This window comes from Dyella sp. M7H15-1 (assembly GCF_004114615.1).
Taxonomy (GTDB): Bacteria; Pseudomonadota; Gammaproteobacteria; order Xanthomonadales; family Rhodanobacteraceae; genus Dyella_B.
Genome location: NZ_CP035300.1, coordinates 2,706,489 through 2,821,831 on the forward strand (window position 1 = coordinate 2,706,489; position 115,343 = coordinate 2,821,831).

The 115,343-nt window shown below is 58.9% G+C and carries 100 protein-coding genes, 1 pseudogene and 1 riboswitch (2 of these 102 cut by a window edge); of the genes and pseudogenes, 38 read left to right on the forward strand and 63 right to left on the reverse strand.

Annotation, left to right across the window (positions count from 1 at the left end; translation table 11 throughout):
- On the forward strand, window positions 1-1,637 hold the 3' portion of the coding sequence (gene rpoD, locus EO087_RS12550) for an RNA polymerase sigma factor RpoD (RefSeq protein WP_128899158.1). It extends 220 nt beyond the left edge of the window; only the last 1,637 of its 1,857 coding nucleotides appear in the window; the start codon falls outside the window, past its left edge; it ends in the stop codon at window positions 1,635-1,637.
- 173 nt (window positions 1,638-1,810) lie between these two features.
- Here rpoD and EO087_RS12555 read toward each other — a convergent pair whose 3' ends face one another.
- From EO087_RS12555 to EO087_RS12565, 3 genes are read right to left on the reverse strand one after another with little or no spacing between them, the layout of a single operon-like run.
- Entirely contained in the window at window positions 1,811-2,530 is a 720-nt protein-coding gene (locus EO087_RS12555) for a pseudouridine synthase (protein WP_128899159.1), read from the reverse strand.
- Window positions 2,531-2,538: 8 nt separating this feature from the next.
- On the reverse strand, window positions 2,539-3,318 hold the full coding sequence (locus EO087_RS12560; protein WP_128899160.1) for an ABC transporter permease: 780 nt from the start codon (window positions 3,316-3,318) through the stop codon (window positions 2,539-2,541).
- Complete coding sequence (locus EO087_RS12565) at window positions 3,315-4,310, reverse strand: ABC transporter ATP-binding protein (protein WP_240669048.1); 996 nt, start codon at window positions 4,308-4,310, stop codon at window positions 3,315-3,317. Before EO087_RS12565 ends, EO087_RS12560 begins: the two co-directional genes overlap by 4 nt.
- Before the next feature lie 134 nt (window positions 4,311-4,444).
- Here EO087_RS12565 and EO087_RS12570 point away from each other — a divergent pair, with 134 nt between their 5' ends.
- The 5 genes from EO087_RS12570 (at window position 4,445) to EO087_RS16295 (ending at window position 7,728) form a co-directional block, all read left to right on the forward strand.
- Window positions 4,445-5,191, forward strand: coding sequence for an FAD-binding oxidoreductase (locus tag EO087_RS12570; RefSeq protein WP_128899162.1), 747 nt, complete (start codon window positions 4,445-4,447; stop codon window positions 5,189-5,191).
- A 118-nt stretch (window positions 5,192-5,309) separates the two neighbouring features.
- A complete protein-coding gene (locus tag EO087_RS12575; RefSeq protein ID WP_128899163.1) occupies window positions 5,310-5,747 on the forward strand; it encodes a type III secretion system chaperone in 438 nt (145 codons plus the stop codon).
- A gap of 451 nt (window positions 5,748-6,198) precedes the next feature.
- Entirely contained in the window at window positions 6,199-6,774 is a 576-nt protein-coding gene (locus EO087_RS12580) for a hypothetical protein (RefSeq protein ID WP_164931834.1), read from the forward strand.
- Between the two features lie 33 nt (window positions 6,775-6,807).
- The gene (locus EO087_RS12585; RefSeq protein WP_128899165.1) at window positions 6,808-7,461 is read left to right on the forward strand and encodes a hypothetical protein; all 654 of its coding nucleotides are present in this window, start codon (window positions 6,808-6,810) and stop codon (window positions 7,459-7,461) included.
- Window positions 7,462-7,518: 57 nt separating this feature from the next.
- Window positions 7,519-7,728: a hypothetical protein gene (locus EO087_RS16295; protein ID WP_164931835.1), complete on the forward strand. Its 210-nt coding sequence runs from the start codon at window positions 7,519-7,521 to the stop codon at window positions 7,726-7,728.
- Between the two features lie 66 nt (window positions 7,729-7,794).
- Here EO087_RS16295 and hemH read toward each other — a convergent pair whose 3' ends face one another.
- Window positions 7,795-8,835 carry a ferrochelatase gene (gene hemH, locus EO087_RS12590; RefSeq protein WP_128899937.1) on the reverse strand — a complete coding sequence of 347 codons (1,041 nt, stop codon included), beginning with the start codon at window positions 8,833-8,835 and terminating at the stop codon, window positions 7,795-7,797.
- 122 nt (window positions 8,836-8,957) lie between these two features.
- Between hemH and EO087_RS12595 the strand changes: the two genes are divergently transcribed.
- The 5 genes and pseudogenes from EO087_RS12595 (at window position 8,958) to EO087_RS12615 (ending at window position 12,297) form a co-directional block, all read left to right on the forward strand.
- Entirely contained in the window at window positions 8,958-9,650 is a 693-nt protein-coding gene (locus EO087_RS12595) for a lipid-binding SYLF domain-containing protein (protein WP_128899166.1), read from the forward strand.
- A 59-nt stretch (window positions 9,651-9,709) separates the two neighbouring features.
- Window positions 9,710-9,955, forward strand: coding sequence for a Sec-independent protein translocase subunit TatA (gene tatA / locus EO087_RS12600; RefSeq protein WP_128899167.1), 246 nt, complete (start codon window positions 9,710-9,712; stop codon window positions 9,953-9,955).
- An 18-nt stretch (window positions 9,956-9,973) separates the two neighbouring features.
- Window positions 9,974-10,168, forward strand: a pseudogene (gene tatB, locus EO087_RS16945) (Sec-independent protein translocase protein TatB); the annotation flags it as partial.
- Window positions 10,169-10,334: 166 nt separating this feature from the next.
- Window positions 10,335-11,087, forward strand: coding sequence for a twin-arginine translocase subunit TatC (tatC, locus tag EO087_RS12610; RefSeq protein ID WP_128899169.1), 753 nt, complete (start codon window positions 10,335-10,337; stop codon window positions 11,085-11,087).
- A 4-nt stretch (window positions 11,088-11,091) separates the two neighbouring features.
- Complete coding sequence (locus tag EO087_RS12615) at window positions 11,092-12,297, forward strand: SAM-dependent methyltransferase (RefSeq protein ID WP_128899170.1); 1,206 nt, start codon at window positions 11,092-11,094, stop codon at window positions 12,295-12,297.
- Between the two features lie 89 nt (window positions 12,298-12,386).
- Here the strand turns inward: EO087_RS12615 and EO087_RS12620 are convergent, their stop codons facing one another.
- The 5 genes from EO087_RS12620 to EO087_RS12640 form a co-directional block, all read right to left on the reverse strand.
- A complete protein-coding gene (locus EO087_RS12620) occupies window positions 12,387-12,827 on the reverse strand; it encodes a hypothetical protein (protein WP_128899171.1) in 441 nt (146 codons plus the stop codon).
- 145 nt (window positions 12,828-12,972) lie between these two features.
- The gene (locus EO087_RS12625; RefSeq protein WP_240669049.1) at window positions 12,973-15,162 is read right to left on the reverse strand and encodes an LTA synthase family protein; all 2,190 of its coding nucleotides are present in this window, start codon (window positions 15,160-15,162) and stop codon (window positions 12,973-12,975) included.
- A gap of 159 nt (window positions 15,163-15,321) precedes the next feature.
- On the reverse strand, window positions 15,322-16,560 hold the full coding sequence (locus EO087_RS12630; RefSeq protein ID WP_128899938.1) for a multifunctional CCA addition/repair protein: 1,239 nt from the start codon (window positions 16,558-16,560) through the stop codon (window positions 15,322-15,324).
- Window positions 16,561-16,606: 46 nt separating this feature from the next.
- A complete protein-coding gene (locus EO087_RS12635) occupies window positions 16,607-17,551 on the reverse strand; it encodes a complex I NDUFA9 subunit family protein (protein ID WP_128899173.1) in 945 nt (314 codons plus the stop codon).
- Between the two features lie 17 nt (window positions 17,552-17,568).
- Window positions 17,569-19,665: a transglycosylase SLT domain-containing protein gene (locus tag EO087_RS12640; RefSeq protein ID WP_128899174.1), complete on the reverse strand. Its 2,097-nt coding sequence runs from the start codon at window positions 19,663-19,665 to the stop codon at window positions 17,569-17,571.
- 162 nt (window positions 19,666-19,827) lie between these two features.
- On the opposite strand from EO087_RS12640, the gene EO087_RS12645 reads away from it, so the two are divergent.
- A complete protein-coding gene (locus EO087_RS12645; RefSeq protein WP_128899175.1) occupies window positions 19,828-21,426 on the forward strand; it encodes a glycoside hydrolase family 17 in 1,599 nt (532 codons plus the stop codon).
- Here EO087_RS12645 and EO087_RS12650 read toward each other — a convergent pair.
- The 5 genes from EO087_RS12650 to EO087_RS12670 form a co-directional block, all read right to left on the reverse strand.
- Window positions 21,337-21,759, reverse strand: a complete 423-nt coding sequence (locus EO087_RS12650) for a hypothetical protein (protein WP_128899176.1) — start codon at window positions 21,757-21,759, stop codon at window positions 21,337-21,339. The two genes, EO087_RS12645 and EO087_RS12650, sit on opposite strands and share 90 nt — an antisense overlap.
- A complete protein-coding gene (locus EO087_RS12655) occupies window positions 21,756-22,529 on the reverse strand; it encodes an endonuclease/exonuclease/phosphatase family protein (RefSeq protein ID WP_128899177.1) in 774 nt (257 codons plus the stop codon). Before EO087_RS12655 ends, EO087_RS12650 begins: the two co-directional genes overlap by 4 nt.
- A gap of 54 nt (window positions 22,530-22,583) precedes the next feature.
- Complete coding sequence (locus EO087_RS12660; RefSeq protein ID WP_128899178.1) at window positions 22,584-23,249, reverse strand: thiol:disulfide interchange protein DsbA/DsbL; 666 nt, start codon at window positions 23,247-23,249, stop codon at window positions 22,584-22,586.
- An 82-nt stretch (window positions 23,250-23,331) separates the two neighbouring features.
- A complete protein-coding gene (locus EO087_RS12665; protein WP_128899179.1) occupies window positions 23,332-24,207 on the reverse strand; it encodes a thiol:disulfide interchange protein DsbA/DsbL in 876 nt (291 codons plus the stop codon).
- Between the two features lie 57 nt (window positions 24,208-24,264).
- Entirely contained in the window at window positions 24,265-25,077 is an 813-nt protein-coding gene (locus tag EO087_RS12670) for a c-type cytochrome (protein ID WP_128899180.1), read from the reverse strand.
- 236 nt (window positions 25,078-25,313) lie between these two features.
- Between EO087_RS12670 and yihA the strand changes: the two genes are divergently transcribed.
- The gene (gene yihA, locus EO087_RS12675; protein ID WP_128899181.1) at window positions 25,314-25,970 is read left to right on the forward strand and encodes a ribosome biogenesis GTP-binding protein YihA/YsxC; all 657 of its coding nucleotides are present in this window, start codon (window positions 25,314-25,316) and stop codon (window positions 25,968-25,970) included.
- A 4-nt stretch (window positions 25,971-25,974) separates the two neighbouring features.
- Here yihA and EO087_RS12680 read toward each other — a convergent pair whose 3' ends face one another.
- Complete coding sequence (locus EO087_RS12680; protein WP_128899182.1) at window positions 25,975-26,472, reverse strand: GAF domain-containing protein; 498 nt, start codon at window positions 26,470-26,472, stop codon at window positions 25,975-25,977.
- Between the two features lie 98 nt (window positions 26,473-26,570).
- Here EO087_RS12680 and bioD point away from each other — a divergent pair, with 98 nt between their 5' ends.
- The 4 genes from bioD to EO087_RS12700 all read left to right on the forward strand — a co-directional run bounded on the left by bioD (window position 26,571) and on the right by EO087_RS12700 (window position 33,722).
- Complete coding sequence (gene bioD, locus EO087_RS12685) at window positions 26,571-27,293, forward strand: dethiobiotin synthase (RefSeq protein ID WP_128899183.1); 723 nt, start codon at window positions 26,571-26,573, stop codon at window positions 27,291-27,293.
- Window positions 27,294-27,359: 66 nt separating this feature from the next.
- Window positions 27,360-27,710 carry a hypothetical protein gene (locus EO087_RS12690; protein WP_128899184.1) on the forward strand — a complete coding sequence of 117 codons (351 nt, stop codon included), beginning with the start codon at window positions 27,360-27,362 and terminating at the stop codon, window positions 27,708-27,710.
- Window positions 27,711-27,865: 155 nt separating this feature from the next.
- Window positions 27,866-28,095: riboswitch (cobalamin riboswitch) on the forward strand.
- Between the two features lie 131 nt (window positions 28,096-28,226).
- On the forward strand, window positions 28,227-30,131 hold the full coding sequence (locus EO087_RS12695; protein ID WP_240669050.1) for a TonB-dependent receptor: 1,905 nt from the start codon (window positions 28,227-28,229) through the stop codon (window positions 30,129-30,131).
- 429 nt (window positions 30,132-30,560) lie between these two features.
- Entirely contained in the window at window positions 30,561-33,722 is a 3,162-nt protein-coding gene (locus tag EO087_RS12700; RefSeq protein WP_128899185.1) for an efflux RND transporter permease subunit, read from the forward strand.
- Between the two features lie 113 nt (window positions 33,723-33,835).
- Here the strand turns inward: EO087_RS12700 and EO087_RS12705 are convergent, their stop codons facing one another.
- Window positions 33,836-34,513 carry a type 1 glutamine amidotransferase domain-containing protein gene (locus EO087_RS12705; protein WP_128899186.1) on the reverse strand — a complete coding sequence of 226 codons (678 nt, stop codon included), beginning with the start codon at window positions 34,511-34,513 and terminating at the stop codon, window positions 33,836-33,838.
- Window positions 34,514-34,736: 223 nt separating this feature from the next.
- On the opposite strand from EO087_RS12705, the gene dinB reads away from it, so the two are divergent.
- Both dinB and EO087_RS12715 read left to right on the forward strand, forming a co-directional pair.
- Window positions 34,737-35,798, forward strand: coding sequence for a DNA polymerase IV (gene dinB, locus EO087_RS12710; protein WP_128899187.1), 1,062 nt, complete (start codon window positions 34,737-34,739; stop codon window positions 35,796-35,798).
- Window positions 35,799-35,818: 20 nt separating this feature from the next.
- Window positions 35,819-37,969, forward strand: coding sequence for an alpha-glucuronidase family glycosyl hydrolase (locus EO087_RS12715; protein ID WP_304988493.1), 2,151 nt, complete (start codon window positions 35,819-35,821; stop codon window positions 37,967-37,969).
- Window positions 37,970-38,043: 74 nt separating this feature from the next.
- On the opposite strand, the gene lpdA is transcribed toward EO087_RS12715, so the two are convergent.
- From lpdA to EO087_RS12755, 8 genes are all read right to left on the reverse strand, one after another.
- Window positions 38,044-39,861: a dihydrolipoyl dehydrogenase gene (gene lpdA, locus EO087_RS12720; protein WP_128899188.1), complete on the reverse strand. Its 1,818-nt coding sequence runs from the start codon at window positions 39,859-39,861 to the stop codon at window positions 38,044-38,046.
- 13 nt (window positions 39,862-39,874) lie between these two features.
- Entirely contained in the window at window positions 39,875-41,290 is a 1,416-nt protein-coding gene (aceF, locus tag EO087_RS12725) for a dihydrolipoyllysine-residue acetyltransferase (RefSeq protein WP_128899189.1), read from the reverse strand.
- Between the two features lie 140 nt (window positions 41,291-41,430).
- The gene (locus EO087_RS12730) at window positions 41,431-42,267 is read right to left on the reverse strand and encodes a mechanosensitive ion channel domain-containing protein (protein WP_128899190.1); all 837 of its coding nucleotides are present in this window, start codon (window positions 42,265-42,267) and stop codon (window positions 41,431-41,433) included.
- A gap of 219 nt (window positions 42,268-42,486) precedes the next feature.
- Complete coding sequence (locus EO087_RS12735; protein WP_128899191.1) at window positions 42,487-42,816, reverse strand: DUF2845 domain-containing protein; 330 nt, start codon at window positions 42,814-42,816, stop codon at window positions 42,487-42,489.
- Between the two features lie 66 nt (window positions 42,817-42,882).
- The gene (locus tag EO087_RS12740) at window positions 42,883-43,326 is read right to left on the reverse strand and encodes a DUF2383 domain-containing protein (RefSeq protein WP_240669051.1); all 444 of its coding nucleotides are present in this window, start codon (window positions 43,324-43,326) and stop codon (window positions 42,883-42,885) included.
- A 160-nt stretch (window positions 43,327-43,486) separates the two neighbouring features.
- The gene (locus EO087_RS12745; RefSeq protein WP_128899193.1) at window positions 43,487-44,038 is read right to left on the reverse strand and encodes a hypothetical protein; all 552 of its coding nucleotides are present in this window, start codon (window positions 44,036-44,038) and stop codon (window positions 43,487-43,489) included.
- Window positions 44,038-44,586, reverse strand: coding sequence for a peroxiredoxin (locus EO087_RS12750; RefSeq protein WP_128899194.1), 549 nt, complete (start codon window positions 44,584-44,586; stop codon window positions 44,038-44,040). Before EO087_RS12750 ends, EO087_RS12745 begins: the two co-directional genes overlap by 1 nt.
- A 167-nt stretch (window positions 44,587-44,753) precedes the next feature.
- Window positions 44,754-45,212 (reverse strand): hypothetical protein, encoded by a 459-nt coding sequence (locus tag EO087_RS12755; protein WP_128899195.1) that lies wholly within the window; start codon window positions 45,210-45,212, stop codon window positions 44,754-44,756.
- A 229-nt stretch (window positions 45,213-45,441) separates the two neighbouring features.
- Between EO087_RS12755 and EO087_RS12760 the strand changes: the two genes are divergently transcribed.
- Together EO087_RS12760 and EO087_RS12765 are read left to right on the forward strand one after the other, a co-directional pair.
- The gene (locus EO087_RS12760; protein WP_128899196.1) at window positions 45,442-45,861 is read left to right on the forward strand and encodes a universal stress protein; all 420 of its coding nucleotides are present in this window, start codon (window positions 45,442-45,444) and stop codon (window positions 45,859-45,861) included.
- 115 nt (window positions 45,862-45,976) lie between these two features.
- Window positions 45,977-46,798, forward strand: coding sequence for a ferritin-like domain-containing protein (locus EO087_RS12765; protein WP_128899197.1), 822 nt, complete (start codon window positions 45,977-45,979; stop codon window positions 46,796-46,798).
- Between the two features lie 60 nt (window positions 46,799-46,858).
- Here EO087_RS12765 and EO087_RS12770 read toward each other — a convergent pair whose 3' ends face one another.
- Window positions 46,859-47,542 carry a hypothetical protein gene (locus EO087_RS12770; RefSeq protein ID WP_343133217.1) on the reverse strand — a complete coding sequence of 228 codons (684 nt, stop codon included), beginning with the start codon at window positions 47,540-47,542 and terminating at the stop codon, window positions 46,859-46,861.
- A 398-nt stretch (window positions 47,543-47,940) separates the two neighbouring features.
- Here EO087_RS12770 and EO087_RS12775 point away from each other — a divergent pair, with 398 nt between their 5' ends.
- A complete protein-coding gene (locus EO087_RS12775; RefSeq protein ID WP_128899198.1) occupies window positions 47,941-48,258 on the forward strand; it encodes a hypothetical protein in 318 nt (105 codons plus the stop codon).
- A 37-nt stretch (window positions 48,259-48,295) separates the two neighbouring features.
- On the opposite strand, the gene EO087_RS12780 is transcribed toward EO087_RS12775, so the two are convergent.
- The 8 genes from EO087_RS12780 to rsgA form a co-directional block, all read right to left on the reverse strand.
- Entirely contained in the window at window positions 48,296-50,617 is a 2,322-nt protein-coding gene (locus EO087_RS12780; protein WP_128899199.1) for a fimbria/pilus outer membrane usher protein, read from the reverse strand.
- Window positions 50,618-50,880: 263 nt separating this feature from the next.
- Window positions 50,881-51,462 (reverse strand): DUF1120 domain-containing protein, encoded by a 582-nt coding sequence (locus tag EO087_RS12785; RefSeq protein ID WP_164931836.1) that lies wholly within the window; start codon window positions 51,460-51,462, stop codon window positions 50,881-50,883.
- A gap of 126 nt (window positions 51,463-51,588) precedes the next feature.
- A complete protein-coding gene (locus tag EO087_RS12790; RefSeq protein ID WP_128899201.1) occupies window positions 51,589-52,263 on the reverse strand; it encodes a DUF1120 domain-containing protein in 675 nt (224 codons plus the stop codon).
- 49 nt (window positions 52,264-52,312) lie between these two features.
- On the reverse strand, window positions 52,313-52,957 hold the full coding sequence (locus EO087_RS12795; protein WP_164931837.1) for a fimbria/pilus chaperone family protein: 645 nt from the start codon (window positions 52,955-52,957) through the stop codon (window positions 52,313-52,315).
- A gap of 654 nt (window positions 52,958-53,611) precedes the next feature.
- Window positions 53,612-56,305 carry a pyruvate dehydrogenase (acetyl-transferring), homodimeric type gene (aceE, locus tag EO087_RS12800; RefSeq protein WP_128899203.1) on the reverse strand — a complete coding sequence of 898 codons (2,694 nt, stop codon included), beginning with the start codon at window positions 56,303-56,305 and terminating at the stop codon, window positions 53,612-53,614.
- 243 nt (window positions 56,306-56,548) lie between these two features.
- The gene (locus tag EO087_RS12805) at window positions 56,549-58,834 is read right to left on the reverse strand and encodes an NADP-dependent malic enzyme (RefSeq protein ID WP_128899204.1); all 2,286 of its coding nucleotides are present in this window, start codon (window positions 58,832-58,834) and stop codon (window positions 56,549-56,551) included.
- 254 nt (window positions 58,835-59,088) lie between these two features.
- Window positions 59,089-60,363 carry a flavohemoglobin expression-modulating QEGLA motif protein gene (locus EO087_RS12810; protein ID WP_128899205.1) on the reverse strand — a complete coding sequence of 425 codons (1,275 nt, stop codon included), beginning with the start codon at window positions 60,361-60,363 and terminating at the stop codon, window positions 59,089-59,091.
- An 8-nt stretch (window positions 60,364-60,371) separates the two neighbouring features.
- Complete coding sequence (gene rsgA, locus EO087_RS12815; RefSeq protein WP_128899206.1) at window positions 60,372-61,427, reverse strand: ribosome small subunit-dependent GTPase A; 1,056 nt, start codon at window positions 61,425-61,427, stop codon at window positions 60,372-60,374.
- Between the two features lie 251 nt (window positions 61,428-61,678).
- Between rsgA and EO087_RS12820 the strand changes: the two genes are divergently transcribed.
- The 5 genes from EO087_RS12820 to EO087_RS16300 all read left to right on the forward strand — a co-directional run bounded on the left by EO087_RS12820 (window position 61,679) and on the right by EO087_RS16300 (window position 68,912).
- The gene (locus EO087_RS12820; RefSeq protein ID WP_128899207.1) at window positions 61,679-62,923 is read left to right on the forward strand and encodes an aminotransferase class I/II-fold pyridoxal phosphate-dependent enzyme; all 1,245 of its coding nucleotides are present in this window, start codon (window positions 61,679-61,681) and stop codon (window positions 62,921-62,923) included.
- Window positions 62,924-62,926: 3 nt separating this feature from the next.
- On the forward strand, window positions 62,927-63,532 hold the full coding sequence (locus EO087_RS12825) for an SGNH/GDSL hydrolase family protein (RefSeq protein WP_128899208.1): 606 nt from the start codon (window positions 62,927-62,929) through the stop codon (window positions 63,530-63,532).
- Window positions 63,533-63,847: 315 nt separating this feature from the next.
- Complete coding sequence (gene grxD, locus EO087_RS12835; protein WP_128899209.1) at window positions 63,848-64,771, forward strand: Grx4 family monothiol glutaredoxin; 924 nt, start codon at window positions 63,848-63,850, stop codon at window positions 64,769-64,771.
- 650 nt (window positions 64,772-65,421) lie between these two features.
- The gene (locus tag EO087_RS12840) at window positions 65,422-65,889 is read left to right on the forward strand and encodes a type III secretion system chaperone (protein WP_128899210.1); all 468 of its coding nucleotides are present in this window, start codon (window positions 65,422-65,424) and stop codon (window positions 65,887-65,889) included.
- Window positions 65,886-68,912, forward strand: a complete 3,027-nt coding sequence (locus EO087_RS16300) for a hypothetical protein (protein WP_164931838.1) — start codon at window positions 65,886-65,888, stop codon at window positions 68,910-68,912. The genes EO087_RS12840 and EO087_RS16300 overlap by 4 nt, the downstream gene beginning before the upstream one ends.
- Before the next feature lie 129 nt (window positions 68,913-69,041).
- Here the strand turns inward: EO087_RS16300 and EO087_RS12850 are convergent, their stop codons facing one another.
- The 6 genes from EO087_RS12850 to EO087_RS12875 all read right to left on the reverse strand — a co-directional run bounded on the left by EO087_RS12850 (window position 69,042) and on the right by EO087_RS12875 (window position 76,432).
- A complete protein-coding gene (locus EO087_RS12850; protein WP_128899211.1) occupies window positions 69,042-69,944 on the reverse strand; it encodes a polyprenyl synthetase family protein in 903 nt (300 codons plus the stop codon).
- A gap of 430 nt (window positions 69,945-70,374) precedes the next feature.
- Window positions 70,375-72,030: a CopD family protein gene (locus tag EO087_RS12855; protein WP_128899212.1), complete on the reverse strand. Its 1,656-nt coding sequence runs from the start codon at window positions 72,028-72,030 to the stop codon at window positions 70,375-70,377.
- 95 nt (window positions 72,031-72,125) lie between these two features.
- Complete coding sequence (locus EO087_RS12860) at window positions 72,126-72,491, reverse strand: copper resistance CopC family protein (protein WP_128899213.1); 366 nt, start codon at window positions 72,489-72,491, stop codon at window positions 72,126-72,128.
- Window positions 72,492-72,543: 52 nt separating this feature from the next.
- The gene (locus EO087_RS12865) at window positions 72,544-73,281 is read right to left on the reverse strand and encodes a purine and other phosphorylase-like protein, family 1 (RefSeq protein WP_240669053.1); all 738 of its coding nucleotides are present in this window, start codon (window positions 73,279-73,281) and stop codon (window positions 72,544-72,546) included.
- Entirely contained in the window at window positions 73,278-75,260 is a 1,983-nt protein-coding gene (gene shc, locus EO087_RS12870) for a squalene--hopene cyclase (RefSeq protein ID WP_128899214.1), read from the reverse strand. The genes EO087_RS12865 and shc overlap by 4 nt, the downstream gene beginning before the upstream one ends.
- Window positions 75,257-76,432 carry a phytoene/squalene synthase family protein gene (locus EO087_RS12875; protein ID WP_240669054.1) on the reverse strand — a complete coding sequence of 392 codons (1,176 nt, stop codon included), beginning with the start codon at window positions 76,430-76,432 and terminating at the stop codon, window positions 75,257-75,259. Before EO087_RS12875 ends, shc begins: the two co-directional genes overlap by 4 nt.
- Window positions 76,433-76,697: 265 nt before the next feature.
- Between EO087_RS12875 and hpnA the strand changes: the two genes are divergently transcribed.
- Window positions 76,698-77,678, forward strand: a complete 981-nt coding sequence (gene hpnA, locus EO087_RS12880) for a hopanoid-associated sugar epimerase (RefSeq protein WP_128899215.1) — start codon at window positions 76,698-76,700, stop codon at window positions 77,676-77,678.
- Between the two features lie 15 nt (window positions 77,679-77,693).
- On the opposite strand, the gene EO087_RS12885 is transcribed toward hpnA, so the two are convergent.
- The 7 genes from EO087_RS12885 to hpnI all read right to left on the reverse strand — a co-directional run bounded on the left by EO087_RS12885 (window position 77,694) and on the right by hpnI (window position 85,105).
- Window positions 77,694-78,206, reverse strand: a complete 513-nt coding sequence (locus tag EO087_RS12885; protein WP_128899216.1) for a hypothetical protein — start codon at window positions 78,204-78,206, stop codon at window positions 77,694-77,696.
- A 555-nt stretch (window positions 78,207-78,761) separates the two neighbouring features.
- Complete coding sequence (gene tssD, locus EO087_RS12895) at window positions 78,762-79,241, reverse strand: type VI secretion system tube protein TssD (protein ID WP_128899218.1); 480 nt, start codon at window positions 79,239-79,241, stop codon at window positions 78,762-78,764.
- A 236-nt stretch (window positions 79,242-79,477) separates the two neighbouring features.
- Entirely contained in the window at window positions 79,478-80,482 is a 1,005-nt protein-coding gene (locus EO087_RS12900) for a ferritin-like domain-containing protein (protein WP_205744364.1), read from the reverse strand.
- Window positions 80,479-81,510, reverse strand: coding sequence for a lysylphosphatidylglycerol synthase domain-containing protein (locus EO087_RS12905; protein ID WP_240669055.1), 1,032 nt, complete (start codon window positions 81,508-81,510; stop codon window positions 80,479-80,481). The genes EO087_RS12900 and EO087_RS12905 overlap by 4 nt, the downstream gene beginning before the upstream one ends.
- Window positions 81,507-82,373: a hopanoid biosynthesis-associated protein HpnK gene (gene hpnK / locus EO087_RS12910; protein ID WP_128899219.1), complete on the reverse strand. Its 867-nt coding sequence runs from the start codon at window positions 82,371-82,373 to the stop codon at window positions 81,507-81,509. The genes EO087_RS12905 and hpnK overlap by 4 nt, the downstream gene beginning before the upstream one ends.
- 92 nt (window positions 82,374-82,465) lie before the next feature.
- Window positions 82,466-83,893, reverse strand: coding sequence for a hopanoid biosynthesis associated radical SAM protein HpnJ (gene hpnJ, locus EO087_RS12915; RefSeq protein ID WP_128899220.1), 1,428 nt, complete (start codon window positions 83,891-83,893; stop codon window positions 82,466-82,468).
- Window positions 83,894-83,959: 66 nt separating this feature from the next.
- Window positions 83,960-85,105 carry a bacteriohopanetetrol glucosamine biosynthesis glycosyltransferase HpnI gene (hpnI, locus tag EO087_RS12920; protein ID WP_128899221.1) on the reverse strand — a complete coding sequence of 382 codons (1,146 nt, stop codon included), beginning with the start codon at window positions 85,103-85,105 and terminating at the stop codon, window positions 83,960-83,962.
- 76 nt (window positions 85,106-85,181) lie between these two features.
- On the opposite strand from hpnI, the gene EO087_RS12925 reads away from it, so the two are divergent.
- From EO087_RS12925 to EO087_RS12955, 7 genes are all read left to right on the forward strand, one after another.
- On the forward strand, window positions 85,182-85,763 hold the full coding sequence (locus EO087_RS12925) for a DUF2147 domain-containing protein (protein ID WP_128899222.1): 582 nt from the start codon (window positions 85,182-85,184) through the stop codon (window positions 85,761-85,763).
- 69 nt (window positions 85,764-85,832) lie between these two features.
- Complete coding sequence (gene mvaD / locus EO087_RS12930) at window positions 85,833-86,864, forward strand: diphosphomevalonate decarboxylase (RefSeq protein WP_128899223.1); 1,032 nt, start codon at window positions 85,833-85,835, stop codon at window positions 86,862-86,864.
- A complete protein-coding gene (locus EO087_RS12935; protein WP_128899224.1) occupies window positions 86,861-87,979 on the forward strand; it encodes a hypothetical protein in 1,119 nt (372 codons plus the stop codon). The genes mvaD and EO087_RS12935 overlap by 4 nt, the downstream gene beginning before the upstream one ends.
- A gap of 109 nt (window positions 87,980-88,088) precedes the next feature.
- Window positions 88,089-90,368 (forward strand): hydroxymethylglutaryl-CoA reductase, degradative, encoded by a 2,280-nt coding sequence (locus EO087_RS12940; RefSeq protein ID WP_128899225.1) that lies wholly within the window; start codon window positions 88,089-88,091, stop codon window positions 90,366-90,368.
- Window positions 90,361-90,963 (forward strand): isopentenyl-diphosphate Delta-isomerase, encoded by a 603-nt coding sequence (gene idi, locus EO087_RS12945; protein ID WP_240669056.1) that lies wholly within the window; start codon window positions 90,361-90,363, stop codon window positions 90,961-90,963. Before EO087_RS12940 ends, idi begins: the two co-directional genes overlap by 8 nt.
- A gap of 135 nt (window positions 90,964-91,098) precedes the next feature.
- Entirely contained in the window at window positions 91,099-92,241 is a 1,143-nt protein-coding gene (hpnH, locus tag EO087_RS12950) for an adenosyl-hopene transferase HpnH (RefSeq protein ID WP_128899227.1), read from the forward strand.
- A gap of 12 nt (window positions 92,242-92,253) precedes the next feature.
- Window positions 92,254-93,363 carry a glycosyltransferase gene (locus EO087_RS12955; protein WP_240669057.1) on the forward strand — a complete coding sequence of 370 codons (1,110 nt, stop codon included), beginning with the start codon at window positions 92,254-92,256 and terminating at the stop codon, window positions 93,361-93,363.
- Between the two features lie 8 nt (window positions 93,364-93,371).
- On the opposite strand, the gene EO087_RS12960 is transcribed toward EO087_RS12955, so the two are convergent.
- The 11 genes from EO087_RS12960 to EO087_RS13010 all read right to left on the reverse strand — a co-directional run bounded on the left by EO087_RS12960 (window position 93,372) and on the right by EO087_RS13010 (window position 103,486).
- Complete coding sequence (locus EO087_RS12960) at window positions 93,372-93,782, reverse strand: type II toxin-antitoxin system HicB family antitoxin (protein ID WP_128899228.1); 411 nt, start codon at window positions 93,780-93,782, stop codon at window positions 93,372-93,374.
- 8 nt (window positions 93,783-93,790) lie between these two features.
- Complete coding sequence (locus EO087_RS12965; RefSeq protein ID WP_343132982.1) at window positions 93,791-93,985, reverse strand: type II toxin-antitoxin system HicA family toxin; 195 nt, start codon at window positions 93,983-93,985, stop codon at window positions 93,791-93,793.
- A gap of 219 nt (window positions 93,986-94,204) precedes the next feature.
- The gene (locus EO087_RS12970; RefSeq protein ID WP_205744365.1) at window positions 94,205-94,861 is read right to left on the reverse strand and encodes a fimbria/pilus periplasmic chaperone; all 657 of its coding nucleotides are present in this window, start codon (window positions 94,859-94,861) and stop codon (window positions 94,205-94,207) included.
- A gap of 171 nt (window positions 94,862-95,032) precedes the next feature.
- Window positions 95,033-95,689 (reverse strand): fimbria/pilus periplasmic chaperone, encoded by a 657-nt coding sequence (locus EO087_RS12975; RefSeq protein ID WP_205744366.1) that lies wholly within the window; start codon window positions 95,687-95,689, stop codon window positions 95,033-95,035.
- Window positions 95,690-96,373: 684 nt separating this feature from the next.
- Window positions 96,374-96,754 carry a fimbrial protein gene (locus EO087_RS12980; RefSeq protein ID WP_240669058.1) on the reverse strand — a complete coding sequence of 127 codons (381 nt, stop codon included), beginning with the start codon at window positions 96,752-96,754 and terminating at the stop codon, window positions 96,374-96,376.
- Window positions 96,755-96,938: 184 nt separating this feature from the next.
- Window positions 96,939-97,469 carry a fimbrial protein gene (locus EO087_RS12985; RefSeq protein WP_128899232.1) on the reverse strand — a complete coding sequence of 177 codons (531 nt, stop codon included), beginning with the start codon at window positions 97,467-97,469 and terminating at the stop codon, window positions 96,939-96,941.
- A gap of 112 nt (window positions 97,470-97,581) precedes the next feature.
- Complete coding sequence (locus EO087_RS12990; protein ID WP_128899233.1) at window positions 97,582-98,112, reverse strand: fimbrial protein; 531 nt, start codon at window positions 98,110-98,112, stop codon at window positions 97,582-97,584.
- A gap of 12 nt (window positions 98,113-98,124) precedes the next feature.
- Complete coding sequence (locus tag EO087_RS12995) at window positions 98,125-99,099, reverse strand: fimbrial protein (RefSeq protein WP_128899234.1); 975 nt, start codon at window positions 99,097-99,099, stop codon at window positions 98,125-98,127.
- Between the two features lie 75 nt (window positions 99,100-99,174).
- A complete protein-coding gene (locus tag EO087_RS13000) occupies window positions 99,175-101,985 on the reverse strand; it encodes a fimbria/pilus outer membrane usher protein (RefSeq protein ID WP_128899235.1) in 2,811 nt (936 codons plus the stop codon).
- Between the two features lie 93 nt (window positions 101,986-102,078).
- A complete protein-coding gene (locus tag EO087_RS13005; protein WP_164931840.1) occupies window positions 102,079-102,807 on the reverse strand; it encodes a fimbria/pilus periplasmic chaperone in 729 nt (242 codons plus the stop codon).
- Window positions 102,808-102,913: 106 nt separating this feature from the next.
- Window positions 102,914-103,486: a fimbrial protein gene (locus EO087_RS13010; protein WP_128899237.1), complete on the reverse strand. Its 573-nt coding sequence runs from the start codon at window positions 103,484-103,486 to the stop codon at window positions 102,914-102,916.
- A gap of 539 nt (window positions 103,487-104,025) precedes the next feature.
- On the opposite strand from EO087_RS13010, the gene dcp reads away from it, so the two are divergent.
- Window positions 104,026-106,239, forward strand: coding sequence for a peptidyl-dipeptidase Dcp (gene dcp, locus EO087_RS13015; protein WP_128899238.1), 2,214 nt, complete (start codon window positions 104,026-104,028; stop codon window positions 106,237-106,239).
- Between the two features lie 66 nt (window positions 106,240-106,305).
- On the opposite strand, the gene EO087_RS13020 is transcribed toward dcp, so the two are convergent.
- Window positions 106,306-107,436 (reverse strand): OmpA family protein, encoded by a 1,131-nt coding sequence (locus EO087_RS13020; RefSeq protein WP_128899239.1) that lies wholly within the window; start codon window positions 107,434-107,436, stop codon window positions 106,306-106,308.
- A gap of 439 nt (window positions 107,437-107,875) precedes the next feature.
- Between EO087_RS13020 and EO087_RS13025 the strand changes: the two genes are divergently transcribed.
- Complete coding sequence (locus EO087_RS13025; RefSeq protein WP_128899240.1) at window positions 107,876-108,760, forward strand: alpha/beta hydrolase; 885 nt, start codon at window positions 107,876-107,878, stop codon at window positions 108,758-108,760.
- 115 nt (window positions 108,761-108,875) lie between these two features.
- On the opposite strand, the gene EO087_RS13030 is transcribed toward EO087_RS13025, so the two are convergent.
- From EO087_RS13030 to queF, 5 genes are all read right to left on the reverse strand, one after another.
- On the reverse strand, window positions 108,876-109,103 hold the full coding sequence (locus EO087_RS13030; RefSeq protein WP_128899241.1) for a CsbD family protein: 228 nt from the start codon (window positions 109,101-109,103) through the stop codon (window positions 108,876-108,878).
- 222 nt (window positions 109,104-109,325) lie between these two features.
- Window positions 109,326-110,141 (reverse strand): AcvB/VirJ family lysyl-phosphatidylglycerol hydrolase, encoded by an 816-nt coding sequence (locus EO087_RS13035; protein ID WP_128899242.1) that lies wholly within the window; start codon window positions 110,139-110,141, stop codon window positions 109,326-109,328.
- Window positions 110,138-112,741 carry a bifunctional lysylphosphatidylglycerol flippase/synthetase MprF gene (gene mprF / locus EO087_RS13040; RefSeq protein WP_128899243.1) on the reverse strand — a complete coding sequence of 868 codons (2,604 nt, stop codon included), beginning with the start codon at window positions 112,739-112,741 and terminating at the stop codon, window positions 110,138-110,140. Before mprF ends, EO087_RS13035 begins: the two co-directional genes overlap by 4 nt.
- 233 nt (window positions 112,742-112,974) lie before the next feature.
- Complete coding sequence (locus EO087_RS13045; RefSeq protein ID WP_128899244.1) at window positions 112,975-113,583, reverse strand: hypothetical protein; 609 nt, start codon at window positions 113,581-113,583, stop codon at window positions 112,975-112,977.
- Between the two features lie 125 nt (window positions 113,584-113,708).
- On the reverse strand, window positions 113,709-114,533 hold the full coding sequence (gene queF, locus EO087_RS13050) for an NADPH-dependent 7-cyano-7-deazaguanine reductase QueF (protein WP_128899245.1): 825 nt from the start codon (window positions 114,531-114,533) through the stop codon (window positions 113,709-113,711).
- Between the two features lie 268 nt (window positions 114,534-114,801).
- Here queF and EO087_RS13055 point away from each other — a divergent pair, with 268 nt between their 5' ends.
- Window positions 114,802-115,343, forward strand: partial view of a S9 family peptidase gene (locus EO087_RS13055; RefSeq protein WP_240669207.1) — the start only. It continues 1,696 nt past the right edge of the window; 542 of the gene's 2,238 nt are visible here — the first part of the coding sequence; its start codon is at window positions 114,802-114,804; the stop codon falls past the right edge of the window.

The window sequence follows — 115,343 nt, forward strand, 5'->3', positions numbered from 1 at the left end:
GCTCCGCCACCGATGACGAAGCCGCCGCCGAAGAAGCCGTTGCCCTGCTGTCCGCCGTGGACGCCGAAGTGGGCCGCACCACCGATCCCGTGCGCATGTACATGCGCGAGATGGGCACGGTCGAGCTGCTGACCCGCGAAGGTGAAATCGCCATCGCCAAGCGCATCGAGGAAGGCCTCACCCAGGTGCAGACCGCCCTGGCGAGCTTCCCGCTGACCATCGAATTGCTACTGGAGGAATACGATCAGCACCTGGATGGCAAGCGCCGTCTCAGCGAAATCCTGGCCGGCTTCGCCGATCTGGAGCAGGCCGCCGACGCCGCCCAGGCCGAAGCCGAAGAGCAGGCCGCCGACAGCGAAAGCGACGAAGACGACGAAGACGTTGAAGGCGCCGGCGACGACGAGGATGCCGGTCCGAGCGGCCCCGATCCGGAAGAAGTGAAGCGCCGCATGGAACTGTTGCGCGACTACTACGGCAAGTTCCAGAAGGCCGCCCCCAAGGCAACCGACATCAATGACAAGAAAGTCACCAAGCTGCGCGACCAGATGGCTGAGGAATTCCTCAAGCTCAAGCTACCGTCCGCGCTGATCGATGGCTTCGTGCGCAAATTGCGCGAAGTCGTGGGCAACATCCGCCATCACGAGCGCATGCTGATGGACATCTTCGTCAAGCACGTGAAGATGCCCAAGGCCGAATTCCTCAAAACCTTCCCCAGCAACGAGGGCAACCTCGCCTGGGCGGAAGAGCTGGGCCGCAAGCGTCAGAAGTGGTCGCCCAACATCAAGCATTACCGTGAGCAGATCGATGTCGAGCAGGAAAAACTGCAAAACATCGAAAAGAAACTGTTCCTGCCACTGACCGACATCAAGGAAATCAACCGCAGCATGTCGGTAGGCGAAGCCAAGGCTCGCCGCGCCAAGAAGGAAATGGTGGAGGCCAACCTGCGTTTGGTGATCTCCATCGCCAAGAAGTACACCAACCGCGGCCTGCAATTCCTCGACTTGATCCAGGAAGGCAACATCGGCCTGATGAAGGCGGTGGACAAGTTCGAATACCGTCGTGGCTACAAGTTCTCCACCTATGCTACGTGGTGGATCCGCCAGGCCATCACCCGCTCGATCGCCGACCAGGCCCGCACCATCCGTATTCCGGTGCACATGATCGAAACGATCAACAAACTCAACCGCATCTCCCGCCAGATGCTGCAGCAGTTCGGCCGCGAGCCGACACCGGAAGAGCTGTCCAAGGAAATGGACATGCCCGAGGACAAAATCCGCAAGGTGCTGAAGATCGCCAAAGAGCCCATCTCCATGGAAACCCCGATCGGCGACGACGAAGATTCGCATCTGGGTGACTTCATCGAAGACATCAACGTCAGCTCGCCGATCGACTCGGCCACCGAGACCGGGCTGATCGAAACCGTGCGCGATGTCCTCGCCGGCCTCACCCCACGGGAAGCCAAAGTGCTGCGCATGCGCTTCGGCATCGATATGAACACCGACCACACCCTGGAAGAAGTCGGCAAGCAGTTCGACGTCACACGCGAGCGCATCCGCCAGATAGAGGCCAAGGCGCTGCGCAAGCTGCGTCACCCGAGTCGTTCCGAACAACTCCGCTCGTTTCTCGATATCGACTGAGCGCAACACATCAAACACCAACAAAAGCCCCGCAAATGCAGGGCTTTTTCTTTGCCTCCCCAGAAAACGAGGCATGATCAAGAGACGGAGTCTTCGCTGGGGTGACGAATCCGAGGTTTTTCACAACCTTGCAAGGTGAGTTGCTTGAGCATTCATTGCAGCGTGACGCCACATCACCACTGCGTACGACTGGGTAGCAGCTTCTTCAATTCCGCATCCGTAAGATTGCGCCATTGGCCCGGTTTCAAATGGCCCAGCTTCACATTGATGATGCGCACCCTGCGCAGTTGGGTCACGCGATAACCGAGCGCTGCCGCCATCAAACGTATTTGCCGGTTCAGGCCTTGCGTCAGCACGATGCCGAAGCCGAACTTGGCGATCTTGCGCGTCTTGCAGGGTTTGGTCATCTGCCCGTGAATGCGCACGCCGCGTGCCATGCCGGTCAGGAATTCCTCGGTCACCGGTTTGTTCACTGCAACCAGGTATTCCTTTTCGTGATGGTTTTCCACGCGCAGGATCTCGTTGACGATATCGCCGTTGCTGGTCAGCAGGATCAATCCCTCGGAATCCTTGTCCAGGCGTCCAATCGGAAAGATACGTTCCTGATGGGCGACAAAATCGATGATATTGCCGCTGACAGTTTGATCGGTGGTGCAGGTAATGCCCACTGGCTTGTTCAGTGCGATATAGACCCCGCGCTTGGCCGCTGGCGTGCTGGCCAGGATGCGCGCCTTGACGATCTCGCCATCGACACGCACTTCGTCACCTTCCAGCGCCTTGGCGCCGGTGGTGACGACCTTGCCATTGATGGTGACGCGTCCGGCCAGCAGCCACTCGTCCGCCTCGCGGCGCGAACACAGACCAGCTTCGCTGATGTACTTGTTGACGCGCATGGTAGGTTTTACGAACGCAAGCCCACGCCGCGGCGAAGCAGACTCAACGCAAGCCACGACAAGCCGGTCACGAAGATCACCATCACGCCAAAGGCCACGCCAACATGCACGTCGCTGATGCCCAGCACGCCGAAGCGGAACGCGTTGACCATGTACAGGATCGGGTTGATGCGCGAAATGGCCTGCCAGGGTTCGCTGAGCATGTTCACCGAATAGAACACGCCACCCAAGTAGGTCAGCGGCGTGAGCACGAAGGTGGGCACCAGGGCGATATCATCGAATTTCTTGGCGTAGATGGCATTCACAAAGCCGGCCAGCGAGAAGATCGTGGCGCCGAACAGCACCGACAGGATGGTGATCAGCGGATGCGCCACGTGCAGGTTGGTAAAGAACAACGCGATCAACAGCACCAGCAAGCCGACGATAAGGCCCCGCACCACGGCGCCGGTCACGTAGCCGAGCAAAATCACCCAGTTCGACATGGGCGACACCAGCATCTCTTCCACCGAGCGCTGAAACTTGGCGCCAAAGAAGGAGCTGGAAATGTTGCCGTAGCTGTTGGTGATGATGCTCATCATCACTAGGCCCGGCACGATGTACTGCATATAGGTGAATTCACCCTGGATGCTACCGATGCGACTGCCGATCAGCTTGCCGAAGATCACGAAATACAGCGTCATCGTGATGGCCGGTGGAATCAGCGTCTGCGTCCAGATGCGCATGATGCGCACGATCTCGCGGCGCATGATGGTTTGCAGGGCAACCAGGTTGCTGGCGAAATGACTCATGCTAAGTTCTCCTTGCCGGATTCCTGCCTGACCTGCTCTTGTCCACCCTGTTCTTGTCGACCCTGCTGTTGTCGACCATTCTCGACCAGGCGCACGAAAAGTTCTTCCAGGCGGTTGGTCTTGTTACGCATGGAGGTCACGCTGATACCGTGCGTGCTGAAGGCTTCGAACAGCGTGTTCATGGCCTGCGTACGCGGCATTTCAGCTTCCAGCGTGCGCTCGTCGATGCGGCGGAAGGTGATGCCGGTCAGGATGGGTAGGTGTTCCGGAAGGTTGGCCGCGTCGAACACAAAGGTTTCCACGTCCAACTTGGCCAGCAACTGCTTCATCGTGGTGTTTTCCACGATGGTGCCGTGGTCGATGATGGCGATATTGCGGCACAGCTGCTCGGCTTCTTCCAGATAGTGCGTGGTAAGGATCACCGTGGTGCCGGCCGCATTGATGCCGCTGATGAACTGCCACATCGAGCGACGAATCTCGATATCCACGCCGGCGGTCGGTTCGTCCAGGATCAACAGGCGCGGCTCGTTCATCATCGCGCGGGCGATCATCAGGCGACGCTTCATGCCGCCGGACAACATGCGTGCCTGATCCTGCGCCTTCTCCCACAAACGTAGTTCCTTCAGGTATTTTTCGGCGCGTTCGGCGGCGATCTTGCGCGGAATACCGTAGAAGCCAGCTTCGTTCACGCAGATATCGAATGGCTTCTCGAACTGGTTGAAGTTGATCTCCTGTGGAACCAGGCCGATCAGCTTCATCGCCTCGTTGCGGCGCTTGTTGACGGAGACGCCGAAAATCTCCGCGTCGCCGTTGGTGGAGTTCACCAATGAGGAGAGAATGCCGATCAGTGTGGATTTACCGGCACCGTTGGGGCCCAGCAGGGCGAAAAAGTCGCCAGGCCGCACCGTGAGGCTGATGCCCTTGAGGGCCTGGACACCGTTGCCGTAGGTTTTACGCAGGTCTTTGACGACCAGTGCGGGGGTAGAGGACATGAGCTGCACCATAGAGTTGGGGGATGCTCTGGCGCAGAGTGCGCCAGAGCATCCCATGCCCTTTATTATAGCGGGCCTTGTCCCGACGGCTGGTCTGGTCGGGCGTACCGACTGTTTCCCATCCGGATATTTGCATGGCCGAACATTTCACCCTACGTCTTGCCGACAGCTACATGCTTGCTCCCAGCGTGCGCCACCTAGCCTTCGAGCGCGTCGATAGGCAACCTCTGGCGTTCATTCCCGGGCAGTTCCTGCAGATTCACTTCCATTACGACGACGGTACGGCCACCAAGCGCAGCTATTCGGTGGCGACCGTGGGCGACGGCAGCTCGCCGGTACAGCGCATCGAGATGGCGGTGAGCTACGTGGATGGCGGCGCGGCGACCAAGTTGCTGAGCGGGCTTGAACTGGGTGGAACCATCGAGGCAAGCGGCCCGTACGGGCGGTTCTGCCTGCAAGACGGCGACACGCATCCGCGCTACTTGCTGCTTGCGACGGGCACCGGTGTTACGCCGTACCGTGCCATGTTGCCGCAGTTCGAAAAGCTGCTTGCGAAAGGCGATCGTGAAGTGGTGCTGCTTTACGGTGCGCGCAATGAGGCTGAGTTGCTTTATGGCGAAGAATTCGAAGCCTTCGCGCAAGCCCATCCCGGTTTCACCTTCCACGGTTGCCTGAGCCGACAGTCTCGTGCGGTGCCGCGCTCCCACGATCGTTCCGGTCACGTGCAGAGCGTGCTGGTCGAAATCGCTCCTGCCGCGGAGCGGGACATCGCTTATCTGTGTGGCAATCCCAACATGGTCGATGCCGCTTTCAATGCACTGAAGGAATTCGGTTTGCCGATTCTGCAGATTCGTCGCGAGAAATACATTTCTTCGCGCTGATACCGATGAGGTGAGCGAAGCAGACGCTCGTCGCCAGCTAAGGTGTTTACCTGATATCGAATTTTCACCTTGTAGATAGTCTTAGCGGCGCTCTAACACTCATCTCTGGTACATACACATGACTCTCCCTGCTCCTTCGGTCCAGGCCGTGTTGACTGAGTTTGCCCACCACCATGGTATTGCCGGGTTTACCTTAAGCCATGAAGGCACCGCTGCCTTGCGCCTGCCAGATGGCATGGAAGTTTTCCTGGAAGTAGTGGAAACCGCCGCGAAGTTGTTTGTCTACGTCCCGTTGGACACCCTTCCCCAAGGACAAGCGCGCCAGGCTTATCTGGAACAACTGTTGCACCTCAATTGCCTGGAGCATGGCACGGTAGGCGCCACGCTCGCCGTGGATAGCCATACCGAGACCGTTTTACTGCAAATCGGTCTCCCGCTCGCGGAATTGACGGCGCCGCGTTTAGAAGCCTCCATGCAAATCCTAGTGCAGCGCCAGCCACTTCTTGTCGCGTTGTTGCGCAGACCAGTCTCCGCACACTCATTAATGACTAATTAGGAATAGCCTCATGCATGTTGGTCCTTATCAGCGCGTTAATCCTTATCAACGTGAGGTATCTGTGTCGGATACCTCGCAATCACCTGCCAGTGATGCACCAACGCCCGCTGGCAGAGGCGTTTTTCACGGTACCCAAGTCTTGGATGCGCCACCTGCTCGGGGTGGGCGAGGCACGGACCATGGGCCTCGCGGCAGGTTCAGCGGGCGAGGCCAGTCCAGGTCCACCGGTAACCATCACACGTCGGCACCGGTTCCTTCGTCAGGTCGCGGTGCGCCTCTCTCGCCCAATGCGGCCCCAGGTATCCACACAGAGTCAGCGCCGGTGGATGGGAGGCCGGCCGTTAAGGGCAAAGCACCGGCTGCACCGATCCAATCAGCCGGCGCACTGCGCGCGGCATTGCGAGCGCAACCGTGCCGGTTAAATGTGTTGACGTGTGCATGCTGGTTCAAAATGATGAAACACTTCGATCGGCCTACGCCGGATGATCTCAAGTTGCTCGTGGAGCAGCTCCCCACGCTTGTAAGCAACTCACTCGAGAAGACATTGAATGAGCAAACGTATGCCCAATGGAGCTCGCTATTTCTAAAAGTCGGGAACGACCCTCATGGCAGGCAGCAGTTGGAACCGTTATTGCACGCCATGGCCGACTGGTTGAACGGCCTGCCAGAAGGATTGGGGCCTCGGGCCGTGGGCACCCTCCTTTACAACTTGCAGGCGATGCCATCCACCCCGGGCACCGAGGCGGTGCTGCAGGCCATGGCCTGGCACATTTCCAAGACACCCTTTTTAGATGCCCAAGCCATCGGCAATGCCCTGTACGGGCTGCAGAACATGCCTTCGACGGACGGCACCGAGGAGGTGTTGCAGGCCATGGCTAAGCACATTTCCCCCGAGCTCTCTTTATCTGCCCAAGCCATCGGCAATGCCCTGTACGGGCTGCAAAACATGTCGTCGACTCCAGGCACCGAGGCGGTGCTGCTGGCCATAGCTGAGCACATTTCCCCCGAGCTCTCTTTATCTGCCTAAGCCATCGGCAATGCTCTGTACGGGCTGCAAAACATGCCGCCGACGGCGGGTACTCACGCGGTGCTGTATGCTTTGGTCGTGCATGCGAAACGCATCAGCGCTAATGATTTGGCCGGTATCCCGCCGGAAACCTATCTGTCCGAGTGTATCTTCAGCGTGAGAAACCATCTCACCCATCCCTCGGTACCCTCTTTAATCACCCAGATCAGTGGCTCATTGAACTTGCCACTCCGTCCGCAGGACCTCATGCCTGCGACCTATTCCAAGACGCTTTGGTGGTTACTAAACCCTCGACACATTTATCCTGATCCCCAACACGGTCACCTACTTGCAGTGGATCTTCACTACTTGTCACACAAGTTAGGTCACGCGTTTTGCACCATGGCGCTCCATCAGCTACTACCCTCCCGCGACGCCCTCCGGGTCGTCTATGGTTCATCGCGTCATCTGGCTGCGAACAAAGGGAAGATGCGTGCAAGCGCGGAACTAGCGCTGAGTCAATTTAAGGGTGAGGGGTACACCATGACCTATGCGTTCCAGGAAAACCAACCCTACGTGCAGGTCACGAAGAAGGCAGGGAACGCGCATCACCCACTTCCACCGGGGCAATGGAATGTAGCGGCCAAAGCGTTTGTTCCAAGATCCCGCGCTGCGGTGGCAGAGGAACATCACAACGAAGAAACCTAATCGGACGTCACGATGAGGTCCGATCGAAATGATCTTCGTACCCGGAGCAGCGTAGGGATGCCATCCAGAACCGTGTTACGCATCGTTGTTGTCACAGTGGTTATCAGTGCACTCGCCTATCCGTGCTGGCGAATGGATAAGTCGTCGCACGTGGTGCCGGAAAACACCACGTCGACACCCGCCTCGTTGACAGCCGCATCTGGCAAGTACAATACAACGGCGCTTTTTTATGCCTTGCAAGATGATTATGCCGAGACGTTTCAGTGACGATCCGCGGCACATCCATCGGCTGCTATGGCGGGTGTACCTGCATGGGTAAATCCATCCGCGCGATTACAAAAATTCCCGCCAGCCTTGCGTATGGCGCAGGATCAATGCAGTCAGACTGGCGATTTGTTCGGTGCTGTCATTGAGTGCGGGGATATAGCGCAGCGCTTCGCCTCCGGCAGCCGTAAAGAAATCGCGGTTCTGCATGGCGATTTCCTCTAGCGTTTCCAGGCAATCCACCGCGAAGCCGGGGCAGGCCACGTCTAGTTGTTTGATACCTTCCGCAGCGAGGCGACGCACGGTGGCGTCGGTGTAAGGTTGCAGCCACGGCTCGCGTCCCACGCGTGACTGAAAGCTCACCAGAAGCTGCGTTTCATCCTGTCCAAGTCGCTGCCGCAGTTGTTTTGCGGTGGCGTGGCACTGATGGAAATACGGATCACCCGCATCCACATAGCGCTGCGGAATGCCGTGGAACGACAGCAGCAGCTTTTCGCCGCGGCCATGTGCTGCCCACCAGCGTTCGACCGATAGCGCCAGAGCTTCGATATGCCCGTCATCATCGTGATAGTCGTTGACGATGCGCAGCTCCGGTGGCCAACGCAATTGCTTGAACGTATCGGCCACGGCATCGATCACCGAGCCGGTGGACGTGGCCGAGTACTGCGGATACAGCGGCAACACCAGCAGGCGCCGCACGCCTTCGCGCTGGAGCTGCTCGATTTGCGCACGCACGGAAGGGGTGCCGTAGCGCATAGCCAGCGCTACGCGGATCGGCCCCGGCCGGCCTTGCCGCAACGTGGCGTGCAAAGCGGTAGCGAGCTTTTCCGAGCCAACCCGTAGTGGAGAACCTTTGGCCGTCCACACCCGCGCATAAGCGCGCGCGGAACGTGCCGGGCGGATGCGCAGAATCACCCCGTGCAAGATCAGACGCCACAACCAGCGCGGGTATTCGATCACGCGTGGGTCGCCCAGAAACTCCGCTAGATAGGGGCGTAGTGCCCGCGCGGTAGGGGCATCTGGTGTGCCAAGATTCACGAGCAATACGCCAGCCTGTGCAGGCTGATCGTAGGATGGGCCGGCGAGACCGGTATAGTGGCTGCGTGGCATCATGGCGAGAGTAGCTGATCAGCAAGCAAAGTCTGCCATAGATAGAGCCAGCCTCCGCATCGCGCCGGTATCATGCCGGCTATCGAACACGATTCCACTCTTTGCATTCACCGGAGCTGTCCATGTTCAAAGCATCGCTGCGTCGTCTTCCGTTCATGATCCTGGCGCTTTTGCTGCCTGTCGCTGCTGTGCATGCCGATGACGATACCCCCATAGCCCATGCGCAAAGTGCGGTGCGCGTACTCAACGAGATCGAACAGGCACCCGACAAGTCGATTCCCGGCGATCTGCTCCGGGACGCCAAAGCGATTGCCGTGGTTCCCGACGTGCTGAAAGTCGGCTTCGTCTTCGGCGGACGCCGCGGCGAAGGTCTTATCTCGGTTAAGAATCCCGATGGCACCTGGTCCAATCCCAGCTTCGTGGTGCTGGGCGGCGGCAGCTTCGGCTTCCAGGCAGGGGTCTCCAAGACCGACGTGATCCTGGTGTTCCGCACGCAGCGTGGCGTGGATTCCATCGTCAATGGCAAATTCACCATCGGCGCCGATGCCTCGGCTGCCGCAGGCCCGGTGGGTCGCACCGCCTCGGCGGCCACTGACCAACAGCTAAAGGCCGAGATCTACTCCTACTCGCGCGCGCGCGGCCTGTTTGCCGGCGTTGCGCTCGATGGTTCGGTGATCAAGATCGATTATGACGCCAACAAGGCAGTCTACGGACAGGGCATCACCCCGCGACGTATTTTTGAAGGGGGCGTAAGCAACGTTCCTGCGCCTGTCGTGGCCTTCCGCGACGCCCTGGAGGAGTACACTTCCCACTGATCGGAAGGCTGGCGGCTGCACCCGCAGTCGCAGACGGCACACTCCGCAACGAGGTTCTCATGGGTTTGGATAGCATTTGGCATTGGGCGATCCTGTTGATCATCATTCTGCTGGTGTTCGGCACTGGCAAGTTGACCCGGGTGGGTTCCGATCTCGGCAACGCTGTGAAGGGCTTCAAGAAGGCCATGCAAGGCGATGAGGACGAGGAAAAGCGCAAGGCGCAGGAAAAACTCCAGGCGGATCCACCGCCGAGCGAGAACACCCAGGCCAACCAGAATCAACGCGATTCCAGCGAATCGAAGTAACCGAACAGGAATGGCACCGTGATAGAGATCAGCCTCGGCAAGCTGGTGTTGCTGGCGCTGGTCGCACTGATCGTGCTTGGCCCGGAAAAATTGCCGCACGCCGCACGTACGGCCGGTGCGCTGGTGCGTCGTTTGCGCTCCGGATGGGACAGTGTGCGTGCCGAAGTCGAGCGTGAGCTGGAAATCGAGGAGCTCAAGCGCACCGCACGCGAAGCTTCGGCAAAGGCCGAAGCCATACAGGCCGAGATGAACAAGGCGGCGCGCGAAACACGCGAACAGGTTGCCGCCACCGCCACCGAAGTGCGCAACGAAGTACAGAGCAACGTGGCGGAAGTGAAAAAAGAAATCACCCAGCTCGACCCGGCGAAGGAATCCAAACATGGCAGCGCCTGAGCCTGAAGGTCTGGAGCAGGGGCTGTTCGCGCATTTGATCGAATTGCGCTCGCGCCTGATCAAGGCCATTCTGGCGATCGTGGTGGTGCTGGCGGCGCTGGTGCCTTTTGCCAATCGTTTGTATGCCTTACTGGCTGAGCCCTTGGTATCGCGCCTACCGCAAGGTGCGCATCTGATTGCCACGGAAGTGACCAGCCCCTTCATCACACCCTTGAAGCTGGCGTTCTACACCGCGTTGTTCATTGCGATGCCGGTGGTGCTGTATCAACTGTGGTCTTTCGTAAGCCCTGGTTTATACAAGCACGAGCAGCGCCTGGCGCGGCCGTTATTGATCGCTGCATTGGTACTGTTCTATGTCGGTGGCGCGTTCGCCTATTTCCTGGTCCTGCCCGCCGCGTTCCGCTTTCTTACGGCGGTGACGCCGCAGGGCGTGGAGATGATGACCGACATCACGCATTATCTCGATTTCGTGATGCTGATGTTCTTTGCCTTCGGCCTGTGTTTCGAAGTGCCGGTGGCAGTGGTCATTCTTGCGGCTGTAGGCGTGGTGGATCTGGACAAGCTGCGCAAGGGCAGGCGCTACGCCTTGGTGGGCGCTTTCGCTATCGCCGCCGTGGTGACGCCGCCGGACATCACCTCGATGATCATGCTCGCCATTCCAATGTGCCTGCTCTACGAAATGGGTGTGCTCGCGGTACGCTGGCTGATCAAGCCAGCTACCGCGGAAGCGTCCTCCTGATCCAATGAATTCTTCAAGAACTTCCCGCCTGCCGGAACCAGCTGCCGACGAACTCGCACATTCCGAACGCCTGTTGCAGCATTTGCGCGAGCAGATCGCCGCGCGTGGCCCCATGCCGTTCTCGCACTACATGGAGCGCTGCCTCTATGCGCCGGGCTTGGGCTATTACAGCGCCGGCAAGACCAAGTTTGGCGAAGCTGGGGATTTCATCACGGCGCCGGAGCTGGGCGATCTTTTTGCGCACTGCGTCGTTCAGGCCGTGCATCCGGTCATGACCATGCTTGGCAGCGAGGCGGATTTTCTTGAGCTTGGTGGTGGCAGCGGTGCTTTTGCCGAAGCCGCCTTGTGCGCTTTGGCGGATGCCGGGGTACTGCCGCATCGTTATTTGATTCTGGAACCAAGCGCCGATCTGCGCGAGCGCCAGCGCGAACGGATCATCACGGCGTTGCCATCCGAGCTGGCCCATCGCGTCGCCTGGATCGATCGCCCGCCGGAAGAAAACTGGCGTGGTGTGTTGTTCGCCAACGAAGTGATTGACGCCTTGCCGACCACGCGCTTTGTCATCCGTCACGGCGAAGTGTATGAAGAGCATGTGGCGCTGGATGGCGAAGGGCATTTGCTGCGTGTCGACCGTCCAGCGGATGCGCTGGTATCCGGCGCAGTGCGGCATGTGGAGCGCGATCTGGGGCGAGCATTCGAGGATGCCTATCGCTCGGAAATCCTGCCGCAGTTGCCGTACTGGATCCAGGCCATCGCAGGCTCGCTCAAGGCGGGCCTGATGCTTTTCATCGACTACGGTTACGTGCGTCGCGAGTTCTATCTGCCGGAACGCCGGGACGGTACGCTGATGGCACACTATCGCCATCGCGCCCACCACGATCCCTTCTACTTGCCTGGCCTCAACGATCTCACGGCGTCGGTCGATTTCACCGCGCTGGCCGAAGCCGGCAACCATGCTGGTTTCGACGTGGCCGCTTATCTTCCGCAAGCACAGTTTCTGATTGCCGCCGGTTTGCAACAGATTTTCGAGCAAACCTACGAGCAAGCAGACGACGTTACACGCCTTCGCCTCGCCCAACAGGTAAGAAAACTTACGCTTCCGGACCAGATGGGTGAGCGCTTCCAGGCCATGTTGTTTGCAAAAGGGCTTCCCGCACTGCCACTACCGGCAGAGCTACTTGCGTTAGATCAAGGCTGTCGCCTTTATTGACCGGCTACGCCGTTGAGAAGCGCCCTTGCCTTCGCTGGGATGATGACTCACTCACGTGAATCACGCCCAAAAATCGAACGCCATCAACGCTAATTTCCGTAAAGAACCTGGTCGCAGGTTGCATTGATATTATTATTATTCTTTCCTAAATAATTCACATTTATATCGCTGAAATTGTCATCGGGACTGCTAGCAGTACGCACGAAAGGACTGTTCTTACCCCAATCGGCAGTGCACTCCCGGCTCAAATCGCCACAAAACTGTTTTGCTCTATCTAAAGAACCAAACTGGCCGGCCATGGTGAAATACCAATCTCCCGCCGTGGTCTGTTTCCAGAATCCATTGAGCCAAGTCGACCCCGAGTAAGGCCCAACTAGGTCTTCATTTATCCATTCATTTGGTATGTGAGAATTCGATGACCATTGCCAATCTCCAGAAGTGGCCTGGCAGACAAGATACGTTGTCGCTGCAGAGGCAGAAAGACTTGAGAAGAGGGAAAGAAGACTGAGCAAAAGAGTTAATTTTTTCATTTTGTTAATGCTAAAGCATAGTTCAGATTCGATGATTCAAGTGTTACATGAAAACCTGGCAAAGCCCATCCGTTACACACCTTATTTTCGATGTCAGGCCGGGTGAGTAGGGGGTGAACTGAGGTGAGTCCGCGTATTGATCGTCTCAATGAGGCGCGGCAACGCTGCTTGCGGGCGCGGGTGCCGAGCTGGCGGGGGCAGGGGCGGGCGTCGCGGCCACGGGTAGCGCATCCGACGCCTTGCGGGCCAGCAGACCATGCTTGAACAGATAGCTGGCCACTTGATAGTCGGCGGTGGCGTTGTTGAGGTCGTCCTCGTTGATCGTGGACACCGGTGTGGCATCACCGGTATCGAAATCCGGCGTGACCTGTTCGAACTTGCGTTGCGGTTCGAGGATGCTCAGCAGGTTGCCGTGCAGGTAGCCCAGTTTTTCGTAAGTGGCCGGGAAGGCGCGTTCCTGGCCTGGCGAGAGGTGGAATACATCGTGGCCGAAGAAGCGGCTGCGGTAGCTGAAGTTGAGCAGGCCGAGCAGGGTGGTAGGGATGTCGATCTGCGACATCGACGTCTCGATGCGCTTCGGCGCAAAGTGCTTCGGCGCATAGATCCACAGCGGGATGTGATAGCGGTCGATGGGAATGCTGCTGCGGCCCGCGCTCGACGCACAGTGATCGGCGGTGATCACGAACACGGTGTCATCGAAATAGGGTTTGCTGTGTGCGCGGCTGATGAAGTCGACGATGGACCAGTCGGTGTAGGCGATGGCGCCTTCACGCGTGCCATTGCGCTCCTTCACACGTCCGTCTGGGAAGGTGAAGGGGCGATGGTTGGAGGTGGTCATGATGTGTAGGAAGAAGGGTTTGTCCTGCGCATGGATCGCATCCATCTGGCTCAGCGCCAGCGTGTAGAGATCTTCGTCGGCAACGCCCCACACGTTCTGGCCATGGATTGGCATGTTTTTCGGAATCGAGCCGCGGTCCACGATCTGGTAACCGTTGTGGCTGAAGAAGTAGTTCATGTTGTCGAAATAGCCATAGCCGCCATACACGAACTGCGACACGTACCCGTGCTGGTCGAAAATCCGGCCCAGCGACAGCATGTCCTCGTTGTGCGCCTGCTTGAGGATCGAGTCGCCCGGGGTGGGCGGTATCGACATCGACAGCGCTTCCAAGCCACGTACGGTACGCGTGCCGTTGGCGTAGAGATGATCGAAGAACAGGCTCTGTCCGGCCAGCGCGTCGAGGTTGGGTGTGATGTCGCCGTGGCTGGCGCCGAAGGTTTTGAGGAAATCGGCGGACAGGCTTTCCACACTGATCAGTACCACGTTCAGATGCTGCTCCGGTCCTTGATGATGGATCTCGCGCGTGAGGTCGCGCGGGTCGTTGCTGACATAGCTGGCATCCGGGGTCTTCAATTGCGCCCGTACCCGCGCAAAGGCTTCGTCCAGTGGCAGCGTGCGATAGAAGCGGTCGTAGTCCAGGTGGCTGCTGCGAAAGGCTGCAAAGAACTGGTAGATGCCATTGCCGGCCAGTTCGTTGACGTAGGTATTGTTGGTGTGATCTTTGGTCGAGCTGTTGACCACGAACAGCGACAGTACCGTCAACACGAACCACGTGGCCACCACCTTGGTGCGCTGTCCGAAGCGTGTGCCGCTGTCGCGAGTGCGTAGGGCATTGCGCGACAGCAGCAGGATCACGATGGCCAGCAAGGCCAGCAACGCCAGCCAGCGGCCAATGGGGTACGACTCACGGATGTTGTCCACCACCTCGGTGGTGTAGACCAGATAGTCCACCGCGATAAAGTTGAAGCGCACACCGAATTCGTTCCAGAACACCAGTTCGGATGCGGCCACGAACAACAGACCGAACAGCAGCAGCAGGCAGAGCAGGTAGAGTCCGCGCTGACCACTGCGTGCACTGTAGGACAGCGCAGGCATCGGCAGGAAGAACAGGAACACCAGCAGCACCGGCCATACATCGGCGATGGCGGCATGGATGGCCAAATGCAGGGCGTACAACGTCAGCGCATAGAGCGCTGCGAGCGACAGAATGTAGATCAGCCATTGCTTCATCGTGGAAATCCATGGCCGCTTTGACGGCACAATCCACAAGAACAGCAGCAACGGCCAGCCTACGTAGAGCAGGGTGATCAGATCAGAGCAAAACCCGACGCCAAAGGCATATAGCCAGTCCAGCGGATGGTGCGGGATGCCCTTGCCGGTCATCACCAGCAGCGCGACTCGCGTCACGGCGCCCAGGGCGACATAAACGATGCCAAGCCACCACAAGGGGCGAAAACGGTCGCGAAGCGAAGAGCGGGGGGAAAAAGTCAATGACACGGCGTGCTCTGTTCTGGGGGGGGCGGTAAGACGCAATGCTCCGAAAAGGCGCTGGATCCCAACTTTCGCTGGGATGACGAGCATGGAATCCCGGCGTTCGGTGCATTGCGGTAAGACAATGGTGCTTTATACGCCGATTGGACTAAGTGTTACAAAGTTTCATTGACCAGCTTTGCGGTGGTGGAGCGCCTCGGCGATGGCATGGATGCGGGCCTTTTCGATGGCTGCACCTACCGCCGGACCTTGCAAGCCCTGCGCGACAAACGGTGCCGAAGTGATCGCAGCGGCGGCATCGCGTGCACTCTTCAGCCAGTCAGCCTGAGGGTAGTCATCCTGTTCGTGATCTAGGCGGCCACGCTTGTCCGCCAGGCACGCGGTGAGGAAGGTCTGCAACCGTTCCGGCCGACGCAGCGCATCAAGCGAGGTCAGCAGCTTCAGCATCGTGGCAGGCTTCAATTCGAGTGCGCGATGGGCGTTGATGTGTTCGCGGCACACCAGCTCGGCCAACTTGGCGTATTCGGTGGGCACTTTCAGGCGTGTGACCAGCGCGCGCAACGGTTCTATACCGCGTTGCTCGTGCCCGTGATGACGCGGCAGTTCGTTTTTGGGTGTCCGTGCCTTGCCGAGGTCGTGGGTGAGGGCACAGAAGCCGACCAGATCGTTACCGGGTGCCAGTCGTGCGGCCGTATCCAGGGTCATTTCCAGGTGCGCGCCGGTATCCACTTCGGGATGATATTCCGCCCGTTGCGGCACACCGTAGAGGACATCGACTTCGGGAAACAGTACGGCCAGTGCGCCCGATGCCCGCAACACCCGCAGGAACGCAGAGGGCTGCGCTTCGCCCAACGCCTTGCGTGTTTCCGCCCACACGCGCTCCGGCACCAGATGATCGATTTCGCCATCGCGCACCATCTGCTGCAATAGCGACATGGTTTCCTCAGCCACGGTAAAGCCGAGCGGGGCAAAACGCGCAGCAAAGCGCGCGACACGCAGCAGGCGAACCGGGTCTTCGACGAAGGCCGGTGAGACGTGCCGCAACAGGCGTTGTTCCAGGTCACGCACGCCGTGGTGGGGATCCACCAGGTTGCCATGCTCGTCTTCGGCAATCGCGTTGATGGTCAGGTCGCGCCGAGCCAGATCTTGCTCTAGCGTCACGTCCGGATCGGCCTGGAAGGCGAAGCCGTGATAGCCCCGTCCGGTCTTGCGTTCGGTGCGCGCCAGTGCGTATTCCTCACTGGATTGTGGGTGCAGGAATACCGGGAAATCCTTGCCGACAGGTTTATAACCAAGCGCCAGCATATCCGCCGGACGGACGCCGACAACCACATGGTCATGATCGACCACTGGCCGTTGCAGCAATTTGTCGCGGACTGCACCGCCAACTAGATAAGTGCGCATGGAGGCATTTTGCCACGTCGGGCTCATGGTGCCCGTGGCGACAACGTCACGGGTGGCGATACGCGTTTCGCGCTGCATCCAGGCGGTGCTGGCGCGGCAAGCCGTGAATAAGCCTGGGCAGCCAGGGTGTAAAGGGCTGCGGCGTGATGCCAAGTGCCGCATAGCCATCCACCTTGCCGATCGAATCGGTGCGCAGCGAGAGGAAATTGTCAGGCGAAAAAGGCTTGCCCGGCAGCCAACCGGCAATTTGGGCCTGCAGACGCCCGAGGCTGTCGGGCAAGGGTATGATCGGTGTGCGCAAACCGGCGGCATCGCGGATGGCGCGCACCATCTCGCCGAGCGCGAGCACTTCAGGGCCATAGAGTTCGAAACTGCGCCGCACGGCGAGTTTGTCGTCGGTGATGCAACGGGCCATCGCTTCGGCCACATCGCCTGCATAGGTGGGTGCAAGGCGTGAGGCGGCGCGTGCCAGCGGAAGCACTGGCATCTTGCGCAGCAAGCTTGCGAAACGAGTGACCAGACCATCGCTATCGCCGAAGATCACGCTGGGCTGATAGATGGTCCAGTTCAGCGATGATGCCTTGACCAACGTTTCCACTTCGCCGCGTGTTTTCAGGTATTGCGACAAACCTTGGCCGGCCTTGAGCGAACTCATCTGGTGCAGGCGCTTTACGCCCGTGGCCTTGCAAGCTTCGATCAAGCGTTTGGTCAGATCGATGTAGACATGCTGGAAGGTGTGGTGACCTTGCGGATTGAGAATGCCGATCAGGTTGATCACCGTATCGGCATCTTCAAGTTGATGGCGCAACACGGCGCCATCGTAGACGTCTGCGCTGCGAATCGTGACAGCAGGCAGCACGGCCATGCTGCGATGTAACTCGCGATTGCGTGAGAGCAGGGTAAGGCGATGTCCGTCTGCGGCCAGTCGGGGTACGAGGTAGCTGCCGACGAAACCGGTTCCGCCGAGTATCACGATGTGCTGGGTTGTCATGTCGAAAGTCCTTAGCTTCAGTGCGCCTTGTCCATGGCCGAGATGCTGCGGGGGACTGCGTTCGAACTGACCGCTGTGGATGTGGGTGTTGCCGGCGACGAGGATGCCGGTGCCGCCGCGGGCGTCGCACAGACGATGCTCTTGCGCGGATCCTGCGGATCCAGACGGCTATACGGCTGTCCGATCGGCGTCATGCGGGTAGAGATCGGCGCGGCCGTGCCGTGCAGGCGCCAATCATAGATCACGCTGTAGTACATCACACGTGCGACGTATTCGCGTGTTTCCTTGAACGGCATGGTGGCCACGAACACATCAGACGGCAGGGTGCCGCGTGCGTCCAGCCACTGGTTCAAGCGTCCGGCGCCGGCGTTGTAGGCCGCACTGGCCAGCCACGGCGCGCCATGGAAGCGTCCCGCCATTTGAGCCAGATAGCGCGTACCCAGTTCGATATTGACGAGGGGGTCGTAAAGACTGTCGCCGCCGGTCCACGGCAGACCGTTGCGGCGTGCCACTTCGGCGCCGGTGCTGGGCACCAACTGCATCAACCCGCGTGCGTCGGCACTCGACTGGGCATCGCTCATCCAGGCGCTTTCCTGGCGCAGGATGCCGTAGGCCCAGGAGGGGTCGATGCCGGCTTGTTCGGCTTGCGACACCAGGTTGTCCTGGCGGGCGAGCGGGAAACGCAGCGTGTAATAGTTCAGGCCCGGACCGTGATTGAAGGTGACGATGGCGCGGTCATACCAGCCACGCCGATCGGCCAGGTTCACGGCTTGGCGCAAGGTTTGCGCGTCGGCGTTGGCCATGGCCTGGCTCCACTCGCGCCGCGCCTGCTTGAACAGGTCCACGGCGAACAGTTCGAACGCGCGTTGCATGCCGGGGATCGCCAAGACGGCTTGTTCGCTCTGCGTATCCACCACCGGCTGCGCCACGCAGAGTGTGTATGGCGTGTTCTGATGATCCGCGGCCAGGTAGCCAAAATAGCTCGATTGCGCGGCAGCCGTGGCGTAAGCGCTCTGCGCTTCATTGGAACGCCCCAGTTCGCTCAGTGCTCTCGCCCGGAAATACAACCATTCGTCGTTCTGCTGCTGGTCGGGCGGCATGGCATTGATCGCGTCGAGTACGGCTTGCCAGTTCTGCTCGGCCAAGGCTGCGCGCACACGCCATTCGCGGCTGACATCGGTTTGTGCGGAAGGGGGTAGGTTGATCAGCCGAGCCAGCGCGTTAGCGTCGTAATCAGTGGCATGGAAGACGGCCAGCGCATGGAGGATGCTGTCACGCTGAGCAGGCGAGAAATGGAATTGTTTCTGCAATGTTTGCCATGCTGTATCGGCCGTGACGGACTGGCGCCGCGCCAGACGGACCAGGGCGAGCGCGGCCGCCTGTCGCGAACGCGCCGTATCTGGCCAGGTGGATGCCGCGGCCACGGCCGCGGAAGGGTCGTTGAGCGCCTGCGCAAGGTGTTGCGCCGTTTGGGCATCATTTCCTTCCAGCCACTTGGCTAGATTGGAAATCGTGCCGCCTTTGCCGGCTTCCGCAGCGATATCGATGCGCGCCCACAAGCGTGCAGGCGTCAACAGTCCTTGATCGTGCGCCGCTTGCAGCACCGGATCGCAGGCGGAAGGCAGACTCGGCGAATTCCACAGCGTGGCCAGGTCCTGGTTGAAATCCAGTGGCGTGCCGTCTTCCACTTTGGCTTGCAGGGCATCGCAAGTCAGGGTATCACCCAGGCCGGGCTGGTACATGGCCTGAAAATTGTCCCAATCCTGGCGGCGTGCCAGTTCCTGCAGGAAGTCGCGGCGTAGGTCGTCGGCCGGAATCAGGTCCGGGTACTGCCGCAGGTAGGCTTCAACGGTGGGGCGGTCGATCAATCGGATGTCGTGTTCCAGCGATGCCGCCTGCAAGTAGGGATAGAGCGGATAGTCCTTCAGGCTGGACGCCAGCGCGCGCCAACTATCTCCTCCCTGGCGGGCTGCCGCGTAAGCCTGCCTGAAAGCGACACGCTGCGATGAGAGGGTGGTGGTGTCTGTCTGGGCGGTCGCTGTGCTGACCAACATCCAGCTGGCGAACACGATCAACAGACGACGGCCAAGGCGCGGTAGGGCGTACGGGGCCATGAAAACTCCTGCGGATTATCCGGGCGAAGTGTAATGGATGGTTCAAGCGCGCCCTGAACAGGCTGTAAGTTTTCCAGCCGCAGCGTCGAAAATCGGTGAGAGTCTCCGCAGTGTTGCCTTAAGCTTGCGTGTTTTCACCACGACATGACCTACGGGGCCTGCATGTTGCCATCGCCAAAAAACGTTGCTCATTACGGGCTGGCCTGGTTGGTGTTGGTGCTGGCCACGTTGGCCGGGGTAGCGTGGTGGTGGAACATCGGCCGGCCTATCGCGTTGCCGGATGCGCCGTCGGATCGCATCGCTTGCGTGTCTTATGCGCCATTCCGCAAACCGGGCGAAACGCCGTACAACACGCACTTCGTGATGACGCCCGAACGCATCGACGAAGACTTGCGCACCTTGTCACAGCGTTTCGATTGCGTGCGCACCTATTCACAAGGCAACGGACTCAACGCGGTTCCCGCGATCGCTGCGCGGTATCACATGCAGGTGTTGATGGGGATCTGGCTTGGCGGCGTGGAAAAGCTCAACGAGAAAGAAGTGGCGATGGGCATTGCAACCGCCAACGCCAATGCCAAGTCGATCCGCGGCATCATTGTGGGCAATGAAGTGCTGTTGCGTGGCGAGTTGTCGCCCAAGCGCCTGGCCGAATACATTCAGACCGTACGCGCCGCTACGCCGAAGTCGATTCCCGTCACCTATGCGGATGTGTGGGAACGCTGGCTGAAATACCCGCAAATGGCGAAGATGGTGGACTTCATCACCATCCACATCCTGCCGTATTGGGAAGACAATCCGGTGCAGGCGGTGGACGCGGTGAAGCACGTCGAAGATGTCTATGCGCACATGAAGCAAGTTTTCCCCGACAAGCCGCTCATGATTGGTGAAACCGGCTGGCCCAGCGCGGGACGCCTGCGTCGCTCGGCCGAGCCGAGCATCGTGGATGAAGCGCTTTATTTGCGCGATTTTCTACGCTATGCCGCTACCGTGGACATGCCCTACAACGTGATCGAGGCTTTCGATCAACCATGGAAGCGTGCACAGGAAGGCACAGTAGGTGGTTACTGGGGCATCTTCGATTCGCAGGCGCGCCCGAAATTTCCCATGCGTGGCCCCGTTACGGAAGAACCGCGCTGGTGGCTGGGCTGGCTGGCGGGCGCGATGGGCGCCATGGCCTTTGCCGTCGTGGGAACGTGGCGCCGCCAATGGGACAGTCTAAAAGGATGGCTAGCGCTGCTCTTGGCGGGATTCGCTTCAGGCGCCTCGACGGCATGGCAAGTGCGGCAGATGATGTATGCCTGCGCCAAGGGGTGGGAATGGCTGCTGTCGATGGTCTGTCTTGTCGGAGCACTTTGTGTGGCGGTGGCTTTGGCGAGACGTATCGCGGCGCATCTGGCCGATCATCATGACCATTCCGAACCGGCGTCGTGGTGGCGCTTCGGCGCGCTGTTCGTATTGGTGCTGTACGACATCCTGATGGCGTTCAACGGTCGCTACATGGATTTCCCGATGGGCTTGTTCTTGCTGCCGTGCGTGGCTTATGGCGTGTTCGGCTTGCTCACGCATGAGCGATCGATGCCATCAGCCGAGCAACGTTTCATGGCCTGCGCCGGCCCCTTGCTTGCGATGGCACCGGTGATGGTCGAGGTGGGAATGAACAAGGTCGCCTGGTTATGGCTGGGCCTGAACCTGGCGATTGCTGTCCCTATTCTGGTCGCCTGGCGTTGGCATGCCAAACTTTTGAAGATTGACCCATCGTAGACAACCCACTAGCAGCGCCATGGCGCCGGCGTAGTAGCAGTACATGATGATGGCGAAAATGCCGAGGGCGGCGGCTAGCCAGGCTATCGCGATGTTCTTCCGGACGAACGCGAGCGCTGTGATGACCAGTGCAGCGATGCCAAAGCTGTAGGTATTGAAGCCGAGCACGATGAACGTGCGCATGCTACATGAGGCCGATGTGTTGCCGTCATCGCAACTATGCGCCAGCGCAGGCGGCTCGATGAACCCGTAGCGCAACCATGCCGTGAGCAGTCCGATCACCACGAGCAGGAGCCATGGCATGACGGTAAGGAACAGTCGCTTGGTAGTCATTGAGGTGATTTGACGGAAGGTGTGGGGAGCTGGATTTCGGCCGCCAGCGCCAGATGATCGGAGAAGGCTTGCGGCAGCGTCCAGACCTTTTCGATCTTGATGCCAGGGGAAACCAGGATGTGATCCAGCGCGCGCTTCGGTTTCCAGCTTGGAAAGGTCAGCACCGGATGCACGGGCGGCTGCAAATCACAGCGCTCGAACAGGTGCCGCATTTCCCGGCTGTGTGCGTCGGTATTGAGGTCACCCATCAGCACCGCATGCGGATAATCCTGCAGCACTTCGGCAATGAAGCCGAGCTGCTTCGCGCGCGCCTGTGCGCTGAGCGAAAGATGCGCGACCATCACCGCCAGCCCATGGGCATCGTCGCCGAAGTGGGCGAGCAGCGCGCCGCGACCGGGAATACGGCTGGGTAAGGGATAGTCGATCACCGTCCGCGGTTCGAACCGGCAGATAAGGCCATTGGCGGTGTGAGAAAGCTGCGCCACTGGGCGGTTCGGCTGATGGCTCCAAAACGGCATGCCAGAGGTTTCAGCGAGATAGCGCGTCTGGTTGAGGAAGCCCGAACGCAAGCTGCCGGCATCGGCCTCCTGTAAGCCGATCACGTCGAACTGCGGAAGCAGTTCGGCCAGTTGATCGAGGTTATCGAGCTTGCTGCGGCCGGGCAGTACCGCATTGATGCTGCGCGTGACATATTGCCGGTAACGCCGCACGCTGGCACCGGCCAAAATGTTGCAGCTAAGCAGGCGCAGCCGGTGTTTGGTGTGGGTCATGGGGCGAACGTTACAGGCTTGTGGCGTCGCCGGCGTGAACGACGTCACCCCATGTCATTTATCCTTTGCTTTTGCTTTAAGTTCCTGCTGCACCAGCCACTTCGTCAGGGCGACGAGCTGCGGAAAATCTTTGATGTTGGCGCTTTTATACTTGCCATCGACCACGATGCTTGGCGTGCTATCCACGCCCCATGCTTGGATCAAGGCGAGATCCTTCTTGATCTGCGCATCCGTTTCAGGCGAATGGGCAATCGTCATGAACTGGCCGCGGTTCACGCCTTGGCTGGCATAGAAGTTCGCGATTTCGTCCATCGAGTTGATCGGATACTGCTCCTTGAACTTTTTCTCGAACAGTAGATCGTGCGTGCGGTCGAGCACACCGAGTTTCTTCGCCGCATAGTAAGCACGTGCAAACGGGACCCAGGTGTCGTTGAACGGCGCTGGCACCGATTTGAATTCCACCCCGGCCGGCAGCGACTTGCGCAGCTCATCGGCGTACGGCGAGAACTCGGCACAGTGGATGCACGCATAAGAGAACACTTCCACCACTTCGATTTTGCCGCTGCTGCTGTCGCGCTGATACGGCGCAGGCAGGGTGACGTATTCGTTGCCATCGGTGAATGGTGCAGCGGTGGCGTTGGGCGCGGCAGCGCCGCAGGCGCTGGTGATGATCAGGCCGCAGAGCATGGCGATCAAACGGAATAGGACGGTCTTGAACATGGCTCTTCCTGTGCTTGGTACGGCGGTCATGCCGTCATCGATCGATCAAAGAAAAAAACGCCCGGCGGACCGGGCGCTGGGATTACTTGCCGGCCGCTTCTTTCGACACCAGCCACTTGGCCAGTTCGATCGATTGCGCATAGCCACCCGCATCACCCGGGGTGAAGCGATACTTGCCGTTGACGATGATGGTTGGCGTGCCTTCGACGCCGTAGACCTTCACCATGTCGTCGGCGCGCTTCATCTGCGTGTTGATGCTGAAGGAGTTGGCCACCGCCACGAACTCCTTAGGATCGACCCCGTACTTGGCGTAGAACTTGGCGACGTCATCGAGGGTCGTCCAGGCGGACTGCGGTTTCGGACGGCCGGTGGTCAGGTCGTCGGAAGCCAGCTCGCCGGTTTTCCACACCGCATCGAACATCGCGTTGTAAGTCTTGTCTGCCACGCCCAACGCCTTGGCGGCGAAGTAGGCACGTTGGAACAGCGGGAAATTTTCGTCCGGACGGAACGAGACCGGCAGATAGGTCATCACCGCATTCGAGGGCAGGCTCCGGGCAAGCTGGTCGGCGCTGGTGTGGAACGCGTTACAGGCCGGGCAGGCGTAGGAGAAGGCCTCGGTCACCACGATCTTGTCCGGGATGCCGGTCGGCTGGGCCGGTTCGATAGTGAAGTAGTTCTTGCCTTCCACCCATTTACCGTCATCCACGAACGGCGTCGCCGGAGCGGAAGGTTTTGGCGCAACCGTGGTCGTGCTGGCGGATGCCGGCACCACGGCCGTGCTGCTGGCTGCCGCGGTGGCGGCTGTCGCGGGTTTAGCCGCCGATGCCAGTGCGGTCGGCGCTGAGGTCCGCGCGGATGCGGGTTGCGACGGGGACGCGGTGCCGTTGTCGGGGCTGTTGTGGCTGCAGGCGGATACGGCGAGCAGTGCCGCACACAGGAAAGTCAGACGCTTCAGCATGGCTGGCCTCAGGATGGGGAAAACGAGAAAGCCTTTGACAACATCGCCGACTAGAAGTTACGGCGATGCGGACACAGGGGCGTTATTGTCGGTGACGTGCAGGCCTTCGATATAGCTGGCCAGCGCGGTGATGTCCTGTGGGTCGAGCTTCTTGGCGATCGTCGGCATGATCTGCGCGTGCGCATCATTGCTCCAGGTGACACCGTCGTGGAAATCCTTCAGCTTGGCTTCGACGTACTGCGCATGCTGGCTAGTGAGCTGCGGGTACATCGCGCCCGGGTTACCGCGTCCGTCGATACCATGGCAAGCCATGCAGGCGGGAATGCCGCGAGCCGGATCACCTTCGCGATAGAGCTTCTGGCCCTGGTCCACCACGGCCTGGTCGGCAACGCCCGGCAGCGAGCGTTTGCTGGCGAAATAGGCGCCAATGTCGTGCATCTCCTGACTGGATAGTGGAGCGGCCATGCCTTGCATGATCGCGTTCTGGCGCGAACCTGACTTGAAGTCGTGCAACTGGTGCGCGATGTACGTCTCGTGCTGACCGGCCAGCTTGGGATACTGCGCATCCGTGGAGTTGCCGTCCATGCCGTGGCAGGCACCGCAAGCCGCCGCCTTGGCCTGGCCGGCCGTGGCATCGCCGGGCTTGGTGGCAGCCGTGTGGTCGTCCGCTTCCGCGGGAGCGAGTGCCGCCGCCGGGGCGCTGCTCGCAGCGGCGGGTTTGGCGGCGGTGGAGGCGGTCGCCGTCGCTGCTGTTTTCGGGGGTGTTTGTTCTGGGGTGTTCTGCGCAAGTACCGCGCTAGTAGAGAAAGCAAGAACCAGGGCTACTGCATTCACAACAGCGGGCCGAGAACCGGCGAGCCGAAAACTCATACACTTGCCTCCAGGAAATACTGCTACGGATGTTCGGTGCGCGCCCTCAACACAATGTTCTGAACTTAAGCGTAATCCCAAGGTGTCGTCATCCCAGCTTTCGCTGGGATGACGAGCATGGAATTTCCACCGTTAAGTTCGGAGCATTGACCCTCAACGCCGGTGATGCCTGCGTAGAATGAATCAGAGCGCCGCAAATTATCTCCACGCCATATTAGCCGGTCAAACCACGACTCATGAGTTCCAACCCGTTGCAAGGTGCACAATTTGTGCTCGCCGCCCATCGCATCAACCAGTTACCTGCCGACGAAGGGGTGGAGGTGGCGTTTGCCGGTCGCTCCAATGCGGGAAAGTCCAGTGCATTGAATGCGTTGACCGGCCACAAAGGGCTTGCACGCACGTCGAAGACGCCGGGACGCACGCAGCAAATGGTGGCGTTCTCGTTGCCGCCCGTCGCGGTGGGCGAAGCCTTGCCCGCGATGGAGGCGCGCTTGATCGACCTGCCTGGATACGGCTACGCAAAGGTGCCTGACGCCCTGCGCGAACATTGGCGGCACGAGATCGATCGTTATTTGCACCAGCGACGCAGCCTGCGTGGTGTGGTGCTGATCGTGGACATTCGTCATCCCCTGAAGGAGTTCGACCGGATGATGCTCAATTTCTGCCTGGATACCGAGCTTGCCTGCCATATGTTGTTGACGAAAGCGGACAAATTGTCGCGGAATCAGTCGGTCCAATCACTTGCCGCATTGCGCAAGGAGCTGGCGGTGGGTATGCCTGTCACAGCGCAGGTGTTTTCGTCCGCGGATGGCACCGGCGTGGAAGAGGCGCGCCGTGCCGTCATGCAGTTGCTGGAAGGCAACGTCCGGACGAAAACCCAGGCTTCGCTATAAAGCTTCAGACCTGCGGGTCGACAACTTGCATGAAGACCTCACACAACGCCTCCATACCTGCGCGGTCTTCCTCGTCGAAGCGCGCGATAGACGGGCTATCGACATCCCACACGCCCAGCAAGCTGCCATCGGCCTTGACCAGGGGCACCACGATCTCCGATTGTGACGCCGCGTCGCAGGCGATATGGCCGTCGAAATCGTGCACGTCGCGCACTATCTGAGTCTGGCGGGTTTGCGCTGCGGTGCCGCATACGCCTCGGCCGAGTGCGATGCGGATGCAGGCAGGCTTGCCCTGGAAAGGGCCGACCACCAACTCCGTACCGTCGTAGAGATAGAAGCCCGCCCAGTTGAGCTCGGGCAGACTGTTGAAGACGAGCGCGGCGAAATTGGCTGCATTGGCAATCAGGCTAGGTTCCCCGGCCAGCATGCCGCGTGCCTGTTCGGCCAGTTCGGTGTAGCGTTCGCGCTTGCTGCTGACGTCGCTGGTCTTGATTTCGAACATGATGAGTCGATCCGAATGCTGAAAGGCAATGCCTTAAGATCCATGGCCCTAAGATTGGGACGTCCCACACCAGGGCACAAGGGGAGCCCCAACCATCCATGAGCGAGCAAGGCAACGCGGCACATCCGAACGCGCTTAGGCGCTCATCGGCTGCACTGTTTATTGCCGGCACTGATACCGGCATAGGCAAGACCCACGCAGCTTGCACGCTGATCCACGCCTTGCGTGCCACCGGCCGCAGCGTTTGCGGCATGAAGCCGGTGGCCAGCGGATGCATCGATACCGCGCACGGTTTGCGCAATGAAGATGCGTTCGCCTTGCTGGCCGCCTCCAGCGCACCTGTGCCCGCATACGCATCCATCAATCCTATGGCCCTGCGCGAACCGCTGTCGCCGCATCTGGCGGCTGTACGCGAAGGTGTAACGATTGCCCTGCCGCCGCTGCGCGCTGCCTTCGACATGCTGCGTCAGCACTATGACACTGTGGTGGTGGAAGGCGTGGGCGGGTGGTGCGTGCCATTGGCGCCGGGACTATTGGCCTCGGCCATCGCTATAGAGTGGGCATTGCCGGTTGTGCTGGTGGTGGGATTGCGCCTGGGTTGCCTCAATCACGCCGTGTTGACGGCACAAGCGATTGAAGCAGATGGTTGCCGGCTGGTTGGCTGGATGGGTAACCAGATCGATCCACACATGGCTGCGATAGAGGAAAATATCGATACGTTGTGTCAACTGCTGCCAGCCCCTTGCCTTGGTATCTTGTTGCATGGGGTAGCCCCCGAGCAGGCGTCATACGCGCTACATCAGGGGGCGATGGTGTTTTGAATGGGAGCGAAGACCGGCCTATCACCGGTTCTTGCTATGTACGGTAAGCCAAAAGAGGGAGCCTTCATGACCCACCGCAGTCACTACTATTTGCAGATCAAGGATCTGGCGCATGCGCGTGGTACGCACCCGGCATTGAGCTACGACGGCGCCGGTCCGAATGATTTTGCCGCGGCCTTGCAGGAAGCATTGCGCAGTCCGCTGCTGTTCCAACGTTGGCGCGCCTTGCAGCCTGATCCGGATGGCATCGACGAGCATCTCGGCATTACCGATCAGCTTGCGAAAGTGAGCGCAAAGGTGGCGGACCTGCATATCGACGTGGAAATGATCACCGATTTGCCGATGCGTATTTTGCGCCAGCGTCTGAACTGGTTGATTGGCGCGAACTGGCAACTGCACGACGTGCGACCGACGTGAGTCATCCGATGACATCCATCCGATTTAGATACTCACATGGGACAATTTTCTCCGGACAGCAATGGGTCTTCGCCGGGATGGCGATGAGGCCAGAGTGGCGCTCCGGGCCATGCACGGATTCACTGCCCGAATTGCCCCAACCCACCCTCACCCGCTAAAGTTCGCCCGTTTCGGGTGTCCCCGGGCCTTGGGCTTGAGGGGATGAAACGGGAAGCCGGTGCGCTACTAACGCAGCAATTCCGGCACTGCCCCCGCAACGGTAAGCGAGCGTTTTACGAACGATCACGCGCCACTGTGCATCGCATGGGAAGGCATCGTTCGACGGCGTGCATGAAGGGCATGCCACTCGCGAGTCCGGAGACCGGCCTGATTCGATGGTTCTGGCGACTCGCGGTGGGCGGGGCTCGGAGCGCGTGTCGCGGCACCTGTCGCATGCCCGCCATTCCGTTTCCTGCGCTGCAAGTTCGCCGGCTTATTTATTCACGCCGCGCGGGGCCGTGCGGCAGGGGAATCAACATGTTGAAAAAGACTGCGCTAGCAGCCGCACTTCTGTCTGGATTGGCCGTGTCGGCCGCTCATACCCAAATCACCACCGATCAGAACAACACGCTGTCGCCGGTGATTGTCACCGCAACGCGTACGGCGATCACCGCCGATGACGCGCTGTCTTCGGTCACCGTGATCCCACGCGAGGATATCGACCGCCTGCAGCCGACCTCGGTGAGGGATTTGCTGACCGGCCTGCCCGGCATCTCGATCTCGCAAACCGGCGGCATCGGCGAATCGACCTCGCTCTATCTGCGTGGCACCAATTCCACCCACGTGCTGGTGCTGATCGACGGCGTGCGCATCGGCTCGGTGAGCCTGGGTCTGGCAGCGCTTGAACAGATTCCGGTCGATGCGATCGAGCGCATTGAACTGGTGCGCGGCCCGCGCTCCAGCTTGTATGGTTCCGATGCGATCGGTGGCGTGCTGCAGATTTTCCTGCGTCACGGCCAACCCAATGGCGGCGTGACACCCTCGATCAGCATCACCGGCGGCAGCCATGGTTATGTGAACGGCCAGGCTGGCGTATCCGGCGGCGATTCACATCTGTGGTACAACGCCAGCCTCGGCGGCACCTACACCGACGGTATCCCCTCCTGTCGCATGGGCGCGGCGGAGCGAGGCGTGGCGTGCTTCGTGGACGATCCACGCAACGACGCCTACCGCAACTGGAACGGTTTCGCCAACTTCGGTTATCGCTGGGACAACGGCACCGAACTTGGTTTCGACTGGATGCGCAGCAAGAGCAACGTGGAATACGCCGGCAGCCCCTACAGCGGTAACGATGCCCTCGAGGAACAATACGTTGCTGGAGCACACCTGAGCTTCACGCCGATGGATATCTGGAAGGTCACACTGACCGCCGCCCAGAGCCGCGATGACGACGATACGTACTACCAGGGCACCTATTTCGGTGAGTATTACCCCCGCATGCCCACCGGTTATTTCGGTTCGCGCCGCAATCAGGCGTCATGGCAGAACGACATCACGCTGGCCAGTAACCAGTTGCTGACGGTGGGTGTCGACTATCAGCAGGAACACATTTACAGCGATACCGCGTTCGAGGAGACCATGCGCGGCGATACCGGCACCTTTGCACAGTACCAAGGCACCTTCGGCCAGAACGAAGTGCAGTTGTCGGCACGGCATGATCACAATGATCAGTTCGGCAACCACAACACTGGCGCGGCGGCCTGGGGTTATCACTTCGAGCAAGGTCCGGTGCTGTCGATGAGCTATGGCACGGCTTTCCACGCACCGACCTTCAATGACCTGTATTTCCCGGCCATGGGCGGCGTGCCCACCGCCAACCCAAACCTGAATCCGGAAACCTCGCGCAGTGCGGAAATCGGCCTGACCCAGCAGCTCAGCACCTGGAACTGGGGCGTAAATGCCTACCAGACGCGCATCAACGACCTGATCGCGCTCAACAGCCTGTACATCCCGATGAACATCAGCCGCGCCGTGATCCGCGGTATCGAAGGCCAGTTCGGCTTCAACCTGGATGACTGGCGCGTGCAAAGCTACCTGACGCTGATGCAGCCTAAGAACGACGAAAGCCCGTACAACGGTAACCTGCTGCCGCGCCGCGCCAAACAGACCGGACGAGTGGATATCGATCGCCGCTTCGGCCAGTTCAACCTAGGCGCAACCTTCTTCGCTTCCGGCAAGCGCTACGACGACATCGCCAACGTGCACCGCATGGGCGGCTACGCCACCACCGACCTGCGCGTCAGCTACAACCTCGCACCGCGCTGGCAGGTGGAAGCCAGACTGGCCAACGTGTTCGACAAAAACTACGAGACGGCCTACTACTACAACCAGCTCGGCCGTACGTGGTACTTGACGCTGCGTTACAGTCCGTCGATTCATTAATCGCTTTTGCCCACCCAACATAGGTGGGCATACGCCAACAAAGTAAAGCAACTCTACCTAACGCATCGACGCTCCCTTACGTCGCCTTTCATCCATTTCTGATGACGACGAGAGTCCATGGTGACAACCTGATGTTCAGTGTCTCTTTCCCTGGATATCCTGGATATGTCGATAAGGGATGGCGAGCCTTCACAGGATCGCAAAGCCCAGGCCGGATCATAAGGCCCCATGTCGACGTTCTGCTCCGAAGACTCCGAAAATATGCCATGCCTTCCAGCATGGCCAGACTTCAGGCACATTCGCCGGGATGGAATGCCGAGGCATAAGAATGTCCATGAATGTGCTCTTCTTTCTGGTTGCGCGATCGCCTGCGCAGAGTGCAGGCGATCGCGGCTTGCGTTTGCCTGACATCACGGTACGAATCAGGCCGTGAACGTCTTCGAGCCCATCATCCGCCGCCCGATCGGCACCTCGTTGCTGGCCATTGGGCTGACGATCGCTGGTTTCTGCGCCTACCTGTTGCTGGGTGTGGCGGCGTTGCCCTCGCTGGATTTTCCCGGCTTGGTCGTCATCGCCCAATATCCGGGCGCCGATGCACAAACCATGGCCGCCACGGTAGTGGCGCCGTTGGAGCGCCAGCTAGGCCGCATTCCCGGTATCCAGCAGATGACATCGGACAGCAATGCCGGCGGCACGCAGATCCAAATCCTGTTCGATTTCGGCCGCAATGCCGACAAGGCTGCGCGCGATGTGCAGGCCGCCATCAACGCCGCACAGGCGGATCTGCCGTCCGGCATGCAGCCGCCGCAATATTTCAAATTCGATACGTCGTCGATTCCGATCCTGCTGATTTCGCTCACCTCGACCGGCATGCCGCCGGACAAACTCTACGACCTCACTGATACCCTGTTGAAACCGGCTGTGTCGCAAATCCCGGGCGTGGCGCAGGTGCAAGTGTTTGGCGGCACGCCGCATGCGGTGCGCGTGAATTTCAATCCCGCCGCGCTGACCGCCAAGGGCATCACCGCCAACGATATGGCCAATGCGCTGCGAGCGGCGAATGTCACCTCGCCGCAAGGCATTCTCAGCGACGGCTTTCGGCAGATGACCGTCACGGCCAATGATGCACTGCAAACGGCGCAAGATTTCGGTCGGCTGGTGATCGCCAATCAGAAAGGCGTGCCGGTCTATCTCTCCGACGTGGCCACCATCACCAGTGGCCAGCAGGATAAATACCAGGCGGCATGGTTCAACGGCCAGCGCGCCGTGTCAATGCAGATCAGCAAGCGCCCCGAAGCCAACTCGGTGGCGCTGGTGCAGGAGATTCGCAACCGCTTGCCGGCCTTGCGCAATCTGGTGCCGGCGAATGTGCAGGTCACGCCGATTTTCGACCTGACCCAAGGCACCAAGTCCGCTCTGCATGAAGTGGAAGTGGCGCTGCTGCTCAGTATCGTGATGGTCGCCGTCGTGATGCTGGTGTTCCTGCGGCGCTTGCGTCCCACTCTGATTGCGATGCTGAGTGTGCCGCTCTCTTTGGCGGGTGCCTTTGTGGTGATGTATACCGCAGGCTTCACGCTGAATACGTTGTCGCTGATCGCCCTGGTGCTGTGCATCGGCTTCGTGGTGGATGATGCGATCGTGGTGATCGAAAACATCGTGCGCCATATGGAGCATGGTGCCACTGCGCTGGACGCGGCGCTGGTGGGTGTACGCGAAATCGGCTTTACGGTTATCTCGATCACGGTGTCGCTGGTTGCCGTGTTCGCGCCGATGGTGTTCGGCAACAACACCCTGGTGATGCTGATGCGCGAATTCTCGGTCACGCTGATTGCGACGATCGTGATTTCCGCGCTGGTGTCGCTCACGTTAACGCCCGCCTTGTGTGGACGTTATCTGCTGGCCGAAGAACCGGCCGGCCGCACGCCGGGCAAGCTGGAACGAATCGCGGAGCGCTTCGACCGCTGGATGCTGCGCATCTACCAGCGTGGCCTGGACTGGGCCATGCACCACCGCCGCATCATGCGCTGGCAGCCGTTGATCTTGCTGATCCTGACCGGCGTGCTTGCCGTGGTGGTCGCCAAGACCGCCGGTGGCGCCATCATGCCCAAGGAAGATACCGGCATGCTGATCGCGCAGTTGGAAGCCGAAGCCAATATCTCACCCAGCCTGATGGCCCAGCGCACCAAGGCCATTGCCGCGATCATGCAGGCCGATCCGGCGGTGAGCGATGTCACCACGATTCTTGGCGGCAACAACAACAATGGTGCCGTGGGCAACAATTCCACGCTGTTCGTCGACCTCAAGCCGCTCGGCAAGCAGCCCGGTCAGCGGCCCGATTCGCTGCAGAAGGTGATTGCCCGTCTCGACGAAAAGTACAAAAGCATTCCGGACATGAAGGTCACCATGCGCGGCCTACAGTTCCTTGGCGGCCCCAGCAACAAGGGTGGCGGCGAATTCGCGTTCGACCTGGGCAGCAACAATGGCACGCCGCTGCAGGAGCCCACGCTGAAGCTGGCGCAAGTGATGCGCAAGATGAATCAGTTCAAGAACGTCACCACCAGTTACGACAGTATCGGTAAGCAGCAGTTGCTGGAGGTAGACCGCGACGCCGCATCGCGCCTGGATGTGGGCATGGGCCTGGTCGACCAGGCGCTGACCGATGCCTTCGGCCAGACACCGGTATCGGTGATCTATTCGGATATCAATCAGTACCGCGTGGTGATGACAGCCAATAACGCCGACACCTTGAGTCCGGATACCTTGCTCAACACCTATGTGCGCAGCACCCAGGGCAAGATGGTGCCGCTCTCGGCCATTGCGCATATCAAGTCGTATATCGCGCCGGTGGAGATCCAGCATTACAACCAGGTGGAATCCTCCACCATCAGTTACAACCTCGCTGATGGCGTCACCCAGGCGGATGGCTTGAGATATATCGACCAGGCCATGTTTGCCGCGCAATTGCCGCCCGGTGTTACCAAGCGCTACACGGGCGACAACCAGAAACTGATGGAGGCGTTGCAAAACGCACTGATCGTATTTGCCGCGGTGATTCTGGTGATGTACATCGTGTTGGGCATCCTGTACGAAAGCCTGGTTCATCCGCTGACTATTCTTTCGACCTTGCCCGCCGCCGGTATGGGGGCATTCCTGGCCATGCTGATCACACACACCCAGCTCACCATCATGTCGGTGATTGCCATGTTGATGCTGATCGGTATCGTGAAGAAGAATGCGATCCTGATGGTGGACTTCGCGCTGGTGGCCGAACGCAAAGGCGGGCTCGCGCCGCCGGATGCCATCCGCGAAGCAGCCTTGGTGCGTTTCCGCCCGATCACCATGACCACCCTGGTGGCGATGGGTGCCGCACTGCCGCTGGCGATCGGCTTCGGTATTGGCTCGGAGATGCGCCAGCCGCTGGGCATCGCCATCCTGGGCGGATTGTTCGTATCGCAATTGCTGACCCTGCTCAGCACGCCTGCCATCTATCTGTGGCGATACGATCACCGTCAGCGCAAGGCCGCGCGCAAAGCGCGCCGTGAGGAAAAGCGCCGACTGCGGGCCGGCAAGCCCATGACTGCCATGGATTGATGTGTGCCTTCAGATATCAGGCACTTGGATCTGAGAGAAAGCTGGGATTTTCACCCCAGCTCACTCGCTTTTTCAGCCAGATGGAGTTGCATAAAAGCACTCTTGGCGAAGACTCAATGCAACAACGCCAGAACCGCTTGCGCCACCATTACCGATGAAGCCGGGTTCTGCCCAGTCACCAGATGACCCGCCGTCACGGCATGAGATTGCCAATCAGCCTTCTTCACGTACTGGCCACCGTTAGCCTTGAGCATGTCCTCGACCAGGAAGGGCACGACATCGGTAAGCCCGGCAGCCGCTTCTTCGCTATTGCTGAAGCCGGTTACCGACTTGCCCTTCACTAATGGCTGACCATCCTTGCCGCGCGTATGGCGAAATACCGCCGGTGCATGACAAACCGCGCCCACCGGCTTGCCTGAGGCATAGGTATGTTCGATCAGGGCGATCGAGTCCTTGTCTTCGGCCAGATCCCACAGCGGACCGTGGCCGCCCGGATAAAACACGGCGTCATACTCGCCCTTGGCGGCATCGGTGAGCTTGAGCGTGGCCGACAGGGCCTTGACGGCTGCCGCGTCAGCATGGAAACGGTGCGTTGCTTCTGTCTGCGCGTCGGGGGCCTCGCTTTTGGGATCAAGCGGTGGCTGTCCGCCCTTGGGCGATGCGAGCACGATATCGACACTGGCGTCCTTGAAGGTGTAGTAAGGCGCGGCGAATTCTTCCAGCCAGAAACCGGTCTTGTGGCCGGTGTTGCCAAGCTGGTCGTGCGAAGTCAGAACCATCAGGATTTTCATCAATGACTACTCGGTAGGAGGCACCACATGGGAAGAGGCGCCATGAATGCGTTATGTACGGCAAAACTAAATGATGTGATCGAGAGACAATACTTGCAAGGGGGCTTGGGGACGGAAGAGCTACATCGCAGCGTAGTGCGTACCTGACTAGAATGGTACTTGTCATAAGCAATCTTTCGCGCTCGTGCCCGCATCTTCGTCTCGCAAGATTCTTCACGTTGACATGGACGCGTTCTACGCGTCGGTGGAACAGCGTGACGATCCTGCACTGCGCGGCAAACCCGTGGTGGTGGCGTGGCGTGGTGCGCGTTCCGTTGTGTGTGCGGCCAGTTATGAAGCACGCAAATTTGGCGTGCGTTCGGCCATGCCGGCCGTGCGTGCCGAGCGGCTTTGCCCACAAGCTATTTTCGTGCCGCCGGATTTCACCCGCTACAAGGCGGTATCGCGGCAGGTGCGCGACATCTTTACACGGCACACCGATCTGATCGAACCGTTGTCGCTGGACGAGGCTTATCTCGACGTCACCCTCACCAAGACGGATTCGCCCTCTGCCACGGCAACCGCTGAGGCCATTCGCGCAGCCATTCGTGAAGAAACAGGGCTCACCGCATCAGCCGGGGTGGCCCCCAACAAATTCCTGGCCAAGATCGCCTCGGATTGGAACAAGCCCGATGGCTTGTTTGTGATTCGTCCACACCAAGTCATGGCCTTCCTTGCGCCGTTGCCGGTGGGCCGCCTGCCAGGCGTAGGCAAGGTGATGGAAGCAAAACTGGAAGCCCTCGACATCAAGACCGTGAGTGAACTGCGCGAGCTACCACTCACTGACCTCGAAATGCGCTTTGGTCGCTGGGGTCGACGCCTGCATGAATTGTCGCTAGGCATCGATGAGCATGCGGTGCAGCCCAATCAGCTCACCTTGCAGGTTTCGTCCGAAGACACTTTCGAGCATGATCTCACGCTTGATGAACTCGAATCGCATATCCGCCGACTTGCTGAGAAAACCTGGTCGGCACATCAGCGCGAAGCACAACGAGGACGTATCGCACGTACGATCGTGTTAAAGCTGAAGACGGCGGATTTTCACACGCTTACACGCAGCCTTACACCATCCTGGCGGCCACGTTCGGCCACTGAGTTGGCTGACTTGGCCTGCGCGTTGCGCGAACGCGTGGAACGCCCCGCTGACAGCCGCTATCGCCTGGTTGGCGTAGGTTTATCTGGCTTTGTAGATCAGGATAGTTTTATGGCGCAGGACGACCTCTTCGACAACATGCCACCACCCTGAATATGAAAACATTCCTGCGCATGCTTGCAGTGCTTATGCTGACCATGGGTTCGCTGTCATGTGCAACACGAGCACGTGCCGAAGACGGATACGATCTATGGCTACGCTATCGACTGCTCACCCCCGAACAGGTGAAGCGCTATCGCCGCCATGCTTCCGAGCTGGTTGTCGACTCCTTCACGCCCACTCAAATCGCCATTCGCAAGGAATTGCAGCGCGGGCTGAGTGGCTTGCTCGGGCAGAACCTGCGTACGTCTGACACGGTGACGGGCGACGGCGCCATCATTGTCGGTACGGTGTCATCCTCTTTCATCGCACACTTACGTTTGGATACCGCGAACCTTGGTCATGATGGCTATGTGATTCGAAGCGTTGTCGCAGATGGACATACAGCTATCGCCATCGTTGGCAATAACGATACGGGTGCGCTGTACGGTGCCTTTCATTTCCTTCGCCTGTTGCAAACGGGACAACCCATCGAGCATCTCGACCTGCGCGAATCACCGCAGATAAAACTGCGGGTTCTCGATCACTGGGACTACCTCAATGGGAAGGTCGAACGCGGCTACGCTGGCGCCTCGATGTGGGATTGGTGGAAGCTTCCAGACTGGCGGGACCCACGGTATACCGATTACGCACGCGCCAATGCTTCCATCGGCATCAACGGAACGGTGCTTAATGATGTCACCGATGGCGCCACGATCCTCACACCGTTTTATCTGGAAAAAGTCGCCGCCTTGGCTGACGTATTTCGTCCTTACGGTATTCGCGTTTATCTCAGCATACGCTTCAGTGCACCGATGGAAATCGGTGGACTGAAAACGGCCGACCCACTTGACTCACGGGTGCAGGCCTGGTGGCGTGCTAAAGCGGATGAAATCTACAAACGTGTTCCCGACTTCGGTGGCTTCCTGGTCAAAGCCAACTCGGAGGGACAGCCCGGCCCGAAAGATTACGGACGCACCCATGCCGATGGCGCGAACATGCTTGCTGATGTCCTGGCACCGCACGGAGGCGTGGTGATGTGGCGAGCCTTTGTCTACTCGCAAGCCAATCCGGACGATCGCGCCAAACAGGCTTATAACGAGTTCAAACCGCTCGACGGCCATTTTCGCAACAACGTGTTGTTGCAGGTCAAGAATGGCCCGATCGATTTCCAGCCGCGCGAACCCTTCCATCCGCTCTTTGGCGCCATGCCGAAGACAGCGTTGATGATGGAGTTTGAGATCACCAAGGAATACCTCGGCTTCGCCACGCATCTGGTTTATCTGGGGCCGCTGTACGAAGAAGTGCTGTCATCCGACACCATGTCGCGCGGCAAAGGCTCGACCGTGGCGAAGGTGGTCGACGGATCATTGGAAGGTCACTCACTGACAGGCATGGCTGGCGATGCGAATATCGGCACCGATCGCGACTGGTGCGGCTCTGATTTCAATCAGGCCAATTGGTATGTGTTCGGTCGGATGGCCTGGGATCCAACGCAGTCGTCACGCGCCCTCGCCGAAGATTGGGTGCGGATGACCTTTACCAACAACGAAGCTTTCGTCAAATCGGTCGTCGCCATGATGATGGGCTCGCGCGAAGCCGCCGTCGATTACATGACGCCGCTGGGCTTGCTGCATCTGATGGGTCCCGGCCATCATTACGGCCCCGCCCCCTGGGATGCCAGCGAATCGGAAGCCGACTGGCGGCCCGTTTACTACCATCGCGCCGACCACCAAGGTATCGGTTTCGATCGCACCCGCACCGGCAGCAATGCGGTTGCCGAATATGCGCCACCCATCGCGACGCAATTCAATGACCTGAAACAAACGCCAGACCAGTTCTTGCTTTATTTCCACCATGTGCCGTGGGAATACCGCATGCGCTCGGGCCAGACGTTGTGGTACGAACTAGTTGCGCACTATACGCAAGGCGTCGATGACGTGAAGAAGATGCGCGAAACCTGGCGTCATTTGGATGGCTATATCGATGATGAGCGCTATCAGCAAGTCGCCACGTTTCTTGCTATCCAGGAAAAAGAGGCGCAATGGTGGCGCGATGCCTGCATTGCCTATTTCCAGAGTGTTTCTGGCTTGCCGTTGCCGGTGGGCTACGCGCCGCCGCTGCACTCGCTCCGCTATTACGAGTCGCTTAGCTTTCTGTATGTGCCAGGGTTTTCGTCGTGGTGATCTGGGTAGGTTGGGATTTTCACCCCAGCCTACGAAAAGGCCCGGGGAAACCCAGGCCTTTTTGCTGCAGCGTTTTATTTCTTCTTCGGCATGTACAAATCGGTGATCGTGCCTTCGTAAACCTCGGCTGCCATGCCCACCGATTCGCTCAGCGTCGGATGTGGATGAATGGTCAGGCCGATGTCCGCCGCTTCCGCACCCATTTCGATCGCCAGCCCGATTTCCGAGATGAGGTCACCGGCATGCGGACCAACGATGCCACCGCCGACCACACGATGGGTTTCTTCATCGAACAGCAGCTTGGTGAAGCCTTCGGTGCGGTCGATGCCGATAGCGCGGCCGCTAGCCACCCACGGGAATTTGCCGACACCGATCTTCAAACCCTTTTCCTTGGCTTCACGCTCGGTCACACCCACCCAGGCGATTTCCGGATCGGTGTAGGCCACGGACGGAATGACGCGTGCATCGAAGTGGCTCTTCTGGCCAGCCACGACTTCTGCGGCGACCTTGGCTTCGTGCGTGGCCTTGTGCGCCAGCATCGGCTGGCCGACGAGGTCGCCGATGGCGAGGATGTGCGGCACATTGGTGCGCATCTGCGTATCGACGTTGATAAAGCCGCGCTCGGTGACGGCCACGCCGGCCTTGTCCGCACCGATCTTGTTGCCGTTGGGCGAGCGGCCCACCGAGACCAGCACGCGATCGAACACGCTGGTTTTAGGAATGCTCTCGCCTTCGTAGCTGACCTCGATGCCTTTCTTGGTGGCCTTGGCATCGACCACTTTGGTCTTGAGGTGTACACCTTTGAGCTTGCTGCCGAGGCGCTTGGCCAGCGGCTTGATCAGGTCGGCATCGGTACCGGGAATGATCTGGTCCATGAACTCGACCACGGTCACTTCGCTGCCGAGTCCCCCATACACCGTAGCCATTTCCAGGCCGATGATGCCTCCGCCGACAACTAGCAGCTTGGCTGGCACGTCCTTCAGTTCCAGCGCGCCGGTGGAATCCATGATGCGGTCGTCGTCCCATGGGAACGCAGGCAACTGCACCGACTGCGAGCCGGCCGCGATGATGGCGTATTCGAAGCGCAGCAGCTTCTTGCCTTCGGCGGTGTCGATTTCCATCTCGTTCGGCGACACGAAGGTACCGACGCCTTGCACGGTGCGCACTTTGCGCTGCTTGGCCATGCCAGCGAGGCCACTGGTGAGTTGGCTAACTACCTTGGTCTTGAAGCCGCGCAGCTTGTCGAGGTCGATCTTCGGCTTGCCAAAGCTCACGCCGTGCGCGGCCATGGCTTCGGCTTCATCGATCACCGCAGCGGCGTGCAGCAGCGCCTTGGACGGGATGCAGCCGACGTTGAGGCAGACGCCGCCGAGGGTGGTGTAGCGTTCCACCAGCACGGTGTCGACGCCAAGGTCGGCGGCGCGGAATGCCGCCGTATAGCCGCCTGGACCGGAGCCGAGCACGACGAGTTTGCATTCGATATCGGCGGCTTTTCCGGATGACGCTGCCGCTTGCGACGCTTTGGCTCCCTCTCCACTTTGGGGAGAGGGTTGGGGAGAGGGGGCGGGGCTTGTGGGAGTGCTTGGTGAGGTTGATCCCTCCTCCCTGACCTCTCCCGGGGAGGAAGGGGGAGGCGCAGAGTCGGCTTCGCTGACGGTTTCCAAGATGGCAATCACGGTGCCCTCGGAAACTTCATCACCCAGCTTGAGTTTGAATTCCTTGATTACACCGGCAGCGCTGGAGGGAATCTCCAGCGTCGCCTTGTCGGATTCCAGCGTGATGAGGCTTTGTTCCTTCGCCACGGTGTCGCCGATTTTTGCCATCAGCTCGATCACCGGTACGTTTTCGTGACCGCCGATGTCGGGAACTTTCACTTCGATCGTATTAGCCATGTTCGCCTCCCCGTCAGAGCAGCAGGCGACGGATGTCGCCGAGCTGGGTGGCAAGGAAGGAGGCGAAGCGTGCAGCCAGCGCACCGTCGATCACACGGTGATCGTAGCTGAGCGACAGGGGCAGGATCAGACGTGGCGCAAATTCCTTGCCGTTCCACACCGGCTTGGTCTGTGCTTTGGACACACCCAGGATGGCCACTTCCGGCGCGTTGACGATCGGTGTGAACGCTGTACCGCCAATGCCACCAAGCGAAGAGATGGAAAAGCAACCACCGGACATGTCGTTCGGGCCGAGCTTCTTGTCACGCGCCTTCTTGGAGATCTCGCCTAGTTCCGTGGCCAGGTCCAGCAGACCTTTCTTGTCGCCATCGCGGATCACCGGCACGACCAGACCATCAGGCGTATCCACTGCGATGCCGATGTGGAAATACTTCTTGAGGACCAGCTTTTCGCCTGTTTCATCGAGCGAAGCATTGAAGGTGGGGAATTTTTTCAGCGCCGCGACCACTGCCTTGATCTGGAATACCAGCGGGGTGATCTTCAGATCCTTGTTTTCTTCACCGAGCTTCTTGCGGAAGGCCTCCAGTTCGGTGATGTCGGCATCTTCGTGCTGGGTGACATGCGGGATCATCGCCCAGTTGCGCGCGAGGTTGGCACCCGAAATTTTCTGGATGCGCGACAGCGGCTTCTCTTCAATTTCGCCAAACTTGGCGAAGTCGACCTTCGGCCACGGCAACAGGTTGAGGCCACCGCCAGCCGCCACTGCGCCACCTGACACGGGACGCGCACCAGAAGCCAGTGCATGCTTGACGTAAGCCGTGATGTCCTCGCGCACGATACGACCGCCACGGCCACTGCCCTTCACCTGCTGGATATCCACACCCAGCTCACGCGCAAAGGCGCGGATGGCCGGCGTGGCATAGGGGGCATCGCCCGGCATGACCAGCTTGGCGTCGAACGGCGGACGGGCTTGTGGGGCTACATCACCCTCCGGCGCATTACCGGGAAGTACGCCGCGTCCGCCCAACGGTGCGGGTTCTTCCTTGACCTGGGGGGCTTTGGCTCCTTCTCCCTGTTGGGGAGAGGGGGACGCGCTTGCGCGCGAAGGGGCAGGAGCTGCAGGCGAGGTTGTCCCCTCACCCCTACCCTCTCCCTGGGGGGTAGAGGGGGACGCGGAGTCGGCTGCGCCGACGCTTTCTATAAGGGCGATCAGCGCACCTTCGGAGACCTCATCGCCAACCTTCAATTTCAATTCCTTGATCGCGCCAGCGAACGGCGCGGGTATTTCCATCGTGGCCTTGTCCGATTCCAGGGTGATCAGGCTTTGATCTTTCTCGACCGTGTCACCGGGTTTGACCAGCACTTCGATGACGGGCACATCCGCGTGTCCGCCAATATCAGGAACGCGGGCTTCTTTGAGGTCGGCCATGATTTCTCCTGCAGAACGAAGGCGGCCGCATGGGGCGGGGCGGCCGCAAGACTTCCATCATAGCAACCGATACCTGTTACGGACATGCCGAGTCGGCCACGGAGCGCCATGCGCATACGTATACGAGGGAGTTGCCCTACTCAGCGTTCACCGGTCGGCATATTTACGACGCGTATTTCGCGCTGCGGAAACGGAATGCTGATGCCTTCGGCATCGAATTGTTCCTTGACGGCACGCAGCAGATCGGTTTGCGCGGGCCAGAAATCATGGGTGCTGGTGTAGGCGCGCAGCAGCAAATGCACCGAACTTTCGCCCAGGCCATCGGTCCAGACGGTTGGCGACGGGTCTATCAGGATACGCGGATCGTTCGCGAACAAGCGCCGTATCACGTCGATGGCCTTGCCGATATCATCGCGGTAACCGATGCCCACACGCAGTTCGAAGCGCCGCGTACCGCGCCGGCTGAAATTGATGATGGCGTCCGCGCCGATCTTGGCATTGGGCACCACGGCTTCACGATTGTCGGCCAAGACCAACTGGGTATGCATGAGATTAATGCCTTCAACCGTGCCGTCGACGCCACCTGCATGGATAAAATCGCCCACCTTGAAAGGGCGAAACACGATCAGCAGCACACCCCAGGCCAGATTGCTCAAGGACCCTTGCAAGGCCAGGCCAATCGCCAGACCACCAGCACCCAGCGCGGCGAGCAATGGTGCGCTGGGAACGCCCGCTGTCTGCAAGGCGATCACGATCAGCACGGCAATCACCACGCCATAAAACAGATTGCGCAAAAAGCCGCTCAGCGTAGGGTCGACCGAGGCGCGATTCATCGCACGCTGCAGGAAATTTGCCAGACATCTGGCCAACCAGTTGCCCATCAACAAAACCAGCAAGGCGCCGATCAAGGACGGGCCGTGTTGATGAGCAAACGCCGATAAGTCGTCGATGGAAAGCTGCAAGAGACGCTCAAGCATGGCGCTGTCCTGGATAAAGCCGCCGAAAGCGTAGCAGCCGACCCGCGAATACGCATCAACGCGAATAGATGACGCGGCGCACATAGGCAAACCGACAGGTGCGCGACTGATCAATCGCGATCGCATGTGGCATTACGTGGAGAGTGTCGAGAATTGGAATCTCATCACGCATTGCCATCTATGGTGCTGGCATGACGAGCGCTCAAATCGATGGGAGCGTCACCGGGCGACATCCTCGATATGCGTGATCTTGCCATGCGCCATGGTAAAGATCGTGGTATGCCCATCACGCTGATACTGCCACGTCTCCCCTTTCTCCTTCGCTTCTTGCCGTTTGCTCTTGCTGACCGATGGGGAAGTGGTCTTGACTTTGCTCGAACTCTTCCCGCTTGAACTCTTCGTTCGCGTAGAAGGATTCCCCATCAGCGCTTTCACCTTGGCCGCGCTGTCACCCACCACCACCAACTGATTGCCAACGCGCAAACTTTCCAGCGCATGCGCACTGGCACTACAAACCAACAAGATGACGAAAAGAGGATAACGGCGCATGACATGCTCCTTGTCAATGGAATCAGAATACCAGCACCGCAGCAGCCCCGTGCAGCAAACCTGTCATCAGTGACCCACGGCCTTGGCCAAACTGTGCATGTCCAGATCGATCGACTGCAGGCGGGGGAGCTGGCGATGCAAGGTCGCGTTCATATCGCCCATGGCCACCCGGTTGAGCGCGCGCTCGAAGGCTTTCAACAGGCGCTGCTCTTTGCGGGCCAGCAGGCGTATCCAAGCGCCATCACGCCGGGGCATGCCTCGGGCGAGCAAGGTATCGAAGCGCTGGCGCGCCAGACCGAGCAGGCGACTACGGGTGGCGGGCTCCAAGGCGTGATAGCGCATCTGCGCCTGAAGCTCGGCGATCACCTCGTCCAGCGACTGAGCCTCTTCATCCAGCACCGTGCGCAGTCCGGGCTCGTTCACCTGCACAGCGGCGTGACGATACAGCGCCCTCAGCTCAATGCTGCGGCGGATCAGACCATTGCACAGGTATCGGGGTGTGAGCGACACAGCGGTCGCCTCCTGCCTAATCGTGGACATTCAAGGATGGTGCCATGTTGCAGAACGGGGACTTAGCGGCGCATTAATCTGCGACGCTTCGCTGGCGTTTGCTCAGCCGGCATTTCATCGCTAAGGCCCGACTCAGAAACTGCGGCTGAACCCGCCCCACTCAGCTTTGCCGCGCCCGGAACTGCAGACGAACCGCTGGATGCCCAAGCTGCCAGGCCAGCCACAGAAGTATCGGTACGGCGACGATACGCAGCCCCAAGCCCGCCAGCAGAATCCGTTTCAAATCTGCCATCTGCGCAACCTGCCCGGATGACGGCTGGCCACCGGCAAGCAATGCATTGGCCGCATCGAAGGCCTGCCATTGCTGCCACATCAACACACCGCGGTAAGCGCTCCACACGCACAGCACCAGGGCAACCGCTCGCAACACCGGTCGTGCCCAAGCCTGCCGCAGGATGCAGCCGACACACGCCACGATCACGATGAAGGCCGCTATGAGATAGCCCATGTCCCAGCCCAGCATGCCGTGCAGGGTCGATGCGCTCTGCTCGTCCCCTGCCGGCAATGCCCGCAAAGCGCCCCATACTTGCTGAGCATGCTGGATGTATTGCACACCGCCGAACGCCGCCAACAACAGCAGTATCCAGGCCAGCATGCGCCACCACGCAAACCTAGGCTTGCGCCAGCCCAGATCCGATTGGGAAATCAACATCAGTTAGCAGCCTTTTTCAGGGTATCAAGGTCGTTCAGTACCTGAGCGGAATTTTTCTCTGGATCCACGTCACGGTAGATCTTGGCGATCTTGCCACTGGGATCGATCAGAAACGTCGTGCGCTTGGCGAAATGCAAGCCGACTGCCGAAGTCAGTACGCCATAGCCGATCGCCACCTGACGCTTGGCGTCAGACAATAAGGGAAAGGGTACGTGGTACTTGGCTGCGAATTCGGCATGCGATTTCACGTCGTCCAGGCTTACTCCAACCACATCGGCACCCGCTTGGCGCAGCTTGATGATGGAATCTCGGAAGGCGCATACCTCGGTCGTACAGCCTGGGGTGAAATCCTTGGGATAGAAATAAAGCACCAGCCAACGTCCATGGTAATCAGCCGGCGTGCGCCAATGCCCGTTCTGGTCTTCCAGACGGAAGTTGGGGGCGGCCTGGCCAACCTGCGGATTGTCCAGCCCCACTCCCGCCCGCACCGGGATCGCCAGGAGGCCCAACAGGCAGATCATCGCAAGCACGATTGAAAAGCGACGCATGGATATAACCCCCAGGAAGAAAGACATCGTTCTGAAAAGCTTTGGATGGATCGAGTATACGCGGGCCTTTCACGCTACAAGAACGTGTGGAAAGAACAGCCCGAAATGTCAACAAAACGAAAGACGCCACAAGGGCGCCTTTCGCACATCATTGCAACCAGGCCAGCTTACTTGACCGGTTCGATATCGAACTTGTCGAGGGCTACGCCCAGATTCACACCTTCGCCCGTGCCCTCCAGTGCAATCGAGACCGTACCCTTGGTCAACACCTGCGCTGTGCTGCTTTTGACCAAGCCGGCCGAAGCGCCGCCCTGGACATAGCTGCCGTACACCTCATGGATGCCGTGAACATTGCTGATATCACCGCGGCCGCTGACCCGGAACTTGCCTGCCGTCAGACCACCACCGTGCACGCTGAGCGTGACCGCGCCACGCTGCCCGTTATCGCACACCACATGGCCTCTACCGGTGGCGTGCTGATAAATCGCCGACCAGCCCTCCAGTTCATAAGTCAAATGACACTTGATGGGTGCTGAGGCCGCGAGAGCCGAGGTCGCCGGCAGGCCAGCGAGTCCACCGGCGCAGAGCACCAGGGCTGCAGTCAATCCAAAAATACGCTTCTTCATGGTGGGTCTCCTTCTATGTGCGTTTACGGTTGTCGATGCCGTGACGGAAGTGTCACGCCTGCAAACTGAACGAATTGGCAAGGATGCGTAAGAACATTCAGCATCAGCCATGTCATGTGATCTCCATGTGCAAACGCCGTATGTTGTTTCCCCAGGCTTGATGCTTAACTAACAACACGCCGCGCACACTAAAAGCGTGTATAGCACCGATTATTGCCACGGAGGAAACATGGTCAAGTATTCGCTGGTTGGCTACGACAGTTCCGATTCGTCGCAACGTGCCTTCCGCTTCGCCATGGAGATGGCGCGTTGCGGCGGTGGCCGCGTGCGCGTGGTGTATGTGCTGCAGGTGACCCAGGGCGGCGCGGATGCCTGCGCGCTGATGATTACCGATGAATCTCGCCAACGCAGCCAGGAACTGCTGGAGGAACTGCGCGCTATCGCTCCGGAGGCCACCGACCGCGTGGATCTAGAGATCACCCATGGCAGTCCGGGGGACGTCCTGCTCAACCAGGTCCGCCAGCACCCGGACATCGACCATATCGTGATTGGCCATACCTCAAGAGGCGCCCTGGGTCGCTGGCTGCTGGGTTCGGTGTCCGAGGATGTGCTGGCCGGAGCCCACGTGCCGGTGACCGTGGTCCGTTAAAATTCCTGTCACGGCAGCTTTAGGCTGACATTAATCCGTCATGCCGCTCACCCTTTATGCTGTTGTCCCCGATTTGTCACAAACCGGGCAGTCCCTTTTGCACAGGAACCACTACGTGGACTACCGCTCCGCTCTGCCTTGGACTCTGGAAAGCCTGACTTTCGCGAATATCGATATTGCCCGCGTACGGCATAACCAGGATCTTTTCCTGTTGCTTTGCAGCGCCTCGTTTGTGGAAAGCGGCTCGGACCTGTACACACACAACTTGATCGAACACTTCGACGGCGATCAGGAACTGCAGGATTGGCTGCGTGAGCATTGGGAGCACGAAGAGTTACAACACGGCCGCGCGTTGGCCGCCTATGTGCGTCATGTCTGGCCCGAGTTCGACTGGGATACCGGCTTCAAGGCGTTCTGGGACGATTACGGCGCGTTGTGCACCAACGAACAACTGGAGCCCTCACGCGGCCTGGAGCTGGCCGCCCGCTGCGTGGTGGAAACGGGCACCGCCAGCCTGTACCGCGCCTTGAACGATATCGTCGACGAACCCGTGCTCAAGCAGCTCACCCGCCACATCAAGAGCGACGAAGTGCGGCATTACAAGCACTTCTACCAGGCCTTCCGGCGTTATCGGGAAAGCGAACGGCTAGGGCGATACAAGGTGTTCCGCGCGATTTTGCGCCGCGTCAACGAGATCCGCCATGAGGACAGCGACATCGCGCTGCGCCACGTGTTCAACCAGTGCTATCCGCAGCACAAGGACAACAAGGCGGAGTTCCAGAAAGTGGTTGGGCCAGCCCAGGCGCTGTTGCGCCGGCATATCCCGGCGGAAATGATGGTGAAGATGCTGCTCAAGCCGCTGGATCTGCCGCCACGCCTACAGCAATCACTGGAAAAGCCGCTGGCGAAGATCAGCGAGAAGCTGTTCTTGCAATAAACCCTTTGCGTTGGAAGAGCAGGCTGTCGATGTGACGCTGGGCCTCTTTCAACAGCGGGCTCACTTCTTACCCAATGCCGTCCATTTCGACGGATCGTAGCCACCAGTGTCGAACACCAACTCCTGCTTGCCGCCATCCCGCGTCTCGACATGGAAGACGATGCGCTTGGTCTTTTCCATGGCCTCGATAAAAGGCTTGTCGTCACGGATAAAGATGGCGGGCTCGCCGGTCGTGGGCAGGAAGGCGCGCACCGGATGTGGCTTGCCGTCAAACTGGGCCTGCAGCATGCAATTGCCCTTGCAGACGAAACCATGTCCGGTGCCGAACAGGAACAAACTCTGCCCCCATTGGGTGTGGCGGCGTAACACCAGCCGCACGGCGCGGTCTCCCGAAGGCCGGGTACTAAAGAGGCTGGCGGTGGATTGCGTGCCGCCTTCCATCGGGGCGACCTGATAGGTCCAGAGCGCTGCCAGCCGGCGCTTTTCGCTGGTTTCCCTCCATCGCTGTGCGACCTCCGGCAAGGTCTGCTGCACTTCTTTCGCGGCGTCGGAGTTGGGGAAATGCTGGACGATATCCTGTCCAAGCAGGGCCGCCATCTCATCATTCTTCATCTGCAGCATCTGGCGATAGTTCTGCAGTTGGCGATTGGCCTCGTCGGCTTCCACCTGCGCCTGGACCTTGGCGGCATCGGCCTGGGATGGCGCGGGATTCTGATCCTGCTGCGAACAGGCGGCCAGCGCCACCAGCAAGCCGCAAACTGCGGCAACCACGGTGGGGCGACGGAAGGGCAAACGAATCATTGTCAGTACGCCCGCGTTGGACAAGATGCTAGCTTGGAACGAGCCATCTTCCGGTGCAACCCACGTCCCCTACGTCGGTGCAGATTGGCCAAAACGATCACGCAAGGATGTGCTTGGCGTGATTTCGTTGGATCTGTTCGTTGTGGTGTGGGCTTGTGGATGTGGATGTTTCCAGCCTTGCGCCATTGAAGCTGCGCGCGGTGCATCCGTTGGACAAGGCGCCGGGGGTGACCGGTGGCGAATACCGCCTGTTGGCTGGCTGAACACGCGTATCATTGGTTAATGCCACGCTCACCTCAGCGCTGGCAGTTTGAACAACTCGGACCGTATGGAGAATCCTCATGAGCAGGCAAGCCGATATCGAACGTCGTCTCGACAACCTGAGCACCCACGTGCGTCATTACACCGATGGCGTCTCTGAAACGACCGATGGCCTGTTGGCCCGAGGGCGCCGCGCCGTGGGCCGTTTCAATCGCGCTGATACGGGCAAGCGCATCGCACGCGCCGCGGAGGATTTCGCCGACGAAGCCAACTATCAGTATCGCCGACTGCGGCGACAAGCGAATCGCCATCCGGTGGCGACCGCGGCGATTGTCGCCGGCACGGTGGGTGCGCTGTTCTTGCTCTATCGAACACTGCGTCGCGACAGCGAAAACTGAGCTTATTTATCGCGTCTTATTTATCGCGCCGGCAATTTCATTCGCAACTTGCCGGCGCCTCCTGATAGGGAAGTTCGGGATCGAAGCGTTGCGGTACGGTGTACTGCAGTTTGCAACGGGAAGCCCCAATCGGTTCCAGGTATAGCGATGTGCCGATATCGGCGTTGATCAGCAAGACATTGCCATCGCCGACCACTGTCCCGACGAAATCGCCTTGTTCATTGAAGACACTGGTGCCCTGTGGGGCCGTGCTTCCATCGCGCATGCGCGCCTGCAATACAAGCTGGCGTATCGCTGTCGCAAGCATGGATTGGGTGAACACCGCACCACGCGCTAGATTCAATTCCAGTTGCGTGGTTTCCAGGCGATAGTTGAGCGGCAACGATTTACCGTCCACCTGGATACGTGTAGTTCGATACGGATACGGCATCGACAGCAACGCCGTACCCAGCCTGGAGACGGTCGCCTGCGTACCCGGACCATTCAGACGCAAGCCCGTCAGCTCCGGCACCTTGACCACCACAAAACTGTCGCCCAGACGATTGGCCGACAACGCAAGCGCGCGATCGCCCGTTAGCACCATGCTGCCGGTTGCCGACGCATAGAACGATCGCTGCCCTGTCGTGGTTTGCGACAAACCGCCCGCCCATTGCGCATAGGCCGAATTCGCCTGCGCGGATGCACTCACACGCGAGCCGCTGTCGTCGCGATAGCCATCGACCTGATAACCAACGTTATTGCCGACGCGCCCCTGATAGCTCATCGCCGCGGCATTATCGCCGCGGCCATTCTGGTAATAGCGGGCACTGACTGATTCCCGCCCAAGCGGCAAACTCAAGGCGAGATAGGCCGCGCTGCGGCCATATCGATCCCGTTGCCAACTGACATTGAGCTGCAGACGCCCCAACCTGCGAGTGGCCGTGAACGCGTGTAGAAAACTCGTGCCGAGCGCATCGCCAGCATGCGTGAGCGTGTAAGCAAAGGCGCCCCAGCGAAGACTGGCCCAATTCACCGAGGCGCTCAGCGATTGCGTGTAGGTGCTCTGGGCATTGGGCCATAGCGAGTCTTCCAGCATCGCGTATTGGCGCGAACGAAGCTGCCAGGCGACGCCTCCGCTGACGTTGCCGAACCACGTCATCGATGCCTGCGCCTGTCCCATCACTCCAGAACCTAGGCTCTGCGCGTGCGACGTGCTGAGCCCCGCGCTGACCCATTGCTGGCGCGTGGCAAGCGACCATTGCATGGATGCATTCTGATAGCCCTGCGCCACCATCGCGCCACTTCCCAGCCGCATATGTGGAGAAATGCTGAAAGCATAATCGCCATAAGCCAGCATGGGAGCGCGTGGTGCGTCCTCACCATAGAACAAGCTACGGTAACGTCCACCACCCATGTGATACGTCGTAGGCAAGTCAGCCGCACTTTCGGCCATCGGCGCAGGCACGATGAATTGCGACACGATGCCATCTTCTTCCGTCACCCGCACTTCGATCTCGGCGCCAGGCATAAGCCCGGTTACCTCACTGAGTGCGTAGGGTCCGGGCGAAACCACCGTCCGGTAAATCACTTGTCCACGCTGGCGCAACTCGATCACCGCATGACTGGTAGCGATTCCCTGGATGGGCACCACCAACGGTGCCGCTTGCGCCTGCGCGGTATCGGAAAACCACTGTGCGCCGAGCACGGGCAAGCCCGCATAGAAATCGGACGCAGCGTACAAGCTCCCAGCCTGCCATAACGATGACAGCGATTCGATATTCCGCTGCACATATGCGTTTTGCCATTGAGTGGTGGATAAGGACGCCGACTTGGTATAGACCTCCGAACTGCGAAATACCCAGTTATCGATATTGAAACCCGGCTCGATCTGCGCTTGAAAATAATCGCGACTTCCCACCGCACCATCGAAGCGCTGTGCGAACACCCGGTAATTCATCATCACCGCCCTACCGCCCCGCTGCGAAGCGCCATCACGTGCGTCCGGGTCGAAGGCATCCTCCGGCACAACGATGGCAACACGTGACATCCCAGGCTGGAGTTCAACGCGCGAACCTGGAAATAATCGTCGCACGTCATGACACGATTCTTCCGCCAGGTCATCTGCTCTACGCAACCTGAGCCGTGAAAGTAGCTGGCGATCGAAACAGACGTCGCCATCGCCATTGAATCGCACATCCATCAACTGGGCGTAGCCCGCGTTGATGCTTACACTGGCCATCTGCACACCGGGAAGAAAACGTGCACGCTGCGCAAAAAAGCGCGCAACATCCTCGCCATAGCCTCGATCGGCCAGCACCTTGGTATCGAACTGCACGGAGGCCGCCGAAGCACCGCGATCCTCAGCATGCACGGTAGTCATGAATAGAAGCACGCAAACGATTGCACCAAGGATCAGGTACCTCAACCATTGCTTTGCCGACGTCACAGGACCTCCCTATCCCCCATCGTCTGCCGAGATCGCTTTAAAAAGAGCAAGGCCGCATACGCAGCCTTGCCGAAGGCAAAAAGTGGGGAGCGAAAGGCCGTCGCACGCTTGCCCCGTCTAGTGTGGCGTCTCGCAAGTAACGTGAATAAATTCCGAGTGGATTTCGTCGCGAGACAAGGCGCGAGGAGGAGGGACCCTCAAATCGCAAAATGGAAATCAAGCGTGATCGAACCGCGAAGCGGCACTGTGTGTGTGACATCGCCAACAACCGGTGCAGGCGCCAGCGATGGCCTAACCGTCAGGTCGGCTTGGAAATCCTTGCCGGTTGCCAGCTTGTCCATGCCAACTGCCCATCCCATCGTGTAACCACTCTTGTACACATAACTGAACACGCCCGCCGAAAAGAACAGGGGATTATCCGTACTGAACACAACGGACGTCTTTCCATCCACGGTGGGATGGGTCAAATCCAGCGTGTAGTAGCCGATCTTGTTGCTACCGTTGTAACTGAGACCAAAATGGTTATCACCCGCCGTACTTTCCGAGCCGGCTTCATTGTCCACCGCACGGAAGGTCAGATGCGTCATTGCATCACACGCGACCTGCAGACGTTGCGTGACTGGACTAAGCGCGACGTCGCGGGTGGGAGAAAGGATATCCGGTGCATAAGCGCCGATATCAAAGACGCCGCCGTTACCCACCATCACGTTGCACTGAGGCGTCGCGATAGAACCGATGACCTTTAATTCGGATGTTGGGGCCTTGGCATGCACGGTCATCGCTGCACACCCTGCCATGATCAGCAAGACGAGCTTGCCGATGCGTTGTTGTCTCGACATGGGGATCACTCAAGTGCTTGGAAGCCATTCACGCGAGCGCCAGTTACGGCGCCCGCGTTGCCCGGATCAAATAGCAAAATCGAAATTCAGCGTCAGGGAACCGTTCAGCGGCACGGTACTGGAAACGTCGCCAATCATCGTCGCCGGGGCTACCCACGGCGTGACGGTCAACATGGCTTGAAAAGCCTTGCCGACCGACAAGGTATTGTTGGCCGAGGCCCACCCCATGGTTTGCCCGTTTTTGGCAAAGGTGGCCGTCGCTGAAGCATTGAACGAGGTGGGATTGCTGGTACTGAACACCAAGGCGGATTGACCATCCACCGTCGGCGTGCTCATGCCGACCTGGTAGTAGCCGATCTTGTTGGTGCCACCGTTAAAGCCGAAGCCGAAATTGTTGGCGGCCGCGGTACTTTCCGAACCGGCTTGATTGTCGATCACCTGAAAGGTGAGATGCGTATTGGCATCGCAGGACACGTCCATGCTCTGTGAAACGGTATTGAGCTGAACGTGGTTGGTTTGGGAAAGAATGTTGGGCGAGTAGGCACCCACGTCAAACACGCCATTGTTGCCGACCGACACCGAGCAATCGGGCGGATTGATCACCCCCATCACCTTCAGCTCGGTGGTCGGACCTGCAGCAAACAGCTGTGGCGCTGCCATCAGGGCAGCAGCGGCAAACCCAGAGACGATTGTTTTCTTCAGCATTTTCAGTCCTTCCTGTTTCTCGATGAAGGCAGGCATGCATACAACACCTGCGAAAGCACCCAGCCATCTGGCCCGGGCAAAAAACTTATGGCGCCACGGTCAGCTCGGCCTTCGCTTGTGCAAAGCCGTAGCGACTCAGTGGCGTGATGGCGATTTGCGTGGTTCCGCCAACCGCAGCGCCGGCCGCGCTGACGCGTTGACCAGGCAGGATGTAGGGATGTTCAAGCGGCAGGTCTACACCCTTGGGTTGCAGTGCGATGGACGGCATCAGCCGCACGATATGCCGGCCGGCATTGGTCAAGATCAGGCTATCGCCGTTAACTTGCACGCGCAGATCCTTCCACGGACGTTCTTCCACCGGCACCGATTTCGGCTGCAGGATAAAACCCACTTGTTGGCGCACCGTCATGCGAGCGCCTTTATCCGCCCGTTGCGTCACACCCTCGAACGAGGCTTTGAGCAGATATTCACGCTCCAGCTTTACGCCCTTCTTCAGCATGAAGTGCACGAGCTGGCTCTGACCCGGGTCGATGCGCGTCACGGCGGGGGTTACCAGAATGTTGGCCGACATGGGCGTGCTGTCCACATCCTGCAACTTGGTCAGCAACAGCATCGGCTCGCTGCCTGTGTTGGTGACGTTGAAATCGGTGCGGCCGTCGCGCTCATCCAGCACAACGGTGATGGTCTGCAAGCGAAACGAGGTCGCCACGACCAGCTGTGGCAGCGACATCAACGCCACAAGGCAGGCTGCACGAACGTGTCGTGAGGAAAAACCTACTCGTATCCCCATAGTAGGAACGGCCATGTGTCGTCTCTCTCTGATACGTCTGTTCTTATCGAACTACTTCTCGTGTCGGAAGAGATCATGCCATGTGTTTTTGAGGTGTTTGGGGCGGCACAAAGGAGGCGGCGCGGCGTTGCCACCGCTCGTCCGAAATGAAATGTCATCATTAACTGACACAAAACCGTAAAAGCCTTACAAGATTTGGCGTACACCTTTAAAAACGACACGCTAAATGCGTAGGAATTGCGTCGAATCTACGACCGACCACTTTTATTTGGCGTAGATGAAAACTGACTCAGTGGATGACTATTGCCTACAAATTGAGTGGATAACAGACTACTCATTTAAGAGAAGGTGACGCAGGTCGTCCTGCTTTTCCGCTCGTCGTCCCGGCGAACGTTTACTGCTGTCTGGCACGTCTTTTGCAAATCGATGAAAAGATGAGAATTGCCGAGATTTAGCCGTTCGCCGACCGCAAGAAGACTCGCAAAACAACATGGCTAGCTAATCTCTATTGATGGCAATACCGTCATCCCAGCTTTCGCTGGGATGACGAGCGAAAAGCAATAGCGTTACAAGCCTTGATAAGCCGCACACTATTTACACCGTCAGCGGATTGGGCTTATCCGGATCAAGCTTGTACTCGCGAATGGCGCGCGTCACATCCTTGGCGTTGACTTTGCCATCCTTCGCCAAGGCAGCGAGCGCTGCATGCGCAATCCAGTAGCGATCCACCTCGAAGAAGCCGCGCAGATGCTCGCGCGTGTCGGAGCGGCCGAAGCCATCGGTGCCGAGCACGGTGTAGCGCATGCCGTCGGGCATGAAGGGGCGGATCTGTTCGGCGTATTCGCGCACGTAGTCGGTGGCTGCAACGGCGGGGCCTTGGCGGCCCTGCAACAAACCGGTGACGTAAGGTATGCGTTGCTCGCTTTCCGGATGCAGGCGGTTCCAGCGCTCGGCGTCGTAACCGTCGCGGCGCAGCTCAATAAGGCTGGGCACGGACCAGATATCGGCGCTGACGCCGAAATCCTTCTCCAGGAGTTCGGCGGCGGCAATCACTTCGCGCAGGATGGTGCCCGAGCCGAGCAACTGCACGCGCGGCTCGCTCTTCTTCGGCTTGCCAGCGTCCTTGAACAGATACATGCCCTGGATGATGCCTTCCTCGACACCTTGCGGCAGATCGGGGTGAGCATAGTTTTCGTTCATCACGGTGATGTAGTAGTACACATCTTCCTGATCTTCGATCATGCGGCGCGTGCCGTCTTGCATGATCACCGCGACTTCGTAGGAGAAGGTCGGGTCATACGCACGCACATTCGGAATCGCACCGGCGAGCAGGTGCGAGTGACCGTCTTCGTGCTGCAGGCCCTCTCCATTCAAGGTAGTGCGGCCGGCGGTGCCGCCGATCAGGAAACCACGCGAGCGCATGTCGCCAGCCGCCCAGGCAAGGTCACCGATGCGCTGGAAACCGAACATCGAGTAGTAGATGAAGAACGGCAGCATCGGCTGGTTGCTGATGCTGTAGCTGGTGGCCGCCGCCAACCACGACGCCATGCCGCCCGCTTCGGAAATGCCCTGCTGCAAGACCTGTCCTTTCTGGTCTTCGCGGTAATACAGAAGCTGGTCGGCGTCCTGCGGACGGTATTTCTGGCCTTCCGGCGCATAGATGCCGATCTGGCGGAACATGCCTTCCATGCCGAAGGTGCGCGCTTCGTCGGCCACGATCGGCACCACGCGCGGACCGATGGCCTTGTCGCGCAACAGCAGGTTTATGCCACGCACCAGCGCCATGGTGGTGGAGATTTCGCGGTCGCCGGTGCCTTTGGTGATCTGTTCGAAGGCGGCCAGATCTGGCGCCTTGAGCTTGACATCGGTGTGACGGCGACGCTGTGGCAGAAAACCGCCGAGCTGCTTGCGACGTTCCAGCATGTACTGCACTTCCGGCGAATCCTTGCCGGGGTGGTAATACGGCACATCCTTGAGTTTGTCGTCCGACACCGGGATGTTGAAGCGGTCGCGGAAGTGACGTATGGCTTCTTCATCCAGTTTCTTCTGCTGGTGGGTGGGGTTTTGCGACTCACCGGCCGCACCCATGCCATAACCCTTCACGGTCTTGGCGAGAATCACGGTGGGCATGCCCTTGGTGTTCACGGCCGCGTGGTAAGCCGCATAAACCTTGTGCGGATCGTGGCCGCCGCGGTTCAAGCGCCAGATGTCGTCGTCGCTCAAATTGGCGACCATCTCGCGCGTCTCCGGATACTTGCCGAAGAAATGCTCGCGCGTATAAGCGCCGCCGAAAGCCTTGCAGGCCTGGTATTCGCCGTCGATGGTTTCCATCATCAGCTTGCGCAAGGTGCCGTTCTTGTCGCGGGCGAGAAGCGGATCCCAGTAGCTGCCCCACACCACTTTGATAGCGTTCCAACCGGCACCACGGAACACGCCTTCCAATTCCTGGATGATCTTGCCGTTGCCGCGAACAGGGCCATCGAGACGCTGCAGGTTGCAGTTGATCACGAAGACCAAGTTGTCCAGACCTTCGCGACCAGCCAGCGAAATGGCGCCCAATGATTCGGGCTCGTCGCATTCACCGTCACCCATGAAGCACCAGATCTTGCGGTCGGTTTTCGGCATCAGGCCGCGGTGTTCCAGGTACTTCCAGAACTGCGCCTGGTAGATCGCCTGGATCGGCCCCAGACCCATCGACACCGTGGGCACCTGCCAATAATCGGGCATCAGCCAGGGGTGCGGATAGGAAGACAGGCCGCGACCAGCCCCAAGCACTTCCATGCGGAACAGGTCGAGCTGTTCTTCGCCGATGCGGCCTTCGAGGAAGGAGCGCGCGTAGATGCCGGGGCTGGAATGGCCCTGATGAAACACCAGATCACCCGGATGATCGGCACTCGGCGCACGCCAGAAGTGGTTGAAGCCGACGTCATACAGCGTGGCGGAGGAAGCGAAGCTGGCGATATGTCCACCCAGTTCGCCCGGCTTGCGGTTGGCGCGCACCACGGTGGCCATGGCGTTCCAGCGGATCAGGGTGCGGATGCGCCATTCCATCGCACCGTCGCCGGGCATCTTCGTTTCCAGGTGCGGCGGAATGGTGTTGACGTATTCGGTGGTCGGGTCGAACGGCAGGTAGCCACCGGAGCGGCGGGTGGAATCGACAAGACGCTCCAGCAGAAAATGCGCGCGTTCGGTGCCTTCTCGGTCGATGACGGCGCTGAGGGATTCGACCCATTCCTGGGTTTCGGTGGGGTCGAGGTCCTGATGGAGGATATCGTCGAGCTGATCCATGAAACGTCTCCGTGGCGCCGGGCGCCGTCTAGCGGTGGGTGTGCGTCGCCGGGGAAGCGACGAAGCCAGGGCAGGCACCGATCCGTCGGCCAGGCCGGCACGGAACGGGTGGAATCGTTCGATTTTAGCCGTGGCACCTCAATCCCGCCAATTGTCACCCAGTGGGAGAGGGGCGTGTTCTCGGCTCATTGCCGTCCATGGCGAGCGCTGCAGCAAGCGCCGCGATGCCCGGCGCAACGGTGCTCAGTCTTTTTCCATCTGCTCGCGAATCTGTGCATCGACCGCGGCAATGGCCGTCATGTTGACAACGCGGCGCACTGTAGAGGAAGGCGTCAGAATGTGTGCCGGTTTGTCCACGCCCATCAGGATGGGACCGATGGCCACGCCATCGCTCATCACGCGCACCATGTTGTAGGCGATATTGGCGGCGTCGAGATTGGGCATCACATATAGATTGGCGCGTCCGCTCAAGGTGGTGTTGGGGAAGATACGCTGACGCAATGCTTCGTCCCACGCGGTATCGGCCTGCATCTCACCATCCACTTCCAACCTCGGTGCACGTGCCTTGAGGATCTTGAATACCTCGCGCATCTTGGCTGCGCTGGGATTGTCGTGGCTGCCGTAGTTGGAGTGTGAGAGCAGCGCTACCTTGGGTTCGATGCCGAACAGCTTGAGGCGATAGGTCGCCTGCAACGTGGCTTCGGCGATCTGCTCGGCGGTGGGGTCGCATTGCACATGGGTGTCGAGGAAGAACCAGGTGCCCTGGTCGTTGATCACGCCACTTATCGCCGATGTGCACGACACGCCCGGATCGAGGCCGAAGACGCTGCGGATGTAGCCCAGCTTTTTGTGATAGCGCCCGACCAGGCCGCTGATCATCGCGTCAGCTTCGCCGCGCTCGACCATGATCGCGGCGATCAAGGTGGGGCGCGAACGCATCAGGTTCTTCGCGGCCGCGGGCGAGACGCCACGACGTTCGGTCAGCGCGTGATAGTGCTGCCAGTATTCATTGAATCGCGGATCGTCATTGATATTGGTCAACTCGAAATCCACGCCAGCACGCATGCGCAGGCCCATGCGCACGATACGCGTTTCGATGACGTCTGGACGTCCGATCAGGATCGGATAGGCCAGCTTTTCATCGATCACCGTTTGCACGGCACGCAGCACCGTTTCTTCCTCGCCTTCGGCATACACCACGCGCTTGCGATCGGAGCGCGCGCGCTCATAGATCGGCTTCATGATGTAACCGGTGCGGTAAATGAACTGTGTCAATTTCTCCAGGTAGGCTTCCATGTCGGGGATCGGACGCGTGGCCACGCCCGATTCCATCGCCGCCAGGGCGACAGCGGGCGCCAGCATGACCAGCAGACGCGGATCGAACGGGCGTGGAATCAGGTAGTCCGGACCGAAGGTCGGCGATTCGCCAGCGTAGGCACCCGCCAAGTCACCAGATTCCATCTGCGCCAGCGCCGCGATCGCGTGCACGCAGGCCAGCTTCATGGCTTCGTTGATGCCGGTGGCGCCGACATCCAGCGCACCGCGGAAGATGTATGGGAAGCACAACGCATTGTTGACCTGGTTCGGATAGTCCGAGCGGCCCGTGGCGATGATGCAATCCGGACGTACCTTTTTGGCGTCTTCCGGCAGGATTTCTGGATTGGGATTGGCCAGCGCCAAGATGATCGGTTTATCGGCCATCGACGCGACCATTTCCGGCTTCAAGATGCCGCCTGCCGACAGACCCAGGAAGATGTCCGCGCCTTCGACAATCTCGGCCAGGGTGCGCTTGCCGGTATCGCGCGCATAACGCTGCTTATCCGGATCCATGCGACCGCGGCCGGCATAAAGCACGCCTTCGCGGTCGAAGGCCAGGATGTTTTCCGGCTTCAGGCCCAGCGCCACCAGCATGTCCAAGCAGGCAATACCAGCGGCACCCACGCCGGCGGTGGCCAGCTTCACGTCCTCGATCCGCTTGCCGACCACCTTCAGCGCATTGACCACCGCCGCGCCAACGATGATCGCGGTGCCGTGCTGGTCATCGTGGAACACCGGAATCTTCATGCGCTCGCGCAGCTTGCGCTCGACGATAAAGCATTCCGGCGCCTTGATGTCTTCCAAATTGATGCCGCCGAAGGTCGGCTCCATCGCGGCGATGATGTCGACCAGCTTGTCCGGATCACGCTCGGCAAGCTCGATATCGAACACGTCGATGCCGGCGAACTTCTGGAACAGCACGCCCTTGCCCTCCATCACCGGCTTGCCAGCCAGCGGGCCGATATCGCCCAGACCCAGCACGGCGGTGCCGTTGGTGATCACGGCCACCAGGTTGGAACGCGCGGTGTACTCGCTGGCGCTATGCGGATCTTCGGCGATTGCTTCACAGGCATAGGCCACGCCGGGGGAATACGCCAATGACAGATCACGCTGGGTGATCAGCGACGTGGTCGGCGAGACCTTGATCTTTCCTGGTCGTGGAAAGCGGTGATAGTCGAGGGCGGCTTTGCGGAAATCGTCGGAATGGACCATCGGGTGCAGTGCAACAAATAGGAAGGGAAAAACGGGGCCGCAGAGCGGACAGTGAACGGCATGGTAGCACCCGTGTGCTTCTTGATCGCCGGAGTCGTGTGTAGGCGATTTGCTTTGTATAGCGTCGACTTAGCGCGGGTGGATAGCTATGGTTTCTGTCCGTCCCCTTTGATTTTGCAAGACGACCGAGAGATTCAGGCACGCAGTCCGTTCCGTGGAACAGGTGAGAAAGCAGGCAACTACATGTCGATCAACTACATGCCGATAGATAACGACTCCGCCTCTACTTTCGACATACGGATGCGATTGATAAACAACGAAAACGCCAATTTGCCGGCCAACCCATGCACATGCTGCATCCAAGGTGGCAACCAGCGCGGTGCGACCAGCACGCCGGAGATGAAATACGGCTCAAGGCTCATCACATCGTGCAAGCTCAGCTTGCCGGCGAACAGGTAGCGCAGCAGGTCCAGGCGCCGCTCCTTGAGTGCCCAGCGGAAGAAGGTGTGCACGTCGAGCAAGCCGGACAGATAGACGTTGTCCTTGGCGAACGCAGAACCACCCGTCAGTGGCACGCCACGAAACACGCGCTGCGCCGAATGGAAGCTATCGGCCACACTCTGGCCACAGCGATTGAAGAAACGATACACCTCGACAAAGTCGGCACCATTGAGCGCCATGTCGATAGCTAGGATGCGCAGGCTGATGCGTTTGAGCCGGGCGATATCGATCGCACCTGACATCAGTTCCGCAAACACCGCCAGCCCTTCCTGCGTAGCGGTGACGCGCGGTGATGTGCGCGCCAACGAAGCCAGCAATGGCTGCTCGCGACCATTCAAAGCGGTGAGCGAGTGCACAAAGGCTTCGTGATTGAGCAACTGGTGCCGATCGTACTGACTGAAACGCGTGCCGCCGCGCAGACGGATGCGCGTGGCGCCCGCCGCGGCCTTGGCGGTGAGATCGTTATCGATTTCCACGGTGATCTTGCCGGCGCCGAAAAACGCATCCAGCACCTTGGCCAGATCCGTACGCAACCGTTCGGAGGAAATATTGGCGGTGATGTCGTCGTCATGCAGATCCGCGCCGAGTTCATCGGACAGCTCCACGAAGTAACGCGCGGCATCGAGGTTGCTGCGATTGCTACCCGGAATGGCGTCGCCCGGCCGGCCATAGAGTTGGATGGACGGCGCAGTGACGCCGTCGGTACCGACAGCTTCGAGCATCTCGGCAGCAATGCGCCAGGATTCGGCAGTGCGGCGCAGATAGTCACCTAGCGGATCATCCTTGCCGGCTTCGCTCTCGATGGCGGCAAGTTCCTGGCGCACCTCGGAGAGGTCGGGCATCTTGTAGTTCACTTCGGGCAAGGCATAGTGCCCCCTGCCGTATTCTTCGATCATCCGGTCTTCCAGCGAGGCTGACCAGCTCACCGTGGACAGGATGTTGATGCCACGCACGGCCACCAGCAGGCGCTTGTCGAGCACGGCATAAGGCCGCAGGCTCGCAGGAATGACTTCGGCCGGCGTGCTCATCGATGTCATCACTCTCTTTCGCGCGAACCGCGAGGCCCGTGGGGCTTCGCTGCCGGTCGGCCACCGCGCTGGCGGCGCAGGCGCGACTCCAACAGAGTGGCCTGCTCCTCACGCTCGTCGCGCAGTTTCAGGTAGTTGCGCCAGCGTTCGGCGGACAGTTCGCCGTCATGCAGGGCTTCCTGCACGGCGCAACCGGGTTCACTGCCATGCCCGCAATCGGCAAAGCGGCAGTTTTCGGCCAGTGCCTCAATATCAGCAAACAGGTCGAGGTTTTCTTCGCCCGTGAGTTTCAGCTCGCGCATGCCGGGAGTGTCGATCAGGCAGCCGCCGCTGGGCAACTGCAGCAATGCGCGATAGGTTGTGGTGTGGCGGCCACGGCCGTCGTGGTCGCGCACTGCGCCGGTCGCCATGCGCTCGCTGCCCATTAGAGTGTTGGTCAGCGTGGACTTGCCCGCGCCAGAAGAGCCCACCAGCACGGCGCTATCCCCCAGCTTCATATAGACCGACAAGACAGCCACACTGCCTGGATCCTTGCCATTGATCGCGTGGATCGGCGTACCCACCGGCAAGCGCGCGCGCAACTCGGCAATGCTTTCCTGGGCATCGTCGCGCTGGTCGAACTTGCTAAGAATGACAACAGGCTGTGCACCGGAGCCCTCGGTGAGCGACAGATAGCGCTCGATCCGGGCCGGATTGAAGTCGCCATCCAGCCCGGTCAGCACCAGCACGTAATCGATATTGGTGGCGATGACCTGACGTTCATAGCGCTCGCCCGCCGCGGCGCGCGACAGCACGGTACGGCGCGGCTGCACCGTGAGGATATGCGGCGGCTTACCCGGCTCGATTTCCACAAAATCGCCCACGGCTGGCCGCTCGGCCGGATCCAGCCCGCGCTTCAGGAAGTGGCCGGCCGGCTGGGCGCCGAAGGTCAGGCTGCCATCATGCAGTTCATAGCCGGCGCGGTGTTGTGCCACCACGCGGGCCAGACGCCGTCCGTCGTCGGGTAAGGCCTCACCTCGCCAGCCGATATGGCGGAGCTGTTCGATGGTCTGGGCATCGCTCATGAGGTCGGATTATGCCGGGTGGCATGGGAACGGGGAACGGGGAAAAGAACCGCTCTGCCCAATGCCAGGCCAATCACCTTCCTCGCACGCCATCCGGGGCGAAAATCACCTTCTTTTGCACCATCAGACGTGCTTGCTGTTATTCGCCCCCTTTTCACGCCATTTCGGCCCCCCAGCGCCCGCACACGCTGTTAGCATCGTTCCAAACCGGCAGTAGGCCGGGACGCCACAAATAGATAAAGGACTAACCGTTGTCCCCGATCAAACCCAGCGCGCACCTCCATGAGGTGCGATACGAAATCCGCGGCGCACTAACCCGTCGTGCGCGCGAACTCGAAGCAGCCGGCTTGCCAATCATCAAGCTCAATATCGGCAACCCGGCCCGTTATGGCTTTACTGTGCCAAACCACTTGCGTGAAACCATCGCCGCGCACCTGCACGAAAGCGAAGCCTACGGCCACGAGCAAGGTCTGGAGCAGGCGCGCGAAGCCATCGCCGCGCAGCAGCGCGCACGCGGCGCGCGTCATGTGGAAGTGGAACGCATCTTTATTGGCAATGGCGTTAGCGAACTGATCGATCTGAGCCTGCGCGCCCTGCTGCAGCCAAGCGACGAGGTGCTACTACCCAGCCCGGATTATCCGCTGTGGAGCGCTGCCACCATCCTCAACGGCGGCGCGCCGCGCTATTATCGCTGCCTGGCCGAAAACCGACACATGCCCGATCCGGAAGAGATCGAGGCCCTGATCACACCACGTACCCGTGCACTGGTGCTGGTCAACCCGAACAACCCCACGGGTGCGGTGTATCCGCGCGCTTTGCTGGAACAGATCGTCGCCATCGCCGCACGTCATCATCTGTTGCTGCTGTGCGATGAGATCTACGACGAAATTCTCTATGACGACACCGCGTTTCAGCCGATCGCCGAAGTGGCCGGCAATCATCCATGCATCAGTTTCGGCGGCTTGAGCAAAGTACATCGCGCCTGCGGCTATCGCGTCGGCTGGCTGAGCCTTTCGGGCGACCTGACGCGCACGCGCGATTACCGCGACGCATTGCAACTGCTGGCAGCCTTGCGCTTGTGCGCAAACATCACCGCGCAATGGGCGGTGATCCCAGCCTTGCACGATGCCCCCACGATTAGCGCGCTGACTTCGCCGGGTGGACGTCTGCACGAAGCCCGCAAGGCCGTATTGGAAGGCGTTGCCGCCAGCGACTATCTGGATGTCGTGACGCCCAACGGTGCGCTGTATGCCTTTCCGCGCGTGCGCAGTGATCGCATCGCCCACTTCAGCGACGACGCGTTTGCCTTGCGCCTGCTGGAAGAAGAATCGGTGTTGGTGGTACCTGGCTCCAGCTTCAATGTCCCCACCAGTCGCCACGTGCGCCTCACACTGTTGCCGCAACCCGCGCAACTACGCGAAGTGTTCGTGCGCATGGAGCGCGTGCTGGAGCGGATGGCGGCCGAACCGGCGCTTCGCGCCGTTGCCATCGCCTGATCCATGTCCCTGCGTTATCTGGCTCTGGGTGATTCCTACACCATCGGCGAGGATGTCCTCGCCGATCAGCGTTGGCCTGTGCAGCTTGTGGAAAAACTGCGCCGGCACAGCATGCTTATCGACGATCCGCAGATCGTCGCGGCCACCGGCTGGACGACGGACGAACTGTCAGATGGCATGGACAAGGCCGAACTTGGCGCCAGCTACGACCTCGTCACCCTGTTGATCGGTGTCAACAATCAATATCGTGGCCGCCCTGCGGAGGAATACCGCATGCAGTTCCGCACTTTGCTGATGCGAGCCATGGCCCTGGCCGGTAAGCATCCGAAACGCGTGGTGGTGATATCCATTCCCGATTGGGGCGTTACGCCGTTTGGCCATAAGAGCAGCCGGGATCGGCGGCAAATCGCCACGGAATTGGATACCTTCAACACGATCGCCCGTATGGAAGCGCTCGAGGCTGGCGCCCGTTTCGTGAACATCACCGGCATTTCCCGTGATCACGCCGATCTGGTCGCCTCGGACGGACTGCACCCATCCGGCGCGCAATACACGCTGTGGACGGATGCTATCGAACCCGCCGTCACGGAGGCGTTGGGACATCCCTGAGCCGCCGTCGCTGGTGGCATCCGGACCACGGCACCGTGATCGCCGAAGTGCTGGATATGGCGAGTCGCGGCGTTGAGGTGACCTATATCCCGGCAACCACGACGCGGCGCTGCGTGGCCTGGTCGGCAATCCATTTGCGGCGTGCGTATCGAACTGCGTCCCACCGCCTGAAGCCCTCATTCACCGAAATCTGCCCGCCCGCTTTCGCAAAGAAGTGCGCAAAACACGCAGCGGCTGTCAATGCCACCTTGAACCCGCCCGCGCCGCCAGCATATGTAGGGCGATACAATGATTACCTTTACCGGAACCCTCTACATGTCCCTCGACAGCGCCACCCGCGAACGTATCGAAAACCTGCTCAAAGACCACCGCGTGGTGCTGTTCATGAAGGGTACCCGCCAGCAGCCGATGTGCGGTTTCTCTGCCGCCGTCACCAACACTCTCAACGAGTTGCTACCCGACTATCACACGGTCAACGTGCTGGAAGATCCGGATATCCGCGAAGGTATCAAGCTATTCGGCAACTGGCCGACCCTTCCACAGCTTTATGTGGATGGCGAGCTGATCGGCGGCGCCGACATCATTCGCCAGATGTACGGCAGCGGCGAACTGCATCAACTGTTCGGCGCCACGCCGCCGGATCGCACGCCGCCGGAAATCACCATGACCGACAAAGCCGCCGAAGCCATTCGCCAAGGCACGGCCAATGCGCAGGGCATGGCGCTGCATCTGGAAATCGGCCCGGATTACAGCGCTGGCTTCCAGCTTGCACCCGGCAGTGAGCACGACATCGTAATCGTCGCCAACGGCATCGAAGTCCATTTCGATCCGGCCAGCGCGCAGCGCGCCAAGGGCATCGTGATCGATTGGGTATCCACCCTGCAAGGCGAGGGTTTGAGCCTGAAGTTTCCTAGCGCCGTCGAATTGAAATCGATGAGCGTGCAGGAGCTGAAGCAGCGTCTGACCAAGGGCGATATCACCTTGATCGACGTGCGCCCCGCGCAAGGCCGCATGATGGCAGCACCGCTGCCGCAAGCCCGCGTGCTGGAAGAGGAAGGTTATGCCACCCTCGCCGCCCTGCCGAAAGAGACCACACTGGCCTTTATCTGCCATCACGGCATTTCCAGCCGTAGCACCGCCGAGCGCTTTATCACGCATGGCTTCACTAACGTCTATAGCGTAGATGGCGGCATGGATGCGTGGGCGGCGGAGATTGACTCGAGCGTGCCGCGCTACTGAACCTTGGCGCAACACATTTTATTTGAGCAAATTACAATACATTGCAACCATCCTCCTATTCGACCCTTCGAGGTACGGCAAAGCAGCCTCGACTCAGAAACGTCACGACTCGTGTCTTACGCCAACGCTTAAACCAAACAAGTGAGTAAACCGGACTGCATGGAGTTCATTGCATCCTGCCGCCCCATCTCGAATGCGCGTTTCACATCCATTTTAGCCGTGCAGTCCCAGGTCGATACCGGCACTTTTGCACTGGGCTGCCAATACGCTCGGTCTCCCGACGTGAACAACGTTGGCAACTTAGGGTCATGGCGCGTAAGTAGTACCAACGTTCGGCGACGTTGTTCAACCGTTTGCTCTTCGACGGGAACGCTGTCTACATAGCCGCCATCTAACGCGAACTCATCGTTGAGTAATCGCGCAGGCATGAATGGTGGCGCGGTGGCAGATGCAACTTAAGTTCGGAGCATTGGAGGCAAGAGTATGGCGGGTAACCGACTGCCCCATTCGAGCCACCTTCACGCCCTGCTCACATTTGGGCTCTCATCCATGTTGTCTCCATCAGGTGTTTACCTGATTTTACATGTCGTGAATTATGCGCATGATCATTCCAGCGACCGATAACCCAGACGGATTGATCAGGCGAAAAAATGAACAAAAGGATAGAAGGCATACTGGGAGAATTTGGCAAAAGGGTGAGTTTGCCTGATTTGGCATTTGATGCAACCGGCCATTGCCCCTTGCAATTCGATGAAAAAATAATCGTCAATCTACAAATACATGCGTCAAGCGGTAACTTGTTGATGTTTTCACCCGTTGGGGTCATTGGCGACGATGCCGACCCATCGCTATTACGCCGGCTTTTAAACGCCAACGTCTTCTGGCAGGAAACCGCCGGCGCAACATTATCCGTCATTGGCCACGATGGCACCGTTATGCTGGCTATGCAAACGCCCGAAGACGCCATGTCGCTCGTCTCGTTTGAAGCTCAATTAGATGACTTCGTAAAAGCCGTGGAGTATTGGAGCGAGCAGCTTTCGAACGAGAAAGCACCCGCTATAAACCATCACCAGGCTGACAAAAATGATTTATCTATCCATTTGACGAAGAGGGCATGAACGTGAATGTACCCGCTCGGCGTTTAGTTATCAAAGATTATGAAAACTTAGCAGAACTTGTAGATTATGAAGACTTCCGTCGCGCTGCTAAGCACGAGTATGACGACACTAACATTCGACTCAATGAAAGTAACGTCCCTAAGTCAGGTTCCGGAAAATGGTATAGCAGCTTTAAGAATTTTTTCGGCAGGCTAATTGAGAAATTTACTAATAATGGTTACTCATCTGCGCAAAAACAAGTGAATGCAGATGTTTATGGGGCATATATAGATGCCGTCAGCAATAAGTTTGGACATGTCGTCTGCGCCAAGGCACTAGCTGGCCTACCGAAGGAGCTAAACACGTTTAATACTCGCCTGAAAGCAGGGCATATAAAAAGTATGCATGCCTCACTGAATGAGGAACGTCGCGTTTTGATAGCTAATAACAAGTTCCACATCACTCAGCAGGTGGCGGGCCATGTGGTGTTACAAGCGAATGATAAGCATCCGCCTTTTGTTATTCACGGGAGCGTTTGTGCTGGTTTTGAAAAAAAAATAAAAGATTGCCTTAAAGATTGCCTTGCAAAAGCGTATGGTATCAATTCATCATCTGAGTTTTGCCGACAAGCGCTAGATAAGATATATAGTAAATTAACCGATAATGACAAGAAATTTATTGGTCGAAGCGTCCTTCAACTTTTTTGCCACGACGTTCAAGATCGTATTGAAAAAATCGACATTAATTTATCATCGGATGCTGAATTGGCAAAGAAATTCAATGACTGTGTTGGTGATATGGTAGAAGCTTTTTTAAAAAATCCAACAAAAGAAGTTAAGTCAGAAGTCGATAAACAACGCTCTATATTGACATTCATTGAAGGTAAACATGACTTTACAGTAGAGGGAAATTTAAATCATTTAATTCAATTGGCTGAGGATGATTCAGAATTGGTGGATTTTTTGGATGCCGTAAAGAAGGAGCTGAAACCAACGCCAATGTATGGAGAAGAGACCATATCATATATGGAGACTGTCTATCGTGAGGGAGTATCTTCCGACGCATTCGTCAATGCACTGCAATCACTTTGCGATGTACATCGGTTAGCTCCCAAGTCTTACAAGTGCAAGCCTGCACTTGCAACGGTTCCAGATAAGATCAGTTCTAGTGAAAACCCCTTGGCACCTATCGCTTTGAAGGCGCGTAATCAGGTTCTGAAAATAAAAGAGACACAGCATAATAATAGCTTGGCCGTATTAAACGATGCCATCGAAGACGGCTGTCTGGCGGCGATTAATGATCCTGCTGGTTTTAAGAAAAACATCGGATCTCTTTTGTATCACTTCCCGAGTATGATCCAAGAGCTACTTACTCTTGATGAAGCGATAACATTTGCGGAATCTGAAGATTTCAAATCGTGCAAAGCGTACGGAGAGCATGGAGGATCTGGAACGGATCTTTCACAGTGCATATCTAAAATGCAGGAAGTGATTAAAAATCTGAAAAAATCTCTTTCATCATTGAAAGGAATGAAAGATAAAGATAAAGTTGCAATGCAACTTGCGGTGGCGATTCAAAAGCAATGTACGATGCTTGAAAAGATCAATACGTTAGTGGAAACGGCCCTGAAAGCCGAAGCAGACCTGAAAGCAGCCGAAGCAGCCAAGAAAGCCGAAGCGGCTCAGAAAGAAGCCGAAGCGGCTCAGAAAGAAGCCGAAGCGGCTCAGGAAGCAGCCGAAGCGGCTCAGGAAGCAGCCGACGCGGCCGAAACGGAACAGAAAGCCGAAGCAGACCTGAAAGCAGCCGAAGCGGCCAAGAAAGCCGAAGCGGCCAAGAAAGCCGAAGCGGCCAAGAAAGCCGAAGCGGCCAAGAAAGCCGAAGCGGCCAAGAAAGCCGAAGCGGCCAAGAAAGCCGAAGTGGTCACGGAATTGTCTGGAAAGGAAATTGCTGACATCGGCAGCGCAGGTATTCTTCGCTCTAGCAAGTGGAGGGCAAGTAACCTTATTAAGCGGATGGATATACATTTTAAGGATGCTACTAAGAAGGATGCGCCTAAATTTTCCCTCGATGACGGTAACTATATACGGAGTGGAAATTCCTTCTTAATAGGCATGCATAATACTGTTATAAGCATTTGCACCGTTCCGCAAGAGATTTGTGATGCTCAAGCCGCATTAGAGACCGTAATGCTCTCATCCACTTCGAAAGAACTTCCTGGGGCTTGGAATTCTAAAAAACTGGCGGAGCTCTTGCTGGCTATTGAAGAGCGGATCAATGAACTTAGCTTGTTAGGAGAAGAGTTCTACGAACATGAGATGCGTTATTATTCCAAAGATCATGGTGGCGAATGGTTTGAAGCACTAAAAAAGAACATCAGGACCCAGCACGATGAACTAACTGATTTAAAGATAGCTCTTCTTGATCGGATGGACTCAATAGCTAAAGATTATAAGGGAATCAGGCCGGAGTCTGGCCAAAGCAATGTGTACTACGAAGGCTTCGCAAGCAACGGCATCTTTAGCGAGGGCAATACTCCACAAGCTAAAGGTGTGCTTACGGACGAGCACGTCGAGCAGATCCGTCGCCCTGGTTCAACAAAGCGCACCGCCGACGGAAAGAATGACGAAGATGTGTTGGTGCTCCGCCAAATAGTGCAGGGGAAAGAGAAGTTCGTGGCTACGGGAGTTACCCGTAAGCAAATGGAAGGTGGCATGACCGCTGATGGCGCTCGGAAGATCTTAACCGTGCTCGACCTTGCGGAACAAGGTAAGTTTGACAACGTATCTGATGACGCTTGTATTTCCATGGCGAAGCTAGTTGTGGACAACCAATTCGAATCAGAAATAGTCAAAGAATTACTTACGATGAGGGCAAGTTACCCCTCCATGGACAAGTTTCTTATTGGGTTGCCTAAGTTCGCCAAGGATGATCCGGATATGGCAACGCATGTAGTGAATATTTGTTTGATAGAAGGAGGGCCGACGAACGCACTGATCGAGAGTATTTTTAAAGTGAACCGTTACGTTCACTTTCGATCGAATTAAGCCAACGTACCTCTCCGAAGATAGCCAGTCTGCTTCCACCACTGGGACGTAGTGAAACGCGCATACCGTGTGCTGGCGGACACGTGGAATAGATCAAGCACCCCTAGCCGGCTAACACTTGTCGTGGGTTCAATGATCACGCTGCTGGATATGATCCGCCAGCCACAACAAGGGTTCCGCATGGCTGGAAATGCTGTGTGCCGCATCGCGTGCGGTATCGAACAAGGCATGGGCGCGCTGTTGCGCTTGCTCCAGGCCCAACAGCGATGGGAAGGTGGATTTGTACTGGGCCAGATCCTTGCCGGCCGTTTTGCCGAGCGTGGCGGTGTCGGCGATCTGGTCCAGCACGTCGTCCTGAATCTGGAAGGCCAAGCCGATGCAGCGGCCATAACGATCCAGTGCGTGGCGGATCACTTCCGATGCGTTGGCAGCGATGGTGGCGAGTTGGCAGGTCACCCGAATCAGGGCGCCAGTCTTGCGTGCGTGCAGCGATTCGAGCTGTGCAAGGGGCAGGGTAAGGTTTTCGGACGCCATGTCGACCGCTTGGCCACCCACCATGCCCAGTGAACCGGCAGCATGGGCGAGCGCGGTGATCATCTGCACCTTCTGCTCTGCATTCAGTGCGTTGGTCTTGGCGAGTGCCTCGAAAGCGGACGTCTGCAAGGCGTCGCCTACCAGAATCGCAGTGGCTTCGTCGTAAGCTTTGTGCACGGTGGGGCGGCCGCGGCGCAGGTCGTCGTTATCCATGCCGGGCAGGTCGTCATGCACCAGCGAATAGGCGTGAATCAATTCCACCGCGCAAGCGGCGGCATCCAGTTTTTCCGCAGCGACGCCCAATGTCTCGCCAGCAGCGTAGACCATCAGCGCCCGCAGGTGCTTGCCACCTTCGCAGGCGTAACGAAGCGCTTGGTGCAACCGCTCCGGATCGGTGGAAGCGGGCGGAAGAACGGTGTCCGTGGTGCGCGCCAGCCTGTGTAGATAAGCCGGTACGCGGGTGTCGAAGGCGGAAGCCTTGGTGGAAGTCAGACTCATGCAGGATCCGGGCAGCACGCAGGAATCTTAGGATTTTAACATTGCGGGCGGGTCGTTGCGCCGCTCAAGGGCGTGAGCCTCTCTCCCGCTGGGAGGGGGCTGCCATGAAACACACCGTGCCTCCGGATTCGTCGCCCTGTCCCTTGATCACATTTTCGTGCGTGCGAAATGCGCGCTTTTTTGCTCGTCATTCCGGCGCAGGCCGGACGTTCTCCGCGCTGCGCGCTACGTCCGGCCTGCGCCGGGACGACGAGAGTGAGGCGAGTTTCATCATGACGGGTGCAGCGGAGCCGCATGACTGTTGGGGTGAGGGTGCGGTCAGCGTGCGAAAACAAAGACTTGTGCGAGAACTGAATCGCTCGCTTCGCCCGAACCCTCACCCGCCTGCCGGCACCCTCTCCCGAAGGGAGAGGGGTTCATTAACCAGATATCAGGCCTCGCGATACCAGAGTAAGATCACACCCACTAGCATGAAGCAGATCGGCCAGACCCAACCGGCGATGCGTCCGCCGCGACCGGGCAGTCGCAGTTCCAGCCAGCGTGCCCAGCCTGCCGAAACGCCCGCCAGCGCCAGCGGCGTATGGGTGAGTTCGATCAACAGTTGATCTTTTACGTTGGAAATCTGGTGGTTGTGGGTCAGCAGCATCGCGCCACCTACTGATACCAGCAGCGGGAACACCAACGCTGCTTTCGCGCTGCGCAGACGCCCGGTGCGCACGGCCCATTCGAACAGGCCGAACAGCATGATCAGGGCCACGAAGAAGCGATGCTGTGTCACCTCCACGTCGCGCCAGGCCACCCAGAACCCTTCGTTGCCCATCGGCCACACTTCGGGATCGGATCGCACCAACAGGAATCCGGCCATCAGCAGGAACAGCAGTGGCCAGTGTTTGAGCCATCCCACGCCGGCGCGATGGAGCAAGGCCAGGAAACCGATCAGCAAGACGAAGATGCCGGCCCAGTGATGGTTGTATTCCGACCAGGCTATGTCATCGGCATTGCGCGGCGGCAGTACACCGGAACCGGGCACATTGGCCTGTGCGGCAACTTGGCCGCGCTGTTGTGCTTGCGTATCCAACCGTGCCTGCATTTGCGAGATCGCGAGTTTGTCGTGATCCGGGGAGGTCAAGCGTGGCCATGCTGGGGCATTGCGCACGGCTATTTCGTGCAAGGTCACGCGATCGGTGCTGAGGTCAACGGCTGGCGGCACCGAGGTCAGCGACGCCGCCGCGAAGAAGAGGGTGAAGCCGATGCCGATTTCCACTTCGGCGAAGCGGCGCATGCGGATGACCGAAGCATCCTGATTCTTGCGCAACCGTTCGGTGACCATCAGGTTGCCGGCGCCTAGTGCCAGCAGTGCAAGGAACATCGCGATCTTCGCGCCCACCATCACGCCGTAGGCGGTGCCATAGAAACCTTGCCAGTTGCCGATGTAGAAGAAGCTCATCACCGCACCGGAAATCACGATGCTGGTCACGCCGATCATCGACATGCGCGAGAAGCGTGCACCTACCAGGCGCCAGCTGTGGGCATCGTGCAACCGTCCCAGCGCCAATACGAAGCATGGGATCGCGCCCACCCAGATCGCTGCGCCAAATTGATGCAACCCTTCGACGAACAGCAGCAGCACGTTGTCGTCCAGGCGTGCATACGCGTGCGTGGTGAAGGTGGCCGCGGTCAGTTCGGCCGCACCGATCAAAAGGGGCAGTACGGCCGCCAGCGAGCGGGTGGCAACGCGCTGGCCCAGGCAGGGAATCAGCAGCAGCGCGCAAAGCATCTTGACCGTGCCGGCGATGGCGAACGGTGCCTGCATGACGTCAAGAAAACCAAGGTCGACGGTGGACATCACCACCGCGATTTGCAAGCCCACGCCGGTCATTTCGGCGAGGATCAGGCCGATGGCGCTATAGAGGGTGAGGCGCGTCACGCGCCGTTCCAGGTCGTCTCCCTGGGTAATCAGGTGCGTAAAGGGGCGTGCCAGGAATACCAGAAACAAAATGCCACCCAGCATCATCGACTGCGCGATGATGGTGACGCCGTGCAGGATAATGCTGAGGTAGCCGAAAATGTCGACGAGAAGTTCCACGGAAGGGACTTAGGAAAGGCGTAGGTTGGGGTGCAAACCCCAACGTGGCAGGTGTTCAAGCATGGCGATGTTGGGGTTTGCACCCCAACCTACGGTTATGGCGTCACCGTAAACGGCACGTCGCCGCGCGTGATATGACCATCGAGCGCCAGCGCCTGCCAGCGGATTGTGTACGTGCCTGGCGTTAGGTCCGCGTGGGTATCCAGTTCGTTCGGTTTGGTGTTGTTGGCGGCGATGGTCAACACGGTTTCGCTCTTGTCTTCCTTTACCAGGACGATGCGCGAACGGTGTTGGTCGATCTTGCTGTTGTACGTGAACACCATGTCGACATGGCCGGCGCTCACCGTGTCGTTGAGCTTGGGCGTGCTGTCGATGAGGATGGCGTGTGCCGAAGCGGACAGGCTGGCTACAGTGCAGGCTGCGGCAATCAGGAAGGTTCCAAAATGATGACGCAGGGACATCAGGCGGTTCTCCAGTAGGGCATGGTCGTAAGGGTGGCGATGCGAATGGCGTTCACGATGGCCAGGCCAGCGCCGGCCCCGCTGCCTTGGCGGCGGCGTGCAGTGCTTGGGTGGCGTGTTGCATGCGTGAGTATAGTCGGGGCAGGTCGGCCAGTAGCGATGGATGGCGGCACAGCATGGCCATCAGGCGGAGGGTGCGAGCGCGGCCCCATGCATCCACGCTGTTGCTCAATGCGGTGGGAATGGTGTCGCTGGCTTCGTCGACGATAGCGCGCAGCACTAGCAAGGGTAGTTTGCGTTCACGCGCTACTGCAGCGACGGCCGCGCTTTCCATATCCACAGCGAGTGCGCCATGTTGCTTGTGCGCGGCCGATTTGTCAGCGGCGGTCAACAGCGGGTTTTGCACGCTGAGCAGTGAGCCGTGCATGTGTAGCGGCGGGCGAATCGACATCAATCGTTCTTGCAGGCGCGTTTGCCAGCGTGCATCTGCGGCGTAGGTGCGGCCGTTTTCGTCGAGGATATGTTCCGGGCAGAACAGCGAACCGTTAGGCAGACGTTCGTCCAAGGCGCCAGCCACCCCGAACACGGCCAAGGCGCTTGCGCCCGCGTTCGCCAGCCCTTGCGCAGCACGGCGTGCGGCAGCCGGACCCATGCCGCTAAGCCACAGTGCGGATTGCTCTGCGAGCGGCGCTATGCGATTGGGTTGTACTGGATGCGATGTCAGCGCCTGGGCTTCCGCGAGCAGCGCCACCACCACGCCCGTTGCGCGCAGGGCGGTGCGCTCGTTCAAGCCACGGCCGACTGTGTCAGTTGCCGATAACGGGCCAGCGCCCACAGTGGGAAGTAAGCGGTATAGCCGTGGTACTTGAGGTAGTACACACGCGGGAAACCGGGCGCATTGTGCGAGGGGTGATACCACAAACCTTCCAGCGTGCCACGAGTTTGCTGGTTGGCCAGCAGGAAGGCGATGCCACGCTCGACCGAATCGGACTGCGTTTCGCCCATGGCGAGCTGCGCGAGCAGCGCCCAGGCGGTCGTTTGCGGCGTGCTGACACCATGCTGGGTGCCGCGCAACGCTGCATCGATATAGCTGTCGTTGGTTTCGCCCCAGCCGCCATCGGTGTTCTGGCGCGAGCGCAGCCATGCGATGGCCTTGCGCAGATACGCTTGACGAGGATCTTCGCCTGCCAGCGCCAGGCCCGCCAGTACGCTCCAGGTGCCGTAGATGTAATTACTGCCCCAACGACCCCACCAGCTACCGTCTTCGAGCTGGGTGGCGCGCAGGTAATCGATGGCGCGGCGGAGACTTTCCTGGTCTTGCGGACGTGCGAGCACGCCCAGTGCGGCGACCACGCGGCCGGACACGTCTTCGGTCGGCGGATCGAGCAGTGCGCCGTGGTCGGCGAACGGAATAGCGTTGAGGCGATAGTGCGTATTGTTGGCATCGAAGGCGGCAAAGCCACCATTCTTCGACTGCAATCCGATCATCCAGTCCGCGGCGCGATCGGTATTGACACGATGGCGTCCCGATTCACCACGACGGCGATCCTGGATATGCAGCAAGGCCGCGGCGACAGCGGTGTCATCGATATCCGGATAGTACGCATTGTTGTACTGGAAGGCCCAGCCGCCGGGCGGAAGACTCGGAGCTTGTGCTGCCCAGTCGCCCTTGAGCTCGAACTCCTGCTTGGATGCTAGCCAGTCGGTGGATCGGGCAATAGCATCCTGCGTGACCGCATCGTCGCTGGTGTGCATCAGTGCTAGGGCGCTCCACAGCGTATCCCAGATCGGCGATACGCAAGGTTGACAGTACGCCGAGCCATCGTCGCGATGCACCACCAGCTTTTGGATGGAGCGCAGGCAGGTCTGGCGAACGGGGTGATCCTTCGGGTAGTCCAGCAGTTTCAGCACTTCCAGGCAGTTGACCATCGGCGGGAAAATCGCGCCAATGCCATCCTCACCGTTCATGCGTGGTAGGAACCAGGCAACGGCTTTGTCGATGGCGCGCTGGCGCAGCTTCTTCGGGATGAGCGGATCGGCGCAGCGGCCGATTTTGTCGAGCGCGAGGAAGGTGCGGTTCAGCAGTCCTCCGCGAATGAAGTAGCGATGTTCCTGATCCGGCGGTATGACGAACAATTCGCGAATGTGGATCTTGCGCGGATTGGCCGCTTTTGCCTTCAGCGAGCAAAGAATGGTGAGCGGCACCAGTGTGGTTCGCGCCCAGTACGACATTTTTTCGATATGAAACGGAAACCAGCGCGGCAGCAGCATGATTTCGACCGGCACGTACGGCGTGGCACGCCAGGGTACCTGTTGGAACAGGGCTAGCAGGATGCGCGTGAACACGTTGGCCTTTGCCGCGCCGCCGAGTGCAAGGACGGCCTTGCGCGCGATGCGCATGTGCTCGGCCTCGGGGTCGTCGCCCGTGGCCTTGAGCGCGAAATACGCTTTCACCGTGCACGACAGGTCGATGTCGCCGCCGTGATATTGCGACCAGCCACCGTGCGTATGCTTGACTTGCGTGTCACGCAGGTAGCGCGCCATCTTTTCCTGCAGCACATCGTCGATGTCATCCATGAAATGCATCATCAGGATGTATTCGGCGGTGATGGTGGCATCGGACTCCAGCTCGAAGCACCAGTGCCCGTCTTGGTGCTGGCGGGCCAGCAGGGCGGCGCGGCCACGTTCGATGGCGGCGTTCAGCCCGCTGGTTTCAGCAGTCTGGAAAAGATCGTTGACGGCGGCGGCGTTGGGCGTCGAAGCATTCATCGGTGGTGCACTTCCTGTGCTTTGGTCGTTTCAAGCCAGGCGACGTCGGCAATATGCGGGATGGAGCGCTTGGGCCAGGTGCGTGCAGGGAGGGATGGCTCGCTCCATTCGGCGGTTAATGGGGTAAGCGGCAGGCCACGCGCGATGCGCTTGAACAGCCAGCGCAAGGCGCCGTTGGACTTGCCGAAGATGCGTGTAAACAGGATGGTGCGTGCGACGGCCTTGCGCGAAATCTTGATCTGCGTGCCGGCGGAGAAATCCAGGTTGTTCTGCAGGTTGCGCAAGGTCAGCACCGCCATGCCGATCGCCCACAGGCAGAAACGGCGAACCCCAGCATGCTTGCCCGGAATCAGCAGCGTGTAATCAAGCGCCTGGCGCAGATGCGCATGCGCAATGCCGACCAGTTCCGACATGGTGGCGGCATAGCCGGCGTTCTGCTTGCCTGATTTCAGGTCGATCAGTTTCACGCCATGACGCGCGAACATATCCTGCGGCAACCAACAGACGCCGCGCGTGCGATCTTCCCATTGATCCTTGAGGATGTTGGTCATCTGCAGGCCCTGGCCGAACGACACGGCCAAGCGCAGCATGCTATTGCGATGTGGCGTCAGTGCCGGTTCGAAATCGACGAACAACTCGGTCAGCATCTCGCCGACGACACCGGCCACGCAATAGCAGTAGCGATCCAAATCGTGCAGCGTGGCAAGACCTTGCAGACCGGCTTTACGCTGAAACTCGTGCATGCCGTGTGACATGATCTTCAGGCATTTCACGATGGATGCCCGCTGCGGTGGCTGGAGGGCGCGCGTCACCTGTAGCACTAGCGGGAGCTGGCGCATGAGATCGCGCTCGGCTTCCAGCGTTTCGTTCGATAGCAAGGGCGCGATGTCATCGGCCACGTTCTGCGGGTCGATGTCGCCGGTGACCGCATCAATAAAGGCATTTTCGAATGAACACTTCTGTTCGGCCGACAGGGCGGGCTCGTCCTCGATGGTGTCAGCGATACGACAAAGCAGATAAGCGTTCGCCACCGCACGCCGCAGCTCGGGCGGAAGCTGCGGGATGGTCAGCGCAAAAGTCCGTGACACCTTCGGCAGGATCGCGTCCTGATAGGTGTTGGCCTCATCGCTTCCGGCTGGGCCGGTGGCATTGTGGAATTCGATCATTGGCATGCCTCAATCCCCGGAATTATGACATACCCATACGGATGCGCATTTGGAATGCCGGCATGGATTGAAGTTCCCAGGTCCCATGGGGATCGGTTTGGCGAACGCTCACGCTTACTGGCTTTGGGCTGGCGGGGTGCGGTTGGCATCCCGATATGCTGAAGCAGCAGACGGTTTTCGTCCATAATCGCGTGATGACGACTTTCATTTTTTGGAATGCGCCAGCCATCGCGCAGACTGTGCCACTGTCAGCATTCGTGGCGGTTTCACGGTGAGGGTGCTGGTCACCGGAGCCACCGGTTTTGTCGGTTCGGCCGTCGCCCGCCATGTGTTGCGTGGCGGGCACAAGGTACGGGTGCTGGCACGTTCGGGGTCTGATCGTCGCAACCTGCAGGGGCTTGATGTGGAAGTGGTCGAGGGTGACCTGACCCAGGCCGCATCCCTACTACCGGCCTGTGATGACTGCGATGCATTGTTCCATGTGGCCGCGGATTATCGCTTGTGGGCGCCCGATCCGGGCGAACTTTACCGCGCCAATGTCGACGGCACGCGCTCGATTCTGGAAGCTGCGCGAAAGGTGGGTGTGCCACGCATCGTCTACACCAGCAGTGTGGCCACCTTGGGTATTCCCAAGGATGGCACGCCAGGCAGCGAGAGCACGCCGGTCTCGTTGAATGACATGATCGGCCACTATAAGCGCTCGAAATTCCTGGCCGAAGAAGTGGCCCGGCAATTTGCGGCGGAAGGTTTGCCGGTGGTGATCGTCAACCCTTCCACGCCGATCGGGCCGCATGACATCAAGCCCACGCCGACGGGGCGTGTGGTGCGTGATGCGATGGCCGGGCGGCTGCCTGCCTACGTCGATACCGGGCTCAACATCGTGCATGTGGAAGACGTGGCCCACGGGCATTGGCTTGCCTTTGAGCGTGGCGTGGTGGGCGAGCGCTACATTCTCGGTGGCTTCAATATGAGCCTGCGCGAAGTACTCACCGAGATCGCCGATATCGTTGGACGTTCGCCGCCCAAAGTGCGACTACCGCATGCGGTGGTGATGCCGATTGCGTATGCGTCTGAAGCCTGGGCGCGCCTTACTGGCATGAATCCGATCGCCACGGTGGAGGAAGTGCGCATGTCGAAGAAGCGCATGTTCTTCACCAGTGCGAAGGCGCAGCATGAACTGGGTTACACGGTGCGTCCGGCAAGACAGGCGTTGGAAGATGCGGTGCGGTGGTTTGGTGGACAAAAGGCATGATTTTTGACGATGGATTCAACTTCTTTGCTCGTCCTTTATGCGGCGTAGGTAGCAAGCAATGGATTCCACCAAGAATGCTGCAATAAGCAGCGCAAGAATGAGGGCTGTGAAAAATAATATATTGGCGGCCTCATCCGGTGTTGTTTCTTCAAATCCAAGCTTCTTAAACAGTTCCATTGCTTTCCACTTGATTTCGAAGTGGTCCAATTGATTCGAAACGGGGGCTAAGAAAAAAGCGGCAATAACAATTGAAATTATGGTTTTTGATATAAAGGCTATTGCGCTCATGTCATTTTTCTTAATAAATACCAGCCTTCTTTGCTCGATCGAAATTTTCCGCTTGTAACTTATCCACCACGTTGCGTAAGAAAAAAATATTATGGATGGAACAGTGAGCGCGGCGACTGCGCCATACGTACCCTGCGTTGCGTCGCCGTTGCTTAGGAAATAAATAATTTCTATTGCTGCCGCATAGCCTGTCAAAGCGGACAAAGTCGCACTAATCGAAAAGAGCAGTGATGCCTTCACTAGATGACCTCTATGAATCCGTAAGCTTTAAGCGCGCCGCCGGGTATAGTGAGATCGGGAGGTGCAGAGCGAAGATAGCGATGAAGCTTCATGAAATCATGAAGCGACGGGAGCGTAATGCAGCCTTCGCTAAGACCTTCATATCCTGCGGCATGAAGTCTGAATTGTCCTCGCCTAATGCCTTCGATCATAACTGAGTCACATCGATAACAGTTCCATAAGGCAAACCAAGTGCTTCTATCGGAGCCACTGATCAGGCTGGCAAAAACATCTCGCATCCATCCCATTCTTCCGCCCGATTCGCGATCTACTATGTAGTATCGCCCGGGCGGGATCGGGCCGATGGCTTCTTTGGTTATCGCTAATCTGTTGTTTCGGCCTTCACGCCGCCCAGAGTACGCAGGGAAACTGCCAAGCGATTCACAATGGAGCGACGACATGTACTGCCCGCTTAATCTAAATCCCCAATTGACAGGTTGCTTACGCAACCTTGGCGGTTGGTCAAGAGCGGTGCGAATTCCTAGCTGCGCAATGAGTTGACCAGGTACCGACATGTCAGCTACCCCAGGCGTCCGAGAAACTTATGTTTCCATCCAAATAGGTCCATTCAATTTTCCGGTACCTTAATTCAACCTGCTCGATATGATTCAGGTGCCGCATGTCATTGTCTTTGATGTTGTGCATTTGGGGCTGTACGGTCACGACGCGAATATTTTCCATTCGAATTGTGAAATACGCCTGCTCCGTCCCAGAATCGTCAATCCTATACCAGTTCAATACAGCCGTTTGCAGCGGCAAGCCGCGCGCCACGGCTCTGTAAAGAAATGGGGACACTCGGTCGAATTCCTTCTCGATCGTCATGGGGCTATGCACACGCGAACCCATTAGTGCGCCGGTAACACCATCTGCCAGAGTGTGTAGCGCGTGTGAGAAACCGAGTACCTCAATGCTGCCTTCTCGCCCTTTGACTAGGCTGCTGCCCTTGATCGGTGAGCCGCTTTCATCGGTGATCCATAAATGCGCCGGAATTGCCATTGGATGTCTCCCTCACTGTCGGTTCCATTCGTTGGACGCCGACCATAGCAAATCGATCGCTGAAGCACTGTCGGGCAAGTGCTGGAGGTATTGAGAGCGTGGAGGGAAAAGTGCAGCCCGCGGCGCGCCTGGCGCTGGAAGATGCGGTGCGGTGGTTTCAGCAGCAGTCGTGCTGAAGCCATCCGCTTTCGGTGACTTCATCGGCCGTCATTGACGGCCGTGAGAAATGGCGGATTTTACTTGCGCTTGCGCCGCTCGAAAAACTTCAGCACCGGCAGTGCGCACTTCACCAGGAACGGCATGGTGGTCGGGCGCAGCAGACGCCGATCGTAGCCGGCGAAGCGGCGATCGTTTTCACTGAGGCAGGTTGCCATCAGTTCGGCCACGCTCAGATCCTGCGCCGTCACTGACTGCGCGCCATTGACGGTGAAGTTGTTGTCCTGCGTTTGTTCGTTGCCGTCGGCGTCGAGGCTTTTGGCCAGATCCATGCGCTCCAGGCCAAGGAAGCACCACACGCGGAGCACTTTCCATTCGAATGCGATGCGCTGGAAGAGGTTGAGATGCTTGCGATGCCAGGCCACCCAGTTGGCGAACAGCAGGATATGTCGGCATTCTTCCTGCATCACCGGCTCGAAGGTGTCAATCAGTTCGGGCGGGAACAAGCCCGAATCATGCGCCACCTTGAACAAGCCGAACGCAAAGAAGCTATCGATACATTCGCTGTAGCCGGTGACCAGATAAGCCCATTCCGGATCCTTCGGGTATTCGTAGGGTGGCTCGGGCACCAGCGGAATGTGGTAGTGCTGCACCATCTTGGACAGCACTTCCTTGTGGCGGTTTTCTTCCCAGGCATTCTGCGCTAGCGCGTTGCGCATCTGCGGGTCGGTGATCGTGCGTGCATAGGCGGCCATCCGCAGGCGCGCCTTGCCTTCGGTCTGCACGGCAATATCCCAGATCGGCAGCGAGGTGATGCGATGCCGGGCGGCTTCATCCAGTGTCGGCCATTGGAGTACTGACGGACGATAAGGATTGAAGGTCTCTTCGAACATTCGACACATCATTTGCTTGTGTTCGTTCGAGCCGTACTTGATGCGCTTGCCCTGATCCTTGCTTGACCAATGACGCGTACGCGCTTCGGACGCGGCGATGGTGGCCGCATCCGGCTCGCCAGTCGGCAGCACTGGCTCGTGGTAACCGGGCACCAGGGATTCGGTATCGAAAGCCTCGTGTTGCAGCGTCATAACTCAGGTTCTCTTGAAGTAGGCGAACGGCCGGCACCGGAAGTGCTCGTATACAGCCGACGCGCTTCGGCCCATTGCCAGGAAATCAGGGCGGGTACGCCAAAGCCAATCTCGCGCATGCGCTTGACCAACGAGAGCGCGACACTGGCTTCAGGCGGTAGCCCGATGATGTTGCCGAACAGCACCAGCCCGCCTTCCTGCACGCCAATGCCCGCCGGCACCACAAAGATGATGTGGCGCAGGGCTTGGGTGACTGCTTCCATCGCAATGGCGTCCCAGATGCTGATCGGATAACCGAGCAGGTGCAGTGCTAGCCAAGTCTCGAAGCTGCCCACCACATAGCCGATGAACTGCCAACCGCAGGCAACGATCAGACGCAGCGGGCGCGAGTATTGTGCACGGATTTCCAGATCCAGGTTGGCGCCGTCGATCAGTTCGGTAAGCTTGGAGCGTCCGCCCAGCATTTTTTCGGCAAACATTTCCAGGCGCGAAAACACCTTGCCGTGCCGCAACAGGATGATCAGGAAGACCGGCAAGGGCAGGCTGGCAGCCAGTGCGGAAATCACCGTGCTGAAAGCGCTGATGCTGCGCGTGAGTTCGACCAGCAGAATGATGCCCAGCGCCGTGAACAGGTATTGGTTCACCAGGGTGAGCAACACTTCCATGATGATGCTGGCAGCCACCGCCGCGCCGCCGATGCCGCGCCATTTCACCAGCCGAATGCCGATGATCTCGCCGCCGATATTGGCCACGGGCAGCAAACGGTTGCTGCCTTCGCGAACGGCGGCGACCCAGAACAGGAACGGCAGTGTGGCCCGGTGATGCGGATCACGCGGCGCCAGCAGCGCACGCCAGCCGATCACATCGAACAGCAATGGCAGTGCATGGAACGGTAATAACCACAATAATGGCCAGCCGGCATGATTGATCGCTGCGGCGATTTCGCCCCAGCCTTGGTGTGCGACCAGCGCGATCGCGACGCCCAGGCCGAGTATGCCGGCGATGTAGCTGAGCAACTTCATTTTCATGTCGCGCACGCTACTGGATCGGAGAAGCCGTTGCACAAGCGGGTGTATTGTGCGGCTGCATCGCGCACCTTGGGTGACAGCAATGCGGCAAGTTCGTCGACGTGCCGGTAGTCGGCCATGCTGGTGGTTAGGTGGCCGTGGGAGGCGGGATGCAGATATACCTCCGACAACCCTTCCGGCAGCGTTTGCAGAATATCCAGCAACACCTGTTCGTCCATGCCGCCGCTATGGCGAATGCCGAACACATGGTCGTTGTGCGCGATACCGGCCTTATCCATGCGCCAACGCATCAACGCCAGCCATGGCCGCAACCACGGCCCCATGCCAGGCTCCGCCGGTAGACGGATGGCGCGCAGGCCGAATTCACGGCCAATCGTGAGCATCAGCGACAGAATGGTCGGGTGCAGATGGAAGTGCTTGTGTGCGTTGACGTGGTCCAGCGGCAGGCCCGTTGCGGCAAAGGCCGCGAACTGCGCACGGATTTCCGCGGCCAACTGGCGCCGCACCTGTGGCAGAAAGAAAAACCGAAAACCATTGCGCACCATGTCCGAATTGAACATGCCTTGCGCATCGACCAGATCGGGAATGCGTGACGGCGACAGCACCGCGCGGCCGTCAGCAAGTACCAGATGCAAACCTATGGCCAGGCCAGGATTTTGTTTGGCGCGTGCGACGGCATCGGCCACGGCCGGCGCGCCTACCATCAGGCTGGCCGCGCGCAGCACGCCGTCGCGATAACCGCGTTCGACCGCATCGTTGACGGCGTCGTGCAGGCCGAAATCGTCGGCGGTGATGATGAGACGCCTGCTGCTCCCTCTCCCCTCCGGGGAGAGGGTTGGGGTGAGGGGAGGCTCTTGCGGCATAAAAGAATCAGAGCGTGGTTTCATTGGAAATCTTGGCCAACCGTTGCCCCTCACCCCAACCCCTCTCCCCGAGGGGAGAGGGGCTCAAGGCATTAAGCTTCGTGTGCGCGCAAGAAGCGGAAGAACTCCACGCCCTCGCGCAGGCGACGCTTCATCATGTCCCAGCTCGTCAGCATTTCCTTGACGATTTCCCAGATCTTCGACGGGCGGAAGTAGAAGGCCCGGTAGAACTTCTCCACACCGTGGAAGATGTCCTGCTTGGATAGGTGCGGGTATTCGATCAGCGCGAGCTGCACGCCCTTGTCGTTGACCAGGTTGGCAGCCTCGTTTTCCTTCAGCCAGTTGTTTTCGACGGCCTGTTTGTACAGTGCGGTGCCGGGGTAGGGCGCGGCCAGTGACACCTGGATGGTGTGCGGGTTGATCTCCTTGGCGAACTGGATCGTCTTGTCGATCGTTTCCTTGGTTTCGCCCGGCAGGCCGAGGATGAAGGTGCCGTGGATGGTGATGCCCAGCTTGCGGCAGTCTTCGGTGAAGCGGCGTGCGATATCGGTGCGCAGGCCCTTCTTGATGTTGTGCAGGATCTGGTCGTCGCCCGATTCGTAACCGACCAGCAGGAGGCGCAGGCCGTTTTCCTTCATGATCTTCAGCGACTCGTACGGCACGTTGGCCTTGGCATTGCACGACCAGGTCCAGCCCATCGCGCCCAGGCCACGTGCGATCTCATGCACACGCTCCATGTTGGAGCTGTCGGTGAAGGTGTCGTCGTCGAACATCAACTCCTTCACTTCGGGCATGTGCTCCTTGATCCACTTCGCTTCGGCCAGCACGTTCGCGGCCGAGCGCGTGCGATAGCGATGGCCGCCGACGGTCTGTGGCCACAGGCAGAAGGTGCACTTGGAGCGGCAGCCACGACCCGTGTAGATCGACACGTACGGGTAGTTGAGATAGCCGATAAAGTAATTGCTGATCTTCAGGTCGCGTTTATAGATCGGTGCGACGAACGGCAGGTCGTCCATGTTCTCGATCATGGCGCGCGGCGGATTGTGCTGCACGGTACCGTCGGCCAGGCGATAGCTGATGCCGGTGATGCTCTCAAACGGACGGCCTTCGGCCACTTCCTTGCAGGTGTAGTCGAACTCTTCGCGGGCGACAAAGTCGATCGCCTTTGATGCGGTGAGCGAACTGGTCGGATCCACCGCGACCTTCGCGCCTACCAAGCCGACCAACACGTTGGGTTTGCGTTCTTTCAGCAACTCTGCGAACTTGGCGTCGGTCGGGAACGACGGCGTGCTGGTGTGGATGATCACCAGCTCGTAACCCTCGGCGATGCGCAGGCTATCTTCAACCGAGATCTCATCGGCGGGCGCGTCGAGCACGCGCGAATCGGGCACCATCGCCGCCGGTTGGGCCAGCCAGGTCGGATACCAGAAGCTCTTGATTTCGCGTTTGGCTTGATAGCGCGAACCAGCGCCGCCATCAAAGCCGTCGAAGGAGGGAGCTTGCAGAAAAAGCGTTTTCATTACGGAAGACTCCTGCGGAGGCGCATACCGTGCCCAGGGACGGCCGATAGTTTAAAAATCTTAGGTCTACGGCGCTGAACCGCCGCTTCGAGCATGCATAACCTGGCCGCGCCATCTTACCTGCCAACCGGCGAGAGCCGCTGCCCATTCCATCAGCAATAAGGTGTCGCGGAGGGGGATCAACAGGACTTCATGCCAGGCAAAGGCTCGGTCACTGGTGCGCCGTTGCAAAAAGTGTAGCAAAACCCGTGCGGCGCCACCGAGTAGGGCGAGGCCGGTTGTGATCGGGCCCGGTGCCAGACACATTCCGAGCAACAATAAGGGCGATGTAAAGCACACGAAAGTCATGGCAAAACCCGCCGGGGCAATGGACCGGATGGTGCGTAACCAACGCAGTTCGTGCGACCACAATGCTTTCAGTTGGCTTTCGCCGACATCGGTGCCTACTACTACTTCCGACAGCACGGTACGTAAGCCCGCGCGCCGAGTGAGTTCACCCAGCCAAAAATCATCGGCCAGCGTATCGCACAGCGCCTCGAACCCGCCGATGGTCTGCAAGGCATCGCGACGCAGCGCGATCGTTGAGCCGAATGCAAAACGGGTTGAGCCGAATGCGTGCGACAAGCGCACCGAGGGCGCGAACCAGTCATCGATAAACAATCGGCCCAGTCGTGACCAGAAGGAGGGGCCGGGAATGCCGTAGTAAAGGCAGGTAACGATACCCACGCCCGGATCGGCGAGCGGTGCCGTCACGCGCGTCAGATAATCCACCGGCACGTTGATGTCGGCATCGGCCAGCACCAGCCAATCGTGCTGTGCGTGTGGCAGCATGTTCATCAGGTTGCTGACCTTGTGGTTGCTGCCGTATACGCGCGAATCGACGGCCAGTGCAATGGCGTGCCGCGGAAATTCCTCGCGTAACCGCTGTATCACGGCAAGGGCGGGGTCATCCTGCTTTTGCACGCCGAACACCAATTGATAGTCAGGGTGTGCCTGCAGGCAGAAGCTGTGCAAGTTCTCGTACAGGCGCGGTTCGGCACCATGCAAGGGCTTGAGCACCGTGACAGGCTGCGGTTTTTGGGTGCTGTCGGTGATCGTCCGCCGTGCTTTCCCTATCGCCCACAGAGCCACGCAGGCATAGCCTGTTGCAGCAAAGGTCAACCCGATGCCGAGTCCATGGATAATGGCAGGGACAATCCAACTCAAAGACATAGATGCTTATGCTACTTAAGACGCATTACCCGAAGGGGCGGGACATAAGGGCCAGCCATCATCCGTGCAAGGGCGCATGATGAAGATGATGCGATGTGAACGCTTGCTTTGGTCGTTGCCCTTGTATGTATTCGCTTTTTTTCTGCTTTGCGCCGGGGCCGGCAGTGCCCTGGCAGAGGATGGCGATGGTGCCTACATGCCCTCCAGTTCTTCGGCGATCGTCGGCGACTGGCTGGTGCAAAGCCGAGATGCCGTGATCCGTATCGAGCAGATCGGGGACGAATATCAGGGCTACATCCTCTGGCAGCTCCATGACACCTATGGCCCGGAGGATGGCCCGAAGCTCAACGGCAAGATCGTCACCGATCGCAACAATCCGGATCCCGCCTTGCGTTCCCAACCCTTGACCGGCCTGCGACTGCTCAAAGGGTTGCACTATAACGCCAGTAACAGGAAGTGGATCGGTGGACGGGTTTATAATTCCGATAATGGACGGACGTATAATTGTTTAATCCGGTTGTTGAACTCGAATCGGCTGCGGCTTCGTGGCTACATCGGTATCAGCCTGTTTGGCGGAAATACGGTGTGGAGCCGGGTCACCATGCAAACCCCCGTTGATGGTGGCCTTCCCTTTGTAATGGCCGTGCCGGACAAGTAATTCCCGGATAAGTAACCCTTTGTCAGGTAAGTGCTTTTTTATTGACTTGCCCCTTCCCCTGCGAGACGTATGAACTTCGAACCACGCGCCGATGTATCCGCCGGAGAGCTCCATGCTGCCTCGCAAGCCCAGCCGAACATCGCGCTGGTCAAGTACTGGGGTAAGCGCGACGTTGCATTGAACCTGCCGGTGGTCGGTTCCATTTCGATCACCCTGGATAGCCTCTGGACCCGCACCGAAGTGCGCTTTGTGCCAGGGCAAAAACAGGATCAGGTAAGCCTCAACGGCCGCAGCGACGAAGCCGAATCCCGGCGTGTCACCGCCTGTCTGGACCTGCTGCGCCAGCGTGCAGGCGTCGATTACGGTGCGAAAGTGACGAGCCAGAACAACTTTCCCACCGCGGCTGGGCTGGCTTCCTCCGCCTCGGGTTTTGCGGCGCTGGTGCACGCAGGTGCGCACGCGCTGGGCTTGGCATTGAGTCGGGTGGAACAGTCAGTGCTGGCGCGCCGTTGCTCCGGCTCGGCAGCACGCTCCATCTTCGGTGGTTACGTTGAATGGGCACACGGCAAGCTGGCCGATGGCACGGATTCGGTCGCCCGGCCGTTGCTGGACGCCGATGCATGGCCGTTGCGCGTTGCCGTGGCGATTACGTCCAAGGCAGCCAAGCAGGTGGGTTCCACCGAAGGCATGCGTCGTACGGCGCGGACCTCACCTTATCAATCGGCCTGGGTCGACACCCAGGAAGCCGATCTCGACGTGGCACGCAACGCCATTCTTGCGCGTGACTTCGATGCGCTTGCCGCGATTTCCGAACATAGCTGCCTCAAGATGCATGCGCTGGCCATGGCCGCGCAGCCGGGCCTGCTTTACTGGAAGGGCGCTACGGTGGAATGCATGCACCGCGTGCGCGTCCTGCGTCAGCAAGGCGTGCCGGTGTTTTTCACCGTCGATGCGGGTCCGCAATTGAAGGCGGTATGCGTACCATCGGCCATCGAGCAAGTGAAAGCGGTCCTGTGCGATGCTCCTGGTGTGCTTGATGTGCTTGATGCTGGCCTCGGCGCGGGCGCGCGCGCGATGCCGGTGGGTGAGCTGGCGACATGATGGAATTCACCGCAAGCGCTCCCGGCAAGCTGGTGCTGCTGGGCGAATATGTCGTACTGGAAGGTGCGCCTGCGCTGGTGCTCGCGGTGAATCGTCGCGCCGAGGCGCGCATTGAAACGCGCGAGGACGATGTATGTGAAGTGCATGCGCCAGACCTGGGCGTAAGCGGTGCACGCATGGCTGTCGACAACAGCGGTACGTTGCGTTGGCTGTGTGATGAAACCAGCGCCGCCAAGTTGTCGCTGGTTGAGCATGTTTGGCAAGGACTGGTGCGCGAAAAGCTGGCACCCCAGGCAGGCCAGGGGTTCAGCCTGCATCTGGATACCTCGGGCTTCTTCAACGCTGACGGTGCCATGCGCGCAAAGCTTGGCCTCGGCTCCAGTGCCGCACTGACGGTTGCGCTGGCTTCTGCGTTGGCGACATTCGCCGGCCATACCGATGTGCTGACTGATCGCACGCAGTGGCTGCGTCGATTGCTCCATATGCATGGCGGTTGGCAAGGTGGCCGCGGCAGTGGTGTCGATGTGGCTGCCAGTGTGGCGGGTGGCTTGATCCGTTATCAGTTAGCGGGACGGAGGCGTGAACCGACCTTCACACAACTCCCATGGCCAATGAGTCATGTGCATTGCTTGTTCGTGTGGTCGGGGCAGTCGGTATCGACCCATGATTTTCTACAGCGCCTGGCACAATGGCGCGCGAGTTATGCAGCGGACTATGCATCGCATATGAATGAACTTGGCGCCCTTTCCGAGGCGGCCTTCGATGTGCTGTATCGCGAGGACGCCAAGTCCTTTATCGGCTTGACCAAAGAATATGCGTTGGCTTTGCAGCAGTTCGGCGAGGCGTGCGGTCTGGAAATCTATTCGCCAGCGCAGAAAAAGCTGGCGCAGATGGCTTCCGAAGCCTGCGTCAGCTACAAGCCCTGCGGTGCGGGTGGCGACTTCGGCGTGGTTTTTGCCGATGATGTGGAAAGGTTGGTGACATTTGAACGCGCCATTGTTTCGGCCGGCATGCATGTCGTTCCCCTGGGGCTTGATTCCGATGGGATCATCAGCTATATGCGCCAGACGCGAAATCTTAACCCACCAGAGAATGCCCTGAATGGTTTTACGTAGGTGTCACAGGCCCTGTCTGTCCACATGCTTTCCTCGCTCCTCAAAGCCTGAGTACATCCATGTACTTTCCCCGCGTGCGTGATAACGATTTATACGGAGTACTTATGGTATGAGCGCCGAATCATCGAGTGCCGAACGGTCCCGATTTCCCGCTTTCTACAAACTCTCGGTTTCCGACCGAGTGCGCATCATTCACGAGCGCGGCTGGCTTTCGGCCGAGGATTATCAGGCGCTGGTCTCCGGCGAGCACACGCTGAAGATCCACAAAGCCGACAAGATGATCGAGAACGTGGTTGGTGTGATGGGCCTGCCGGTCGGCCTGGGCCTCAACTTCCTGGTCAACGGTCGCGACTACATCGTGCCGCTGGTGGTGGAGGAGCCCTCCATCGTCGCGGCCCTGTCTTCCGCGGCTAAGGTGGTGCGCGGCACGGGTGGTTTCACCGTCGAGAGCACCGAGCCGGTGCTGATCGGCCAGGTGCAAGTCGTGGATGTGCCGCATCTGGCGCAGGCCAAGGCCGTCCTGCTGCAACGTAAGGACGAACTGCTCAACCTCGCCAACAGCCTGCATCCGCAGATGGTGGCGCGCGGTGGCGGCGCGCAGGACCTGGAAGTGCATATCCATCCGCGTCCCGAAGGCGGCGACATGCTGGCGGTGCATTTGTTGGTCGATACGCGCGACGCGATGGGCGCTAACCTCGTCAACACCATGTGCGAAGGCATTGCTTCGCTGGTCGAAACAATGACCAGTGGCCGCGTCTTCCTGCGCATTCTTTCCAACCTCACCGATCGCTCGATGGTGCGCGCGCGTTGCGTGATTCCCGTCGAGCATCTCACTGGCAAGGGCTTCACCGGCGAGGAAGTGCGCGATGGCATCGTGCTCGCGAACGAATTCGCCAGCATCGATCCGTATCGCGCGGCCACGCACAACAAGGGCATCATGAATGGTGTCGATGCCGTGGCGCTGGCCACCGGCAACGACTGGCGCGCCATCGAAGCGGCCGCGCATGCCTATGCTGCACGCGGTGGTCGCTATACCTCGCTCACACGCTGGTACAAGGGCGAGAAGGGCGAGCTGGTCGGCGAGCTCGATATCCCGATGAAGGTCGGCACTGTCGGCGGTCCGCTGCAATCCAACGCCACCGTGGCGCTCAACCTGCGCCTGCTCGGCGTGAAGACAGCGCGTGAACTGGCTGAAATCATGGGTGCTGTGGGTTTGGCGCAGAACTTCTCCGCATTGCGCGCGCTGGTCACCGAGGGCATCCAGCAAGGTCACATGACCTTGCATGCACGCAGCGTCGCCGTCGCCGCCGGCGCTACGGCGGAAATCTTCGACACCGTGGTGGAGCGCCTGGTGGAAAGCGGCGAGATCAAGATCTGGAAGGCGCAGGAAATTGTCGACCAAGTGCGCAAGGAGTCGCGCGGTGTGCCGGATGTGACCGAGCAGTCAGCCGTCGATCATCGCGCCTGCGGCCATGGCAAGATCATTCTTCTCGGTGAGCATGCTGTCGTCTACGGCAGCCATGCGATTGCCGCGCCGGTACCGCTCGCTGTTCGCGCTGTGGTGCAGGACACCCAGTCCGGCGGTGTGGACATGTTCATCCCACGCTGGGGTGTGGAATACCGCTTGCACCGTGATCCGGCGCATCGTGACTCCTTCCAGCGCTCGCTTGGCATCATCTTCGACACGCTGGAACTCACCGAGCGCTCGATGCGTATCGAAGTGTTCCCGAACGTGCCGCGTGCGATGGGCCTTGGCGGCTCGGCCGCGATGGCGGTAGCCGTGATCCGTGCGCTCGACCAGCACTACAAGCTGGGCCTGCGCGACGAGGAGATCAACGCACTCGCGTTCCGCTGCGAAGAAGTGGCGCATGGTTCTGCCTCGGGTATCGACAACACCGTGGCCACCTATGGCAAGCCACTGCTATACAAGCGCGCCAGCAAGAAGGGCGACGCGCCGATGGTGCGCGAGCTGCACTTGTCCAAGCGCATTCCGATCGTGATTGGCATCAGCGGCAAGGAAAGCCTTACTGCGGTAACGGTCGGCAAGGTGCGCACGGCATGGCAGCGCAATCCGGCGCTGTACGACGGCATCTTCCAGCAGATCGACGCGCTTACACTGCAAGGTATGGAAGCCATGCAACACTACGATCTGGAGCGACTGGGTGACTTGATGAACATCTGCCACGGCCTGCTCAACGCATTGCGTGTGTCGAGCTGGGAAGTGGAAGAACTGGTGCAGATCGCGCGCGAACACGGCGCGATCGGCGCCAAGCTTACAGGTGGCGGTGGCGGCGGCTCGATCGTTGCGCTGTGCCCGCAGAACCGCGAAAAAGTGGCCGCCGCGATGCGCGATGCCGGCTATCAGGCTATGGAGGTGGACATTGGATAACCAAGAGCTCGAGCGTCAAGAGTGGCGCGACTCCAACGACATCGTGTCTTTCGACGACGAACCCCTGGTGCTGGTCGATTCCAATGACCAGGAAGTCGGCTTCCTTGACAAGGCGTCGGCGCACGAAGGCAAGGGCACGTTGCATCGCGCCTTCTCGCTGTTCGTGTTCAACGCGAAGGGCGAACTGCTGCTGCAGCAGCGCGCACCGGGCAAGCGCCTATGGCCGGGTTTCTGGTCCAACACTTGCTGCAGCCATCCGCGCCGCGGCGAAACGGTGGATACCGCTATCCATCGTCGCCTGAAAGAAGAACTCGGCCTGACCTGCGATCTGCAGTACTTGTTCAAGTTTGAATACCACGCGCAGTTCGATGCGGACGGTGCCGAACATGAACTGTGCTGGGTGTATGCGGGTCGCAGCGACGATGCGCCGACCGTGAACGTGAACGAAATTTCAGGTTTGCGCTATATCTCGCCCGATGCGCTCGATGCGGAAATGGCGGCCAAACCCGAGACTTTCTCCCCCTGGTTCAAGATCGAATGGGAGAGGATCCGGCATGAGCATGCTCACGTGTTCGCCCCCTTGTCCAAGGGTTAGGCAGGATAGACATAACGGCAGCCACTTTGGTGGCTTATACTGAACCCCATATAAGCACTTACAGCTTAAGGATGCGCAGGTATCGTCAGACGGCGGACGGCAAGCATCTACGGCATTGACGTATTGGAGATTCCCTTGGGTATTCCACTTATTCAGCAGACCACGATCGCGCGCTACATTCTTGGCAAGAAGCTGAGCGGCCAGAAGCGTTATCCGCTGGCGATGATGTTGGAACCATTGTTCCAGTGCAATCTGGCTTGCGCCGGTTGCGGCAAGATCGATCAGCCCAAGGAAATTCTGCAAAAGCGCATGAGCGTGGAGCAGGCACTGGCGGCCGTGGACGAATGCGACGCACCGGTCGTTTCGATTCCGGGCGGCGAGCCGCTGATCCACAAAGACCTGCCGAAGATCGTCGAAGGCATCGTGGCGCGCAAGAAGTTCGTATACCTGTGCACCAATGCCATTCTGATGCCCAAACACATCGACGAATACAAGCCGTCGCCGTACTTCACCTGGTCCGTACACCTCGATGGCCTCGAAAAGCAACATGACAAATCCGTGTGCATGGACGGCGTGTTCGACAAGGCCGTGACGGCGATCAAGCTCGCACTATCCAAAGGCTTCCGCGTCACGGTCAACTGCACCCTGTTCAACAGCGAGCCGCCGGAAGAAGTCGCCGACTTCTTCGACTATGCGATGGAACTGGGTGTCGAAGGCATCACCGTATCGCCGGGCTACAGCTATCAGCACGCGCCGCGCCAGGATGTGTTCCTGGGGCGCAGCGAAAGCAAGCAGCTGTTCCGCAGCATCTTCAAGGTCGGCAAGGAACGCAAGCGCAAGTGGGCGTTCAATCAGTCGGCGATGTTCATGGACTTCATCGCAGGCAACCAGGCCTACCAATGCACGCCGTGGTCCAACCCAACCTACAACATCTTCGGCTGGCAGAAGCCCTGCTACCTGCTGGTGGATGAAGGCTACGCTAAGACCTACAAGGAACTCATGGAAGATACCGAGTGGGAGAAGTACGGCGTAGGTATCAATCCCAAGTGCGACAACTGCATGGCGCATTGCGGCTTTGAAGGCACGGCGGTGGACGATATGTTTGCCCATCCACTGAAAGCGCTGAAGGTATCCATGTTTGGGCCGCGTACCGACGGCCCGATGGCGCCGGATCTGCCGATTAAGTATGGCGACCGTGCCGATGCCACCGCGATCAAGATTCCGATCAGCTCGATCCAGCACCGCAATGCCTCGACCGGCGTCGACGCCAATCCCTGATCTGGGTCGCCGATGAGCGTGCTGGAGTGGGTTGCCGCGTCACTGCCGGCACTGATGTGGGTGGGCCTGCTGCTGGCACCGTGGCGGCCTTGGAGCACTCGCGAACGTATTGAAGCCGACCCGCAAGCCGGATCGGTCGATCTCAGCGAAATCACCGTACTCATCCCGGCCCGCAACGAGGCCGACGTCATCAGCCACACGCTGACTGGTTTGCAGGCGCAAGGCGGCGGCCTGCAAATCGTGGTGATCGATGATCAATCCACTGACGACACCGCCAAGATCGCCGCTTCGTTTCCCAACGTGCGCGTGATCAGCGGTCAACCATTGCCGCAAGGCTGGGCCGGCAAGCTATGGGCGTTGGAGCAGGGCAAGGCGCATGTGCAAACGCCGATCACTTTGTTGCTGGATGCGGACATTCAATTGCAGCCTGGCTTGCTTGCCGCATTGCTGACACACAAGCGTCGCGACAATCGCCAATTTGTTTCGCTGATGGCCGACCTGCGCCGCACCAGCTTTTGGGATCGCCTGCTGCTGCCGGCTTTTGTGTACTACTTCAAGCTGATCTATCCCTTCGCGATATCCAATTCGCGCTCGAAGCTTATCGCGGCAGCGGCGGGTGGCTGCATTCTGGTCGATACCGAAGCTTTACATCGTGCTGGCGCCTTCGCCAGCCTACGCAACGCACTGATCGATGACTGCACACTGGCGCGACAAGTCAAGAACGCCGGCTATCGCACTTGGCTGGGACTTAGCCGCGGCGTGGTCAGCCTGCGTCCCTATGGTAGCGTGCGCTCCATCCACGACATGGTTGCACGCTCTGCATTCACCCAGCTTGGTTACTCTACGCCACTGCTGTTGCTGGTCACCGCCTTGTTCGTGCTCGCTTACGGCGTACCGTTCCTGCTGCTCAGCTCGCCGATCACCTCGCGCCTGGGCGTGCTGGCCCTGGTCGCGATGATGCTCAGCTATCTACCCATGCTGCGCTACTACGGCATGCGGCTGGCTTGGGCATTGCTATTGCCATTCGCCGCTGCGCTGTATCTGGGTATGACCTGGAGCTCGGCAATCCGTTACTGGCGCGGTGTGCGTTCGCGTTGGAAGGATCGTGTTTACAGCACGTAGTGCGCTATTTACGCAGCTTTGCCGCGTATCACTTGCAGGGCGGCACGAGTCATAAAGCCAGATCGTGTCTCTCCTGGATGATTGGACACATAGGCATCGATCTTCGAAAGCAACTTACGTGGCACGGTAATGTTGATTTTTTCCGCCTTGCCTTCGTACTTGGACGTATCGAAGTCGACCACGGCCCATATGCCACCGACGTAATCCGGATTCTGCTGGTGCGCATTGATCAGGCTGGGTTCCGGTAGCTCGGTCTTGTCGTCTTCCATCATGCCCTCCAGATGCAGGTCGATGGCCTCAAGTACTTGCACGAGGGCGTCATCAATAGAATCGCCTGCCGAATAACAGCCAGGCAAATCCGGGACGATGACGCCGTAGTGCAGGCCGTCATCCGTATGGAGAACAACTGGGAATCGCATAGGGCCTCCTATTTCCATCCCGCCTGCTTGGCGATGCTATGGAAAGTACCTTTCGGAGTATCGGCTTTGGGGTGCGGGACAGTTACAAGGCCGGGCTTTGCTGGATGTTTGAACTGGTGATGTGAACCCTTGATTCGGCTAAGCATCCAGCCCTCGGCTTCCAGCCGCTTGATCACATCCGCGCTCTTTATGGTGGGTATCATACCCACAACGAAAAGGCTGTCAACACTATACCTGTTGCCCTTCGGTCCACTAGTCCCCCGATTGTTGACTTTGTCCAATTTGCACCGTGCTCTGTAAAGGTGGCGATTCGGTATGACCTGGAGCTCGGCAATCCATTACTGGCGCGGTGTGCGTTCGCGCTGGAAAGACCGCGTGTACATCACGTAGGTTGCCATGAACGCTTCTGTCTTGAGGCTGGGCTAACGCGTCAACGCTGCGTTATGCGGGACAATCTGGCCGTAGTCATCAATGCTGGTAAATCGCACCTCGGATTTTGTGTCCACGGGCAAAGGGATGTCCTCAAGCACAAAGCGCTGCGTGCCGCCGGGCGCAATCATCTGTGGATCGTCGTTTTTAACTTCCTTGCCGTTTACGGCCAGCGACACGTTCTCAAAGGAAACATAATAGGCGCTAGGATTTTCCGCCTGGAGCACTTGCTTTGAGCCTTCCCGCAGTAATTTCCAATTTAGCTGACTTGGCGCATCTTTAACCGCCCCCTTCAAACCCTTCGGCCGGAAAAACAATTTGACGCGCGTGCGAAACGCCAGTTGCAAGGTGTTCTTCGCTTCGCCTTTGGCAGCCTTGGGTTTGGGCGGCACTTCCAGCACGTTCAACCAGAACACCGATTCTTTGTCGGTGGGCAACGGCTTGTCTTGCAGATAGGTGATGCGCAGCGATTGCCCTTTGCCTGGTTCCATCCTGAACATCGGTGGTACCAGCAAGAAGGGAGCGTTGATCTGGTCTGGTGTGCTTTTCTCATCGCCGTCGTCAATCCACGCCTGCACCAATATCGGCAGATCCTTGTTGTCGTTGGTAAGGGCTACGGTGATCTGGCGTTCTTGCGCCGGATAAATCACGCGGGTTGTATCCAGCACTACACCTGCTTGTGCGGGTGCGACAAGCAGATGGATCAGGCAGGCGGACGCCACCAAACATAAGTTGAAAATCAAACGAATCGTCATCGCGTTCTCCGGTAGGCGAGTCGATCGCCCGGTAACCCTCATCGCGGGCTTTGGTCATGCATGCGACTACAACTTCGCGGTATGGTCGACGGCGGTGCCGTAGTCGTTGACCGTCGTAAAACGTATCGTGGCCGCACCCGTTGGTGGCTGGGTCAAATCCTTGAGCACGTATCTGCCAGTGGCACCCGGGGCGAGCATGGGAGGGGGCTCGCTCTTGACCTCCCGGCCATCGACAACCACGGCGATGTTGGCAAAAGAGATGTGATAGGCGCTGGGGTTATAGGCTTCCAGGGTTTGCTCATTTCCATGGGAAACACGTTTCCATTGCAATTGTGCCGGTGCTTGCTCCGCATCGCCGGCAAGCCCTTCGGGACGGAGGAAAAACTTAATGCGCGTACGGATGGCGAATTTGAGGAGATTTTGACTTTTCGCGTTACTGGGATCAGGCGGCACCGACAACACGTTTAACCAAAACAAGGATTCCTTGTCCTTGGGAAGCGGGTTCGCGGCGCTGTTTTCGTGGGTATAGACGATGCGCAACACCTGGCTTTTGCCCGCGTCCAGACGAAACACCGGTGGCATCAACTCAAACGGCACATGGATTTGATCGGGCGGAGTATCTACCTGCCCATCGTCGATCCAGGCTTGTACCAAACGAGGTTGCGTCTTTTCGTCATTGGTCAGCGACAGGGTGATTTCACGCTCTTGCGCCGGATAGATCACGCGTGTCGTGCTGAGGACTACATCGGCCGATGCCGGCAAGCTGAGCAACGCCGCAAGGCACGCAGAAGCCCATGGGCGCGCTGTGCGAAATAACGAGGCGATGTGCATGTTCTACTCCCGACGTGAAATAACAAAAGGGGACGTGCTGTGTCCCGGCGTAGCCCGTGCACCCATTGTCTGCTTGCATTTCTGGATGTTCAGCGTAAAGGCAAAAACGGGTATCAAGCCGGACTTTGACGAAAGTCTGAAAGACTGTGGCTCCCTGCTGGACGGCGCTGTCTTGGCGGCGCGATTGACATCACCCGGTGCGTACGAGCCCAATTGAAAAGCATCGCCTTGCGTTCACTTCATTTATAGTCGACTGTGACCGTAACGGTGGTGTTAACCGAACCGGCTGTCACGGTGGGTGCCGTTTGGATATAACGGGCCGCGAAAGTGTACATGCCACTTGCGACCTGCGACCTGCGGCGCAAAATTAATGGGCGTATTGCTATTGGGGATGGCTTGCGAGCCGTTTGACTGCCATAGCTCCAATGCCACACCTGTAGTGGTCCCCTGATTGGCAAACGCGCTGCCATATGGTGCCGTTCCTTACAAAGCATTCAGTCATATACATCTGGATGCAAAATATTAAAGCAGGTCTTGATGTCAAAACCGAATATTGAATTGGATTTGAAAAAAGCTTCAGTTGTAAGAAAGCATCACCGTGACGGTGCCGTTGGCCGGGCCAGGTGTCACAGCAGCCTTGGTCTGCATATAGCGCGCGCGCATGGGATACGTGCCGCCGATAGCCTCCGGCGTCCAGGTGATCAATTGTGCGGTGCTGTTTGGAATGACGATGGTGTTGGCCGCATCCAGGCCCTGCAACTGGATGCCCAAGCCCGTTGCTCCGCCCGGTGCCACCGCAAACACATTTGCATTATCCGTATCGGCGGTGCCGTCGAACCCCATGTGCAGCGTCACGATGTCGGCCGCGCACCCCTGCGAGGTGATGGCGAAATTGACCCATTGGGTAGGCGCTCCAGGCGTATTGAATTCGCCCAGATTATGGGCGCCTAAATTCACGGGATCCGTCGATATGGCACAGGAACCACCCGAAATGCTGCCTGTCACCTCAATGTTGGCGTCCTGTGCCATCACTATGCCTTCTGCAAGCATTAGCCACCCACCAACGAGGCAAATAGCCATTGCTTTATGCCGCCTCTGCCAAGACATCCTTGATTCTGAAGTGCTTCTCATGTTCGGGCCATCAGGTATATGTAATCAAGACGGTAATTGTCGCGTTACCGGGACCAGTCGTAATGGCGTCGGTCGTTTGTACGTAACGTGCGGCGAATGAATAGCCTTGACCTGCCGGAGCAGGTGTAAACGTAACAGGCCTGCTCGTATCGTTCGGTACCGCGCACTCACCAGAGGCACTCCCGCCGCTCTTGCACACTTCAATACCAACGCCCTCCGCACCACCGGTCGCCTTGAATAAACTTGAGTCGTTGGCGTCAGCCGTTCCACTGAAGGTCATTGATACCAGGGATGCATCACAGCCGGCCGAAACTAGCTGTACATTCGGCGACCAAGGCGATGTGCTGCCAATGCCGGTAAATGTCGATTTATCCACATTGCCAATGGGAAGGGTGATACTGGAGGTTTGCAGGGAACACGTCGAGCCGGTAATCGTACCGGTTACATGGATGGTTGCATTTTCTGCCCACACTGCGTTCGGTGCGATGCAGGCAGCGATCAGCAGGCTTGGAAAGAGAGCTTTTATTGTTGAACGTTGCATGATGTTTTCCTTATCTGCAATAGAGGGTAGTTGAGGTGGGAGCTTTACCGGTTGTTACCGTGAGTCTGCTTTTGAGCACAGGCTTTCCATTCCGGTGTTAATGCTCGGATCGTCAGGTGTAGGTGATCACTACGGTAATCGTTGCGTTACCCGGCCCAGCGGCAATGGTTCCGGCCGTCTGAACATAACGTGCGGCGAATGAATAGCCTTGACCTGCCGGAGCAGGCGTAAACGTAACGGGCCTGCTCGTATCGTTCGGCACCGCGCACTCGCCAGCGGCACTACCGCCGGTCTTGCACACTTCAATACCAATGCCCGCCGCACCACCGGTCACGGTAAATAAACTTGAGTTGTTGGCATCGGCTGTTCCGCTGAAGGTCATCGATACCAGGGAGGCATTACAGCCGGCCGAAACTAGCTGTACATTCGGCGACCAAGGTGAACTACTGCCAATGCCGGTAAATGTCGATTTGTCCACGGTGCCGATGGGGATGGTGATGTCGGACGTTTGCAGCGAACAGGTTGGCCCGCTGATCGTGCCAATAAAGTTTATCTGTGCGTTCTCCGCCCAGACCGCGTTCGACGCAAGACAAGTAGCAAGCAAAAAGCCAGGCAAGAGGACTTTGTTGGCCGATGGACGCATGAGGTTTGTCCCTTATTTGTAGTTGACCGTGACCGTCACGGTGGCGTTGACCGAGCCGGCTGTCACAGTCGATGCCGTCTGGATATAGCGCGCCTGGAACGTGTACCTTCCACCTGCGCCCTGCGGCGTAAAATTGATGGGCGTGCTGCTGTTGGGGATGGCTTGCGAGCCGACTGCCTGCCATAGCTCCAGCGCCACGCCCGTGGCGGTGCCTGCGTTGGCAAAAGCGTTGCTGTACGGAGCCCCCGCAGCGGTTCCTGCGAAGGTCATGGAGACGGTGCTGGCATTGCAGCCACCCGAGACAAGGGATTGGTTGGCTACCCACTCCTGATGACTGCCTGGGCCGCCAGTAAAGGCGGTCGTCAACACGGAGCCCATGTTGAAGGTGGCGCTGGAGGTGGAAAGTGAGCAAGTCGGCGCGGCAGGTTGAACCGTCACTCCACTTACAGACAACCTCAGGCCATACCAGTCGTCCGGCCCTCCACCACCACCTGTGCCACACCCGGAACAGTTGTAGTAGTAATTGATGGGATTGAGCGTCGAAGTGGACGTAACCGAACCGGTTTTAATCAGTTCCAATTGCATCGATGCGGTGTAAAATTCTTGGGGGAACCTAAGTTGCTGAGTGCCGCTGCCATTGACCTGCGCACTTCCGTAAGTGACGCGCAAGCCCACACCTGGGACATTTGTATTCCAGGTACCACCATTGGCGATAGCGCCGCTTACATACCAACCCACAGTACAGTTAGCGAAAAGATTATGTGCTGCACTAACAAAAGTGCCGAAGTTATTATTTGGACTTCCGACTAGTGTGGCAAGGACAGTTCCGTTCGCTGAGGCGCTATCCACGATAATCGGATCGGGCCACGACGAATTTTGGACCCATCCGGGATTTACCATGATGCAGCCGTTAAACTGGGCAAGTACTCCTTTACTCGCTAAGAGCGATAAAAGAAGTGTTGCTGAAATAATGAATATTTTTAACATATTAACCTCTCACTAAGAGATTTATTTAATGAAAATATTATTCGAATGAAAAACATTCCAATGTTTTTGAGTCGTTCATTGGCCACCTCTCACAGGGACATTTGGGAGATTCTCCCAATCGTTCATATCGGCTTTCGATTTCTGTGACTCGCGCGACTCAATCGGGTTCGATGCCTTCGGCTGCATCACTTCAGGTAACAAAGTTGCTGTAACGTTGACCTTGCAACGGGCTTGCACTGTTTGCAGCTCAGCCTGTTGCCCCTTCTTCGCTTCGGGCAATTGCACATTGATCTGGCACGAATCGGTGGTTTCCTCGCCCCATTTCACCGTCAACACACCTGAATCCGGCAAGTCACGAATGAACAAGCGGCTGCCTTGACCGGCCACGCCCACGCTGTTGCCTTGCGCATCGAATACTTCGGCGCCAAAGGGTACGGGGCGGCCGTCTGGAAGGGTCGTTTCGACCATGACGGCACGACCATGCGTGGTGTCGTATTTCAGTTTGACGACAGAGCCTGCGCGCGGAGCCACGTTGGCTGTGGTGGATTTCAGTTCCAGGCTGGCGTCGGCACCCTTGGGATCGAGCGCGACCGTATTGAGCTGATAGGGCATCAGGTTGGGCACGATCGCGTAGCCGCTCCCATTCACCTTGGCGCCTTGACTGTTGGATACGGTAGCGCCCGCTGCGTTGGGTGCATCGACGAGGCCGATGGTGTCGCCGGTAGGCGGCCCAAAGGTGACGCCGCCACGGTGCACCACGACACTGCCTGTAGCACCTCCGTTGAATTGTTGGTAGCCACCACCTTGGCTGTAGCCACCCGCCAACTGTGCTAGTGGACTGCGATACTGTGCGTTGAGCGAGCCGCTAGTGCCGCTGCCGTCCGTTTGGCCGGCCGTTGCGCCATAAGTGAAGCGGCTGTCTGCGCCGAGGCTGCCACTCACTGTTGCCTGACTGCTGCTGCCGCCGTCCCTGTCGCGATTGACCATGGCGGTGAGCTGTGGCGCGCGATCGCTGCGTCCCAACGGCACGCTGACGGTGAAGAGAATTTGCGTATCGCGGCGTCCCGGAATCGAGGCAACATTGTAGCCGCTCGGCAGTCCGGGAATTTGGTCAAGCGATGCGTTGCCCGGCACGAATTGCTGGCTATCGCTTTGCAGCACACGTTGGGCGGTAAAGCTGTAATTGAATGATTTCCAGTGATTGCCGTATCCCGCTGAGAAGTTCACCTGGCGACCGGCGCCGCCCCAGTAGTTGAGCATCGAACCCTGGAGGAACAACTGGCCGAAGGTATCGCCCAACGATTGGTTGATGTTTACGTCAAGGCGGCTGCGCTGGCGCCATACATCACTGTAGGGATAGCCGCGCGCCCAGGCATCGCGCAGCGCCACGGCGTCGGCCAAGCCGACATAGCCTTTGGTGGAATACCTGTACGCGGCCACCGAGAAGTTGGTGCCGGTGTCGACGAGGTTTTTGTTGTACCCGACCCTTAAGCTTTGGCCGTTGGTGGTGCCTTGGTTCGGCGCCTGATGGGTGGCGTGCGTGATGTCGAGCGAAAAGGCGCCCACCGAGGTGTTAAGCGCGGCACCCGCGAGCATCGCGCCGTAGCCATTGGCGAAGGTGGCGCCCGCGTAGCCCGTGATGAGATTGCTGATGCCGCGCTGATAGGTGCCTTGCACGATGTATGGTGTGTCGAGCAGATTCAGTTGCTCAACCTTGCCGGCGGTGATGCTCCATCGGCTTTGTCCCGGGCGGAGCAGTTGCGTGACGGCGGAGAACGGCACGGTAAAGCGCTGTACGCGTCCATCGGCTTCGGTGACTTCGACATCCAGGTCACCGCCGTAGCCGGTGGGATAAAGGTCTTCGATAACGAACGGACCCGGTGCGACGTTGGCATCGTAGATGATGTAGCCGTGCTGGCGGACAACCACGTGCGCATTGGTCTGGGCGATACCACGCACGATCGGCGCATAGCCGCGCATGGACTGGGGCAGCATACGATCGTCGCTGTACAGGCGTGCTCCACGTACACGAACGCTGTCGAACATGTCGCCCGGCGTGAAGGTGTCGCCGGCAACCAGTTGCGCCTGCAGCACGGGGATGTCGTGTTGCAGATAGGTAGCGGTATTCTGATAATGCGTGCCGCCACGCTGCGTCCAGCTCAAGGAGCCGAGTGTGTTGAGATGCCACGAGCCCAGGCTTGCCGAGGCATTGAGGCCAACGTAGCCACTGGTCTGGCTCTGTCCCCTGGTGGTATAGCGATACACGTTGGAGGAGTAATTAAGAACCCCGGCGTTGATGCCCGCATCCCACTGCGAGGGATCGACATAGCCGCGCGCAGCCTGATTGGTGTAGATCTGTGGCACGGACAAGGATAGTTCCTGCGTGCCCATGTCAAAATCGGCCGTGGCGCCGGGTATGTAGTCGCCGATCGGGCCACAGAATTTCCCTTCCGGTATCTTCTTGAGGGAGGGGTTTTCCTTTTGCGTAAGCACCTTTTTCAGGTCCACGCCGATACGGATCAACAGGGCCGGGTCGTAGCAGGGCGCCGCGCTGTCTTTCCCCGGAACGCTGACGAACACCAGGTCGGTACGCGCTTGCCATGTTTTGTTGAGACGTATGTCGGCGCGATACGTTCCGGGCAATACGACGTTGCCCTTTTCGAAGCGCGACAGGTCCACCTTCGGTGCCATGCCGGTTGGAAAGAAGGAGTTGTCGAAGCTCACCGGGTCCGCTGCACTCGGTGCTGCTGGATCAGCGGGTGATGCGGGAGCCGCTGCGTAAGCCGATGACGCCAATGCATTCAAAAGCAACGCAGGCAGCAAACGTCGCTGCAAGCCGACATCTTTATGGGCAATCGATAGGTTGGCGATTGCGTTGGCTTGCATAAAAACGCTCCTGATATGGCCAGCACTCCGCTGACCACCTGTTAAAATCTGATTTTTTGGGCGAGATGGGGAATGCGTTAAAGCAAGCAATACTTAGGGCGCCAGCGGTTGCACTATCGTGCTGACAGCGCCGTAGTCGCTGATGACATTGAACTGCGCTTTCACCTCGCCACCTGTAGGCCGGCTGGTGAGTTCCTTGATCGGAAATATCGCTGTGCTACCCGGTGCCACCATGCCACCGCCGCGTGTCCGAACGCTGCGCTCGCCGACGCTCAAGCCCACTTCAGCGAAGTTGACGTAGTACGGCGTCGGGTTGATAGCTTGCAGTGCAACGCCCTTGCCATCCTCGCCATCGACCAGCTTCCAGGTGAGCTTATGTGCAGCACTCGCAGCATTCCCAGGCAGGCCGGCGGGACGAAAGAGCACTTTGATACGGGTACGGAAGGCAAACTCCAGCATATTCTTGGTGCCGTCGTTCGCCGATTTCGGCGGAACCTCAAGTACATTCAGCCAGAACAGGCTTTCTTTGTCGCTGGGTAGCGGCTCTTTGCTATAGATCATGCGCACTGACGCACTCTTGTCCGCGTCCAGGCGAAACAAGGGTGGTGTGATCGTAAAGGGCACCTTGGCACTTTCTGGCGTGGACTTTTCATCACCTGCATCGAGCCACACCTGCACCAGCGAAGGCGTGTTGCCTACATTTTGAAGCCCAACGGTGACCTCACTTTCCTGAGCGGGATACACCACACGTGTACCGTTGATCACCACAGTCGCTTCGGTTCGGTTGGCCAATAGTGCCGCACAGAGAAGCAAGCCTGTCATGACATGGCGCAATCCATTAGTCATACGTCACCTTTGGGGGATTGAGCACATCGATGGCGGTACTTTGACCGCCATCGATGCCAGCTAGCGTTACTGCATGGGTTGATTAGTTGTAGTTCACTGCGTACACGACGCTGGTGCTGATCAGGCCCGGCGTAGCCGCGCCGCCAACCGCCAGATACTGAGCGGAGAACGGAATGGATGCCGTGTTGTTCGCAATCTCTGGCGACTGCTGGCTGTAGCTGGGATCTGCCAGATTGATCGCGCCGTTGCTATCGGTCAGCTGGATTTGCACGTTGGTGGCTTCGCCGGACAGAGCGTTCTTCAGCGCGCCCGTTGCCGCATCGATCCGCGGGCTGGAGGTCAGGAACGACATGCTAGCGACCTTGCCGTCGGTGCAGGAACCCTGACCTGGGGCGCCGATTTGAACGGTGAAGGCCTTCGGTTCGGAGGTATCGCCAGCGGCGGCCAAGTCGGATGGCTGGGTGTTGTCGAGGGCTACACTGAAGTTGCCTTGGCCACCGTCGGTACCACTACCGCCGGTGACGGTGCAGGTGGTGTCAGCCACCGTACCCGTGAAGGTGATGGTGCCGCCGTTGGAGGATGCAGCGCTGGCTACGCCAGCAAAGGTAATACCCATGGCGATGGCAACCGCTGAGGCAAGCTTGATGTGCTTCATATGTGTCTATCCTTAAGTTAGATCTTCATTGAGAAGTTCGCCGATTGGCGAAGGTTCTTTGCCGTGCGCCACGTGGCGCACGGCAAAGCGGGGCGGATCGAGCGCTGGCATGCGCAGATCCAGGATTGAGTGTGTTCCGGAAGCGCTTTAGCTACTCAAGCGGGCCGGCGTACTTTTACTCGGAAAATCTTAGGCGTGACGGCGACTCGTTAGAATCGGAATAGCCCGAAATTTTGCTCAGGCATTGCCCTACGTTGCGCCTTTACCAGCGATTCAATGTGCGTGAGGCGCTAGCGATTTTTTGACAAGCGCTATTGAGGTGTCTCGCCGTGCATTTTGACTAATGATGCAAGCGATCCATATAGAAATCGTTTGAAATTGCTGCGAGTGCAGGTCGCGATGTGATAAGCAAAAGTGGGTGGGCGTCCGTTAGCCCCTATCTGAGCCCTCTAGGAGGCTTGGAACAGACAGCAATCATGGTTACAGTCATCGGTTTCACATCCACGCCCAGGAACGGGCGTCTCACCGGGAAACCGCTCATGCCTCGTCTTCGCGTACTTGCGATCGCCTTGTCCGTCGCGCTTGCTGCCTGCTCACCGTCTTCCCATAACGAAAACGGCAACACGCCCGGCGCTGCCAGTACTGCTCCGGCCAAGACCAGCACGGCTGCCGTGGCGGAAGCGCCGGCCAGCAATCCGTTCTTCACCGCCAGCACCTTGCCGTATCAGGCGCCGCCGTTCGACAAGATCAAGGACAGCGACTACCAGCCGGCGATGGAGGAGGGCATGAAGCAGCAGCTCGCCGAGGTCGAGAAGATCGCCAACAACCCTGAGGCGTCGACGTTCGAGAACACTTACGTGGCGCTGGAGAAATCCGGTGTGCTGCTTACCCGCGTGATGAACGTGTTCAACGCGATCACCGCGGCCAATACCGACGATGCGCTGCAAAAGGTGCAGGAAGACGAAGCTCCCAAGCTAGCCGAGCACGCCGATGCCATCCACTTGAACGACAAACTGTTCCAGCGCATCCAGACGGTCTACGACCAGCGCGATTCGCTCAAACTGGATCCGGAGTCGCAGCGCCTGGTCGAGGTGGTTTATCGCCAGTTCGTCATGGCCGGCGCCAAGCTATCCGAAGCCGACAAGACCAAGCTGAAGGAATACAACAAGGAAGAAGCCGGCCTGGAAGCGCAGTTCAACAAGAAGCTGCTGGCCGCGGCCAACAACGGCGCTTTGGTCGTCGACGACAAGGCCAAGTTGGCCGGCCTTTCCGATGAGGATATCGCCGCTGCGGCGCAGGCTGCCAAGGATCGTCATCTGGACGGCAAGTGGGTGCTCACGCTACAGAACACCACCCAGCAGCCGCTGTTGCAGGATCTCAGCGATCGCGCCACGCGCCAGGCCCTGTTTGAAGCCTCATGGAACCGCGCCGAAAAGGGCGATGCCAACGACACCCGCGACACCATCGAGCGCATTGCACAGCTGCGTGCGCAGAAAGCCAAGCTGCTCGGCCTGCCCAACTTTGCCGCCTGGACCCTGGAAGACCAGATGGCGAAGACGCCTGAGACGGTCATGAGCTTCATGGATAAGCTTGCCCCCGCCGCCGTGGCGCGCGCGAAGCTTGAGGCTGCCGATATCCAGAAGCAGATCGACAAGGACCAGGCCGCCCTCAAGCAGCCGACCTTCAAGCTGGAAGCCTGGGATTGGGAGCACTACGCCGAAGAAGTGCGCAAGGCCAAGTACGATCTCGACGATGCGCAGATCAAACCCTACTTCGAATTGAACAATGTGCTGCAGAACGGCGTGTTCTTTGCTGCCAACCAGCTCTACGGCCTGACCTTCAAGGAGCGCAAGGATATTCCGGTCTACAACCCGGATGTGCGCGTGTTCGAAGTGTTCGACAAGGACGGTAAATCGCTGGCCCTGTTCTATTGCGACTACTTCAAGCGCGACAACAAGAACGGCGGCGCCTGGATGGATATTTTCGTCGGCCAGTCCAAGCTGATGAGTACCAAGCCGGTGATCTACAACGTTGCCAACTTCACCAAGCCGGCCGCTGGCCAGCCTGCGCTGTTGTCGATGGATGACGTGATCACCATGTTCCACGAGTTCGGCCACGGACTACATGGCCTGTTCTCCGACGTGCAATACCCGACCTTGTCCGGTACGGCCACCGCACGTGACTTCGTGGAATTCCCCTCGCAATTCAACGAGCATTGGGCCAGCGATCCGAAGGTGTTCGCCAACTACGCCAAGCACTACCAGACCGGCGCACCGATGCCGCAGGAACTGGTCGAGAAGATCAAGAAAGCCCGCCTGTTCAACAAGGGCTACGACATGACCGAGCTGGTCGCCGCAGCGATGCTCGACATGAACTGGCATATGCTCGGCGCCGACCAGCCCAAGCAGGATGACGATGCGTTCGAAGTGGCTGCGCTGAAGAAGGATGGCGTGGATCTGTCCTACGTACCGCCGCGCTATCGTTCCAGCTATTTCCTGCATATCTGGAGCAATGGTTATGCGGCCGGTTACTACGCCTATCTGTGGACGCAGATGCTGGCCGATGATGCCTTTGAAGGCTTCGAGCAGCACGGTGGGTTGACGCGCGAAAATGGCGATCGTTTCCGTGCCGGCATTCTGTCGCGCGGCAACACGGTGGAATTGTCCAAGCTGTACAAGGATTGGCGCGGTCAGAACCCGAGCATCGAGCCGATGCTGATCGATCGAGGATTGAAGCAGGTGCCTGCGAAGTAACGTTATCCGTCACAGCAAAAAGCCCGGCCTGAGCCGGGCTTTTCATGACGCCTTGCAGTCGTCCGATTACTGCTGAACCTGCAATTCCGTACGACGGTTGCGTGCGCGACCGGCGGCGGTCTTGTTGGTGTCGATCGGATCGTTCAGACCATGGCCGATCGGACCTTCCAGACGGCTTGCATCGATACCGTGCGAGGTTAGGTAGTCGTACACGATCTTCGCACGACGTTCCGACAGGCCCTGGTTGTAAGTGGCCGTGCCCACGCTGTCGGTGTAACCGGCAACGGTGACATGCACCTGCGGGTAACGCTTGAGCGTATCCACCGCCTGATCCAGGATCGCCATTGAATCGGATGCCGGCACGGCCAGCGTCGGTTCGATGTTGGTTTCGTGCTTCTTCGGACGGTCGAACTTGAAGTTCACGCCCTTCAAGTCGATCACGACCTTCTGCGGACAGCCATCCGGACCGACGATCGTGCCTTCCGGCAGATCCGGGCACTTGTTGTCGCACAGGTTCACACCGTTGCGGAACTGCTTGGAGCAATCAGGCTGGGGTGGCGGAGGCGGTGCGGGTGGTGCGGCCGGGGCTGGCGGCGGGCCAAGACGAAACAGCAACATGAAATCCACCATGGCATCACCATAGCCGTTACGCCGGGGGAAGGTCTTGTCGTCCCAATCGTAGCGATACTTGATTTCGCCGCGGAAATCGATATTTTCGGTGATCGTCTTGGCAAGACCGACACCGCCTTCGGCTGCCGGATCAACCTTGCGATTGAAGGTGTTGACGTGCTGGCTGGCCATCACGCCGCCAACCACGTACGGACGCCACGCATTCCAGTCGAGAAAGTAGTAGCGCGCGTCGACGCCAAAGTTGTTGCTCGACCAGCGGCCGGCATCGAGATAACCATGGAAGGTACGGCGTGTGCGATCTGCAAAGATATCGATCGACACGTTCGGTGAAATGAACTTGCCGAGCACGAGACCATAGTAGATCTGGTTTTTATTGGTAAGACGCTTGGTATCGTTGTGGTAGTAACCCACCGTCGGGCCCAGATACCAGCGGTCATCATAGGTGGTGTTGGTGACGTCACTGCTCGAACTGCCAGCGGCAATCGAAGTATTGTCTTGCGCATGCACGACACCCGCGCCGCCCAAAGCAAGTGCAACTAAAAAATACAGACTCCTACGCTTTACCATGAGGTGTCTCCTCTTTATGTGTTATCGGCACCTGTCCAGTAGGGATCAAGCGCCACCAGCTTTATGCAGCCGATGCGGCCTGTTAAATACCAACAGCTTGGCGGGTGTGCGCCAAGGTCCTACGAATCCATCCGCACTTCATGTGTGACTTTGAATTTTCTCCCTTGAATGGAGCGTAACGTAGATGTTCGCCCTGGGCTTTCGTGTGAAAGCCTGAGCGATATTGCTTTAACGCGATCTTTATTGTGAACACGAGGCGTCTTGGATATGTCGTCAAATTGTGAAAATCGCCTTCACGGTTCGTTGTGAAAAAGGGTGAAATTGCCTTCCCCTGCTGTGACAGACGTCGCGAGTTGCTGCGAACAGACAGGGCTGGTGACGACGGCGATACTTATTCAGCGTTGCCTTAAGGTAAGCAGACTGAGGGGTGGGGTGACTTATGGAACGACACGGGCAAGTGCAAGCCGACAATCGTCACGCAACCGATCAATCGGGCGCGACATGGCTGACCATGCCGGACGGACAAGTGCTGTATCTGCGCGACTGGCCGAATCCGTCTGCGCGCGATGCCGTGTTGATCGTGCATGGACTGGGCGAGCACAGCGGACGTTACGAACGGCTCGCCCGATGGTTTCTGACACGCGGTTATGCAGTGCGCAGCTATGACCAGCGCGGCCACGGCCATACGCCAGGCCAGCGCGCCGCCATCAGGCGCAGCGACGACCTGCTGCGGGATCTGGCGGTTGTCTACAACGATTACACCGCCAGTTTTGGCAGGCAACCCCTGCTGCTTGGCCACAGCATGGGTGGTGCAGTGGCGCTACGCACTGTGCTCGATGGTCGGGTTGAGCCACCGGCCCTGATTCTTTCCTCTCCCGCCTTGCGTACTTACGAGGCGCTGTGGCTGCGCCGGCTGGCGGCTTTGTTGACACGCATCCTGCCCAATCTGCCCTTGCGTAACGGTTTGCCGCTGGATGGTTTGTCACACGATTCCAAGGTGATTGAAGACTATCGTAACGACGCGCTTTGCAACCCGGGAGCGATCACGCCACGCTTGGCGGATTTCATCTTTCGCGCTGGCGTGTCTAGCATCGCTGATGCGTGGCGTCTGAAGGTGCCGACACTGTTGCTGGTCGCGGGCAGCGACCGGTTGGTCGACCCTTCAGGCAGTCGTGATTTCGCGGATGGCGCGTGGGTGACGAAACAGCTCACCAGCCGCTTCTTTGACACGCTGTTCCATGAGCTGTTCAACGAAACGGAAACGGGACGCCATCAGGTGCTTGCCCAGTTGAGTGATTGGTTGCGACGCAGTAGCGCGGTCTGAAGTAGCGAGCATTTTTTGCACGATCTTTGATCCGTCACCCCGCGCCAGCCATAACGCGTTCTGCTCGGTAACGCGCGCTGGTGCGGGGGCACGGTCAAACGATGAACGAAAGATATCAGTGGTGCCGGTTGGACGAGGTGTGACTGCCTATTTGAGTCTCGAACTCGCGAACCTGTTTTTCGGCTTCGGAGTGGCTGATGCCATAGCGTTTCTCTACCTTGTCAGTCAGATAATTGATGCTGCCATCGCTGACTTTCAGATCGTCATCGGTCAGCTTTCCCCAATGCTGTTTGATGTTTGGGGTGAGACTCTTCCACTGTTCCTTGATCATGTCCTGGTTCATGACGCTACCTCTTCATCTTAAAGGAATGCACTGAGCGGATATGTGCCTAGTGCGGGTACCGATTCGATCACTTTGGGTGTAAATCATTCGTCCTTTGTTTGTATAGCTAGATTGTGAACGTTCACCTATATGAAAGCGCGTCCATGCACCGCGCCATGGGCATTCACGACGAGAGCGTAATGTTTGTGTGTCGTTTTTATTATCAGGCTGTGTAGTGCGCGATCACAGCATTGTCATGGGAGCTTGTGTCGTGTGCGTCAAGTACGCAGCGCCCGTGGGCAAATCGCCAATCATGCGTGTGGCGAGGCCGTCATAGTCGTAGTTGAAATGGTGATCACCCGGCATTTCGTAGACTTTCACCCATTTGGGCAGTTTGTGATCATCGCAGATGGTGTCGTCGCTGTCGTCGTGGCCGTAATAGCAGATCACAGGAGGTTTGTTTTGTAACGCGGTAATGGGTGGCATTGCAGGGTAGTGCGGCACTGGGTTGATCCACTGCATCACTTCCTTGATATGTGTCTTGAGCCAGTTCTCGCGCATCATGATGTAGCCTTCCAGTTCCACCTCGAAGCTCACGTCCTGGCTGGGCGAGAGCAGCACCATTTGTACGATGCGCTCGCGATTGGCGCGGCTCAGCTTGTTGACGATAGTGGGAAGCACGTCGGCGCCAAACGAGAAACCGATCAACCACACTTTTTGCTTGTGCCATTGCATGGTGTACTTGGTGATCAGTGCATCGAGTTCCTGTGCGGATTGTTCGGGCGAACGATTGCGCCAGTAGTAGTCCAGGCAGCTCACTCCAAGCACCGGTACACCGCGCGCGACCAGTCGCTTGCCCATTTCCTTGTCCAGATCGCGCCAGCCGCCGTCACCCGAATAGAACACGGCCAGTACATCGTCATGCCCAGCCGGCGCCGGCACGGTGGGCATCAGCTTGACGGTCGCGTCCTCAAGCCGCGGGCGGAGCGGGGGCGTCCAGATGATGATGGCAGCGGCGATCGCCAGGCAGACTATGATCGCGGTAACGCGAAATTTCATCGACGCACAACTCCAGTAAGGCCGCCCGAGATCAGGCTGGCGACATTGGTGAGCACCACCGGCAAGGCGATGCCGCCCGGCACTGCCATGTAGCGCGGCTCCCACTCGGGATCGAACTTGTCTTTGTAGCGGTGCAGGCCCTGGAAATTATAGAAGCGTTCGCCACGACCAAAGATGAGCGCGCCGAAGCGGTTCCATAACGGCGCCTGTCGGCGGCTCTGCAGGCCCGACAGCGACGCCATCCCTAAGTTGAACCAGCGGTAGCCTTGCGTCCTCGCCCACTGCATCAGTTCCACGAATAGATAATCCATCAGACCCGCGGGGCCGTCCGGCAAATGCCGCATAAGATCCACCGAGGCTTCTTCCATGCTTTCGCACAGGAACATGTTGGCGAAGGCGATCGGCTTGTTGTCCTGCCACACCACTGCCATCGGCATGCGCGATAGGTATGGTTCGTCGAAGGCGCCGAGCGAGAAACCTTTCTCGCGGACACGCTTGTCGCGCAGCCAGGCATCGGAAACTGGCTTGAGCCGTGGCAGCAGCGCAGGCACTTCAGCGGTCGGCACGATCTCCAACCGCAGGCCGTCGCGGTTCAGCTTGTTGACGGTGCCGCGCAATGTTTTCTTCGATTTGCCATCGAGGTTGAACTGCTCCAGCTTGACGCGAGCTTCCTCGCCGATTTTGAGCAGGCTCATACCTACTTCGAGATAAAGATCCAGATCGGCCGGCGCTACCTGGTAGAACACCGGCCAGCCGCCACCGCGTTCGCAGCGCTCGTGGAAAGTCCACACCAGTTCCTGTCGCGCGCGATCGTCCCGGCCCACTGGATCGCCCATCGCCACCCAGCTTCGGCCTTCGATGCCGTACATCAGGAAGGCCCTATCTTCTAGATCGAACAACAGGCTCTTGTCACCCATCAAGGCCAGATGCGCCTGTGCGCAGTGGTAGTGCTTGATCAGCGGCAAGGCACGCGCCAGTTCGGCTTCATGCGGCAGGGTGGGGCGTGGGCGTGCGGAACGGATCAGTGTGGTTAGCGCAAACAACAGCGCCACGCCCGTCGCGCCGACCAGCGCACGCAGCGCGCGTGGCGCATTGCCGTGGTAGAAGCTGAATTGCCACCACAGGTCACGGCTGTATTCCACATGCTGGTAGCTGAAAAACACCAGCCACACGGTGCAGCCCAGCACCGTTGCGCACGCCAACAACCAACCGAACGAGAACGTGACTTCGAATAGCGAAGCACGTCGGTAGAACAATCGATGCGCAGGCGCCAGCGCTATGGCAAGCAGGATCAGCAGCCCAGCTTCTTCGTAATCGATGCCTTTCAGCAATGAAGCCACTGCACCGGCGATCAGCAGCACCAGTGTCAGCCAGTACGCCGCGTCGAGCCGGCGTTGCAGGCCGCGCGCAAGAATCAGCAGCGACATGCCGATCACGCTGCTGAGAAAGTGCGAAGCTTCCATCACCGGCAGCGGCAACAGATCGCTGAGCAATTCCAGGCGTCCCGGCAACACCGCCGTGGCGCCGGAGAACAGCAGCACCGCCCCGGATACGAGCGTGAGTCCAGCGAAGAATGGCGGCAAGATACCGTTGAACCACGGCGAGAGCAGTGTGGCCTGGCGCAATCCGCGCGTTTCGCGGATCACCACTGCGACGGTTGCCGCGCAGAGTGGCAGCAGATAGTAGACGCCGCGATATGCGGCCAGCGCACCCAGGATGGGCGCCGAAAGCGCCTGATTGCCGGTGGCGCCGAAGCCCGCCAGCATCACCGCTTCGAATACCCCCAGTCCGCCCGGTACGTGGCTGATCAGGCCGGCAATTTGCGCCAGCGCAAAAATCGCCAGGAACGAGCCGAAATGCAAGGCCATCGCATCCGGCATTAGCGCATACAGCACGGCAGCAGCCAGGCCCCAATCCAGTGCGCCGACAAAAATCTGCCGCAAGCCGATGGTGATCGGCGGCATGTGCACATGCCAGCGCCACAAGCGGATCGGCTTGCGCAGCACCAGACCGCCGATCAACCACAGCAGCGGAATCGCACATAACACCACACCCAGCAGCAGTCGCGCGGAGGCCAGCGGCATACCTGCCGGCAAGGGCACCAGCAGCAGCGTGACCCCGGTGATCGCGAACAGGCCCAGCCAGAAGCTGATCGTGCAGAACAGTACGATCTTGGCAACTTCCAGCGTCGACAAGCCAGCCTGGATATAGAAGCGGTAACGAATCGAGCCCGACACCAGCATTGCCATGCCCAGCGTGTTGCTGAAGGCGTAGCTGATGAAAGAGATCAGTGCCACGCGTGGACGCGGCAGCTTGCGGCCGATCGAGCCGAGTGCGAACAGATCGTAGAGCGGCATCACCGCATAGCCGAGCGCAGTCAACACGATGGCCTGGCCGATGCGGCCGCGGCGCAGGCGATGCATGTATTCGCCGACCTGGTGATAGCTCACCTCGCCGGCCAGCCGGTACAGCGCCCACAACGCCAGGCCCAGCATCAACACCGACAAAGCTGGACCGCCAAACCGACGCAACCAGACCGGGCCCGGCCGGCTCAAGGCATCTTCCTGGCTAAGGACTTCGGCCCCGCCTTGTTGCTCCACGCTAAAACTCTCTTGATTCCCCAGCATTGAAATGGTGCCACATCAAGCATGACGGGCAATAATTTGCGGCGTGCTACGCGACCGCATGTCTACGACAGATGGTCCATTCCGGACGGTCCACCACAGACGTTTGAGCCTGGATGCTTTTGCAACCATGCACGCGACAAGGACATGTTCAACAACAAAAGGGCGCCCGTGTCGGATCGCCCCGGAGTCCATCATCTCGGCAAGGCTCAGCTCTTCTTGACCTCGAAGGTCTTGCTCTGCACCTGCTTGCCGTTGAGCGAGATGTCTACCTTGTACTTGCCCTCCGGCCACAGGTTCGGGTTCTGCACGCGGAAGGTGGTGGTGGCTGGGCCGTCGGCGATGATCGACTGGCTGGTGTTGGTTACCAACTGGCTATTGCCTTCCAGATAACTCCACTTCGCATTGAGCGTGGCGCCGGGGGTGCTGCCACGGGTGTCGACGCTGACATAGATGGTCTTCTGGTTCGGCGAGAAGGTGGTGACTTCCTTCTTCACCTTGTGATCCGGATTGACCGCATCACCCAGGGTGATGCCACTCACCTGGAAGCCGTTGTCGGTAGCTACCGGCGTGGCTGCGGCAGGCGCCGGAGTTGCGGTGCCGGCGTGGGCAGGGGCCGTGGTGGTGCTTGCCGGGGCTGCGGCCGTGCCGGCAGCGGCGGGGTGGGCGGTGGTGCTCGGTGCGGATGGTGCGGGCGCAGTGCTGGGAGCGGCGGGCTTGTTCGCAGGCTGCTGCTCGTTCTTGCCGCAGGCGCTGAGCGCCAGCAGGCCGGCAAACGTGATGCTGTAGAGGGCGGCAGAACGTGCGGAGAGTTTCATGTGTGGGATTCCGAAATAAGGGAGCGGGAGAACCGAGGCTGACGACTTCGGACCAGAAAACAAGGCTAGCGCCGTCGATCTGAAGTGCCGATGACCAAAACGATGAAGTTTACCTGCTTGCGGGGTTATTGCCTTGCTCCCCGCACATTGACTGGCAGGCTTCTGCCTGTGCTGCGGAAGGGGTTGATATCCAGTCCACCACGACGCGTGTAACGCGCATAGACGCTGAGCTGCTCCGGCGTGCAGCGCTTCATTACGTCGACAAAGATGCGCTCCACGCATTGTTCGTGGAATTCGTTGTGCAAGCGGAACGACACTAGATAGCGTAGCAAGCCCTCACGGTCGATCGCGGGGCCGCGATAGGTGATCTGCACGCTGCCCCAATCAGGCTGGCCGGTCACTGGGCAGTTGGAGCGAAGTAGGTCGGAAACCAGCGTTTCCTCGACGCTATCACTGGCTGTGCTGATATGCAGGTAATCGGCCTTGGGCGGACCGTAGTCGTCGATCTTTACCGACAAGCTGTCAATCAATTCACCTTCGAGATCTGCAAAAACATGCTTTGCTGCGCGTGGCTCGCGGATGTACACCATCACCGGCGCACCGGCTGCGCGAGACAAATCCTGTTGCAGCAGCGCACTCAATGCGGCAGCGTTCGCCACGGGCTCCTGTGCGAAGCCATTGAGGTACAGCTTGAACGACTTCGATTCGATGATGTTGGGCGATGTGGCCGGTATGTGAAATTCCGCCACCGCTGCTGTTGGCTTGCCATGCATGTCCAGCCAGGACAATTCATAGGCATTCCAGATATCCACACCATGGAAAGGCAGTGGCTGGTGCACGTCGATGTCATCGCGCTTGGTTTGCCGTGGAATTGGGAACAGCAGGCTGGGATCGTAGCGGTTGGCGTAGACGGTGTGCTTGCCGAGCGGGGAGTATTCGGGGGCAGTCATTTTCTTATTCTAAACCAATAACAAGCACCTCCCGTTGTTGCGCAAACGGAATCCGTAACATGAGTACCTTTGGCATGGGTAGGGAGCGACACGCAGGGTTACGATCAACGGTTTGGGAGTAGCGGTGGTGCCAGCCATGCCGGCCTTTTCTGCAAGTTCAATGGGAGCAAACATGCGTTCGACAATCGGTTCGACAATCGGCATGTCGCGTCTGTACGGCGCACTGGTGTGTGGACTGCTGGCGGTGGCGTGGAGTCCTGGCAGTGCGATGGCCGATGGTCGGGTTCTGACCGCGCAAGATTATGCGCAAGCCGAGCGTTTCATGGTGTACAACACGGCGCCGCTGCTGGATCACGCAGTCAGTACCGTGCATTGGCTGGATGGTACGCATTTCTGGTATGTGGATCATGACGCCACGGGCGATCATTACCTGCAAATGGATGCCAGCAACGGCACCGTCTCGCCGCTGCTCGACCAGGCGAAGCTGGCGACGGCACTGACCGAGGCTGGCGAAAAATCGATCAAGGCCGACAAGCTCGGTCTTACCGATTTCCGTGTCGCCACGGATGGGCGCGACCAGATCGAAATGGGCGGCAAACACTATCTGTGCGACCTCAAGACCGAAGGCATATGCACGCTCGTGAAATCCGGCAAGGAACCGGGCGTGTTGTCGCCCGATCGCAAGCAGCAAGCCTTTATCCGCAACTGGAACCTGTGGTTGCGCGATGTCGCCACCGGCAAGGAAACCCAGCTCACCACCCACGGCGTGGAAAACTACGGTTACGCCACCGACAATGCCGGTTGGAAGCA

Coding starts and splice junctions, on each gene's coding strand:
- EO087_RS12555 (WP_128899159.1), bottom strand. CDS start 2,530: ATGCGCGTCAACAAGTACATCAGCGAAGCTGGTCTGTGTTCGCGCCGC.
- EO087_RS12560 (WP_128899160.1), bottom strand. CDS start 3,318: ATGAGTCATTTCGCCAGCAACCTGGTTGCCCTGCAAACCATCATGCGC.
- EO087_RS12565 (WP_240669048.1), bottom strand. CDS start 4,310: ATGTCCTCTACCCCCGCACTGGTCGTCAAAGACCTGCGTAAAACCTAC.
- EO087_RS12570 (WP_128899162.1), top strand. CDS start 4,445: ATGGCCGAACATTTCACCCTACGTCTTGCCGACAGCTACATGCTTGCT.
- EO087_RS12575 (WP_128899163.1), top strand. CDS start 5,310: ATGACTCTCCCTGCTCCTTCGGTCCAGGCCGTGTTGACTGAGTTTGCC.
- EO087_RS12580 (WP_164931834.1), top strand. CDS start 6,199: ATGATGAAACACTTCGATCGGCCTACGCCGGATGATCTCAAGTTGCTC.
- EO087_RS12585 (WP_128899165.1), top strand. CDS start 6,808: ATGCCGCCGACGGCGGGTACTCACGCGGTGCTGTATGCTTTGGTCGTG.
- EO087_RS16295 (WP_164931835.1), top strand. CDS start 7,519: ATGCCATCCAGAACCGTGTTACGCATCGTTGTTGTCACAGTGGTTATC.
- hemH (WP_128899937.1), bottom strand. CDS start 8,835: ATGCCACGCAGCCACTATACCGGTCTCGCCGGCCCATCCTACGATCAG.
- EO087_RS12595 (WP_128899166.1), top strand. CDS start 8,958: ATGTTCAAAGCATCGCTGCGTCGTCTTCCGTTCATGATCCTGGCGCTT.
- tatA (WP_128899167.1), top strand. CDS start 9,710: ATGGGTTTGGATAGCATTTGGCATTGGGCGATCCTGTTGATCATCATT.
- tatC (WP_128899169.1), top strand. CDS start 10,335: ATGGCAGCGCCTGAGCCTGAAGGTCTGGAGCAGGGGCTGTTCGCGCAT.
- EO087_RS12615 (WP_128899170.1), top strand. CDS start 11,092: ATGAATTCTTCAAGAACTTCCCGCCTGCCGGAACCAGCTGCCGACGAA.
- EO087_RS12620 (WP_128899171.1), bottom strand. CDS start 12,827: ATGAAAAAATTAACTCTTTTGCTCAGTCTTCTTTCCCTCTTCTCAAGT.
- EO087_RS12630 (WP_128899938.1), bottom strand. CDS start 16,560: ATGCGCACTTATCTAGTTGGCGGTGCAGTCCGCGACAAATTGCTGCAA.
- EO087_RS12635 (WP_128899173.1), bottom strand. CDS start 17,551: ATGACAACCCAGCACATCGTGATACTCGGCGGAACCGGTTTCGTCGGC.
- EO087_RS12640 (WP_128899174.1), bottom strand. CDS start 19,665: ATGGCCCCGTACGCCCTACCGCGCCTTGGCCGTCGTCTGTTGATCGTG.
- EO087_RS12645 (WP_128899175.1), top strand. CDS start 19,828: ATGTTGCCATCGCCAAAAAACGTTGCTCATTACGGGCTGGCCTGGTTG.
- EO087_RS12650 (WP_128899176.1), bottom strand. CDS start 21,759: ATGACTACCAAGCGACTGTTCCTTACCGTCATGCCATGGCTCCTGCTC.
- EO087_RS12655 (WP_128899177.1), bottom strand. CDS start 22,529: ATGACCCACACCAAACACCGGCTGCGCCTGCTTAGCTGCAACATTTTG.
- EO087_RS12660 (WP_128899178.1), bottom strand. CDS start 23,249: ATGTTCAAGACCGTCCTATTCCGTTTGATCGCCATGCTCTGCGGCCTG.
- EO087_RS12665 (WP_128899179.1), bottom strand. CDS start 24,207: ATGCTGAAGCGTCTGACTTTCCTGTGTGCGGCACTGCTCGCCGTATCC.
- EO087_RS12670 (WP_128899180.1), bottom strand. CDS start 25,077: ATGAGTTTTCGGCTCGCCGGTTCTCGGCCCGCTGTTGTGAATGCAGTA.
- yihA (WP_128899181.1), top strand. CDS start 25,314: ATGAGTTCCAACCCGTTGCAAGGTGCACAATTTGTGCTCGCCGCCCAT.
- EO087_RS12680 (WP_128899182.1), bottom strand. CDS start 26,472: ATGTTCGAAATCAAGACCAGCGACGTCAGCAGCAAGCGCGAACGCTAC.
- bioD (WP_128899183.1), top strand. CDS start 26,571: ATGAGCGAGCAAGGCAACGCGGCACATCCGAACGCGCTTAGGCGCTCA.
- EO087_RS12690 (WP_128899184.1), top strand. CDS start 27,360: ATGACCCACCGCAGTCACTACTATTTGCAGATCAAGGATCTGGCGCAT.
- EO087_RS12695 (WP_240669050.1), top strand. CDS start 28,227: ATGTTGAAAAAGACTGCGCTAGCAGCCGCACTTCTGTCTGGATTGGCC.
- EO087_RS12705 (WP_128899186.1), bottom strand. CDS start 34,513: ATGAAAATCCTGATGGTTCTGACTTCGCACGACCAGCTTGGCAACACC.
- dinB (WP_128899187.1), top strand. CDS start 34,737: ATGGACGCGTTCTACGCGTCGGTGGAACAGCGTGACGATCCTGCACTG.
- EO087_RS12715 (WP_304988493.1), top strand. CDS start 35,819: ATGCTTGCAGTGCTTATGCTGACCATGGGTTCGCTGTCATGTGCAACA.
- lpdA (WP_128899188.1), bottom strand. CDS start 39,861: ATGGCTAATACGATCGAAGTGAAAGTTCCCGACATCGGCGGTCACGAA.
- aceF (WP_128899189.1), bottom strand. CDS start 41,290: ATGGCCGACCTCAAAGAAGCCCGCGTTCCTGATATTGGCGGACACGCG.
- EO087_RS12730 (WP_128899190.1), bottom strand. CDS start 42,267: ATGCTTGAGCGTCTCTTGCAGCTTTCCATCGACGACTTATCGGCGTTT.
- EO087_RS12735 (WP_128899191.1), bottom strand. CDS start 42,816: ATGCGCCGTTATCCTCTTTTCGTCATCTTGTTGGTTTGTAGTGCCAGT.
- EO087_RS12745 (WP_128899193.1), bottom strand. CDS start 44,038: ATGTTGATTTCCCAATCGGATCTGGGCTGGCGCAAGCCTAGGTTTGCG.
- EO087_RS12750 (WP_128899194.1), bottom strand. CDS start 44,586: ATGCGTCGCTTTTCAATCGTGCTTGCGATGATCTGCCTGTTGGGCCTC.
- EO087_RS12755 (WP_128899195.1), bottom strand. CDS start 45,212: ATGAAGAAGCGTATTTTTGGATTGACTGCAGCCCTGGTGCTCTGCGCC.
- EO087_RS12760 (WP_128899196.1), top strand. CDS start 45,442: ATGGTCAAGTATTCGCTGGTTGGCTACGACAGTTCCGATTCGTCGCAA.
- EO087_RS12775 (WP_128899198.1), top strand. CDS start 47,941: ATGAGCAGGCAAGCCGATATCGAACGTCGTCTCGACAACCTGAGCACC.
- EO087_RS12780 (WP_128899199.1), bottom strand. CDS start 50,617: ATGACTACCGTGCATGCTGAGGATCGCGGTGCTTCGGCGGCCTCCGTG.
- EO087_RS12785 (WP_164931836.1), bottom strand. CDS start 51,462: ATGACCGTGCATGCCAAGGCCCCAACATCCGAATTAAAGGTCATCGGT.
- EO087_RS12790 (WP_128899201.1), bottom strand. CDS start 52,263: ATGCCTGCCTTCATCGAGAAACAGGAAGGACTGAAAATGCTGAAGAAA.
- EO087_RS12795 (WP_164931837.1), bottom strand. CDS start 52,957: ATGTCGCTGCCACAGCTGGTCGTGGCGACCTCGTTTCGCTTGCAGACC.
- aceE (WP_128899203.1), bottom strand. CDS start 56,305: ATGGATCAGCTCGACGATATCCTCCATCAGGACCTCGACCCCACCGAA.
- EO087_RS12805 (WP_128899204.1), bottom strand. CDS start 58,834: ATGGTCCATTCCGACGATTTCCGCAAAGCCGCCCTCGACTATCACCGC.
- EO087_RS12810 (WP_128899205.1), bottom strand. CDS start 60,363: ATGAGCACGCCGGCCGAAGTCATTCCTGCGAGCCTGCGGCCTTATGCC.
- rsgA (WP_128899206.1), bottom strand. CDS start 61,427: ATGAGCGATGCCCAGACCATCGAACAGCTCCGCCATATCGGCTGGCGA.
- EO087_RS12825 (WP_128899208.1), top strand. CDS start 62,927: ATGTCCCTGCGTTATCTGGCTCTGGGTGATTCCTACACCATCGGCGAG.
- grxD (WP_128899209.1), top strand. CDS start 63,848: ATGTCCCTCGACAGCGCCACCCGCGAACGTATCGAAAACCTGCTCAAA.
- EO087_RS12840 (WP_128899210.1), top strand. CDS start 65,422: ATGAACAAAAGGATAGAAGGCATACTGGGAGAATTTGGCAAAAGGGTG.
- EO087_RS16300 (WP_164931838.1), top strand. CDS start 65,886: ATGAACGTGAATGTACCCGCTCGGCGTTTAGTTATCAAAGATTATGAA.
- EO087_RS12850 (WP_128899211.1), bottom strand. CDS start 69,944: ATGAGTCTGACTTCCACCAAGGCTTCCGCCTTCGACACCCGCGTACCG.
- EO087_RS12860 (WP_128899213.1), bottom strand. CDS start 72,491: ATGTCCCTGCGTCATCATTTTGGAACCTTCCTGATTGCCGCAGCCTGC.
- shc (WP_128899214.1), bottom strand. CDS start 75,260: ATGAATGCTTCGACGCCCAACGCCGCCGCCGTCAACGATCTTTTCCAG.
- EO087_RS12875 (WP_240669054.1), bottom strand. CDS start 76,432: ATGCCAATGATCGAATTCCACAATGCCACCGGCCCAGCCGGAAGCGAT.
- tssD (WP_128899218.1), bottom strand. CDS start 79,241: ATGGCAATTCCGGCGCATTTATGGATCACCGATGAAAGCGGCTCACCG.
- EO087_RS12900 (WP_205744364.1), bottom strand. CDS start 80,482: ATGACGCTGCAACACGAGGCTTTCGATACCGAATCCCTGGTGCCCGGT.
- EO087_RS12905 (WP_240669055.1), bottom strand. CDS start 81,510: ATGAAAATGAAGTTGCTCAGCTACATCGCCGGCATACTCGGCCTGGGC.
- hpnK (WP_128899219.1), bottom strand. CDS start 82,373: ATGCCGCAAGAGCCTCCCCTCACCCCAACCCTCTCCCCGGAGGGGAGA.
- hpnJ (WP_128899220.1), bottom strand. CDS start 83,893: ATGAAAACGCTTTTTCTGCAAGCTCCCTCCTTCGACGGCTTTGATGGC.
- hpnI (WP_128899221.1), bottom strand. CDS start 85,105: ATGTCTTTGAGTTGGATTGTCCCTGCCATTATCCATGGACTCGGCATC.
- EO087_RS12925 (WP_128899222.1), top strand. CDS start 85,182: ATGATGAAGATGATGCGATGTGAACGCTTGCTTTGGTCGTTGCCCTTG.
- mvaD (WP_128899223.1), top strand. CDS start 85,833: ATGAACTTCGAACCACGCGCCGATGTATCCGCCGGAGAGCTCCATGCT.
- EO087_RS12935 (WP_128899224.1), top strand. CDS start 86,861: ATGATGGAATTCACCGCAAGCGCTCCCGGCAAGCTGGTGCTGCTGGGC.
- EO087_RS12940 (WP_128899225.1), top strand. CDS start 88,089: ATGAGCGCCGAATCATCGAGTGCCGAACGGTCCCGATTTCCCGCTTTC.
- EO087_RS12955 (WP_240669057.1), top strand. CDS start 92,254: ATGAGCGTGCTGGAGTGGGTTGCCGCGTCACTGCCGGCACTGATGTGG.
- EO087_RS12960 (WP_128899228.1), bottom strand. CDS start 93,782: ATGCGATTCCCAGTTGTTCTCCATACGGATGACGGCCTGCACTACGGC.
- EO087_RS12965 (WP_343132982.1), bottom strand. CDS start 93,985: ATGATACCCACCATAAAGAGCGCGGATGTGATCAAGCGGCTGGAAGCC.
- EO087_RS12985 (WP_128899232.1), bottom strand. CDS start 97,469: ATGCAACGTTCAACAATAAAAGCTCTCTTTCCAAGCCTGCTGATCGCT.
- EO087_RS12990 (WP_128899233.1), bottom strand. CDS start 98,112: ATGCGTCCATCGGCCAACAAAGTCCTCTTGCCTGGCTTTTTGCTTGCT.
- EO087_RS12995 (WP_128899234.1), bottom strand. CDS start 99,099: ATGTTAAAAATATTCATTATTTCAGCAACACTTCTTTTATCGCTCTTA.
- EO087_RS13000 (WP_128899235.1), bottom strand. CDS start 101,985: ATGCAAGCCAACGCAATCGCCAACCTATCGATTGCCCATAAAGATGTC.
- EO087_RS13005 (WP_164931840.1), bottom strand. CDS start 102,807: ATGACAGGCTTGCTTCTCTGTGCGGCACTATTGGCCAACCGAACCGAA.
- EO087_RS13010 (WP_128899237.1), bottom strand. CDS start 103,486: ATGAAGCACATCAAGCTTGCCTCAGCGGTTGCCATCGCCATGGGTATT.
- dcp (WP_128899238.1), top strand. CDS start 104,026: ATGCCTCGTCTTCGCGTACTTGCGATCGCCTTGTCCGTCGCGCTTGCT.
- EO087_RS13020 (WP_128899239.1), bottom strand. CDS start 107,436: ATGGTAAAGCGTAGGAGTCTGTATTTTTTAGTTGCACTTGCTTTGGGC.
- EO087_RS13025 (WP_128899240.1), top strand. CDS start 107,876: ATGGAACGACACGGGCAAGTGCAAGCCGACAATCGTCACGCAACCGAT.
- EO087_RS13030 (WP_128899241.1), bottom strand. CDS start 109,103: ATGAACCAGGACATGATCAAGGAACAGTGGAAGAGTCTCACCCCAAAC.
- EO087_RS13035 (WP_128899242.1), bottom strand. CDS start 110,141: ATGAAATTTCGCGTTACCGCGATCATAGTCTGCCTGGCGATCGCCGCT.
- EO087_RS13045 (WP_128899244.1), bottom strand. CDS start 113,583: ATGAAACTCTCCGCACGTTCTGCCGCCCTCTACAGCATCACGTTTGCC.
- queF (WP_128899245.1), bottom strand. CDS start 114,533: ATGACTGCCCCCGAATACTCCCCGCTCGGCAAGCACACCGTCTACGCC.